The following is a 115,343-nucleotide window of genomic DNA, read 5'->3' on the forward strand; positions in this document are numbered from 1 at the left end:
AAGGACTGAACTCATCACTACAATCTGGTTTGTAGTGAGGACTTTAGTCCGCATAAAGAAGGACTGAACTCATCACTACAATCTGGTTTGTAGTGAGGACTTTAGTCCGCATAAAGAAGGACTGAAGTCCTCACTACGAACGAATTGGATTAGGTGTTTTTGCTCTAGCAACTACAATGCCGATCGCACTTTCGACTCTGCTAATATATCTCTGCAAGTCGTAAGCAACTGTCACAGCCCCAGCCGGCGAAGCGTGAATTAAGCCGAGATTCCCGTCTGCATTCCTGTACACAAAACCCGTGTGGGTGACATCCAATCCTTTAACATCCGTGGCTACCGCCACAATATCCCCAGGCTTTAACTGGGAATAAATACTTTTGATCCGATTTGTCGGGATGTAATTAACCGTAGTTTTGGCTAATTCTGCTTCTTGGCTGACTATGCACTGATAAGTTGCTTCATCTTTTACCATTTGCGGGTAACTGCTGCGGTGCTGGCTCATGAAATTTAGGGTTTTATTCATCGGCACTCCGCCCAACTGAGCGGTAATGTTTTCTACGGTTTGCCGTTTTTGATTGTCTTTAATCCATTCTGAAAAATAGTGCAGCCGGCTGCAATAGCCGTTCATTTTACCGTTTAAATACCGTTGTTCTTCTATGCGATTTACAAAATTTTGATAGTCGTAATCTTTGACTGCTACGCCTCTGGAAATAGCCAAAACAGTCTCTACAAACAAAACGCAATCAAATTTATTCAACGTTACGATCAACTTTTCTTCGCCGGATTTGTCCAGCAAACCTTCGACGTAGGGCTTTCCTAAGAATTTATCGCCGATCGCCTGGATGATTTGTCCGATCGGGCGATCGGGCAAATTTTCCTGTTTGGCATACTGTACAATCTTTTCAAAACGTGCTATGTCTTCGGGTAGTATAGCGGTTTCTCTGGCCGTATTTTCTGAGTCTGGTCGTCTCGCCAAGACTTCCAGCAATTGGGAATAGGGAATTTCAGGTATGTTGTTCAAGTCCTGAAACAGCCTGAGGAAACTAGAAACACTTTGCTTGTTTTTGGGTTCCCGATTTTCGCTGTCTCCGATCGACTCAGCCGCTACATCCGGGCCGCGTGCTTCTGTTTGTCGATCGACAACAGCAACAGCAGGTTGAGACTGCAATGCCCAAAAATCAGGTATCAAATAATTATTCACCCAGGCGATCGCAAATCCCAAAACAGCCAGACTCCAAAAATTTCTCATGTTTTTCTAGGGATTTTGCTTCAACTGAGTGCTATCCTGAAACCTTTATAATTATTAGAACTCTCAATCAGCCTAACCGCTAGATGAAATTTACGAGAGCGGACTAGATCGACAGCCTTGTCATTTGGACGCCCCCCTATTATAAACTGATCGTGCGAGTTTGATACCACAACACTGTAATGCAAGTAGACCGCCGACGCCGCCCAATCGAACCCCAACGTCCGATCCAACCCAGACGCCACAGCAGCGAGCGTCCAGTCCAATCCCGACGCGCAAGCAGCGATCGCCCAGTCAAACCCCAACGTCCTATCCAATCCCGACGCCCAATCGGCGATCGTCCAATCTGGCTCCAACGCCTCATCTGGCTCCAAAGCTCAATCTGGCTCCAAAGCTCAATCTGGCTCCAACGCCTCATCTTGCTCCAACGCCCAATCTGGCTCCAAATCTCAATCTGGTTCCAACGTCTCATCACCGATCGTACAGTCGCGCCCCGACGCCAAACTAGCGATCGTCCAGTCCAACCCCGACGCCTCATCACCGATCGTCCAGTCCAACCCCGACGCGTCATCACCGATCGTCCAGTTGAGCCCCGACGCCTCATCACCGATCGTCCAACGCCATCTCGTCGGCAAATCAGCGATCGTCCAGTTGAACCCCGACGCCTGATTACCGATCGCCCAACGCCATCTCGCCGGCGACTGAGGGCAAAATTGTCTCGGCTCAAATACCGCAACATTTTGTGTTTAATTGCGGGGGCGATCGCATTTTTTGGGCTCCTGACAATGCCCTTCAGAACTCGCCGCGCCCCAGAGCCACCCGTCATATTGTCTCAAGAGGCTATCTCGCCACCGACAATTCCAACATCCCAAAATGTAGTCGATAGTCAAAGCGATCCTACCTTCACCTACAACATCAAAACACCTCCCAATCCAGTTTATTCTCAAGAATTGCAAGGGATTGTTGATGAAGCTGTGAACATTGCCACCAGCAAAGGATTGCCAGCAGACAAGCTATCAATTAGCTTATTTGATGTTAGCAATCCCCAAAATCATACCTTCGCCGGATATCAAAATCAAACTCTGAGATTTCCTGCTAGCGTTGCCAAGTTATTTTGGATGGCAGCCTTTTACTCAGCCATGGAAAAAGGCATGATTTCGCAAAAAGAATCTGCATTTAAAAACGACCTAGAACAAATGATTCGCATCTCCAACAACGATTCTGCCAGCAGGATTTTAGACAAAATCACCGATACAAATTCCGGCGGACGGCTCGGAGGAGAAGAGTTGCAAACATGGCTGCAAAAGCGCAGGCAAATTAACACATTTTTCCAGTCAGCAGGCTACAGTGATATTCGTATCAGCACCAAAAATTATCCCATATACTATTTAAGGCAAGAAGGCCCTGTCGGTCGCGATTTGCAATTGAGGGGCGATGATTCTCAGCCGCTTCGCAATCAAGTAACTACTGACCAAGCCGGCAGATTAATATATGAAATCTATACTAGGCAGGCTGTTTCTAGTCTCGCCAGCCGCAAAATGGCTTACTTGCTAACGAGAGATTTAGACCCTAAGGCATGGAAAAATGACCCTAGCAACTCAATCAAAGGATTTCTAGGCGAATCTTTACCAACTAATATTTATTTTGGTTCCAAAGTTGGCTATACTTCTCGTTCCCGCACCGAAGCGGCATTTGTCAGAACTTTAGACGATCGCGCGATTTACATCTTAGTCGTTTTCGCAGACGATGTGGCTTATGCCAAGGACGAAACTGCTTTTCCGGCAATTTCTCGACACGTGTTCGATCGATTAAATGCTCGCGAACCCAGCAATTAGCAGCGATCGGATGAAGGACTGAAGTCCTCACTACAAACCTGTAGTCGGGATTTTAGCGATCGGATGAAGGACTGAAGTCCTCACTACAAACCTGTAGTCGGGATTTTAGCGATCGGATGAAGGACTGAAGTCCTCACTACAAACCTGACTGAAGTCCTCACTACCAACCTGATGAAGGACTGAAGTCCTCACTACCAACCTGATTAATTGGTTTGTAGCCGGGACTTTAGTCCTCGTCCATCAACAATCTTAAAAACTATTTAACTGGGGCGAAAGGATTCGAACCTCTGAATGGCTGGACCAAAACCAGCTGCCTTACCACTTGGCGACGCCCCAACGTCTTAACCTTTATCATATTAACACTCAAACACCAGAATCTGTCAAGCACTTTGACAAGAAAGTTTAAAAAATGTTGGCCAAACCGATCGCCCGCCAGTTTATTCTTTGACAACAGCCCGTTGAGACAGCGGGATTTCAATCCAAAACTCCGCTCCCTGTCCGGGTTCTGAGATACACTTCAAACTGCCGCCGTGTTTTTCCACCACAATCTGGTAGCTAATGGACAAGCCGAGTCCCGTGCCTTTGCCCACTGGTTTAGTGGTAAAGAAAGGGTCAAACAAGCACAATTTAGCTTTTTGGGTCAATCCCGGCCCGCTGTCGCGAATCCGAATCACCACAAGTTTACCGAGAGACTTTCGTGACTCACCTCGATCCGAGTCTTGGGACACCACCGCCGTCGAGATTTCGATCGTCTTGGGTGCGGGCTGATTTTCCAAGGAGTCGATCGCATTTCCCAAAATATTCATAAATACTTGGTTGAGCTGACCGGCATAGCATTCTACCTTGGGCAAGTCGCCGTAGTCTTTAATTACCTGAATTCCCGGTATCGGCCCGTTTGACTTCAAGCGGCTGTGCAAAATCAGCAGCGTGCTGTCAATCCCTTCGTGAATGTCCACCGGCTTCTTCTCGGCTTCGTCGTGCCGCGCGAAGTTCCTCAGGGAAAGGACAATTTGCCGGATGCGTTCGGCTCCCATCTCCATCGAAGACAGAATTTTCAGCAAATCCGGCACTACGAAATCCACATCGATTTCTTCGCTTTTGTCGAGAATTTCCTCGCAAGGTTCGGGGTAATGCTTTTGATACAAGCGCAGCAAATCTAGCAGATCTTTCATGTACTGCTCGCAATAAGTCAAGTTGCCGTAAATAAAATTAACCGGATTGTTAATTTCGTGGGCGACGCCGGCAACCATTTGACCGAGAGAGGACATTTTTTCGTTTTGAATGAGCTGAGCTTCTTTTTGCTGCAAACTCTGCAAAGTTTCAGTCAGTTGTCGGGCTTGAGTTTCTGCTGCTAAGGCTGCCGCCCGAGTTTGGGCGTAAAGTTCGGCTTGGTCGATCGCGATCGCCAGTTGATCCACCACCGCTTGCAGCAATTCCACTTCGCTGGCCGCCCAGGAACGGCTGCTGTAATGATTGCAAACTATCGCCCCCATTTGACCGGAGTGAGTCTTGAGCGGTAGCAGCAGCTTAGAAACAATCCCGACACTCCTTAAAAAAGCTCGCGTGGCGGAGTCTATGCAGGCTGCTGTGGCAGTGTCGCCGATGCGAAGCGTTTGGCGATCGCGAATTTTCTCGGCTAGTAGCGTTACTTGTGCGATCGGGTAATCGGCGAGTCGCTCTTGCTGTTCGGGATTTGCCGCCTCGTGGGTAATCGCAAAACTCGGCTGCCCCTGCCGCGATACTGAATACCACAAAAAGTAGCACTGGTCAACCTGCAACAAGCTGTGAATTTCATTAACAGCCGTATCTAAAATTTTGTCGAGGTCTAGAGAATTCCGCATCTGACTGGCGAGGCCAAACAGCAGACTTTCCCGGCGGCTCAACAATTCTTCTCGGGCCTTGACACGATCGATCGCCACGCCAATGGCATTAGCCATCCACCCCAGAACTTCTAGCGCCCCCTCCGTGGCAGCAGCGCTGCTGCATACAGCCATCACTCCCACCAGTCGTTCCTCCACAATCAGGGGATAGGCAATGACCCAGAGGGACTGATTCGACAGCAAGCACAGAGGAGCCGTTTCGAGTTTTCCCGTTTCTTCTCGCAGCCAATCTTCTATTAGCCGTTCCCAATCTTGGCTGCTGACTCCTGAATCGGCCTGCAATTCTAACCGCTCTATCTGCGGGTTGAACGTCCAGATGCTCGCTGCTGTGGCGTCGAGATGGTCTACCATTGCGTCGGTGCAGCGGTTGAGGGTGGCCGGTATTGTCCCGCCTTGTCCGAGAGCTGCACCAACTTTAGCTTGCAGCATTGCCAAGCGCGATCGCTCGTGTAGCAAGTCTGCCATTGATTGCCGCTCGGTCGCTATTTCAGGAATTTGTTTGGGATCGCGATCGCGCCTCATGCCCGCTGAAGTTTCCCGCAACTCCTGAGATTTGCCTGTTTCGAGCACCGACAGCTTTTTTGTTGGGAATATTCTTGTGTCCTTCTCTGAAGTCTGTACTGCCCAGAAAAACTCCTGGTTCGATCGGGCTAACTCCGAGATTTGCTGGCTCTGTGAAGCGATATCTTCTACCTCTGCCACCTCTTTCTGGGCTTTGACTAATTGCCACCGCAGCTGCACCAAACTCGCAACTTGCCGAGTTAAAATCTCTATATCATCAATCATATTTTTTGTCAAGTCTTTAGGTACGGAATCCATGACACAGAGCGCGCCCAGCATCTGCCCATCTGAGGTGACGACTGGGATGCTAGCGTAAAATTTGATGAAGGGGTAGGAAACAATTAGCGGATGCTGGGCAAATCGCACGTCTGTGGAAGCGTCTCGGACAATGATGGCAGGCGGTTTATTGCAGGAATTTGTCAAGGGTGCGATCGCATCTGCCGCCGCAACCGCAGGTTTTTGTAGGGGAATGTCCCGGTCAAATTCCGAGTTAGAGTTGGAACTCGCGCCCAACTGTGCGGGAGTTTGACCGGTATAGCAGCGATCGCAAAAATTCAGGTAACGGTGTGCCAAAGTTCGATCGATACCCAACTGCGACTTCAACCAGTGGCCCGAGGCATCAATCAAACTCAAAAAAGCAATAGGAGTTCCGCTCATCCTGGCGGCCAAGCCTACCAAATCGTCAAAGCAAGCCTCTGGATCGGAACCCAGAAGTTGATACAAGTCGGTGCGATCGAGATCGAACACTGTTTTACCAAGAGGCAAGGGTGCTTTCATCATGTATAAGTGCCCATCTAGTTGCTGGCAACCGCCCTAATCAATACTGACCGAGGAGAAAAACGAGCTATGAATTTTGTCCCGGGAGACTGCGATCGCAAGTCTAGCGCAGGCTGCTGGCGCCAAACTCAGACCAACCTCTTGACTGACATGGAAACTTTTGAGTTATGGGAGTTAGAGTACCGCAGCTCTAATACTGTAGAAATTATACTTCGAGTTGACTATGCTTTTGATGTGCCAGAGGCTGGGTGAATCTAAGAGCCTCCGTGGGGACGAAGCACCCTTCAAAAATCTATGGCGGATAGCTTACAGAGAATTTCTTAATAAGTTTAATAGTATTTTAACAGACAGATCTAATCGTGGGTAGCAGGCTTGCTGGTAGATTAAAATAATTGGTTTGTGCCACAATACCAGTACGGTTTACCGGGATGTTGCACAGGCAACTCAACAAAAGTTAGGAGAGCGACTACACAAACACCGAAAATGTTAAACTTTGTAACAATAGTTGTTCAAACTCCACCATCAAGGGTTTGACGGTTGAGATGCAGATTTTGCAACTGTTGTCATCGCCGATCGACCCCTCGGGCAATCTGTTTTTTCGAGTTTGAGGTCAAAAAAACAGGGGTAAAGTTTCTGCTAATGCTCCAACGGAGTTGGGCACTATTTATCCGAAGGCACTCTCGAAAAATGACCCACCCAAAAACCGATACTTGCTTGCCGACAATTTTGAGGGTCGAGATCGCAATTTTAGACTCAAGTTCAAGCTCCCAGATTCATCTGGAACAGTCAATCTAAAATCTAAAATCTACAATCGACTGACGGCGGGAATTATGTTTTCTATTTTCAAGAACTATAAATAAACCGGGAGAAGAATATGTCTGCAACTAGCAGTCAAGTACCAACTATTTTGGCAGTTGATGATAGCGTCGTCATGCAAGGACTGGTCAAACAAGCCTTAAGCAAAGAGTTTCGAGTTCTCGTGACAGACAATGCAGTTGATGCTTTGTCAACAATTTATCACGAACAAATTTCGGTTTTGTTGCTCGATGTTTCGATGCCTGGGATTGACGGATTGGAGCTCTGCCGCACGGTGCGAAGCTTGCCTCAGTTTCAGAATTTGCCGATCGTGATGCTGACAGCCAGAGATGGAGCATTTGATAAAGTACAGGGGCGTTTGGCAGGAGCAACCGAGTATTTAACTAAGCCCTTTGACGCTGACAAGTTGCGCGAAGTAATTGGTAAGTTTATCAATATCAAGTCTTGACATCCACCGGGTGCGTAAACGCGCGAGGATTCCCAAGCATCACTACTTAGGTTTCTGCTTCTGTCCCTTGCGGGGTTTCGCACCAGCCCGAACAGATTTACTCTGTTCTGGTCTTACAGTCGCTCCACAGACTGATACGGCAAGCCCTGCCGCCAAAATATTTTTTGCTGCATTGATATCTCGATCGTGGTGAGTCCCGCAATTAGGACAATCCCATGAACGGACATTCAACGGCATCTTTTCAGCAATATGTCCGCAGTCAAAACACCGTTTTGAACTCGGAAACCATCGGTCAATCTTGACCAAGGTACGACCGTACCAATCGCACTTGTACTCAAGTTGCCTGACCAGTTCGCCCCAACTTGCATCACTAATAGCAAGGGCAAGTTTCCGGTTTTTGACCATGTTTTTTACAGCCAAATCTTCTACGGCGATAGTTTGATTTTCACGCACCAACCTAGTTGTTAACTTGTGAAGATTATCTTTCCTAGCGTCAGCAATTTCTTGATGCACTCTTGCTACTTTAAGCCGTGCTTTGTGCCGATTATTCGACCCTTTCTGTTTTCGACTTAAAGCTTTCTGTACTTTTCTTAACTTGCGATATTTTGCCTTAAATCCTTTGGGATTGACAATTTTTTCGCCGTTGCTCAGTGCTAGCAAGCTTGTAATTCCTAAGTCAATGCCAACTTGACTGTCTGACGAAGGTAAAGGTTTGATTTCAACATCCACCAATAGGGAGACTGACCACCGACCAGACGGTGCAAGTTTCACCGTAATAGTTGATGGTGTTGCACCCTCTGGTAATGTTCGACTCCACCGAATCGGCAGCGCTTGGGTGCATTTTGCCAGAGTTACTTCTCCGTCTTTGAACTTAAATGCCGATTTGGTAAATTGTGCGCTACCACCGTTTCGTTTCTTCTTGAAGTTAGGATACTTTGCCTGCCCGTCAAAAAAGTTGGTGTAAGCAGTTTGCAAATGTCGCAAGCACTGCTGCAATGGTACTGAAGAAACAGCATTGAGAAAATCTAATTCCTCAGTTTTTTTCCATTCAGTTAACATTGAAGAAGTTTCAGCGTATCCTACCCGTTGTTGTTCTGCGTACCAAGCTTCAGTTCTTGCAGCTAAAGCACGGTTGTAGACTAAACGAGTACAACAAGAAAGTGCGTCGCAACAAAATTTCTTGTTCCGGCGTTGGGTAGAATCGATAGCTGAAGGCTTTTAGTGTCACACTTACAGTGTAACGCCTAAATTGTAAGATGCGCGTAATTTCTTTTCAAGTTTTGAAAAGCCGTCCTAAAAGGACGGGGTTTTATACCCAAATTTCTGATAAAAGAAGACTTGGCGGTTGAAACAGCCTCTATACAAGCAAAACCCGCCTCCGCGGGTTGAAGATCAGACCGTTTAAATTACGTTTTATGTTATTCTATTCAGTCGGCGTCCGGCGGACATCGTTTGTATAGAAGGGGTTTGAACCGCCGTCTGCATCTAGATTCTCCCGCTTGTCCTAAACTTTTAATTTTGCCAACAGCAGAGGAGCGATCGCACTGACGGGTAAAACGTGCTGGACTGCACCCAGGGCGATCGCCTCTTTCGGCATTCCAAACACAACACAACTGGCCTCACTTTGAGCAATTGTCAAGCCGCCGGCTCGGGCGATCGCCAACATACCCTCAGCACCATCTCGCCCCATTCCTGTTAGCAACACTCCCGCAGCCCCGCGACCATAAAAACTAGCAACTGACTTAAATGTTACCGTTACAGAGGGGCAATGTCCCGCTTCACTAGCAGCTTCAGAATAAATAAAACGCCCTTGAGCATCCAATTCTAAATGACGTTTTTCTGGCGGGAAATAAACAATTCCAGCTTGCGGCCATTCCCCAAAACCCGCTATTTTCACCGGCAGTTTAGATTCAAAACCCAACCATTCAACCAATCCTTGCAAAAATCCTTCACTGATATGCTGGATGCAAATCACCGGTACTGGCAAATTAGCCGGAAACTTGGAAATAATCGAGTGTAGCGCTTGCGGCCCCCCTGTAGACGCGCCAACAGCCAATAACTTAATAGTATGAGAATTGAGATTTTTGCTAGATAATTGGTAATTATGAATTGGTAATTGATAATTTTTTTTGCTTGGGCGATGCTCGGCTGTTTCGATTCCTCCAAGCCTTTGATGTCGCGTAAATACTTTAACTCCCGACAACACTTTAACTTTAGCGATTAATTCATTCCCCAGGCGATCGTAATCAGACGCCAACCCGCCAATGGGTTTCGGAAAAATATCTAATGCACCTGCTTTCATTAATTCAAATACATTTTGAGTATCCTTTGCTTGTACAGAAGCACTAATTATTAAAATTGGTCGCGGGTATTTTTTCATCACTTCCCGCGTGAACTCTAACCCGTTCATTTGTGCCATATTCAAATCCGTACAGATGACTTCCGGTTGAAGTTTCGGGATTAATTCTAGGGCTTCTAACCCGTTAGAAGCCGTTCCGACAACCTGGATTTCTGGCGAAGCATCCAAAATGCGCTTGAGAACGATCGTAGCTACTGGGGAATCTTCTACTAACAATACTTTAATGGGCGACAACATCAGTTATTTTAGGTAATTGGCAATTGGGAATGGGGCATGGGGCATGGGGCATTGGGCATTGGGCATGGGGCATTGGGCATGGGGCATTGGGCATGGGGCATGGGGCGAAGCGAAGCGGAGGGATGGGGCATGGGGCATTAGCAATTGCTAATTGGTAGTAAATAACAAATAACCAACAACAAACAACAAATAACAAATAACCAATAACCAATAACCAATAACTAACAATTAAACTAACCTTTTCAAAGTCTCGATTAATACATCTTGATTGAAAGTACCTTTAGGAATATAAGCATTAGCGCCAGCATCAGCCCCTCTTTTTCTATCTTCATCAGACGCCAAAGATGTGACCAAAATAATCGGCAACTCACTGTATTCTTTTTGCTGGCGAATTTTAACTGTCAGTCCCAAGCCGTCCAAATTAGGCATTTGTACGTCAGAAATCAGAGCATCAAAATAGCGAGTTTTTAATTTATTGAAAGCATCCAACCCGTCCACTGCTGTCACCACTTCATAACCTGCACCTTCCAGAATGCGCTTTTCTTGAGTGCGGGTAGCGATCGAATCTTCTGCTAAAAGTATAACTTGTTTTCGGCTGACTGTCTCAATTGGCGATCGGGCACCCCCAACCCCACCCAACAAAACTTGCTTGCGTACAGATTTTATCAAATCGTGGGGATTGAGCACCATACAAACTTCCCCCGTCCCCAGAATCGTTGCACCAGAAACGTTTCGCACCCGTTTCAGCAATTGACTTTGAGGTTTAATCACCACATCCTGTTCGTCAATCAAAGCATCTATAAATAATCCCAATCTTTCCTCCCCAACTTTCAAAACAATACAAGGCATTTTCCGAGAATTATGATTCACCGATTCTACCTCTGTATTTCTCTTGAATTCTCTCCAAGTTTCCTGTCTCCACTCCCGATTATTGTGCAACCAATCTGTATCATTTACTTCTAGTAAATCTGCCAAATAAGCAACTGACAAAGGCTGAGAGTCTAAAATCACCGTCGCCTTGCTTTCGAGAGAAAAAACATCCGAAGAGCGGACTAATATTGCAGTTTCAATAAACTCGACTGGCATCGCATAAGCAATGCCATTAACCGCTAATATTAATACATTAGCAGTAGCTAAAGACGTACTTAGTTGCAGGCGAAAAGTGCATCCTTTTCCGAGATCTGATTCAACTTGAATGCGACCTTTTAATGCTTCAACATTAGTCCTAACTACATCCAAACCTACCCCTCTTCCAGAGATTTCAGTAACAAATGTTCTGGTTGAAAAACCCGCAGCAAAAATCAGCGATTGAATTTGGCTTTCTGTCATCACCGCCAGTTCTTCCGGCGTGCAGATGTTGCGTTTGACAGCAGTTTGTTTAATGCGATCGAGATTCAGCCCCCGACCATCATCAGCAACTTCAATAATAATATTGCTAGCAGTATGGTAGCCTTTAATTCGGAGAGTAGCTGCGGGATGCTTGCCGAGCTTTTCGCGTTCGGCTGGCGTCTCAATTCCGTGATCTATCGCATTCCGAATCAGGTGCATTAAAGGGTCTTTCATTTCTTCTAGAATGCGTTTGTCAGCTCGAGTTTCCCCACCTTCAATGACTAATTTAACCTCTTTCCCTTCCCGCTTAGCCAAGTCTCTAACTGCTCGTGGAAATAGATTAAAAATAGTAGACAAAGGCAACAGTCTGAGAGTGCGAATTCCTGATTCCAACTCTTCCGCAATTAATTCGAGTCTTGCAGTATCTTCATCAACTCGATTTTTCAATCTATTTACTAGAGTTCCCAGACGTTCTAAACGTTCTTCTGTACGCTGGTAATAATTCTGTAACTGCACGATCAGGGCATTTTCTTGAAAAGCATTTTTGTCCGATTCTATCTGATGAAAAGCCAAGCGATTTATAAAAGCTTCTCTGCTCCAACTTTCCCACAAATTTGTCAGTTTTTCGATATCAGCAAGTCGGTGTACTAACCGAGTTTTTGTAACAGTAAGTTCACCAGCTTGAGTCATTAAATCGTCTAAATTTTGGGTGGCAACACGAATTGTTTCGATGCGGTAAGACGAAATTGAAGAACTGCTAACAGCGGCTTGGGAAGCCGATGCAGTAGCCGGGGCAGAATCCCCACGCAAGTTGTGAGATTGGAGCAACAATTCTTGCTCGGATTGTAGAGTCGAAAAAGAATAATTTTTATCTAAATTAGTGGCCGAATAAGTTTCACTATTTGTTTCTGGTTCCGCAGCAGATGAATCAATAAGTTGCGTTTGTATAAATTCTTCTTCTGGTACCTTTGAAGATTCTGGATCTGCTATGGGGACGGCGGGCAGGGGCTTGTTAGAAGCACCCATCATGCTAGCGAGCACGTAAAAGGTATTGACACCGGAATCTTGACCAGTCACGGCTTCGTCAACGAGTTTGCGGATGGCGTCTAAACCTTGCGAAAGTCGATCGCTAATTTCCGAAGTTAGTTGAGTCTCTCCCCGCTTGACACCTCCCAAAATATGCTCTATTTGATGAGCTAAAGATGCTACATTTTTTACCGCCAACATCCCAGCATCGCCTTTAAGAGAATGAGTTTCCCGCAGCAATTCTTCTAACTTAGCTGAGTCACCCGGATGTTGTTCCAAGTACAGCAATCCATCGTCTAGTTTCTGCAAGTGTTCTTCACTAGCAATTTTAAATACATCTCGAAGTTCTTCATCTTCAATTATCATAGTTGTTTGTGGGTAATTGGTAATTGGTAATTGGGCATTGGGCATTGGGCATTGGGCATTGGGCATTGGGCATTGGTCATTGGTCATTGGTAATCGGCAATCGGCAATCGGTAATTAATCTTCCTTCTTCCTTCTTCCTTCTTCCTTCTTCCTTCTTACACTATAGACTTAAGATTTAAAGCAGCTTCATTAAGTTTTTGAGTACCTACTTTGACTTGAGTAATGCCGTTGATAGTTTGAGATGCAGTGCGGTTGAGAGAGTTCATTTCATCACCTACTTGCCCGATCGCGCTCGCCTGCTGTTTAATATTCAAAGAAATTTGTTGATTGCTAGCAAACACCAGATTGCAAGCTTCCCGAACCCCCGTAAAAGCCTCTGCTGTATCCTGCGCTGTTTTCACCCCTGCCGCGACTGTTTTGCGGCTTTCTTCCGTTGCTTTCACCGTCGAGTCGATCGCGCCCTTAATTTCTGGAATAATACCATTAATCTTTTGCGCCGCTTGTTGGCTTTCATCTGCTAATTTACGGATCTCGCTGGCTACCACCGCAAAACCTTTTCCATACTCACCAGCCCTGACAGCTTCCACAGCCGCGTTAAGAGCCAGCATATTTGTCTGAGTGGCTAAATCGCTAACTAAATTTGCCAAAGTCGAGATATTGCCAATCTGACTTGTGCTATCCCCCAGGCGCTGATTTTGCTGAGAAATTGCCGCCACAGCTTGTCTGAGACTCAGCATTTGATTGAGAGTTTCTTCAACTTTTTGAGTTCCTTCTTGTGCGAGGGTTAAAGCTTGGCGAGCGGCGACGGCAACAGCCTCAGCTTGCTCGGCTGTCTCCCGAGAAGATATGCCCAATTGTTCTAAGGTTGCAGTTGTTTCATTGACTGAGAGAAATTGCTGGCCGACGACTTGCTCCTGCTCGTTCATATTAGATAATATTTGCATAGAGAATGACGATATTTGATAGATTAATCCTCGAATCAGCTTAATTAGTTGTCGCAGCACCAAAAATCCTAATCCCAGAACAGTACCCAGGGACAATACAGCAATAATAGTAGCTATTTTTTTTAAAACAAAAATAGAAGCAAACAGCGAATATTTAGGTGCTTGATTCACAATAACTATAAATTTGTTATTGTTTTCTTTACTAAGAAAGACTGTATCATAGCTAATCACTCGATCGCCGAGGTCAATATTGCCTTTGCCACCAGAAAGTATTTGTGTCACTACCTCTGCCACATAATCTTTTTGGATATTTTCATTGGTTTTCATTTCAGAACCCCATTCTTTTTTAGGATTGGGATGGTAGATGTAGCTACCATCTTGATTTAACATAAAACCTTTCTCTGAATTATCATGATTGATGTTTTTAACTATATCAATCAGATTCTTGCCCAAAGAATTGGCAATCAAAATGCCTTTTCTTTCTCCTTTGGTATTAAAAACAGGAGTGGCATGACGAATGGTTGGCTTGTAAGGAATTTCTATTTTACCGCGCTCCTGATTGAGATTGAATTGAGACACATAAATTTCGCCCGGTTTTAGCTTCATAGTTAAGTAAAAGTAATCCCTATGAGCCTGATTTTGTAGTTCTGAAGTTGGAACTATTTTGAGCGTTTGGCCGTCAGAATTTACGCGCACGAGTTCGTTGCCATTCTCATCTATATAACGCAATTGCATATAAGATTGCTTAATTGCCATCATTGATGCAAATGTGATTTGCATTCGATCGACCCAATTTTGATAAGTTGAATTAGTTTCTTTGTCTACTCCATTTCCATCTCTAGCTCTAATTATTCCTTGAAGAGCAGGAGATTTGCTGAAGAACAAAACATCGTAACTGATATTTTCTAGTTTGTTGACAATTTGCTCTCCGCTGGAGGTGACACTTTCAGTAAGATTAGTTAAGGCTAAGGTTTGGAGTGCTGCTTCGGAAGAGGAAATTCCATACCAGCCAACAAGAGATACTGGAATCAAGGTACTTAAAATTAAAAGCAGTAGCAGTCGGTTTTGAATTTTTTGGAAAAATTTATTAATCATGGGGAGTGGGTAATTGGTAATTGGTAATCGATAATCGATAATCAGTAATAAATAAATCTTACTTCCTTCAACTACACTGCTGATTTGAGATTTTGGGCTGCTTGGTTTAGTTGAGCAATGCCGAGTTTGACTTGAGAAATACCGGAGGCAGTTTCCTGAGTAGCGAGGTGAAGAGAGTTGACGGATTCAACTACATCCTGAATGGCGATTGCCTGGTTTTTCGATGTAACGGAAATTTGTTTGCTGTTTGCTGCAATGCGCTCGATCGCCCCGGCAACCCCAGCAAATGCGTCTGCGGTTTTTCGGGCAATTTTTACTCCATTTTCTACAGTTTTGGTGCCGTCATCCGTCACTGTTGCTGTCGAAGTAATGGCTTTCTGGATCTCTGTAACTAAAGCATTGATGTTGCTAGCAGATTCCTTGCTGCGATCGGCTAATTTGCGAATCTCGCTAGCAACAACACCAAATCCTTTACCGCTTTCACCGGCTCTAACTGCTTCGACAGCAGCGTTAAGGGCGAGCATATTTGTTTGGTTGGCTAAATCGCTGACTAAACTGGAGATATTGCCAATGCGATCGGCTTGCTCGCTCAAACGTAAAATTTGTTTTTGAATTTCTCCGACATTTTCTGTCAAAGTTGCCATTTCTTTCAAGGTATTGTCTACTGCTTGACTGCCTCCTGCTGCAAGTTTCAGGGCTTGGGCTGCCCCGAAAGCAGCAGCTTCGGCTTCCGAGGCACAAGCTTTGCTTGATTCGCTCAATTCGTTCATTGTAGTCGCAGTGCGATCGACAGCAGATAGTTGTTGGCTGGCGATGCGCTCCTGCTGTTCGATGGTGACAGCAATTTGGGACGAAGAAGAGACGATCGCCCGTACAATGTGATTAACCGAGCGAGTAGTTCGACTCGCTAAAAAAATTGCGATCGCGCTAACAACAGCAGCAGTGAACCCAACTCCTGCGATCAAAGTATACAGTAACTCGTGTTGGGGAGCAAATACATTTTTGGTATCGTTAGCAATAATCACGCTCCAACCTAATTCTGGCAGTTCTTTTGATGTTTCAACAGGAGCATAAGTAAGCAATTGCTCAGCTCCATCAATGCGATCAAAATCTATGGCACTGTCAATCTTTCTGTTGGCTTGCATTTTGGCAAAAACACTAAAGTCTGAGCCTGCATCTCTGCTTACCTGCTCACTTTCTGTTGCTGAAAAAAACTTGCCCGTGCCATCAATTAAATGGTATTCCTCTTTTTTTAATGTCTCCGAGTCTCGGGTTAATTGCTCTTGGTTTTGCTGATAATTACGATCTACATAAGTTGTAGGTGTGCGACTTATGATGACGGCGATAGTTTTTTCTGTATTGAGTTCTATAATCGGCGCCGCAGCAAAAATGGCGTATTTACCATTAACAAATGACTTTTGGGGCTGGGCAACTATAGGACGATTGGTTTTAATTACTTGCTGAAAATAGTCGTATTTGCCGATACCTGTAACTTCTTCTCCGCTCGATTGCAAAATAGTATTACCCTGGAGATCTGCGACTGCAATACTGTCGTAGCCATCTCCTGGTGTTAGATATTTATCTAACACAGCTTGTTTTTGACTGGTTGATGTGGTTTGGCTGACTCGCGGGTCGTTCAGTATACTTAGATTAGCCATATCCTCAACTTCATGATAGCGTTCTAATATCAAGTTTTTGACGTGATTTGCAGTAGCGAGCGCCCGTGATTCTTGGTACTTAATTACGTACTCAGTCAGGTGTTCGCTGGCAAATACATAAGTCATCGTTCCTGTCAATATAACTGGGATGGTACTGAGGGCGATCGCAAAAATAATAGCTTTAATTCTTAAAGACCATTTTTCCATTTTTTTACTCATAACTGATAATTTATATCAATTCCGGTGCAACCGGAATGATGTTGACTGTTAACTGTTGACTGTTAACTGTTGACTGTTAACTGTTGACTGTTAACTGTTAACTGTTGAGAGTTTAAACAATACTGATGCAACCGGAAACAATATTATGCCATTTTAGATTTTAGATTTGGGATTTGGGATTTGGGATTTGGGATTTTAAAATAGGGAATGACCGATCGTTATCGGGGCTTGGTTTTTGCCTAGAATTGCATTTTTTAGCTAAAGTATCAGAACTTATAACTATGCTAAACAACTGCTTTTAAATCTAAAGCAGCTTCATTCAATTTTTGAGTTCCAATTTTGGTTTGAGTGATACCGCAAGCTGTTTGTGCTGCTGCTTGGTTGAGAGAGTTCATCGCTTCCACCACTTGTTCGATCGCGATTGCTTGCTGTTTGGCATTCAGCGAAATTTGCTGAGAACTCAAAACTACGTTGTTAATGGCATCAGCTACTCCGGCAAATGCTGCGGCAGTTTCCTCTGCAATATTTACGCCAGATTCCACTGTTTTAGTTCCTTCGTCTGTCACCATGACTGTTGAGTTAATCGCGCGCTGAATATCGGCGACTAAGAGATTTATTTGTGCGGCAGATTTTTTACTGCGATCGGCAAGTTTGCGAATTTCTGACGCGACAACGCCGAACCCCTTGCCGTGTTCGCCGGCTCGGACTGCTTCCACCGCAGCATTTAGTGCTAACATATTAGTCTGATTTGCTAAGTCGCTGACTACGGTTGAGATATTGCCAATGCGATCGGTTTGCTCGCTCAACTGCATAATTTGTCCTTGCATATCCTGCACTTTTGTTTTCAGTATTGCCATTGCTTCTAAGGTTTGTTTCACAGCTTTTGTACCGCCACCAGCTAAAGTTAAAGCTTGCATTGCTTGACTTGCGGCAGTTTCTATCTGCTGTGAAGTCGCCCTAGAAGATGCACCCAATTCGTCCATTGTGGTAGTAGTTTCATTGACTGAAACTGCTTGCTGGCTTGCCATTCGTTCCTGTTCTTCAACTGTGGCGGCAATCTGGGCGGAGGAACTGGCGATCGAACTAATTGCGCGATCGATAGTTCCAGCAATTCCTGACGAAATCAGCCACGCAACAGTGGCCCCAAGCAGCACTAACAGTATCGAACCAAACACCAGCGTCGATACCAAAAAGCTCAAAGCAGCCTTCGTAATTCGCGTTTCTTGCTTAATAATTTTTAATTCGGTTTCCCGAAATTTCCGGTTCAAGTCCACAAATTCATTCACAAATTTGGTATACTTGCCTGTATTAAATATAGCAAGGGCTTCCGCTGTCTGATTTTGCTGAACTAAGCGAACTATTTCGTTAGAACCATCATAATATTCCTTGACCAGCTCCAACATTCTCTGCAAGCGAGCTTTTTGTTCGGGATTTTTAACCATAGGCTCTACATTAATCGCTGACTGGCGAGCCAACTCTGCACCTGTTTTAAAGTCGTTTAAAAACTGCTGATTTTTACTATTAACTAAATAGCCGCGCATTCCCCGTACCATTTGTTCGGCACCTACGGACATATTGCTTGTTTCTCCAATCACAGTTTCTACTCTTTCCACTTCTTTGAAAGTCTCAAAAACCTGACTTGTAGTAACGAGGACTAAGACTGGCAACCCTAAATAAATAGCTGCTGGCGCTAGATATCCGACGAGCATCTTGTTTCTAATGTTTAATTTTTTAATTGATAAAAACATATTTTTGGGTTAATTTAAGATAGTATTTGCGTTACTAAGGTTGCGATCCTGCGATAGTGGTTGGGAGTCCGGCGTTGGCAATGGAAATGGGCCAGCCACTTCTGGGAGCGATGCTGTCGAGTGACAGTAGAAAATAGTATCATAGCAAATTCTGTTCTCTTGCTCTATTTTCTTTAGTTTCGGGTGGCGCTGACATGGTTTTTGCAGGTGGGACTCCGATTTAGCGGTAAAATCTTTCTTCAAACCTCCTCATCAACAGCAACTCCTCCTTTTGTTAAGAGTTTCTGCAAGTTCAGAACAGCGATAAGTTTTTCCTCGTAAAAAGCGGTGCCTCGAAGATATTCGCGGTTTGCCGAATTTAGTGCAGCAGGAATAGTCGCAATCTCTGCCACATTTAAATGTATAATATCTAAGATTTCGTCAACGACTATACCGGCGACCAAATCTTCAATTTCAACAACGATCGCCTTTGACAGAGATTTTGTGTCGGCTGACATATTTAAAACGTTCCGAATGTCCACTAGGGTGAGAATCTCGCCCCGCAAATTCATATTGCCAATAATGCGATCGGGAGTGCACGGAATTGGAGTTACTTGGCGAATGTCGGTGAATTCGCGCACTACACCTAGGTTAATACCAAAGTATTCGCTGTTTAAAACAACTACTGCTAGGGATATATCAATTGCTGCGGAATTTTTGCGATCGCCCTGCTGCCTCAAATTCTGAGCCCTGTCTCGAAAAATCGCCTTTTCTTGGGCTGTAGCATTCGGACAAAAAACGTGAATTTTGGCCAACACTTTAGTATCTTCCACTAACAATTTTGGCTCTATTTCTAACGGCAAATCGGCGGTTTCTAGGTTTCCGGCTGCGGCCCAAAGTCCTGCATCGCTTGCAGGCACTGGGATTTGGGCTTCTGTTTTGTCGGGAGAATATCGAATTAGCCGATCGAGATCGAGCAGCATAATCATATCCGTTTCACAGCGGGCAAATCCAGCTAAAAAATTATGGGGGGCTTCTGGGTTGTCTCGCCCGTAAGATAGCTGGGGAGTTATGGCATCTGCGGGGATCTGCTTAACTTCGTTAACTCGATTGACAATGATGGCAAGTCGAATTTCTTGCCATTCTATGACGATCGCACTATCCGTCACAGAATACTCCTGGAAAACGTAGCCAAAACGGAGATTTAGATCCATTACGGGCAGAATGGATCCCCTGAGATCGATCGCCCCAACAATATCTTCAGGCGCTTCGGCGATCGGTGTCAACTCCGGGAGAAAGAAAATTTCTCTAACGCAGCCGACTTCTACGCCGCACAGCAAACCGTTATGTTCAAATATAAGATACGGCTTAGTTTCCATATTGATTCTGACACTTTATCTAGATAAGACCAATTTAATGTGAAGTTGCATATATCTCGATCCCCCTAAATCCCCCTGATTGTTGGGGGACTTTGAGCGGAATCTTGTCCCCCCCTTATTAAGGGGGGTTAGGGGGGATCGGATTCGGGAGCAGCCTCATGAAAAATTGGTATAAGACTTGCGAAAAACACATGGTTTGTGCGATCGGATTCGGTTTGGCAGCGACACACCCACAAAAAACCGGGTTTTGAGATTTTCCCAGTGCGTCAGTTTTTTTGGCTGTACAATTTTACCAATTTTTTTTGAACATCAATCAATACTTGACTCGCTGTCATTTTTCCCTGTTGCTCAATCGGAGTATTGGGCGGCAGTTGTTTGAGAATATCGCAAGATGACTTGTACATTGTAATAGCTATATTTAGCTTACCTTCTTTATGGTATATATTCCCAAGTTCTAGATAAGCTGAAACAAAAGATGGGCAAAGATAAATAACTTTTCTTAAATATATTTTAGCGGTTTCCAAGTCGTCCTGTTCTTCAGCAATCTGAGCTTGCAAATAATAAGGAAATACTGACATAGTATCTAGCTTGCTAGCTCGCTTGCAGTATTCTACCGCCTGAGAATACTGGCCTAAATTTGCATAAATTTGAGCGAGCAAACAATCAGCATCAAAATTTTGAGATTGCAGGTGGAGCGCCTGTTTTGCTTTATCAATTGCCTCAACATAAGCTTTATTTTTAAAACAAGCTTTTGCCTCTAATACAAGCATCTGGGGCGTTTTGCTATCAGCTTTTTCGGCTGCAATTTTTTGGGATAAACTAGATATCTTCTTGTTGACCAGATCGCCCTCTACATAGCGACTTCGCAGCATCTTTCCCAGCCCGGTACCTCCTGTTAACAGCGACAGCGACCCGACATCCGCAAAATTGCCGTTAGCAAAACTAGCTGGCACCGTTTCCCCTTTCCTCGGTAGCAACTGACCGCTATGGTCGCCCAATTCCAATTTATTTCCCGATTCCCCAAACGCCGATTTTGTTTTAGATTCTGGTACAATCAAAGACTTTTTTTTACCTGGTTCCTCCTCTAGGACATTCTTGGCTTGATAAACAACCGACTCCGGGAAACTCTTTGGTTGAAAATCGTCGATCGCGTGACTGTGAATTTCAGCGTGACCAGTCATTAAATATCCTCCAGATCTTAGCGTTTTGGCAAACTTTTTCAATACCTGTGAAATATACTGAGCTTCAAAATAAACAAAAACATTTCGGCATAAAATCAAATCCATGTTATGAAGATCTGTGTAAATATTCGGAAAATTATCTGTCACTAAATTCACAGATCTAAAGCTGACAAATTGGCGCAAGTTCTGGTCTATTTCCCAATCGGTTTTCCGCTGAGAGAAGTATCTATTTTGCAGTTCCGGGTCAACTAAGCGAAAAGACCAAGGGCTATAAATTCCTCGCTGGGCTTTTTCTATTGCTGCTTGATTGATATCAGTACCTAAAATTAAAATTTTCCATTTGTCCCAATCGGGAATTAGTTGGTTTAAAATAATAAGTAAAGAATAAGGTTCTTCGCCAGTCGAGCAGCCGGCACTCCAGATTCGCAGTCTTGGCTTAATTCCCAATGTCTCGTGCAATTTTATTTTGCGTGCGATCAATTCCGGCAAAATCACTTTTTCTAGGAGCGAGAACTGTCCTTTGTCCCGCATGAAATAACTTTCGTTGGTTGTCAGCAGCAAGGCTAGTTCCCGCCATTCATTTTGACTTTCCGGACTCGAAGCGGCTAAGATTTCATAATATTTGTCAGGAGAGGCTATTTTAAAAGCTTTCATTCGAGTCAAAATTTTTCGAGAGAAACCCGATCGATCTTGCGGACGAATTTGTAAACCCGTGTGAGCGGCAATTAATTGAATAAATGGCTGAATTTCTGCATCATTCATGTCAACTCTGGTAAATATTTTTATTAATAATCTGTTATTATAATAGGCTGGGAATTAGGAATTTTATCGATCGCTCTGACAAAAAATCATACCAACAGAAATAATATTATCTCCGGTCGGTATACTAGAAAATTCGCGTCTACGTAGTGTACCACACTACAAGAATCATGGTTAATTGAGCCCGCCTGCGATCGAAGGCAGCAGGTAGAAAACAGAAAGCAGCATGAAAAAAATTCGGCCGTTTGCCTTCTACCTGCTGCCTTCAAGGGGTAAGGTGCGCCCCGCGCACCCTACATCATGCCGATTCTAGATCCAGGGCTGTTTAAGCTGGAAAAATCCGCAGGCGGCGGTTTGGTTCTTCCCCAAAACTGTGGGATTTCAGGTGATAGTGTTCCACAAGTTCGTGCTGCATTTTGCGAACATTGGGAGAACGGGGTAAGAGTTCCACCGGCTGTCCCTTGGGAATGACAATTTGCTCGACGGCCAAGCGGGTTTCTTCAAGAGCTTCGAGCTCGTCAGAAGTACCGCTGCGGGCGAATAAGGCGAGGTCTGCCACTTCCGGGGTGCCCGGGTCGTCCATGTCCAACAGGCGCCGCAAAGCTCTCGCTACGTGGGGAATCGTTCCAGCTTTGATTGTGTGCAGGGGAACTTGGCGAGTTTTGGCCAAGTGCCTCAATTTTGACTGGTTCCGCACGTTCGATCGCAAAGCCAACACCACGTCAGCACTTTCAATATCCTTAGTCAACTGCACCGGCAGGTTCAGGGTGGAAATCACCTGTTCGAGCTGGTGGCGAGCTATGCCGTAAGGATAAACGTGGAGGGGCAAATCTTCGCCGTTAGGGCCGACATTCTGGGAATAACGACCCCGCTGCTGCGGTACAGGTTCCACGGACAGGGATTCTTCGAGGAGTTGCTCGAAATACCGAGTCTCAGGAGCTACTGGCGCGCTGTTAGCAGCAGCGAATTTCTCGCCTTGAGGGGGCATCGGCACCATTTTCCCGGCACTCCGCCACCCAGAAATTGGCGTGACTGGCCGCATTGCTGATACCGCAGTGGGGCCCGAGGCGGAAGCTGAGATCCCTGGGAACCGGGCGGGGGGAGATGCTGATTCCCGCTCGATAATTACTTCTCCGCTGTCGCTGACGCTTCTGATTTGCTGGTTCGGTTCGCGTCCCCGCAGCAGGCTGTCGATCGAATCTGAGACTCTTTCGTGGATTACCCAGCGCTGGCGTTCGAGCATTTCGATCGCAATTTCAAAAGTTGGCGGTGATTTGCGTTCCAAAACTGTCTTTTGAGAACCGCGGCGCCGGGCCTCGTCATCTCCCAGCGTCACGGCTTGGATGCCCCCAATTAAGTCGGCCAGAGTTGGATTTTTCATCAAGTTTTCGATCCGGTTCCCGTGGGCGGTACCGACCAATTGCACGCCCCTTTCCGCGATCGTCCGAGCTGCCAAAGCTTCTAATTCCGTACCGATTTCGTCAATCACGATCACTTCCGGCATATGGTTTTCCACTGCTTCGATCATGACTTGGTGCTGGAGTTCGGGACGGGAAACTTGCATTCTGCGGGCTCTGCCGATCGCCGGATGCGGGATATCTCCATCTCCAGCAATTTCGTTGGAGGTGTCGATGATTACCACCCGTTTTTCCAAGTCGTCGGCGAGCACGCGGGCGATTTCCCGCAAAGCCGTAGTTTTGCCAACTCCGGGGCGGCCGAGCATCAAAATTGATTGACCGGTTTCGACTAAATCGCGGATAATGCCGATCGTCCCGAACACAGCGCGGCCCACCCTCAAAGTCAAGCCGATAATCTCGCCGCTGCGGTTGCGAAGGGCGCTAATTCGGTGCAGGGTTTGCTCGATACCGGCTCGATTGTCGCCGCCGAAGTTGCCGACTCGATCGATACAATAGCTGAGGTCTGCTTTGGAAACTGGTGTTTGGGAAAGAGGTTCGGCCAAGGATGGAAAACGAGCTTCTGGTAGGCGGCCCAAATCCATCACAACCTCAATGAGATTGTTGCGCTGCGGGTGCTGCTCTAAGGGCTGCCGGATCTCATCTGGCACGATGTCTAATAGTCTGCTGAGGTCGTCTGTAATCTGCATTCGCCTCGGTGTGTTCGGTTCAGTGGACAGTGGACAGTTGACAGTTGACAGTTGACAGTTGACAGTTGACAGTTGACAGTTCGCGGATTGCGGATTGCGGATTGCGCGTGGGGTTAGAAACCCGGTTTCTACGAGTTTTGAGTTGGGTAACGAGAAATATACTAAGAAACCGGGTTTCACCAGGGTGCAAGTGCGATCGCGATTTCGCAAACAACAGTTATTCGCTATCAGTTGTCAGTTTTTTTGATTAACAACTAACAACTAAGAGAGGGCGGGCACGGGGGCACCGCCCCTACCAACTACCAACTAACAACTAATAACTTTTGATTTGAGAAACTAGAGAACGAGCTAAACTCACCGCCTCCGAGAGAAGTTCTGGGACGGCTTCGAGCTGAGTCAACCGAGGTGTTTGAACTTCGGCTGCGCCGCAAGGGACTGCTACCGGAACGGCACAAGCTCGATCGGTTTGCATTGTTTCTAATTGTTCTAAAATTGGCGATAGCAAAACCCTGGCATAGCTGCCGTAAGCTACACCTGCAATGTATTGGACAGGAGGAACCGACAATTTTTTTCCGCCATCCAAAAGCAGTCCGCAGGCTCTGAGCTTGCTGACAGTGCGATCGTTCGTGCCGCCTGCAAGTTGGACGTATCCCGGCAACCCGGCCGCCAAAACTTTTTGACCGAGTTTGACCGCGGCTCTAGTAGTTCCGATTCCAATATCTCCACTCATCGGCCTACCATCGGTTTGCCAAATTAGAGGACAAGGAAGGGGGGAAATTATTTGATAGAGTGTCCGCAAATAATCAATCAAACCGTCTCCATCGGGGCAACTAATTGCGATTAACTTGAGTCGATCGACCCACGGAGCTATGCTCGACCAAAGTCGCGCAAAATCTGCCTCTCTGCCTACTTGCGTGTGAATTTCTAGGGCGTCCGCACCGGATTGTAAGATTAAAGGTGCGATCGCCGCCGGAGCAGACACGTAAGAACGAGTGAAAATCAGTTGGCTCGGACAAACAGGCAGACAGCGACCGCAGCCATAGCACTGCTTGTCTATCACCCCGGAAAAACCACCGCCGCTAGCACCCTGAAAAACTATTGCTTCGGCTGGACATATTTTTTCGCAAGGCCGCCAGCAGTCCGCCGGACAATCGGCTGGGTTGAATTCGGCTTTGCGAAAATGCGGGTCTTCCCCATCGTTTAAACTCACCATCAGCAGCGGCAACCCTTCCCCGCCCAACCTGCGGTTTTGAGTTTTTGCCTGTAATTCGCTGGCAACTTGTAGGGCTTCTTTCGCTGCTGCGACGGCGGCGGGATCTGCCGCGACATCAATACAGTCAGCACCTGCCAAGGTGTAAGCCAATGTGAGATTCCGAACCGCCGGCAGGTGTTGAAAGCTGGCCCCACAGATCAGCTTGAACCAATGGCCGCCTTTTAATGAGTTTAGTGGATGATAATGTTCTGTCACCGTTATATTTTAACGTTTTGGGCTAAAAATTGCTATGTGTTAGTTACTACTTAATTTTAAGATTTAATTTGATACAAGCGGGAAATGCTACTGATAGCAGTATTTCTAGGGCTGTTGGCTCTATATTTGACACTCCCGGCGTGAACGCGCGAGGATTCTTAGATCCTAGACCAGACTTAAATCAAGAACATTGCTGCACCAGATCCAGAGATCCAATCTCCCTAAGCGTTTACTGTATCGAGTACAGAAGTTCCGACGTGCCCCGTCGTACCTATCCCGCGATTAAGGATATTAATTGCGGCATTACGATCTCTATCCATTTCACATCCACACTGACAAGTGTGGGTGCGAGTGGATAGAGATTTTTTAACAACTTCCCCACAATTACTGCATTCTTGACTGGTGTATGCAGGATTTACCGCAATGGTAATCCGACCAAACACTTTCCCAAAGTATTCTAAGAACACTCTGAACTGATACCAAGAAGCATCACTGATTGACTTGGCCAGACAATGATTTTTTACCAGGTTAGACACTCTCAAGTCTTCATAAACTACTACATCGTTTGATGTGATTACGCACCTTGCCAATTTGATAGCATGGTCTTTACGCTGTCTACTTATTTTGAGATGTCGTTTACCTAAAATCACTCTGGCTTTGCGGCGATTTGACCCACCCTTGACTTTCCGACTTACAAGACGCCCGGCACGTTTCAATCGTGCTTCACCTCTACGCAGAAATCTAGGATTAGGAGCCATCCAACCATTTGAATCGGTGTAAAACTCCTTTAACCCGACATCTAATCCAATTGTTTTACCTGTCATTGGAGCGGTTTCTAGTCGGTCTACAGAGATGCAAAACTGGACGTGATATCCATCTGCTCGTTTTACCAACCGTACCCGCTTAATTTGGTCTGGTTGATAGAAATTCAGATCGCGAGTCCCTTTTAACTTCAGCCTACCAATCCCACACTTGTCAGTAAATGTGATTGATTTTCTATCGAATGAAAGCTTCCAAGAATTAGTTTTGTATTCAACAGAACGACAATCTTTCTGGAATTTAGGAAACCCGACTTTTTTACCTTTGATGCCTTTTTTGACGTTATCGTAAAAGCGGGAAATGCTCGCCCATGCTCTTTCTGCACTAGCCTGCCTGGCCATCGCACCTAATTTATTTGCAAAATCAAATTCTTTTGCCCAAATCGCACAATATTTAGAGAGATCGAACCAAGATTTAGCCCCACCATCCATCCACAGTCGGATCGATTTGTTGCGAATGAATTGACAAATTCTAATCGCTTCATCGACGGCCTGGAATTGATCCCGTTTTGCGTAAGCCTTGAATTCGAGAACAAGCATCTTAATTTCCTCCTATTCCTACAGTAACACATTTATCATAGGAACTCTTTTCTCTTCAGAAATATGGAGAAAGTCCCCCTACAAGGGGGAGGCTCTAACCCCAATTTTCTGATAAAGACTCTGTAAAATACCATATTTTGATGGTGTTGACACAGAAAAAGTAAAAGAGAGATTTTTTTTGCTCAGTTGGTGTCGAGTGGCTCAAAACCGCAGATGAACATTGTTCCCCCTGATTAGAACTCAATTCATCTGCGTTAATCGGAAATTCAACTAGCTAGAATGCTTGCTCAGTCGCTTGTAAGCCGTGGCCAAAGCATTACTGTCACCGACATTTCCAGGAAACAAAACGACTGGTAAATCGGGAAATAGAGGATGATCTGGCTCAGTTTTTACAACAGAACAACCTGGAATAATTTGACCGATTTGCCTGATACTTTTCAGCGACAAACCTGTACTCAACACATCATTAGAAGTAATCCCGCCCTTGCTAATTAAAAAACCGATGTCAGCAGGCAATCCCCGCACGACATCCATCAACAAAGCAGAAACAGCAGCACCAAATTTTAACCGGACTTCGGCATTTTCAAATTCTAGTTCTTGGCGGCTGGTATAAATTACAGGCGTTTTGCCATCTGCATGAGCAGTGCGAACTTTTTCCAGAATTTCATTGAGGAGTTGAGCGCGAGACTCTGGCGAATCTTCTACTAACTGAGATACATCTATTTCAATGCTAGCTGTATTGGGTTCTTCTAACAAGCGTTCCAATTGATCGGTCGTTTTCTTGACGTGGGAACCAACTATTACTGCACCAGGTTTGCCGTCTTTCACGTATTCTGCCATTTCGTCGGCTGCTACCGGCTGGTTGCCGAGGTCAGCTAAGGATGTTAAAATACTCGCCGCGCTGCGGAATAAAAACTTTTTGCCTTGACTGGCTGCATCGAGAATGTGTTTGGCAAATGTGTTTAAATCGCCTTGGCTTTCGCCGTCAACAACTGCACATTGGTTGTCTGTCATCTCCATCAATCTATCTAAACTCCCGTAGCGGATGTCGGCGAGTAAAATGCGATCGACAGTATCACTATGAATTCGACCTTGGGTTTTTTCTTCTACGTAGTCTGGCAGGTAACTGTGATGGTAGCCGAAGACTGAATCTTTGGCAAATTCGGTTTCGTGCACGGGGGTTTCGACACTGTTAACCATCAGGTAATGCACGCTGTTGCGGGTAATTCTGCCTCCTTCAAAAAAGGCGGGAATTAGAAAATGAGCGTCGAAGGGGCCGAGCTCTTCGGCGATTACATCGGTTTCGATCGGATAGTGACCGCGCAGGGTAGAATCGGAACGGCTAACGATTAGGAAGTCTTCGATTTCTTCGATCGCGATCGCCCTTTTGAGATTTTGGCACACTTCGCGGGTGACGGACGCTGCTGTTTCGGGAGTCAGCGATCGAGTATTTGTCAGTATAAAAAAAATCGGGGACTTGTCCCGCAGTCCCAAACGCAGGGTTTCTTCGTCCCAACGTGTCAGCAGCAAGCAACTGTGCACGGTTTGAGAACCTGTGGGATCGTCATCGAGAACTATAATCTTTGGTTTGGTAGAAGACATACTGACCTGGTTGTTAACGTCACCTTTCTAACATATCCTGACGCCGTTAGATCCAATCAAAAAATTTACAATTCGGGAAATTTACAATTCTGGTTGTATTTCTTAACAATTCTCTTTAGTAAAAGATATCGGTTAATCCAGTAGCATATAAGTCACTAATATTGTTTTACGACATACAGCACTAAAGTCAAGCTGATTAAAATATTCCGATGTGAATCAACTCTGTTCCGGGAATCTGAGCATTTTAGACTCAGCTTACTCGATCGAGAACTGCTCCAACATTCTTCTTCGATCGAAATTACGCAAAAACTCGATGTTTGGTACGCAGTGCGATCCTCTTCGAGGGCTGCGCTAACAACCTATTTACGTAATCCAAACGGTTGGCGATCGTCCAAACCTCCGGGAACCCGGCGCGCGTTCCCTTGCCACACATACCCCGATGCAGCGATCGCTTTTCCCCAAAAAGCAAACGTGGGGACTTTAGGGCTTAGGCTTGGAGTGATGCTCTATTGTTGAGTTTGTTAAGAAATACTAAAAAATCATGCAGTAATGCAGTAACAGTGGAATAATAGTTCATCAAATAAATTGTTATCCAAACACAAAAGCTTTATTGTTTGCACTCTCAAAATTAAAGGCGATCGCGAAAATCTGTCGCAGCGCTGAATTTTTGGTTGGGCTGCAAGGTGAAAAGTTTAGAGCAAGTATTTGCGGCGATCGCTTTTTCTGAGATCGTGGTAATGTTCGGGTGTTTTCTGCTGAACATTCTCATCGATTTGTTTCGATGTAGTTAGGATGCTTCGATCGGGTGCAGTGCATAAAGCATTTTCTACTAATTCCTTCAACTCCAAATTCATGTAATTCGGTATGCAATGAAATATTTGATATTGGGATTAATCATCGTCCCTTTTTTTTCCATGAAAGCGATGGCACAACCCGTCACCTATCCCGCTGCGGATGCGGTGCAGATTGCATCTAACAGAGCACCTGAAAAAGCGATCGATGAGCTAACAGACTTTATTTTCTACAATCTGCATCCACAATTGAATCGTCGCAAAATCCGCTCCGATGAAACGCAGTATATCAAGGAATGGGCGGCTATCAAAAAAGTGGTGAGCAACGATAACTTGCTTTACCAGGATGCCTGCGGTAGAAACTCGACGAATTACGAGTGGTTGCTTTCTAAGTATGACGGTGAGGGCGGGGGGAGACAGGGAAGAACTATCTCTTTATCCAGTCCCGTGCTCGATAAAGTAGCAGATGCCGTATTCTACACCCGCCATCCCGAATTGGGCTACCGCAGAATACAACCCTCAGAAACGCGACTGGTGTCGGAGTGGTCGAAAATTCGGCAGGGGGTAAGTTCCTTGCATCCTTGTTACTGAAGCTGCATCTATTACCTACCAATTCAACTATTTATTTTAGGAGAAAGAAAGAAAAATGGCTACATTTGAAGTTGGCAATCTGACAAATACCCGCACTTTTAACGACTTTGTAGGCAATGCGGAACCCAATGATTTATACCGCTTTAAGCTTACCGATGTTGGTGACTTTCGTTTGTCGTTGAGCGGTCTGAGTCAAGGTGCTTATGCAGAACTCTACCTAGATTCTGATAACAACGGTCTAACGGATTCCAATGAGTATATTGCCGATAGTTTTGGTAGCAGCGGTTCTACTGCCTCAATTACTCGCAGCTTGGGTGCAGGTACTTACTTTGTTAAAGTCAGAAACTCAGGTGGCTCTGATACTCGATATACTCTGAACCTGTCTAACACTCCCACTGGGATAGGAGATCCAGCCGGTAACACTTCTCGAAATGCTCTTAACATAGGTATCCTTAGCGGTACTCGCACTTTTAATGACTTCGTAGGTAGAGCTGACCCAGCAGATTACTACCGCTTCAATCTTAATAGCGTTGCTGACTTTAATCTCACTTTAAATGGTTTAACTCAAGGTGCTTACGCAGAACTGTATCTAGACAAAAATAACGACGGTCTAGTGGATTCCAGTGAGTATATTACCGATAAGTTTGGTAGCAGCGGTTCCACTGCTTCAATTACTCGCAGTTTAGGTGCAGGCACTTACTTTGTTAAAGTCAGAAACTCAGGTGGTTCTGATACCAAATACACCCTTGCCCTATCTAATCCTACCTCCAACCCAACACCCAGTCCAACACCCAGTCCAACACCCACTGCCAGAATTATTACCGACGTTAACTTGTTGGACACTTTTAACAGTATATCTCTAGCAGCATCTAGAGGTGTAACTAACAACCAGTTCCGCTCATTAACGGCTCAAAATGATACGGTTAACTTGCCAGAAAACAGCCCTTCTCAATTTCCTGGTGGCGTACTTGCTCTCGGAGGAAATGACACCGTGCTGGGTTCATCTGGCAATGATGCAGTCAACGGAAACACTGGCGCAGATAGTTTGAGAGGTGCTGGTGGTAACGACTTGCTACGTGGTGGCAAAGATGAAGATCGGATTTTTGGAGACGACGGAAATGACATTCTTAGCGGTGGTCGAGACAACGATACGCTTGAAGGTGGCTTAGGTAATGACTTTTTGCGAGGTGGCCGAGACAATGACTTGTTAATTGGCGGTGACGGTAACGATATTTTGATTGGTGATATTGGTTCGGATACTCTTACTGGCGGTGGTGGCTCAGATACATTTGTTTTGATCGTTTCTTCTGAAGCCGGACAGCGCGACTTTAATTTGGCAGATCGAATTACTGATTTTGGTCAGGGAGATCGAATTGCGATCGCAGGTAACATTTCCCTAACTGAACTGCGCTTTGTTACCTCTGGCAGCAACACATTAATTCAGTTAGCTAACGGCGATATTTTAGGTAATGTTCTTAATAGTTCGTCTGGAGCTATCCAGACCGCTACTTTCACTATATCTCTGACAGATTCAGCCTTGAACTTAGGCTAGTAAACCAGCCGGATTCATTTGGGCGGGGCTGCTGTATAAAATCCATAAGCCCTGCCATTTTAATCATTAACCGAATGATATTTTTAGATGCAGTCTCACCCAACTTAGGAATTATCTGTAAAGCTTTGCAACAGTCGATCGGCATTTTGCATAAAAGTAGCGGGTTGAGGCTGACAGATAAATAGAGGCTTTGAGGTGTTGCAGCAGTTGCAGTGCAGTTAAGGCGCTTGGGTGCGGAACAAGGCATTTTAGTAAACAGAGAGGAAAAAGTGTGAAAGGGCGATCGATTTTGACCTTGATGGTTTGGTTGGCGCTGTTGGGTACTGCTTCGGTATCGGTTTTGGCACAAGGGCCAGTTCCATTGACAAACCAACAGATATTGGAGGGGCGATCGCAAATAATTGCTCAACAGCAAAAATCTCAACTTATTACTTGGAGGGAATTTGTAGAAAGGGGTGGCAGGCGTTTTGTCAATTACGATTACGACCTACCTGCCGAGTTTAGGAATGGCTATGTTTACATCAATCCAGGGGGCGATAATACTACAGCTTATATCCTCAAACAAGGTTTATCTAGCTATCCACCAATCAAAAGTGGAATAGGAGAAATTGATTATGCTGCGGCAGATAGGTATGTAAATTCTGGCAAAGCAATCAGATTTTATTGGGGAGGTGGTGCAGGTACTTATCAAACTTATGGAAAAGATACTGAAGTTAGATTTTTAGATCGACCAGGCACAGGATGCTTAAGGCTTAGTTGTTTGGTAGCCCCTTTTATGACTAAGCAGCAAATCCGTCGTATTCTGCATTCGGAAAGAGAAATAAAACAAAAAAATTGAGGTAAATATGAAAGTGCGATACTTAGATAACGAACCTGCTGTTTGCAAGCAACCTCAAACGACGGCTCAAATAAACAATTGTGCACCTGCTCTTTATCAACAAGCAGATCGCCGACTTAATGAAGTCTACAAGCAAGTAATATCATCGAAGTTGAATCGGCGCGAGCGAGAAAAATTGATTAACGAACAACTAGCTTGGATTCAGCGCGGCGATGCTAGTTGCAAAGACCAAGGCAGAATAACACCTGCGGGTAGTGCCTATGCAGGTGTTCGCGATGCTTGTCTTGCTAGCGAGACAGACAAACGTACAGCGGAATTAGAGAAATATTTACAGAGATAAAGGAACAAGAGCGAACGATGGGAAAGTTAAACAGTTCAACTAAATTTGTAACCTTGGTAATTGCCACAATTGTTATTATTTGTCTGTGGGTAACATCAGTCAACGCTCAAGCGCAACTAACAGAAAACTCGAAACTAGCACTAAATGGAATTGGACAGATCCGAGTAGGGATGACAGTTGATGAAGCCTCACAATCTGCTAGAGTTAGATTAGTCAAAACCCAAAGTGGTGGTGAAGAGTATGGATGTTTCTATTTTAAGCCACAGGTCGAGCCAAAAGCAATTAGCTTGATGGTAACAAAAGGTCGCATTGCCAGAGTGGATATTAACAATGAGCGCATAACTACCATCAAAGGTGCAAAAATTGGGGATACTGAAGAGCAGATTTTTTCTCTATATCCTGGGCAAATTCAAGCAACTCCTCATCCTTATGTAAGTAGACCACCTCTTAATGGGAAATATTTAACTTTTGTACCTAAAGACGCGGCTGACAAAAATTACCGTATCATTTTTGAGACCAGCAAAAATCTGGTAACCAGCTTCAGATCTGGTAAAATTCCTGAAGTTGAGGCGATTGAAGGATGTTTGTAATCTGACAAGTAACTTGTGTTTGTGATATCAACTACAAAGGATACAAAGAAAATGATCAAAAAAGGTAGAGTGTTTTTCGGCGCAGTTGCAACATTTGTGATTTTAGGTGTTGATTGTTTGGTCGAATCAAAGCACAGCGTGGGCTTAGCAACGAAAACTGAAAGCTTACTAGCAGCAGGATTACCCGGTGAGTTGAAAACAGCTCAAGCACAAAATCAATGTGAACGCTCATCAAGAATTACTCCAGCTAAAGAAACCAGAAAAATTAAAGACGATAAATTTTATCTATCGTTTGATATTCCAACTAACTATCGGAATGAAAAAACGCAAGATGATAAGACTTTGATGATAATCCTAAATAATCCTGCTGACACTAAATTATTAGAATGCTGTAAAAGGATCAGGCAATTTGATTGTGGTTATGGAACTTTACCTGTGTGGGTGAAAGTAGAACCAGCAACTTCTGAAACTCGTCTGATTCCTGAACTTAGTTCAACTACTCTGAGGTTAGAAAATATTAGAGAAACAACTATTGCTAAGCAAAAAGCTTTCGTTTATATTACTAAGTCTAGTCTGACCGGAAACATAGATGATGCAGATACTTATTTGACAGCCAGCTTCTTTAGCCCAGATCGGCGAAACAATGTTACTATCTCTACTCGTAACTTTGGACGCCAAAATATTGGTTCTGTTGAACAAAAGGTATTTAATCTAGTGGTTTCGTCATTTGCTTTTGTAAAATAATTGGAATAAGGAGACGATAAATTATGAAAAAGCTATCCATTTTTAGCTTAGTAATGATCTTGACATTTGGTGTGGGTTCTTTACCTACTTCTGCCCAAGAAATACAAAGAGACTACGCGCCCACAACTCCGTTGCCTAGCATTGGTAGAACTACGATTCGAGACAACATCCGTAACTTACCTACCCGTCGAATATTTACCAAATGTCCATCAAACTCTATTATTCTTGAGTTTGCAGAAAGTAAAAATTATTTGGTAATCATTTGCTCGCAGGAGAACGATCGTAATGTTCCTAAATATTGGATACAACGACCCAAAAATGGCAGAGGTGATTTAAGGATTAATGTTACTTTTGATGAGGGAATGGCTTTGTACGAACGTGGTGAGTACAGTTATTCAATTTATAGCGATGGGATCAGACCAGAACGACTTAATGCCTATCTAGAACGATATAACCGCAACTTTCAAAAAGGTTTTGGAGAAGCTTTACTTTATCATTACAATCGGAGTTATCAAGATTTTAATCGTTAAGAAGTAGCAGTCAGACAGCAACGGTTCGATCGCCTTTTTCATGTCAAGACACCGATAGGCGATCGCACAAACCAGGCATTTTAGCAAACAGCAAGAAAAAATCATGAAATGGCGATCGATGAAAAAACTATTAGCTTTGCTACCAATCATAATGATTGGAGTTGTATTTCCCGCACGAGCCGGGAGAGTCGAGTCAACACCTGTTTCCTGTTGGTTGTTTCGGGGAGACAAGGTAGCACTCAAGCAAACCTGCATCTATGAGTCGGTTTCTTGGGCTGGAGGAGGAGCGAGCTCTTTGCGCTGGGAAGATGGCGTGCGAACAAAAATGACATGGGGATTGCAGGGGCGCGGAGAAAAACCTTGTGCCGATGGCAGCATTGGCATTGATGGCGTTTGTAGCACAAACTATTTCCGCCATCCGACAACTTTAAAGCAGATTTCTGAGGAAGAGAGAGAAAGTCGCCTGAAGAATAACCAACGGATCGTAACCTGCCTCCAATTGCGAGATAAATCAATTTGTTGGCTTAGATGAAATCGATCGCAAATAAGGTATGCACAGTAAAAGCTGCGCCAGAAATAGTTTAAAATGCAGCGTTAGAGGCATAACTAAATGTTAATTTGTAAATACACGATCGGCACTTACTTTGAGTCTACGATCGCCTGCTTTAATTGCAGAGTTAGCAATCGCTATTGCAGTTTCAGGCGTGCGTGTTTTTGACCAAACTTCGTACAATACTCCGTTTTGCTTCCATTGTAACCATGACCAGCAAGCGGCACCGCATTGTTGAATTAGTAACGCATTAGAACCGTTGAGTAGTCGAATGTCTTTAAAATTAGCTTTTTTGTCAGGTGATGTTCTGTCTATATTACCATCTTTCTTTGCTTTGATTGAAAAGCGAAGAGCTGCATTTCCAGGATTTCCTGGCTCATTATTAAAATTGACATCATAGTCATAGTATTGCGATTTTGTACTAACGTAAGCATAATTAGCCTTGGATTCATACTTCTGAATTACATCTTCAGATGGCAATAAAATAGGGATATTCGTTTTTTGGGCAATTTGTGAAGCGATGGATTGGATGGAAAAGGTGGAAGAGATTGCCCCTTCGAGCCCCACAACTACCACACTCGCAGCTAAAACTGTCAGACTAAAAGAGTAACCAATCCAAGAAGTAGCTTTAAACATCATCAACTCCGCCCCACGGTACACCAATAATGACGGCCTCAACTTTAACCTTCCAATAACTCGATCTATCAGTTGGTAGCTATAGCAATCCTAAATTATTAAAGGGATAAGTAGACCAATATAGCAAACATAGCACACCAAGATACCCAATTTTTTAAAGACGTTGTTATCTAAAAGCGATCGCGTTTTACGTTGCTCGCAAAATCTTGATTTTGCAACTCTTTCATTTCTGATTGAACTCTTAAGGCTAATTGCAAAGCTTCGTTTAGCAATCGCCCCTGCTGGCTCGATCGATCGCTAATTTGCAGGGCATTCAAAGTTCTTAAATTATTGGCAAACAGTTCTGAGTTAGTATCGACAAATTTTTTGTTTTCCCTGAGAATCCTCTCGGTTTTCAAAGCTCGAACCAAATCCTCTCTGATGAGCTGCAAGGCTTTAATAACTTTTGCGCGATCGCCTATTTTGACGTTCGGATTGCCAGCATCTTCGATCCGGTCATTAATTTCGATCGCTTTGATTATACCATTATAGCGATCGACATCATCAAAAAGATGGATTAAATCTTGGTTCCGGCTGCACCAAATTTTCCAGGCATCTTCCAGGATCAAACCGGCGATCGCACCCAAGTGCAGGGCCAACCACAACAAATAAACCCTAGGAAATATCAATACCAGCAGCCAACAGCTAATTAGAACCAAAACAATTAAACCGACTGTTTTTAAAGCTTCGCGGGCAAACTTAGTCGCAGTCGCAGGCCGGTATACGCGATCGGGCCCCGCGCCGCTGAGGTGCTTGATCTCACCGACAGTAATTTCTAATCCCTGAATGTCAGGTCGCATAAATCTTCACAAATATTTGTTAAATATAAAGTTTTCTTGTAGAACAAAGGGCTCGTCTACAATAAACCTAACACCTTTTTTAACCAAAACCAAACTATGTCCGCACGTCCTATCTACCTCGACAACCACGCCACAACCCCTGTAGACAAACGAGTAGTTGATGCGATGCTGCCCTATTTTACCGAACAATTCGGCAACGCAGCCAGCATCAACCACGTCTACGGCTGGGAAGCAGAAGCAGCGGTAAAACAGTCACGACAAATCATAGCAGAAGCGATCAATGCCTCTCCTGAAGAAATTGTTTTTACTAGCGGTGCAACGGAAGCAAATAATTTAGCGATTAAAGGCGTCGCTGAAGCCTATTTCAGTAAAGGAAAGCACATTATCACAGTACAAACTGAACATAATGCCATTCTTGATCCCTGTAAATATTTGGAAAAATTGGGGTTTAGCATTACGGTTTTACCTGTGAAAAGCGACGGACTAATTGATATTGGAGATTTGATTAAAGCGATTAATGCCGAGACAATTTTAGTTTCTGTGATGACGGCTAATAACGAAATTGGTGTGATTCAGCCGATCGCCGAAATTGCTGCGATTTGTCGCGGGAATGACATTTTGTTTCACACGGATGCGGCCCAGGCGATCGGCAAAATTCCCCTCGACGTAGAGGAAATGAACATCGATCTGATGTCTTTGACTGCACACAAAATCTACGGGCCAAAAGGCATCGGTGCCCTCTACGTGCGCCGCAACAAGCCGAGGGTACAGCTAGCACAACAAATGCACGGAGGAGGGCACGAAAGGGGAATGCGATCGGGAACTCTTTACGCACCGCAAATAGTCGGTTTTGCTAAAGCTGTAGAATTGGCGATTACCGAAATGGAGGCGGAAACAGAACGAGTTGTGAATTTGCGGCAGCGTTTGTGGGAAAATTTGAATGAATTGGGCGATGTTTATATCAACGGTCACGCGACGAAGAGATTGCCGGGGAATCTTAATATTAGTGTAGGGGGCGTTGACGGTCAAGCGCTGCTGTTGGGTTTGCAACCGGCGGCGGCAGTTTCTTCTGGTTCTGCTTGCACTTCGGCGAAAATATCTCCATCTCATGTTTTAGCAGCGATCGGGCGATCGGACAAATTAGCCTACGCTTCAATTCGGTTCGGGATTGGTAGGTTCAATACTGCTGCTGAAATAGATGCAGTGTCTCAACATGCGATCGCAACTATTCAATCTCTCCGCCAAGCTCAAAAAGTCATGAGTTAAATATAATACCTTGTCCGGGCGATCGACTACAATAAAATTGGTTCGATCGTTCGGACTTCAGTTCTTAGATGGATGCGGACTAAAGTCCTCACTACAAACCTGATGGATGCGGGCTAAAGTCCTCACTACAAACCTGATGGATGCGGACTAAAGTCCTCACTACAAACCTGATGGATGCGGACTAAAGTCCTCACTACGAACCTGCGGACTAAAGTCCTCACTACAAACTTGTTTAGAGGACTAAATTTTATTCAATACAAATCAATTTCTTATTTAGAACCAAACACCTCACGCACCCGATAAATCGGTTTTCCTTGCGACTCGTGATAAGTCCGCATCATCACTTCTGCCAACAAACCAAAACAAAATAACTGCACGCCAGTCAACAACAAAACCACAGCTAAAATCAGCAAAGGACGGTTGCCAATAATTTTACCAAAACCCAATTTTAGGATCGTCAAATAAATCCCTAAACCCGTTCCCAACGCCATCGAACTCATTCCCAAAAGTCCAAAAACGTGCATCGGTCGAGTCAAGAACTTCTTCATAAAAGAAATAGTCAACAAATCCATCAATACCCGAAAAGTCCGCCAAATGCCGTACTTGCTTTGACCGAAACGGCGCGCGTGATGTCGCACCGGAATCTCTGCAATTCTCGCACCTTCAATAAACGCCAAAGCCGGCAAAAATCTGTGCAACTCCCCGTAGAGATTTAAGTCTGCAACTAACTCAGATTTATAAGCTTTCAAAGAACAACCGTAGTCGTGCAAAGTTACGCCCGTAACGCGACCAATTAACCAGTTAGCAATTTTAGACGGAATCAGGCGGCTGATCGTATTGTCTTGCCTATTTTTGCGCCAACCGCTAACTAAATCGTAGCCTTCATTTAACTTTTCCAGCAACACCGGAATATCAGCAGGGTCATTTTGCAAATCGCCGTCTAGGGTAACAATAGCACGGCCTGTCGCGCGATCGAAACCTGCCGACATGGCAGCAGTTTGCCCGTAATTGCGGCGCAAAAGCACAGCACAAAGGTCATCGCGACTACCGGCTAGCTGCTTGAGAAGGTCAGCAGAACCGTCTTTAGAACCGTCATCTACACAGATAATTTGATAGCTGAGTCCAGAGGGTTGAATCGCAGAGGCGATCGCCTCAATCAGATGAGGCAAACTTTCCACCTCATTATACACTGGCACCACGACCGAAACGTCGATCGCCACCTCAGTTGCAGCCTGCTGTTCGGCCAATTTTTCCAAAAATAATGCAGCGTCCATTGCTTTGTTAGATAACATCATTGGTCATTAATCATTGGTCATTAGTCATTAGTCATTGGTCATTAGTTATTAGTTATTAGTTATTAGTTTTTAGTTATTAGTTATTAGTCAACGGTCATTGGTCAACTGTTAACTGTTAACTAAAATAGGGCGGGTACGGGGACACCGCCCCTACAACTGTCCACTGTCAACTGTCCACTGTCAACTGTCCACTAGGTTGATAACTTGCCACAACTTTACCATATCCGCGCAATTGCTGGTAATAAGCTCTGCTGACTGCATCCCCATTATCCGACAAAACATCGATACCAATTCCGTCGCGACCTTGTACTTTTCCAGAACTGTGAATGTAGCAATTATCTCCGAGGTACAATCCTACATGAGTTGCTTTTTCTGGCGTACCAAAAAACACTAAATCTCCCGGTTCTAAAGCACTAACACTAATAATAGATGTAGTAAAAGCTTCTTGCTGGTAAGCATCCCTCGGCAACCAGATACCCGCAGCTACAAAAGCAGCTTGCATCAATCCCGAACAATCATAATTTGGCCCGACTGTACCGCCCCAAAGGTAATAATTGGATTGCTGCATCGCCTCGCGAGTAAAGGTAATTGCGATCGACAATTTATCCCTAATTTGAGCCTCAGAAAGCACCAGAGGATGATACACTGTTTCTGTGACTTCGAGCAACTCAATATCTCGAAGATCCAGCCATCCCGGATAATCGTCTTCGCACAGCCGCACCATCACAGCCGTTGTATCCCCCTGCACAAGGGAATCTATGCCATCTCTCCCACCCTTAACAAGGGGGGGCTGGGGGGGGTCAAAAAGGAGCAAATGTCGCCCCAAGGCTGCTTGAGTGGCCAAACGATCGCACTTTGGGGAATCGTAAATATTTATGTGCGATTGCGCTCGATACTCCACACCATCAGATAATTGATAATTGACCATTGCTAATTGCTAATTGCTAATTATTTGCTATTAATTGTTCGCACTTAACGATTTATTGCCATTAGCCAACCGCCAACCGCCGTTAATCGTCAGCAGTCAACCATTAACCATGACATTTTTCCACAAAGACGAACAATTAGAAACCCTCGGCAGTAGCATTATAGATGCAGTCCAGGCAGAATTTACAGGATTGAAGGGCGATCGTACAGCAGTAACCTGGATCGTCTACGATCCGCCAGTGCGAGTCAACACAGGTGGCGCCCTAAGTCCACAAGAATTTTGGAAATATCAACCGCGAGGTTTTAGCGCCAGGGCTTCCGAACGAATTTATCCCGCCAGCATCGTCAAACTATTCTACCTTGTTGCCATCTGGGAATGGACACAAAAAGGCATGATTCAAACATCGCCGGAATTAGAACGCGCCGTCCGAGATATGATAGTTGACTCCAGCAACGACGCCACCAGCTTAGTAGTAGACGCCCTCACGGGTACCACCAGCGGCCCCGAATTATCACCAGGCCCCTTTGAAACTTGGAAACAGCAGCGAAACCTCATCAACCGTTACTTTCAATCATTAGATTGGCCAGAATTAAAAAACATTAATGCCAATCAAAAAACCTGGTGCGACGGCCCCTACGGTCGCGAGCGAGCATTTGTGGGAGAATTAATGGAAAATAGGAATATGCTGACTACAAATGCAGCGGCGCGTTTGCTGCATACTATCATCGGTGGCGTAGCTGTTTCTGCACAAGCATCGCAAGACATGATGGGTTTAATGAAACGCAGTTTAGAACCAGCAGCATTAGAAGCAGATCCCGAAAATCAAGTTACAGGTTTTTTAGGTGGCGGATTACCAGAAAATACAAAATTGTGGTCAAAAGCGGGGTTGACAAGTCAAGTGCGGCACGATGCTGCTTATATTGAGATACCTGGTTTGCGGCCCTATTTGTTAGTTGTCTTTACCGAGGGTAAAGAGAATAGCAAAAATGAAGAGATTTTGCCTTTTATCTCGCGGCAGTTTGTGGAAGCAATGAAGGCACTTGATTAGATTCGGTAGCTGATGATTGCTGCTAAATTAATTCAAATACAGTATCTATTCGGATAGGGAAATGGTAATTTTGTTTTCGTTGGTTTAAGGTCAGCTCGCGCTTGGGGCAAGGTACGTAGTTGCGCTTGAGCGCTCTTTCCTAATCTTATAAAGAGCGCTGGGCATTACTTAATCAGGGTAGGAAAATGGATAACTTGAAAATTCAGCTATATTGACTCACTGGTTTGTTTTATTTTTTCACCTTGATTCCTTTTGATTCATTTATACCTTAAATTCGCAATCCCGGAGCGCTGAAGCGCAACTACGTACCTTTTTTTCTCTGCTTTATACCGCAAATTAGCAATGCCGGAGCGCTGAAGCGCAACTACGTACCTTTTTTACGTTGAGTCGTTCCTAGGGAACGAGCTTTTAGAACGGAGAGGGAGGGATTTGAACCCTCGAAGGATGTTAACACCCTTAACAGATTAGCAATCTGCCGCTTTCGACCACTCAGCCACCTCTCCAAGATGACGGTAACTAATAATAGCACACACATCCTCGTCTTGCCAACCCCTAAACCAAAAATTCCTGAATCACTCTCGCTGTATACGTTTGATCGAAAAAGGAAAAATTCTCCCAATCTCCCGGGTGCATCTGGTTTTTGAAGAGGACGAAGCATGACCGCATATAAGTTATTAGTTATAATCCCATATTGATTGCGGTCATGCTTCGCCCCTACGGATATATTTGCCTTGCGCCAGATGCACCCAATCTCCCCCTCTCCCCCTCTCCCAATCTCCTCTCCCGATCGCCTATTCCCCAAAGCCCCTGGCCTTCAAGTGCTTTTCCCAGCTAAAATTGGAACTCAAAAAGAACCTCTTAGTAGACAAATACCCCAATCGATATAGCTTAGCCTTGCGATCGCCATCAAGTTGAAAATCCGTCGTCGTCACCCCAGCTTCACTCACATCTATATTAATTACCCTGCCTTTATCCATTTCCCGCTGGTGATAGCGGTCTCTTGCTTTCATCATCGTTCGGAACATCGCCGCCAGCATTGACAGCGGAGTGTTAATTTTAACTTGACTCTCAATGCCAGTATCGACCAATCGAAACCCAAAGGTAAACCAGCGGGGCATAACGGGAGTTGAACCGACAGATTGTTTGTCATAAATCCATAGCGGGAAATTGCTCAGAATTCCGCCATCGACAATTAAGTCGTCACCCAGTTTTCCTGGCTCAAAAAATAGCGGAATGCTCATCGACAATCGCACTGCTTCAGCTACGCTAAAATCTTCGGGATTTTGGAGGCGCAACTGTTGGTACAAGGCATCGGAATCGGCAGAGTCTTGACGCCGCAAGTCGTCGGGCAGTACCAACATTTCACCGCGACTTAGGTTTGAGATTACTACTTTTAATTCCCGCTCTTTTAGCTGTTTTTTGACATCAGCAAAAGTGTGCAACTGACCTTTACTAAGTGTTGCTTCCAACCACTGCCGGAAAGGTTGTGCCGAATATTCTCCCATCTGGCGGCTAATTGTGAGGAAAAGTAGCGTCCAAGCTGGAGATTGCAAGTCGTCGGCGGGGTCGCCGTTTAAAATTAGAGGACTGTTTTTTTGAGTTAAAAATAGGCTGTAATCAAGCTGTCCTAACAACTCCTCCAAGTCGTCCATTGACAAGTCTGTTGCCAATACTGCGGCAGTAATTGCACCCGCAGAAGTACCGGCCAATTTTCGCCAGCGGATGCCCAAATCGTGGCAGCATCTGAGTGCGCCTAAAAATGCAAGTCCGCGCACGCCACCGCCTTCAAAAATGGCGTCGGCATAGATTTGATTTTGTTCGTCGGGAGGCGGAAATTTTTTGATAATTGTTTCTTTCTCGGTGGCGGACATCCTGACACCGGGTTCTTGCAAAATTTGCTGGGGAGACCAATTACTCATTTTAGATTTGGGATTTGGGATTTGGGATTTGGGATTTATAGAGAAGATACCAGTTTAATCGGGTACATATCAGAAACCTGGAAGTGCCAGCATGGAGCAGTACCATACTAAAATTGTTTTTTGTACTGCGTTTGTTTGAAAAGTGTTATTTATTGTTGTTGATTTTTGTGGGCATTCATGGCTTCTTTGACGTGTTCTTGAATTTGCGATCGCACTTGTTCGTAGGCAACCGACGCGCACCAGGGTCGCAGAGATAGAATAGTTGTATCAGGAGAGATCTCGATTACCAAACAAGTAGGGGGCGGATTTTCCAACACCAGCGGGTGAGAGTGGGCAATTTCTAATAACTCAGCCATCATCGGACGGATCTGCCGATCGCCAATATCAATTTTTAAGTCTACTCGCCTCGTACCCATCGCTGTGGTATTTTTCAGTGTACCGTTAAATAAATTATTATTCGGAACAATAATTTTTACGCGATCGTCCGTCACGACGGTTGTTGAAAAAATCCCGATGCTATCGACAACTCCCTTGACATCCGTAGCTTCGATCGTATCTCCGACTTCAAAGGGCCGCAAGCTAATCAACATAACCCCAGCAGCAAAGTGCGATAGAGTATTTTGCCACGCCAAACCAATCGCCAAACCCGCCGCGCCGACTACCGCCACCACGCTAGTAGTTTGAATTCCCAACTGACTCAAAGCCGCGACTGCGCCGACAACCAAAATCGCAATTTCGGCTGCTTGAACTAAGAATTTCCGCAGCGTGGGCTCGGTGCGGCCCAGAGCTCGACGAGTCACGTTACCCGCCAACCCGATCGCAAATCGCGTAATTAACAAAATGCCGATCGCCCACAGCACTTGAGGTACAATTTGAAAACCCAATTCTACGAATTTTTTAGAGAATTCTTGGGCCACCTGCATCGCCTGTATTCTCTCTGCATCTAGCGGCAGACTTTGAGCTATTTGTAGAAATGTGCTGGCTTTCATGTCAATTGGGAATTGGTAATTGGGAATGGGGAATTGGTAATTGCAGTCTCAGTCTTCTCGATAATTCCGAGAGTCCGACAGGGGTTTTAACCCCTGCCGGACTGCCGGAATGTCGAGAGAGCTAAAGTCATCTAAAAACAGTTAACAGTTTACTGTAACGCGGGGCAATCGGTGTTTAAAACCGCACAAAATTTCCCAGGAAATAGTCCCTAAGATTTCTGCCCAATCGTCAGCAGTAATTTTATTTTCTCCATCATTCCCCAACAATGTCACCACTTCACCGACTTCTAAATCGGGAATATCGGTCACATCCAGCATTAATTGATCCATCGTCACGGCCCCGACTTGCGGCACAAATTTACCCCTAACTAAAACCTGCATTTTAGTAGAAAGATTGCGCGGAATCCCATCTGCATAACCGATACCAACTACGGCAATCTGTGTCTCGCGCCCAGCAATAAATTTATAGCCATAACTGACGCCGGTGCCTGCTGCAATTGTTTTCACCTGCGTTACTCGGGCTTTGACCTGCATTGCGGGCTGCAAAGAAGCGATCGCCTGCAAGTGAGGAGCAGGATAAAGACCGTAGGTAGCCAAACCCGCTCGTACTAAATCGTAGTGCAAATCGGGGTCTGTGAGGGCGGCAGCAGAGTTTGCCAAGTGGAGGCGACAGGGGTTAATTCCTGCTGCTTGGATTTGGGCGATCGCCTTTTTGAACCGTTGCTGTTGCTCTCTCATCACGGCGGGATCGGGACTGTCGGCTGTCGCCAAGTGAGAGTAAATGCTGGCTAATTTTAAATTTGGCAAACTATTGACTAATTGCACAAATTCTGTTGCGTCTTGCCAGGGTGTACCCAAGCGAGACATTCCCGTATCTAACTTAGCGTGAACGGGCAAAGATTGGTTGAGACTGACGAGAACTTCCGAAAAAATTAGGGCTTGTTTGGCAGTACAAATAGTGGGTTGCAAGTGCCATTGGGCGATCGTCTGTACCTGTGCCGGTGTATTAGTTGCTCCCAGTAGCAAAATCGGTGCTTCTATCCCAGCTTCCCGCAACTCTATGCCTTCGGGAATTGTCGCGACTCCCAGCCAACTAGCACCTGCTTGCAATGCGGTTTTACTGACTGCGATCGCACCGTGCCCGTAAGCATCCGCTTTCACAACTGCCATCAGTTCTGTGTTGGGAGACAATAGATCCTTAAGCTGTTTTACATTGTGAGTCAAAGCTGCTAAATCTATTTCTACCCAAGCCCGCTGGCAAAGTCCGCCGTCACCGTCCCACAGCACCGTCTGGCGGGATTTTTTGGTTGTCGATCCTGCGGCCGTTTGTTCCTCACTCAACATTGTCGATCGCTCCTACTTGCTGGCACCATTAAAAACTGCTGGGAGATTGCACTCTCGGTGTAATTATAGTTAAATTTACGTTTTTATCAATTAGATCGGTTCACAAAAATCCTGCAACACTAGACCAGAACCAAACCGTTATATTATCAGTAGTTCCCAAATCTCACATCCAAAATCGAAAAATGGAAAATCTCAAATGGTATTAGCTGGTGTATCATAGCATCAAAAATACCCGTAAAAACTATGGACGGATTGGCTTACCTGCATTTAGCTGAAACTTGGGAAACGCCCCCAACTCAACTTCGATCGCCCAACTCGAAAACGCACCTAAATTTAGCTGCAACTCCTTTACTTTTCTTTACAACCTCTCTGGCAATTTTAAATTTAGTCTATCCCGCCCTCGCCATCACAATCACAAAAGGCGATTCAGGCCCGGAAGTTGTCGAAGTACAGAAAACTCTGCAAGCCTCAGGACATTTTGGCGGTAGGGCTACAGGATTTTACGGTTCCGTAACCCAGGCTGCGGTGAAAAAGTTCCAAGCAGACAACAACCTGAAAGTTGACGGAATAGTCGGCCCTCAAACCTTGTCAGCGATCAAAGGCAAGTCGCCAGCCGCCAGCGCTGACAAGGAACCTGCGGAAAAAACAGCATCAAAGGTCGATCGACCTTCGCCATCTCCTACCGCCACAGAAAACAGCAACCAACTCGAAGATACAACTAAAAATCAACGAGAACAACCTCTTTTTCAAGAACCATTTTTACCACCATTTAAAACAGAAACTGCTGCGCCAAGCTCCGACAAAAAAGAAAATGAATTACCCGGCAAAAGGCTTGCAAACACCGAAGGAAAAATGACTTTGAAAAAAACTATTTACGGCAAAATATCGCCGAAATCAATAGTTTATTCGGGAGACGGTTTATTTTTTGCTCAAAACATGATGTACAGCCACAGCATAACAGTTTACAATAGGAAATTTAAATTAGTCAAGACTATTTCCGATACAGTAAACTTGTCAAAATTTGGCTTTTCTAAATTCAAAGGCAATTACAAAGGTTCTCCCGTAGAAGCTGCCTTTTCAACAGATGGAAAATATGGCTATGTATCGAACTATCAAATGTACGGTTCTGGGTTTGACAATCCCGGGAGCGACAGGTGTTCTCCATCAGCCAAACACGACCAAAGTTTCCTGTACCGCATCAACACCCAAACGTTGAAAATAGAAAAGATAATTCCTGTAGGTGCGGTTCCGAAATTTAATGCTGTTTCACCTGACAATCGCTTCGTACTCGCGACCAATTGGTGTAGTTGGGATTTGAGCGTAGTTGATATCAATAAAAACCGCGAAGTCGAGAGGATAAAACTCGGTGCATATCCTCGGGGTATTGTGGTTACTCCCGATTCAAGAAATGCCTACATTGCCGTCATGGGTTCTTCCGATATTGCGAAAGTCAATCTTTTAGACTTTTCGGTAGAATGGTTGAGAAATATTGGTAATGCGCCGCGTCATTTGACGATAGATCCCAATGGCAAGTATATGTATGCCACTTTGAATGGTGAAGGAAATGTGGCAAAGATCGATCTGGCAACTGGTGAAGTAGTAGATAAGGTTTCGACTGGAAATGCACCTCGCAGCATGACAATTTCTGGTGACGGCAAACTGATTTATGTGGTTAACTATTCATCGAATACTGTTAGCAAGGTGAGGACTAGCGACCTTAAAGTTCTGCAAACAGTTAATGTTAATGCAAGTCCGATCGGGATTACTTACGATCCGGAAACCAATCAGGTTTGGGTGGCTTGTTATTCGGGCAGCATTATGGTGTTCCAAGATTAATCTACCAGGTTCGTAGTGAGGACTTCAGTCCGCAAAAAATCTGGAAAAAGGACTTGCATTCCCTACGACAAACCAGGTTCGTAGTGAGGACTTCAGTCCGCAGAAAATCTGGAAAAAGGACTTGCATTTCCTACGACAAACCAGGTTCGTAGTGAGGACTTCAGTCCGCAGAAAATCTGGAAAAAGGACTTGCATTCCCTACTACAAACCGGGAGCATCTCATTTTTGTAAAAAGCATTTTTTCTTTGAGTGCTGTCCCCGCTCGCGTATTGTACAATACGCGAGCGGGGACAGCACTATAAATACAAAACTGAGATGCTCCCCTATAAACTAGGTTCATAGTGAGGACTTCAGTCCTCAGGAAATACAAAAAAAAAGGACTGAAGTCCTTACTACAAACAATAACGATTAAATCTGATTTTGGGGCGTGGGTTCGACTGCACCCCAAAAATCTTATTATTTGGATGGCTTTACAGGCTTCATAACATAGTCAGAAGGCTTAACAGGAACCTTGCCTTGTTTCGCCATCGCTTCGTAAATCATAGCTGCTACTTCCGCGCGAGTTGCTATTTTATTAGGCTGCAAAAGAGTGGGTTTCGGATGGTTGACAACAATGCCAGCTTCCGTGGCTGCTGCTACTTTGTTGACTGCCCATTTCGGCACTTTTTTCCTGTCTGTATAAACTTGTAATGTTCTGCTGGCTTTCGCTGACGGTTTCAGGTTTAAACCGCTAGCTAAAGCTGCGATGACTTCCACGCGCGGGACTTCTTTATCGGGACGGAAGGCATTGTCTGGGTATCCTTTAAGATATCCAGTTTTGACGCTGTGGTCGATGGCCCCAGCGATCGGACTGTTATTCTTCACGTCTTTAAAATTAATCGGTTTGCGGCGCGGTTCTTTGTCCGACATTCCCTGAATTAAGCGCGCTAGTTCCGATCGCGTAATCGGTTCGTCTGGCCGAAACTTGTTGTCCGTGAAATCAGCAAAAAATTGCCGATCGGCTAAAGCTACAATGAATGGACGCGCCCAATATTTGTCAGGAACATCGGAGAATTTAACGGGCCCGGCTTTTGGTTTAGCCGCTTTCGGTTTGGTAATGACTGGAGGGACAGCCTCGCGCTCACTTGGCGTTTCGGGAACAACAACCGTCCCCATAGGAGGAATTACTGGAAAAAGTGGCCCTATAGGTGCCACAGGGACGACATCAGGTTGCGAGGGAAGGATCGTTCTAGCGGGCGATCGCACTTCGGGACTCGCCGCCGGTGGTGTTAATATTGTAGAGTTCCCAGGCTCAGCAGCAGGTTGAGAAAAAACGGCTGGAAATTGCCAACTTCTAGCATTCAATCGATCGGGATTTCTGCCTGTTACCCAAAAGAAAATTGCTCCCATCGTGCCGAAAGCAACCAAGATCGCAATTAATTCATCAAATCCTAAAGGTTTTCTTTTCCCTGACGGGGGTTGTGAAGAAGACATACTTGTCACCTACATATCAATGAAGCAATTAAATCACATATTTTTTGAGTCTGCCGGAGGCAGAGATCGCTCCCATCAACTATTCCAAAGTTTTCACCGTCAACACCTGCGGCGGCGTAGCATCGGGAGGATAGATAAAATTAATTTGGATCGATCGCCTTTCACCCGCTGCTAACTTCAACTTTACCATCGGTTCCACAACTTGACCGACGCGCTGCCACAAATGCACGTAACGAGTCGTAGCTGCACCGCGATCGTCTTGGTAGCGCAATCGCACAGTACCTCGAAAATAAGGAAAATCCAGCGACGGTTTGCGAAAGCGCAAGCCGTTTCGGCTCCCTTTTCTGGAGGGTCAGTTTCGCGCCAGTAAATACCGCTATCTTGCCCGATCGGATATTGTCCGTCGGGGTGGAGGGTTTGCAGTGTAGTTTCCAGGGAGTCGGTGAGTAGGATACTCTGGGGATGTTCTTGGAAGTTTTTCGCAAAATTGCCGTCGGAGTCAGGTAGTTGGGTGCGATCGGGAAAGGCAGGAGGTAATGTTGTGGGGTTAAGGCTTTGGGTCATGTCAGCTATCCGGTGGTGAAAGGACAGATGCTTTATTAATTAGAGCATAGCGATCGTAGATTGAGGGGCTTTATACTGTCTGATAAAATGTTTGTCGCTCACTATTGCCGCGATCGCGAACCACTGGACGACGTAACGAAATCCGAAGCGCTGCTGTGCAACCTATTCTGGGGATGAGACCTTAAGCCAACTGAGGCTATTAGTGTTAGACTTTAAAGTAGTATGAAAAAGTTTTTCAAGAGATGGTTTGTGAATAATCAACAGCATCAAGATAAAGTAAATGCTCGTGCACCCGATTCAAATGTTCTGGAGCCAAATGATATCTATACCATTGATGCTCCTGTTAATAACCCCGAACAAGACAAGTTCAAGCGCTGGTCTTTTTCCCAAAGAGTTGCACAAACGATTGCTTCTCGAAGCGATCCAAGTAGCCTTGTTATAGGAATTTATGGTCCTTGGGGTGACGGCAAAACAACAGTTCTTAATTTTATTGAAAGGGAATTTAAAGAATCTGATGAAATCATTTGTGTCAAATTTAATCCTTGGCGATTTACTGATGAAGCCAGTTTGATCAAAGGATTTTTTCAAGCTTTGGCGGAAGCAATTGGAAAATCTATAGCTTCCCACTCGGAAAATATAGGCAAATGGCTTGACAAGTATTCAGGTGCACTGACTGCATTCACTTTCAATGTTGGCGGTTTTGGCGGTTTTGGCGGTTTTCGATTTAATCCCGGTCAAAGTATTCAAGCACTAGGTAAAGGACTTTCATCTGTTGAATTAGAGGAATTGAAAAAAAGAGTCGAGTCTCTTCTTAAAGATGAGGGGAAGCGTGTAGTTGTCCTAATGGATGATATCGACAGGCTTGATAAGAACGAGATTCAAGCTGTATTTAAACTTGTCAAATTATCTGCTGATTTTGACTATACAGCCTATATTTTAGCCTTTGATGAGGAGATGGTAGCTTCTGCTCTCAGTGAAAGGTATGGCTCTGGAGATATTAAGGCGGGAAGAAATTTTTTAGAAAAAATAATTCAGGTTCCGTTAAACTTACCTAAGGCAGATCGACTGGCTTTGCTCGAATATTGTATGGTAGGAATAGAAGAGGTTCTAAAAGATGCAAATATTCAAATTTCTGAGGAACAATTTCGATATCACTTCCTTAATCATTTCATTGAGGGTTTAGAGATACGGGTTAAAACACCGAGAATGGTTAAACGCTATATAAATGCTCTTGCGTTTTCTCTACCTATATTGAAAGGAGAAGTTAATTCTCCAGATTTAATGCTGATTGAGGGAATGCGACTCTTCTATCCAGTATTATACGATGTCGTGAAAAATAATCCTGAGATTTTCTCAGTTTCACCGTTTACTTACAATCGTGAAGATTACAAACAGCGCAGTCTTGAAATTATAAACAAGGGGATTGAGGGTTTAACTACTGATGCAGGAGAATCTGCTAAAAATCTCTTAAAAGCTTTGTTTCCATGCCTAAAACAGACTGGTATACTTGGCAATATTAATTATATTTCTAGTGGTTGGAAAGGAGAATGGGATATAGAGCAAAGAGCCTCTTCTTCTCACTATTTTTCCCGATTTTTCTCCTACTCAATCTCAGATAATGATATTTCTGATCGAGAAATTACGTCCTTTCTATCTCAGATACAGGATAACTCTGTTGAAACGACTATATCGAACATCCATCAAATTGTTGGAGAGCAACGAGCCGACCTATTTATCCTGAAGCTAAATAGTAGAATAGAAAAGCTTTCTTCGTCAAGTTCCCAAAATCTGGCTCTTGCAATTTCTATGAGTGGAGATATTTTTTCAAAGGAGAAGACTTTTTGGAGGAGATCTTTGTCTAGTGCTGAGATACTGATCGGCAAACTTGTTAAAAATATTTCGGACGATCAAATAAAAGTGAACGTTGCAAAGCAAATAGTTTTACAGGCAAAGCCTATTGAATTTGCAATTGAATGCTTTAGATGTCTGGTTCCACTTAAAGAAGGAGAGGAAATAGAACAGCCTCTTTCTGTCGATCAAGAGCGTATTATCGGTGAAGCTTTCAGTCAGAAAATTCAAGAAATATCTCAAACATCTCCCCTCTATCTTCAATTTCCTGAAGATTCTACCAGCTTATTCTTATTGGATGTATGGTCTCATTGGGGAGAGAAAGAGGAAGTAAAACAGTATCTTTTAGAAGCCTTAACTCAGAATCCTGAAACTGTCGTTGAATTTCTGAAATGTTATCTGCCGACACAGTGGAGTTCAGCATATTATGGATTGCGTAAAGGGGATTTTGAACGAAATCAATATAATAGCTTAGCTGAATATATAGAGCCTAGTCTCATATATCAGTTACTTCGGAATATCTATGGCTCAAATCTAGATAATCCAGAATACTACGATTCATATAATCAGCAGCGATCGTTAGACGAAAAAGTTGTAAATCAGTTTGCTTTTATTCATCAAGTTGTAATCAATGAGGTTGGCAGTAGTAACAATTAATCCAATCCAAAAGCAGGATAATCTGCCGGCAAGATTACAACGCTTACCACGCATCCGAATATCGCAAATCGTGATGGACTATTTTGCTTATGGTTGGTTAGTGGAAGAAATGTGTCGCCAGCACCTTTACTTAACGCCAGCCGAAGCTCACGCCGCAATGGGCTACTATTTCGATCATCAAGAAGAAATCGATCGCGAAATTAATCAAGAATGGCAGCAAGTACAACAAAATATGACACAAGCAGCCAAATCACCTTTCTACATTCGCATGAAAGCTAAAGGACTGCTGTAAATGGCTATTGCTTTGTACATGGATGTTCATGTTCCCCAAGCTATTACCCCGATCAATTGCGTCGTCGAGGCATATTTGACCCTCTAAATAACTCGATCGACCTTGGTAGTTGTAGGGTAGGGTGCGTCGCTGGCGGAAACTTCCCACTCAGGTGCAGATATTCGAGGGCGACGCACCACACATTTTTAGCGCCTTCTGCTACCGAAAGAGCGATTGCGACTCGGTTGGCGAGAACTTCTGCCACTACCAAAACTCGGACTGCGCCTGTTTTGATTTCGACCGGGCTGCGATCGCCTCAAATCGCTGCCACCGTAACCCGAACCAGTCGATCGATTGGCTCCTGGCTGTACGGGGCGTCTTACTGGCTGGTTGTATGAGGGCGATCGCAATCGGCCGGTCGTCCTTAAAACTTGACGGTTTCTCACAGCCGGAGGTGGCGCTTGGTAGCGAGTTTGATACTGCTGGACAGCTTGGCCGTAAGTATTCCCATACCCGCCATATCCGGTCATAATTCCCGGCTGATACATAGGCGGCATATAATATCGCGGTTGAAATAGCAAACTGCCGATCGCCTGACCCGCCAAAGCCCCTGCAAACGGCGCCCAGAAGCCTGATTGCTGCCGAACTACCACTGTTTCCTGCTGACCTGTTTGAGGATTGTTAACAGTTTCGGTTACGTTGTGAACGTACTCAATTTTAAAATCTTCTGTCAAATGCAAGACTGCTTTATTGTTATCCAGACTTAGATAAGTTTTCTTGCCTGCTGATATTTCTTCGGCCGTCAAGCGAGCCATTTGCAAATCGGTAGTGCGGTAAACCGGGGTACTGCCGGGGGGAGTATTTAGCAACATCAAATTGTATTCGCCATCCGCATCGTCGTAAGTAGCTTGCTGTACGGGATATTGACCTTGAGCCAAGTTATTGCTCGGTGCCTGACGCGGTGCATTCACAGTCCGACTTGCAGGAGGATTTGGTGCCTGATTTACAGGAGTTTCTGTGCGAGCCGAACCGCAGGCAGTTGTCGTCCACAAGAATGTTAAAGCCATTAAATAAATTGTTAGTTTTCGCAGCACGATCATAATTGGGAATGGGGCATTGGGAATGGGTCATTGGTCATTGGTCATTGGTCATTGGTCATTGGTCATTGGTCATTGGTCATTAGTCAGCAGTCATCAATAAGCTTGGGTTAACCCTGTTTTTTGTCATTGCGAGGAACGAAGCAATCGCAGTGAGGAATATCTGTGTTTGGGATTTTATAGTGCGAGGTTCCGAGTTCGTGAGTCGTACAATACGCAAGCTTTTAAGCTCTCACTCTCATAAAAAATGCTTTTGACAAAAATGATATTCTCCTATCGCAGTGTCTGTTTTTTACTCTCGTTTTTCCCACCGGGCTGTCTGAACTCAAGCGGATTAAATTATCAACAACTTTCCCAACACCCGATCGCACTTTGGACTAGACTAAACTCTTGATTGATTCCCAAGAAGAGGACTGAAGTCCTTACTACAAACTTTTTTTATTTTTACTCTTTTATTTTAGCGCGCGGAAGAGGACTGAAGTCCTTACTACAAACCTTTTTGATACTTTTCTCATCTTTAAAGGGGAATGAGTTCTGGGAAATTGACCAAAACTTGGTCGTTGGTAAGTTCGTCTCCGAACTGTGCGGGAGAAAAGTGAACTTGCACCGCTCGCAGCCTTTCTTGGTAATGTAAATTAATCAGTGCTTTTAAACCGACTTTCAGGGGCCCGATATCAGCGAGGTCAGTTTCTAGATCCGGAACTTCACCTTCATAGGCGACTGTCAGCATTACCACCACATTTCTAGTTACTGACAAAGACAAGGGGGAATTTTTATCGGAAACAGATGTGCTGTATTGAGGCTCGCTGAGATAGCGATCGGCTGAATCAGTAAAAAGTTCATCCACATAATCGCCTGTTTCGCCTTCATCCCAAAAAACATCGCCTTCATTAGCGGCTGCTTGCCAGTAGTTGTCATACTGCAACAGGTGATTGCAAATTTCAACCAGCCCTTCTCCTAACACTGCTACATCGCCATCGGCATCAATTGCTTCCCTGGCGGTGCGGTTGAGAACTCCTAACAGCGGTGCAACTTCTTCGCCTGTTAGCTGAAGGAAGATGCGACAAACTGCAAATCGAGTTTTACCCGTAAATTGATTGAATCGATCGCGCCAAGCATTCATAATAACCTATAGTTTTTCATCTCTAGGGCTATATTTCCAACGATAGCAGGCGATTTGAACTCTTGCCGTCTAACCTCAGATTGATATCTATGGCATTTTGAGCGATCGCCCCTGCCTACAGTCTCGCTTTGACTCAGGTAAACTTCAAGTATCGGCAAGATACTCCAATTGCCAGCATTCGCCTTCCAATCTCGAAATTATCTGCGTTAATCAGCTTTCATCTGCGGTTTTCTTCTAGCATCAAAGATTTACGCAATTCAAGTCTATTGAGTTAGTTGCTTCCACAAATAACTGACGCAGCAACCGGATTCCAACGATGAAAAGATCCAGGTTGCAGGTTATTGCGCCCGATCGCGATTCGGCGTACAAATTATATCGTTTCCGGTTGCATCGGAATGATTTAACCGCAGAGGCCGCAGAGAACACAGAGAGAGACAAGAGAGATGAATAATTCCGATGCTACGGGATTTGATATTAATAATTTCCCATCAAAAAAACCTCCAGCCTTGGGACTGGAGGCTACCTGTGCGAATACTTTGGTTTGATACAATTATTTGACGATCGCACTTTCGACTGGTTCGATCGCACTTTCGGAACTGGTCTCGGTAACTTGCGCTACGGGCAAATCCAGCTCGCCGCCTGGAGCTTCCGGGTGTTCGCGAACGCCTGCAATCGCATCCGCTGGCTCAGCTACAACTGTATCTGCGATCGGATCTAGCGACTCTTCAAAAACTTCAAAATTATCGCTCATCGCAGCGCAAGCAGCAGAGGCGCGCTGACCGGCGCGGTAGCTCATGTAGGCCGCACCTCCACCCAAAATCCCAGCCAAACCTAGGAAACCGAGAGCTACTGTTTTGTTGGATTTCCACGGATTAATTTGATCCGAGCCGTCGGAACCTAGGACTGTTGGCCCAGAAGCAGATTGAGCGGCCCCAGATTTTTTGTAGGAACAGGGGAAAGCAGATGCAGCGTCACCTATGGCGATGCTGCTCGCGATCGCGACGGTGGAAGCAATGCCAGCTAACACTTGAAACTTCTTCATAAAAAACACTCGGTAAGTGGGAAACTCAGTATCTTTAGATCTGAGAGGAAAACGACTCGGCGGTTTCAACCGCCTTGAATTTTTATCTCCCCCTTTCGGGGTTGGAGGGGTATGGTTGCCCCTCCGTGGAGATCTGGTTGTCTCCTAATCCCTTGCGGGTAATGTTCGCTTGTCGGTCAATGTTATAAGGGCTTGCGCACGGCTGGCAACACTGTCGAGAGTGACCTTAAGACTGTTTAACTACCAACGACAGAGCGGAAAACTAGCGTCGCATTCAAGGAGTGTCGTGACCCAAATAACGTAGTCAGTTAAGACTTAGGCCCGTCAGTACAGCTTGCTTAATTACTCTTGCAAGCTCAGTCCCTTTAGGGCTGGGTTACTGACGGTGCTCTGGAATTTGTAAAGGATAATTAAAAAATTAATGGTAACAGCTCTTTACAAATCTATCAACAGGCGATCGCGGCCAAAATCACAGATCGATCGCAACTGCCAACATCTCCCAATCGCCATTGAAATTTAAAGTTGCCAGTTAAAAAAGCTGAAACCATTGTTTGGTAAGCATTTTGGCAAACAAACCGTTATAAATTAAAGTCAAGCGAGTCAATATTGCGATCGCGCCCAAATTAGAAAATCTGAACAGAGACCAAACAAATTTTAATCAAAGGGCGACCCACACTTGATGACAAACTACTTTTAAGGCTACTTTTGAAAAGGCTTAGTTATTGGAAAAACTTTTATTTTTATGACAAACAGCGGCAATCAAGGCATTGAGCGAGCTCCTCATCGATTGTTGGTGACGGGCGGGGCTGGATTTATCGGCTCGAATTTTGTGCATCACTGGTGCAGCAGCTATCCGGGCGATCGAGTAGTCGTACTCGATGCTTTAACCTACGCCGGCAACAGACAAACCCTGGCAAGTTTGGAAGGAGGAGAAAATTTTCGGTTTGTGCAAGGCGATATTTGCGATCGTACCCTAGTCGATACCTTGCTCAAAGAAGAAAACATCAACACAGTCGCCCACTTTGCCGCAGAATCTCACGTCGATCGATCGATTATCGGGCCTGGTGCCTTCGTTCAAACCAACGTAGTCGGCACCTTCACACTCTTAGAAGCCTTCCGCAAGCATTGGGAAGCAATTGATGATTCGTCTGTCAAATCACAAATGCGCTTCCTCCACGTTTCTACCGACGAAGTTTACGGCAGTCTCGGCCCCGACGATCCAGCATTTACCGAAACAACCGCCTACTCCCCCAACAGTCCCTACTCCGCCTCCAAGGCTGGCAGCGATCACCTCGCCCGCGCCTATTTCCACACCTACGGGCTCCCAACAATCATCACCAACTGTTCCAACAATTACGGCCCCTATCACTTCCCCGAAAAGCTGATTCCATTAATGTGCATCAATATGCTATTGGGCAAACCGCTGCCAGTATACGGCGACGGTCAAAACGTGCGAGATTGGCTGTTCGTGCTCGACCACTGCCGTGCCTTAGATGCCGTTATCCACCGCGGCCAGCCCGGAGAAACCTACAATGTTGGTGGCAACAACGAGGTAAAAAATCTCGATTTAGTCAAAATGCTCTGCCAACTAATGGACGAATTAGCTGCTGATTTGCCCGCACGTCCTTGCGAACAACTGATCTCATTTGTCAAAGATAGAGCCGGACACGATCGGCGTTATGCTATTGATGCCAACAAAATTAAAACAGAGTTAGGTTGGACTCCCTCAGTCACAGTTGAAGAAGGTTTGCGGCAGACCGTGGAATGGTATTTAGCCCATCGCGAGTGGTGGGAACCCCTGCTTTCCGAGGAATATCAAACTTACTACAGCAAGATCTACGCTAATTAGTTATTGGTTATTAGTGCTGTCCCCGCTCGCGAACGTTATTGGTTATTAGTGCTGTCCCCGCTCGCGAACGTTATTAGTTATTGGTTATTAAAACCAGTAATTAACACCTAATACTTAACAACTAACAAATAACCACCAACAAAGACTTTTACATCTATCACATACATTGATAATTGTCAATGTATGTGAAGATTTATTTAAACTTCATCCGTAGTGCATAAAAGCAGCTATTTCTGGCTGATAATTTCAAAAGAGCGATCGAATTAAGCATTTTAAAAAGTTTTTAGTAAAAACAGAAACCAGCAATGACCGAAATCAACTGGCTAAAACACATCCAAGAACCCAAATACTGGCTGTTAGCGATCGGCTTCGGTTTGATTGCCGTGCAACTGACTCTGACTTCTAGAACCAACGACACAGACCTATTTGGCACAATGTTACTATTTTGGGGAGTCGTAGCATTTCTCATTTGGGAAAGGCACGAATCCTTAACCTTTGAAAGCGGAATTTTCGCCAGCTTTTTTGGAGCATCGTTAATTGCTTTCATCTTACTCAAAAGTTCTTCGATATTTGGATACGACTTTTTTATCAGGGCTTCGCCTTTCTTGATAGGAATAAGTCTGGCATTGCTAGCTTCCGGAACCAAAGGACTGAAACAATATTGGCAGGAACTGCTAATTCTTGCCTATACAGCTATTCCTCCCGGATTGATCGGAGTATTTGCTCCTGTAGCTCTATACACAGCAAAATTTTCAAATTTTCTCCTGCATTATATAGGATTTGAAGTTCAACGCAAAGGAGTTTTTCTCATCCTAGAAAAGGGCAGCGTCGAAGTATATCACGGCTGTTCGGGGGTGAATGCAATTCTACAATTGTTAGGACTAGCCCTGGTTTTCTTGCTGATGTTTCCTACAACTGTGGCGCAGAAAATTGTAGTGCCAATCCTTGCAGTCGTGATTGCATTTGTAGTTAATGCTGCCCGAGTTGCTCTCCTGGCAGTGCTAGTATCGTTATCTCAACCCGAATCATTTAAATACTGGCATGAAGGAAATGGTTCCGTAGTCTTTTCAATGATTGCTGTATTGATTTTCGGGTTATTCTGCTGGTTTGCAATCTTAAAAAACGAACCACAAAATCAGGAGCAATAAAATTAATAATGGCTATTACTCATTGGAAACCTGTTAGGATTTCTCTTTTGGCTGTTACTCTTGCAGGGGTTTTGTTAGTCGCAGGCAAAATCACATTCTATCCCCCGACAGGCAATAATTATGCAACCAAGTTTGACTTTCCGTCTGCGGTGCCTCTAGCAGACTGGAAACTACAAAAGAGCGCGCCGCTGAAAATTAACGATACTTCAGAAGTCAAGGCTGCCAGAAAGTATGAATATCAAAAAAGTAACATTGCTCTAGAAATAGAAATGCGCTATGTGGTAGGTACCATCGGGGATGTGGAAAGCATGATGAAGGGACATACTATTCTGAAGTCGTCTCCTGGTAAACTAACATTAGCAAACACTCAAGAGGCGGGGTTTCACGGAATTTTGCAACAGCAAAATCGATTGTATTTGAGTTCGTGCATCAATCCTCGCGGCAGTGCTACAGTCACCGCCGAACAGTTTAGATACAATCGCAACACTCGCGATTGGCAGCCAAACCGGGTTTTGTTTTGGCTGTTGGGTAGGGGAAATATTCAAGACAGGCGATGTTTGTGGACTCAGATGTCTGTGCCTTTGGACAAAACAACTCCAGAAAATGCCCAAAAACTGCTAGAAAATGCTTGGGTTTCTTGGTATGGGTGGTGGCAGCCGCGATTTCCCGAACCTTAAGTCAGTCAATTTCAGATTTGAGATTTGAGATTTACAATGGCAGATGAATCTGAGAGCTCTAACTTTGGTCTAAAATTTGGAGACTCGACTGCTTCAACCTGTAGCTTGTATCCGTTTTTAGCGGATTGAGAGAGATTTTTTTGTTAACAACAACTGTGATTGTCTTATGAATGACGTACAAAGCGAGCAAGGTTTTTCTATCTACAGGCTGCGTTGGATTGGCTACGGTCTATTAATTCTATCTTTATTAGATACGATCGCAGTTTTTCTGCCAGCAAATTTTGGCAATCGCGTCTGGGAATTGCAGACAATTGGGGCTATAGTCGAACGGGTACCAGTTCCTCTATTGGCAATGGCGCTGATATTTTTTGGCGAAGGATATGACCGCAGAAGTTTGGAAAACATTCTTTTGAAAGTTTTGTCTTGGGTTTGCCTGCTGCTGGCGGTGATTTTTCTGTTGATGATGCCCTTGGGAATTTTTGGCACTATCTATGTCAACAACCAAAACGACAAGCAAATTACTACTCAAGCCGACCAACAATTAGCTCAATTGCAGCAAGTAGAAGAACGGCTGAATAAGGGTACTCCTGAAGATTTAAAGACTTTGGCTGGGGAACTTAGCCGTTTGGGAGTGCAAGCGAATACGCAAAACCCACAGGAATTGAAAAGCCAAATTCTTTCGAGAATTACTCCGGCTAAGGAACGCTTGCAGGCGCAAAGGGCCACGGTGCAGTCAAATCAGCGCATGGGGTTATTTAAAAATGCTGTTAAGTGGCTGCTGGGCGCGTTGATTTCTAGCGTCTTGTTTTTCACGATATGGCGCGGTACTGACTGGGCTAGGTAGTAAGTATTGGTCTCAACTTAAGTCTGAAACGATTGAATCATCTCGCTTTTATCCGAGTCCAAATCCCCCTAAATCTCCCGATGTAAGCAGGGTACTTTTATTGTGGGAAAAGAAATCTGAAACTACCGAAAGCATCGCTCAAAGGTTGGTTAGCGTCCCAGAGGCAACTCTCATATTAATCAAGATATGTAGTTGGGCTTGGGCCCTCTTTAGACATATAGATAAAGAGGGCCCAAGCCCAACTACGTACCTATTTCTATGATTACTATAAAACCACGGTGCTAAATCCCGTTTAACAAGAGGAACTTTGAGCGGATTCTTGTCCCCGCCTTTTTTGAATGGGGCTTAGGCGAATCTGTCTTAACCCAAGCGTATTGTATTATTTTAAGCAACTAAGTTTCTGTATTCAGAACTGTTGAAAGTACGATCGCCCCTACGCGATTGAATCAAAGTATTTTGCCATTCTTGGGTCATTACTGACTTATCGGCGATCGCACTTCCTAATTTAAACCTAATTTTTGTCTAAAAACATATACCACATTTCGCTAGAAAAAGTTGCAATTTGAACTCTGTTTTGGTCAAATAAGTAAGCTATCTCTGTTTTTAATTATATCTAACGATTCATTAAGTTATTGATTTTTCATGCCTAAGTTTTGCGCCTTAACGACTAAAATTTCACTCGTTGATAAAACACTCGTTTCACATTCTCAGCCGCCGTAACGTACAACAGGACGATCGCACCCAGCACCAAAATAAAACTCAACGGCAACGGTTGAAACCCCAGCAGCCTTCCCAAAGGTGTCCAGGGAATGACGATCGTCACTCCTACGGTAGCCAGCGTCGCCATCAACAAGTATTTCCCCGGTTTACTGTCGAAAATAGATTTGCGGGTACGAACGACTAGGACAACCATCGAAGCCGAGATGACAGACTCCAAAAACCAGCCGGTTCTAAACTGTTGTGGCTGCGCGTGTAGCAGCAACAGCAACGCCCCAAACGTCAGGTAATCAAAGATGGAACTCAGCAAGCCAAACACGATCATGAAGTTGCGGATAAACTTGATATCCATCCGGCGCGGTTTGCTGACTAACTCCTTGTCTACGCGATCTGTTGCGATCGTCAATTCTGGGAAATCAGTTAATAAGTTCGTCAGCAAAATCTGACTGGGTAACAGAGGCAAAAACGGCAGAAACAGGGAAATTCCCGCCATGCTAAACATATTACCAAAATTAGCGCTAGTTGCCATAAACACATATTTTAAAGTGTTAGCAAAGGTAATTCGTCCTTCCTTAACACCTTCGATCAGGACATTCAAATCCTTTTCCATCAACACAATATCAGCAGCTTCCTTCGCCACATCCACAGCACTTTCTACAGAAATACCAACATCAGCAGCATGAAGTGCAGAAGCATCGTTAATGCCATCTCCCAGATATCCAACTACATTCCCAGCTTTTTTGAGGGCGATGATAATCCGCTCTTTTTGGTTTGGTTCTACCTCAGCAAAAACATTTGTATTTTGTACTCGGTGCATCAAAGCTTCAGGTTCTTCCTTACTTACTATGCTAAATCAATAGTTAAAGCCGTTAAATAAATTGAAAAAATATGTCAAAATGTAAACCAACTCCTTGTCAGACTTGACATTGAAGCTAATTTAATTGTTAACTATAAAATAGTTACAAGAGTTTTGGGGAGCGAATTATAGTCATGGCCACAAAAAAGGGAACTAAAGTTCTAACAGAGCTACTAAATATACAAGGAATGAAAGTAACCCAAATGACTGAAGTACCGTCCACGGGAATAATCTTACAGGTTGAGTCAATCCATAAAGAAAGTCATTGTCATAGATGCGGGACAAAAAGTAATAGATTACATCAAAACCATCGATACGTAGTAAAAGATTTATCATGGGCCCAAAAGGAAGTATTCTTAGAAATAAACAGACGACACTTTAAATGTAAAAAATGTGGCAAACCATTTAGCGAAAAATTGGATTTTGTAAACAACCGAAGAACTTATACAAAACGACTAGCAGATACAATTATCAAGTCTGTCTTATCAAGTGATATCAATAGTGTAGCAAAACAAGGAGTAGTAACAACAGAAGAAATAGAAAGAATGTTGTTAGATGCCTCACGAGAATTATCATCAAAACCATCAGACTTAAAAAAACTAGGAATTGATGAAATAGCGTTAACTAGCATGTCAAGGGAATTATTGTGCGGTATTAACAGATTTATCAACATCTAAATTAATTACGATTATCAAGGGAAGAACACAAGAAGACATCGAACCAGTCCTTAATTCATGGGGTTCAGAGGTTTTGGAAAAAATAGAAGAAGTAAGTATAGATTTATGGAAAGGTTACAAAACCTTAGTACAAAAACTCATGCCAAATGCTCAAGTAGTAGCGGACAGATTTCATGTAATGGTACAAGTTAATAATGAGTTAGACAAACAAAGAAAGCGTGAAAGAAGAGAAGTAATAGATTTAAGTATAAAGACTAAATCACCTCAAAAGATAGCAGAATATAAAGAAATATTAGAAGGAATAAATGACAGTAAATATGCGTTGCTAAAGAATGAAGAGAGTTTGAAATAAAAGCAAAATAGCAAATGAATGTCAGTTAAAAAAGTGTGTCCTCGGCTCGCAATAATGCATAAATTAAAAGAAAAATTTCGACAAATATTTGAAAATACAAAGACTAATTGATTGAGAGCATTGTTGAGAATTGGGTTCTGGCAGCAAAGAGCAAAAAAATATTTTAGTTCCACTGTAAAGACTATTACCAATTGGCTGGATGAGATAATTGCTTACTTTGATAATAGGACAACAAGTGGTGTTGTTGAGGGTATAAATAACAAGCTTAAATTAATAAAACGTTCGGCATATGGCTTTAGGAATTTTGAAAATTACAAAAATAGATGCTTGCTTACTTGGCATTTTAACTGTTAATTTAGCATACCCAAGTAAGGAAGAACCAAATTATAGGATTATAGAGGTTCAAAACCCTTGCAATGAAAGTTGTTAGTTTCTGGCTTTCATTTGGGAATGCAAGCAATAAACAATACTTCGGACAGTTTTTTAACGACTCTGTAAGCGTTACAGCGTAAGCCCTGGCATTTTTAATGTTTTTTTGAAACGAGCGGGCTAGACTCAAACATTGAAAAAATACTCATCCCTATAGCCATCAAGGGTTTGAGATACTCTCCTTAGATCTAAAAATGTCCGAAGTATTGAATAAACCTACTATTTTTTAAGCTGTGTAGCCTCGTTTTTCCACTACGTACACTTTTTCAGCAAGCCCTACTTAGCAATTCAACTATCTAAATTGTGTAGTGTTAAGGCTTGAATCTCAGTTCGTAGTGCGCTAATTTCTGTTTGCAGAGCTTGAATTGATTTTGCACCTGTGAGTTCTGCTTGCTCATTCTCAGTATCCTGACTCACAAAAAATGTTGCCAGTGTAGCTGTCAAATAACCGCATACTGCGATCGCATACAACCCCAGCAAAAAACATAATACTCGCCCTTCCGCCGTTTTCGGGAAGTAATCAGAGCCGATCGTCGTTAACAACATTGCCGTCCACCACAGTGCAGTAGCATAGTCAGTAATGCCACCATTATTATCAGGAAGTTTGCGCTCAAACGCATACATTCCAGCCGCGCCAATTAGGGTGACGATCGCAGTTAACGCCACCACATAGCCAAATCCCCGACGCTGAAAACTGGCAGAAAGCAATCGCATTCCCCGGCTGGTTCGGATCGTCAGACGAACTAACTGGAATCCTCGCACCGCATGAATCGATCGCAAAGGCTGGATAAATCGCAAAATCCGAAAGATTCGCAACGCTGGAATCAGCAATGAGAAGACAATTAACCAGTTATGCTTCAGGTAAAAAAGTTTGCGAGGAGCGAGCATAAATTTGATGCCAAAATCCAGGATAAAGGCGATCCAAATAGTAGTTCCGATCGCCTCTAGCAAAGAATTCAGTCCCCAAACTAGCTCGACGATAAACAGCCCCAACCAGGCAAAACTTAACACCAGCATCGGCGTTTCTACCCAATCTTCCCACTGTTGCAGCACTTCGCAGCGCTCTCGATCCAAGGATGATTCGGGTTGGTTGCGATCGCTCATAATTGATTACCTCTGAGATATTGCAGCAATCTCGATCGGGGGATTTTTCGTGGGGAGGGCGGGTTTATGTAACCTGTTTGCAAGCTTTAAGGCTGTTGGCGAACCCGCCCCTACAGGTTATTGAAAATGGTGTAAGATGTGAGTTACATCTGAGATCTTGCACCAATATGAATAAGGAGATTTTTCGTGGGGTTGGGCGGGTTTATATAACCTGTTTACTACGTTTTTGACTGTTGGCGAACCCGCCCCTACAGGTTATGACAATGGTGCAAGATCTCAGTTACATCTTACTTTTTCAACTGAATTTCGGCATCCACTGGCATACCCGGCTTCACAAAACCACCGGGTTTATCAAAGCTTAGTTTCACACCAAATACTTGCTCCACGCGGTCTTTTTGGAAATAGATATTTTCTGGTGTAAACGATGCTTTGGAATCAATAGATATCACCTTTGCATTTAAGGGATGTTCGTGTTTTGGATCGCTATCGAGGTAGACTTTGGTAGGTTGTCCTACCCGAATTCGAGCGATTTGTTCTCCCGGAATAAACCCCCGCATATAAACTTGTTTCATATCTACTATTCGCAGCAATGGGCGACTTGGTAATACTACGGTTCCAGGTTCGACGCTGCGGGTGGTGACGATTCCTGCGATCGGGCTTTTTACAGTTAAATTATTCAAACGACTCTGGATCAGTTGTTGATTTGCCTGTGCTGTTTTGACATCTGCTTGTGCTCCCAAAAGCGCGACTTTTGCTTGATTTATCTGGGTTTGGAGGCGGCCGATATTCGTTGTTTGGCGATCGGGATTCAGGGCTGTGGTTTGTGCTTGGGTTAATTTTCCTTGAGCAATTGCGATCGCATTACGGGCCACTTCTACACCAGCCTGACGGCTTTCCAGCATCGCTTGGCTAGTCTCAAATGCGGTTTGTGCTAAATCGGCGCGCTGTCGAGTTTCTGCACCCAGATTGGCTAGATTCACAAAGCGATCGCGATCGACTTTTGTCTGTTTCAGCAATGCCCTGGCTTCTGCTACCCGCGCCTGCTCCTGCTTGATAGCCGCCTGTGCCGTGCTCACCATAGCTTCTGCTTCTGCAATTTTGCCGATCGTATCACCTTCAGACTGTTTGAGATTTAATTTTGTATCTGCCACCTGACTATTTAATACCGAAATTTGAAGAAGAGCCGTTGCTTCTCGTTGTTTAGCTGCATCAACATTTGACTTAGTTGCTAATAGTTCTGACTGCACTTCCTCGTCATCTAACCGTACCAACAATTGCCCTTTCTTCACAGTTGCACCTTCTCGGACTGTTACCTCTTTAACACGACCAGATCCTTTGGTACTGACATCAGTTTCATAGCCTTCGACGCGCCCACTAAAAGGGATGAGGTTATTGTTTTTAGGACGGAAGAAATTATACCAAATTCCTGCACCGATACCTGCGATCGCGATAGTTCCTACCAGTAACCACAACCAAAGGTGAGAAGATTTAGGCGCAGGTGGTGGCACAGAATCAGTCGGTTTTGGTTCTGCGGAAGATTTAGGTGCGGGTGGTTGAACAGCATCAATCGGTGGTGATTCTGTAGAAGATTTAGGCGTAGGTGGTTGAACAACATCAGTCGGTAGTGATTCTGTAGAAGATTTAGGCGTAGGTGGTTGAACAACATCAGTCGATTGTGATTCTGTAGAAGATTTAGGCGTAGGTGGTTGAACAACATCAGTCGATTGTGCTTCTGTGAAAAGCTTAGACGAATTAGTTAAATTAGTCATGGTAATTGGTAATTGGTAATTGGTAATTGCTAATCGGTAATCGGTAATTGGTAATTGCCGAACTTTCTTACATCCGTTAAATCCGTTACAAAATCCGTTGCCGAACCTCCTTCTTCCTAACTAAGTTGTTTTCGATAACGATTTGCACTTACAAGCAGAGTTGCTATGGCAAACAAAATCATCGCGATCGCGTGCAACCACCAAACCTCTAACCCAGTCCCCTTAAGCAGAATCCCCCGCAAAATGACCAGATAATGATAAAGAGGATTAATTTTCGCAATCCAACGAAACAGCAAAGGCATACTATTCACCGCCGTAACAGCACCGCCCAATAAAATAATCGGGATGTTTAAAAAGATGCCAATTAGAATCGTTTGTAATTTGTTTTCAGAAAATGTCGAAATAGCCAATCCAATCGCAACCCCAATTTGAATGTAGAGAATTGAGAAAATCAATAACAAAAATAAATTACCTCGCAATGGTAATTGAAACACCAAAAATGCAACGGCAAAACACATCAGCAAAGTTATGGTGAGTAAACCAGAAATAGGGACAATTTTAGAAATAAGAATTGCCGTAGAAGCTACGGGTGTCATCAATAATTGCTCTAAAGTTCCCTGATCTTTTTCCCGCACTGCTTCTACGGCGGCGGCGAGAATTGCACTAAGAGTAACGATCGCACCAATGACTCCAGGTACAAAAAACCAACTATCAAGAGTGCCGGGATTGTAGCGGAAAGTGATTTCCGACTGAACGGGAACCTTCAATCCTGTTGATAGCGGTTGATATTGTTCTACTAAATTGAGGTTGAATTGAGTTGCAATTTGGGCAATATAACCCTTGGCAATGCCAGAACTATAGGCATTAATGCCATCAATTATGACTGCAACTTCTGACTTGCCAGTTTCCAACAAATCGCGACTAAAACTAGCGGGAATCATCAAGCCAGCATCGACTTGTCCGCGTTCAATCTGTCGAGTTAAGTCTTGCTGGTTGTTGGTATGGCGACTGGCAATAAATACCTGATTTACCGTGAAAGCATCGACTAATTGCCGACTGATGGCGACCTGATTTTGGTCTAGAATGCCTAGCCGTAGATGGGTGACATTGGAGTTTAAGACATAGCCGAAAATCACCATGGAAACAATTGGTGCGATAGTTAGGAAAATTACCAATTGCCGATTGCGTAATAGTTCGGTAGATTCTTTAATTAACAGAGCAAAGAGACGACTATTTAACATTGTTTATTCTCAAGTTATTACTATAGGAATTACTTACGGGAATCAAAACCCCTGGTGGTTGAGCCCTTCGACTACGCTCAGGATCATTAGTGTCAACTTAACCTCAAACCCAGTCACAGAATAGTGTTTGACTGTTAAGCCTAGATCCCCCCTAGCCCCCCTTCAGAAGGGGGGGACAAGAGTCCGGTCAAAGTCCCCCTTCAGAAGGGGGATTTAGGGGGATCTAGACTTGGCATAAAACCCATATTTCTCAAATGTTTCAGCCTTAAGTTGACACCTATGGCTCAGGATAAACTCCGTCGAAACCCTGCATGAATATGTATCGAAAAAATTGACTATTTTTGGAAAAAACCGATTTTTTTCGTAAGTTCTATACCACATAATCAACAATTAATCTGACAATTGCATTCGACGCATTCCCCACCACGCAAGTGCAAATTCCGCCATACTCAAAATGAGCATAGCGAGAATCAATTCCCAAGTACCAAACCAACCGGAACCCCGGACAAAAACATCTCGACATAGTTCGATGTAGTACCGTACTGGCACTAGATAGGATGCAATTGAAAACGGAAATGGTACACTATTCAGAGGAAAAAGAAACCCTGCTAACAGAAAGCCAGTTAATACTTTAATTGTGCCGATCGCCTGCACTGCCGCACTTTGAGTTGTAGTAAAAATGCCAATAATTAAACCCAACTGCACCCCCGCTAACATAAACACAGGTGTACCAATTATCAATGGCGTTGGATCGCCAATAAACCGCACTCCAAATAAGCCGAAACCGACAACAAACAAGATAATTGCTTCTCCTAAACCCACCGCGATATAGGCTAAGGATTTGCCAATTAGCAGTTCAAAGGCACTGAGACTAGAAGCATAAAGTTGCAGAATTGTACCCTGTTCTTTTTCGCGCACAAGGGCGATCGCAATTAATAACGGTGGGAAAATTGCGAGAATTACTCCATAACTGCCAGGTACAATAAACAGGGATTCTTGCCGTCCCGGATTGAACCACAAACGCACTTGAGCCACAACTCCCAATGTCTCAGATAATTGTCCTAATTGCTCTTGTACGACAGCTAAAGTTGTTCCCTTGACAGCTAGATCGCTAACACGGGCATTGATGGTATCGCTACCATCAATTACTACCTGTACTTTCCCGGTTCTTCCGGCTGCTGCATCTGCGGCAAAACCAGGGGGAATGGTAATTTGTACTTGAGCAGTATCGCGATCGATCGCATCCGGAAACCGCATTCCTTCCCACTTCGCCGGAACAAATAAATTAGTGGCATAAAGTCGTTCAATGTAGCTGCGACTGAGGGTAGTTCGATCTAAATCGCGCACTACTAAAGAGATATTCTTTGCCTCTAAACGAATGGCATAGCCAATAATTAGTAAGGCAATTACTGGTAGGATAAATGCTAGTGCAACGCCTAAGCGATCGCGCTGAAACTGTTGCAATTCTTTGAAAACTTGATTGCGAATTCGTCGGATCGTCATGGTGGTGCGCCTCCTGCCCGTTGTACTTCTCCAATAAAGGCATCTTCTAGGGAAAATGCGATCGGTTCGGTTTCAATTAGTGGTAAATTAGCTTGTTTTAAAAGTGCTTCTACTTGGGGTAGTTCTTGTTTGGGATCGTCTAAGACGATGTGGAGGCGATCGCCAAAAATGGAGACGCGCCAAGGTTCGAGGTGTTCTCGCAGGCGATCGTAACTTTCTTGCAATTTCCCGACACGCAATTCAAATAATTGACCGGGTTGTGCTGATTTAATCTCACTTGCCGAACCTTCTGCCACTTTCCGCCCTGCTACCATAAAACACATCCGATTGCATTGTTCTGCCTCATTCATATAGTGAGTGGTGACAAGAATTGCAGTGCCATTACGAGCAAAGTCGTTAATTAATTGCCAAAATTGTTTGCGTGCTAAAACATCAACGCCGGAGGTAGGTTCATCGAGAAATAAAATCTCTGGTTCGTGCATGACTGATGCCCCAAAAGCAACTCGTTGTTTCCATCCACCAGGTAATTGCTTAGTTAGTAAATGTTCTTGTTTTTCTAAGCCACAAATTGAGAGTACCCAGCGAATCTTTTCCTGTCGCTGTTTGGGAGGAATCCCATAGACTCCACTGTAAAACTGTAGATTTTCGAGAATTGTCAGGTCATTATAAAGGGTGAACTTTTGACTCATGTAGCCAATTTTTTGTCGCAGTTGAGCACTTCGCAGATTGCCTGTTTCTCCAGCGATCGAGATTTTTCCCGAACTGATTGGTAATAGTCCGCACAGCATTTTGATCGTGGTAGTTTTGCCTGCACCATTTGCGCCTAATAGTCCATAAACTTCGCCATAATGAAGGTCTAAGTTGAGGTTTACCACTGCATGAAAAGTACCAAAAATCCGGTTGAGATTGCTAGCACAGATGGCGATGGTAGGATTTTGGATTTCTTGTTTCCTGTTTGGTTTTGAAGCTGCGGTTTGCGATCGCGGAAATGGCACAAATTCGGGAACTCCTCCTTTTTTCCGTAGTAGGGTTGTAAATACGTTTTCCAGGGTTGGTTTTTCCGACTGAATATCAATCTTGTCATCGCTGGTTTTTGACTCGTGAGTTAATCGATCGCGCACCAGGATTTCGCCTTGTGTGATATCTTTGACTAGGACTTCAATGCGATCGCCATAGGTTGCGACATCGGCAATCTGTGCTTGATTGACTAAGGGCAATAAGGCTTGTTCAGTTTTGACTAACTCCGATGTCCGAATCACCAACCGTTGCAGCCCCAGAGCCGCTTTAAGCGCTGTGGGACTGCCAATTTGTTGAATCTGCCCGTCGTAAATCAAAGCCACGCGATCGCACCTTTCTGCCTCATCTAAATCCGGGGTAGCGACAACAACAGTTATTCCTTGGGCAGTTAATCCCGCCAAAATATCCCAAAACTCGCGACGGGCAATGGTATCAACTCCCGTAGTTGGTTCATCTAGCAACAAGACTTGGGGCTCGGCAATCAGCGCACAACAGAGGGCTAATTTCTGCTTCATACCACCAGAAAGACGACCCGCAAGGCGATCGCAAAACTTATCCAATTGCATCAATTTCAGATACTTACTGCGTCGCATTTCTAGCTGATTTTCTGGCACTAACCGCAGTCCAGCACTATAATTAATATTTTCCTCAACACTGAGGTCTGCATAAAGCGAAAATTGTTGAGTAAGATACCCCGTATAGTTGCGAGCATCTCTGGCAGGCAATTTGAGGATTCGCGCTTCTCCAGCCGTGGCTTCCATCACCCCACCGAGAATATTAAAAACAGTAGTTTTGCCAGCACCATCGGGGCCAATTAGCCCAAATAATTCTCCCCGATTTACATCTAGGTCAATGCCCTTAAGTGCGATGGTTTTGCCATAATATTTGTACAGTTTTTTAATTGCGATCGTACTATTGTTCGGGGCAGAAGTAGATGGGATATTGCGATCGCGATCGACTGGATTTTGCAAAGATTGATTCATTTTATTTTATCCAAAATGGAAACCGATCGGCGTTTAAACATCAAAACTTAAAAGTGCAATTACAAATAAATACGGTTAACTTAATACTGTTAATTCCCCGGAGATCCCCCTAAATCCCCCTTAAGAAGGGGGACTTTGAGAAGAATCTTGTCCCCCCATTTTGTAGGGGCGGTGGATGGTGCGTGCCCGCCCTCCTTTCACGATTTTGTGTCGCTTCAGGCATTGGGGCAACCACGGGGGGATTGCCCCTACAAACAATGAAACAGCCCTGCCCTTTGTAGGGGCGGTGCCCCCGTGCCCGCCCTCCGAGGAATTTGGGCAACCACGGGGGGATTGCCCCTACAAATAATGAAACAGCCCTGCCCTTTGTAGGGGCGGTGCCCCCGTGCCCGCCCTCTTAGCGTCGGGGGGGTTTGTCTTATCTAAACCGTATTGAATTATGGGCATAATTTAATTTTTAACTTGTAATTTTTACTTGTTAATTAACTATCGATCGATGAGACTGATACGCCTTAAGTTGTGCCCGCAATCGAGCAATTTCAGCCGCCATATCGAGCACCATTGCAGCGCCGGCGAGGTTCAATCCCAAGTCTTGACGCAAGCGCTGAATCTGAGCAATTCGAGCAATTTCGCGGCGATGTAGCATTGAGCCGATCGCCTCAATGACACCTAACTCAACATAAACTTGTACAATTGCGATCGAAGTTTCCGTCACAAATGCAGCATATTCAAAGGTGTAAAGTTGCTCACCTTCGAGTGAAACCACGGTTGTTGAAAGGCTGAAACTCATAATTTGATTTCCTCTAACTGGGCGCGGGGGTTAAAGTTAGTATTTGCTTGGATTTTTTCGTAGCATTCTTGCTCGATCGCACTTAAGTCTTTTGGCGTGACGATTGGGAGTTTGGCGAGTAAATCGCCGCGTCCCCCTTTTTGCAATGTCCAGCCCTTGCCGCGCAGTCTGAGGGATTGTCCCGATCGCACTCCTTTAGGCACCTTCATCGTCACGCTACCATCCGGTGTGGGGACGCTAATTTCCGCCCCTAAAACCGCTTCATCGGGGCGAATTGGTACGTCACAAACAAGGTCATTTCCCTCAAATCGGAAGAAGGGATGGGGTAATATTTCGATGGTGAGATACAAGTCGCCACGCTGTTGAGAAAAGGGACTCGCGCGGCCTTTACCTTTGAGGCGAATGCGACTACCTGGTTTTGCGCCTGCGGGAATGCGAACGTCGATCGTTTCATCGTCGAATTGCAGTCGTTTTTGGACGCCGTGAAACGCTTCGGAAAATGTCAGGGCGATCGCAGCTTCGCTATCCGGTGCGGGGGCTTGGGAGCGAAATCCGCTACCATAATCATCGAAGCCGCTGGTGGCGTTGGTTCTGCGTTGCGATCCGTTTTGCGATCGACCTAATAAATCCTTAATAAATGAATCAAAATCGGCATACTGATCGAAGTCAACCGTCCCAGGATTAGTTCCTCTAGATGGTGGTGCTTCACTGTAACCAGGCTGGTTCCAATGTTCGCCAAAGCGATCGTATTTCGGCCGTTTCTCGGAATCGGAAAGCACCTCATTTGCTTCATTGAGATCTTTGAATTTTGCTTCTGCTTCTTTATCTCCAGGATTTAGATCGGGATGATATTTGCGAGCAAGTTTGCGGTAAGCTCGTTTGATTTCTTCGGGAGTTGCTGTTTTGCTGACTCCTAGGATGGTGTAATAGTCCTTGAAATCTGTTGCAGTTGGCATTTTTGACCTTTTAAATTTGGTATATCTTTAGTTGGGAAGTTACATGATTGGCTAGAAAAAGTCATGTTATTTTGTGATATCTATTTTGGTTGGATCGGATTTTTTAACCGCAGAGAGCGCAGAGGGCGCAGAGGAAGAGAGGAGAGAGGTGAATGTTTTTGATGCGGAGGAATTTGATATAAGTTTTTTCTGATTTTATCCTGTTAAATTTATTTTTTATATACTCACTCTAACTACACTCGTAATCACCAGTAAATGAATCAATCAATAGACAGATATTTAAGTTCTATTTTTTAAGTTAAATCTCTATCAATAGGAATAGAGTAAGCAATCAAGAATGAGGACACGGCACTGCCGTGTCCCTACCCGATTAATTGTAGGGACACGGCACTGCCGTGTCCTCCGTTTAGATTTTGATATCTTCAACAACCAAATTATCAGCAATGAAAACAGGTATAGCAATCCTATCTGATTTTCAAGGTACGACTACCTCTCGTCTTTCTAAACTCATTTTATAGCAAGGGTTTCAGAATTTCCCGAGCTTGAAAATGATTTAGGATTGCTATAGAGGTTCAGATGATTTTAGTGACCAAGTGCGATCGGCGGTCAAATCCAAGATATTCTGATGATAATTACTCAAACTTTCTCGATGTCCAATGCTCAAAAATGTCATACCAGAGTCTTGTAACTGTTGGTATAAATGTTTTTCATTACTAGAATCGAGGGCGCTAGTAGCCTCATCTAAAATAGCATAGCTAGGTTTATTTAGCAGCAAACGCGCGAAAATTAGGCGCTGTTGTTCTCCCAAAGATAGAAGCTCTGCCCAATTTTGTTCAGTATTAAATCCTCCGTAACTCTCCTCTAAGTTCGGTAAATTTACCTGAATTAAAATTTCCCTCAACTCCGAATCTTCCACTGATATATCCATATTTGGATACAGCATTTGATCCCGTAATGTTCCTAAAATCATGTAAGGCCGCTGCGACAAAAACAACATTTCATTTAGGATAGGCCGCGAAATTGTACCAGTCCCCGCATCCCACAATCCAACGATCGCCCTTAGCAAAGAACTTTTCCCGCAACCGCTAGGCCCTCTCACCAGCAAACCCTCACCAGCAGGGAGTTTTACCGATAGTTCCTCTACCAAAGTCCGTTGGCGGTTAGGTGTTTGGAGGGTCATATTTGCGATCGCCAGTCGATCGGCAATTTCAGTTTTGATACTCGTTTTCTCAACAGCCTCAGACTCCTGGGAAGTTAAATGATGAGTTTCCAAAGACTCCAAAAAGGTGTACAAACGCTCGACACCCGCGCCAAAAGTAGCAAGGGATTGAAAGCGCGCCACAATTAGATTAAGCGAGAAAAAGACTCGGATAAAAGCCCCTTGCGCCTCGGTAACTTTCCCAACTTCTAAGTCACCGGCAAAAATCCCTGGTGCGACTACAATTGCAGGCAAAATGAACGGGATAAATTCATAGGCGTTAGTCAGGATATTGAGATTCAACTCCCAAAAAATCAAGCGCTTGAAATTATCAAAAGCTTCGACAAATCTGCCTTTTACGCGATCGGACTCGCAGTCTTCTCCCTGATAAAAGGCGATCGCCTCCGCATTTTCTCGCACCCGCACTAAACTAAACCGGAAATCAGCTTCTTTTTTAAGCTGTCCAAAATTCAGTCGCATTAAGGGCTTCCCAAATACCCCAACTGTCGCCAAAGTGCCAACCAGCGCGTAGAGCACCAAAAACAAGATTAATGGCTTAGAAATACTCCAGAGCACCCCACTAAAGGCCGCTACGGCTAACAAAGAATCAACTACCGCCAGCAGTAGTTTTAACGATTCTTGGGTAAAGCTTTTGACATCTTCAGCAATCCGCTGATCGGGGTTATCGATGTCCGCATCGGCATGATTTAGATTGTAAAATGCGCGATTCTGGAAGTAGCGATCGATAAAATCGTTAGTCAACCATCGCCGCCACTCTAAGCCCAGGCGATCGCGCAAATAATCATAGCCTGCATACAATGGTGCATAAATAACTAATGTTCCGGCAAAAATCAGAATTGTTTGCCAAAATCTAGCTTCATCGTGAGCCGATAATGCCGAGATGAGTTCGCCTCGCTTGTTGTTGAGTAATACGCTTAGCCCCGTGTAGCCAAAGGATAATAGGATGACTAATAGCAATAAGCCGCGCGCCCGCCATTTTTCGTCGCTTGACCAGTATGATTTTGCGATCGCCCAGAACTGTTTGAGTATAGTTAGATTAAATCGTTGCATTACTTTTATTCAGACAAGGTTGCTCACCTATTTAATATAAGATGAAAATAGTATTGAAAGCGCAAAACTTCCAAATCTTGACTTTGAAAAATAGCAGGTGTGTCAAACTGTGTCTAGGAAAGATGGAAGCGCGATCGGCAAGGAGTAGTAGCGGAACATCGCCCCTCGTTCCATAAATTGCTCCATCACCAGCAATCTTTACTGATTACTTTCAAGTATTGCCTTCGCCTGCAAAAGTCCTTGAATATTCGTGCCGCGATCGCTGCTAGCTGTTAAATAGATGGGTTCACCCTTGGAGTTAAAGGATACCCTCGCATCTTTGACATTAAAACCTTGCTGTGGTATGATATACACGAATAGATCAAGATAGTGATTAGAATGCCGATCAATAACCAAACTGGGATAAATTTACTGGGTTTGAGCGATCGCCCAGAAATCACGACTCACAGTAATAGCGATCGCACACCGCAAACCCTTTAGCAGATAGATAATTGAGGCGATCGCCTAGAAATAATGTCTCACAGCAATAGCGATCGCATACCGCAAAACCTTTAGCAGATAGATAATTGAGGCGATCGTTCTTCATCGGAGAAAGCGATCGCAGTAACTTGACAGTTAGCCAAAAACACAGTTATAATGCCCCTAAAAGATCGGCGATCGCACTAAACTGCTATTTGGAGTAATTTTATTAAGCCGACCCAAAAGAGCGGTGATCTCGCTTCATCAAAAAAAGTGGGCATAGCAACCCATAATAATCGCACTTAACCCAAGCCGCTAGTTGTCGCGCACTCATTGATCTCATAATTAACAAGGAAGAATAAATATGATTACAAATAGCCATTTAATTTCAGGTGAAACATTTATTTCTCAAAATAGACCAGATACAACTCACAACTTTCCGCCAGATGATGAAATTAACGAAAAATACAAAAAGGGAGAGATAAGAATTGTAACAGAACAAGCTCGTTATCCACTTGATAGTATAAAAGCTATGCTTGACAGTGCAAAATATATCCTCAATCCTGAATACCAACGTAGAAAAAGGTGGGACAATGCTCGAAAATCTCGTTTGATAGAATCATTCATAATGAATGTACCAATTCCACCTATCTTTCTGTATGAAATAGAATACTCTATTTATGAAGTAATGGACGGACAACAAAGACTGACAGCTATATATGATTTTTATAAAGGAAAATTCGATCTAGAAGGATTAGAGTATTGGCAGGAACTTAATGGGCGAAATTATCAAAATTTACCTGAGCAAGTTAGAAGAGGTATAGATAGACGATATTTGTCTTCTATTATTTTATTGCAAGAAACAGCTAAAAGTAAAGAAGAAGCTGAATATCTCAAACAGATAGTTTTTGAAAGATTGAATAGTGGAGGAGAGAAGCTAACTGCACAAGAAACAAGAAATGCTTTACAAAATGGTAAATTCAACCAATTATGTATAAAACTTTCTCAAAATGAATATTTTCGTAAAATGTGGAATTTACCTTTAGAAAGTCAAGGAGAAAAAAAATTACTTGAAAGTGAGTCTTATCGCAAAATGGAGGATGTTGAATTAGTTTTGCGGTTCTTTGCTTATCGTCATATAGATAAGTTAAAATCCCCAGTAGATAAATTTTTAGATGAGTATTTAAAACAAGCAAATAGTTATCCTGATGAAACAATGAATAAACTTGAAAATATTTTTAATGAGACTATTTACTTAATTTATCAAATATTAGGAAATTCAGCTTTCATCCCTCCATATGAAGGGCGTAACAGAAAAACGCCATTAAAAACTATTTATGATCCAATAATGCAGGTATTTGCAAATAATATTTCTCACAAAGAAATTTTTCTTAAACACAAAGGGACTATAGAGAAGAGTTTATATTCCGGTAGAAAATCACCATTTATACAACAGGAAAAAAGTAAACATCTTTTTGATGGTAGCTATAATAACAAAAAAGATGTAGAAGCACGCATTCAGTATTTTCAAAAATTTCTACAAACCTATATTAAATAAACTTTAGTAGAAATTATGAATATACAATCATTGGAAAACTTCAAAAGAGAATTAAATCAAATTAAAGAATATTTAAAACACATTCAATATGTAAATGATTTAACAGCTTATGCCATTATAGACACTGACAATGGACAAATCAAGGAATTACTTAATAGACTAAAAGAGCATGATAGGGGTTTTAGAACAGATAAACGAATATTTGAATATAAAGCTTCTATTATTTCACTTTATGGACTGCTAGAAAAATATGTAGAAATCTGGATTAAAGAATATCTTGATTCCCTCTCTAAAGTAGTACCTGAATATAATCAAGTGGATGAAAAGATTAGAATTAATCATTTTGAACTGTCTTTAAAATTGATAAATACTATTGCAACCAGAGAAAGTGCTAAATATCAGCATCTTACAAAAGAGGAGGTATTAAAGAAGTTAAATGAATGTATTGTTAATCCTAGCAACTATCAAATTAACACAGAAGCGTTTGTTCTTTTATCAGGTAATTTAAAACATAATAAAATTGTAGAAATATTCAATAAGTTAAGTTTAGATTTAAACGATGAATTACTGAAGAATGAAGAACTTAATAATGAGATCGGTTTAACACCAGAAAGGATTTCCACAATAGGAAAAGATATTTTGTACAATAAAATCAATGATTTAGTTGAAAGACGAAACCAAATTGCTCACGGTTCAGAAAACGTAGAGGATATCAAAAGCATATCTGAATTAGAACCTTATATTCAATTTTTAGAAAAATATTGTCAAGCTATTTTTCAAGCATTATTTGAACAATTTATCAAACAAGAATCAATACATACTTTTCAAAAAATAGAAAAGGTGATTAAAATTTTTAATGATAAAATATTAGCATTTGAGATTGAAAATTATACGATAAAAGTTAAAGATATGCTAATTATTGAAACTAAAGAAGGAAGATTTTATAAAAAGCCTATTTTGACCATTCGATTAGATGATAAATCATATCCAGAACTGGCAGTTATAGAAAAAACAAATATTGGTATTAGCGTTGAGCCTAAAATAAAGCCTAACCAAACATTTTACATAATCAAAAAATAGTGCGATCGCTCTTAGTTGAGATTGATCCTACAGGAATAATGGCGATCCTCGTGTTACCTTAGGCTAATTGGCGATCGCGTTGTCTCAGGCACAGTGCGATCGCTTTAGGGTGAGTTAATGAAATGTAACGCTCCTTATTTTTGTTTGAACGAAAGCATTCTGTTCAAAAATGTAGGGAGTGAGAGATTTTCCAAGCACATCAAGGTAAAAACTTCGCTACACAATCGATCGCACCACTCCACCTTCGACTCGCAGGGCAGCACCATTAATCGCAGAGGCTAAAGGACTAGCAACAAACGCAACTAACGCAGCAACTTCAGACGTTGAAGCAAATCGCTGAATTAGGGAAGATGGACGAGTTTTAGTAAAAAACTCTTTCTCAACTTGTTCGATCGAAATATTTTGATCCTTCGATAATCCCTGGATAAAGTCTTCCACTCCTTCAGAGCGAGTTGGCCCCGGCAATACCGTGTTTACAGTTACGTGGCTGCCCACAGTTGTTTCCGCCAAACCGCGACTCAACGCCAATTGTGCAGTTTTGGTCACACCATAATGAATCATTTCGGCGGGAATATTCAAACCAGATTCACTAGAGATGAAAATAATCCGTCCCCAATCTTGCTTTAGCATTAGCGGCAAATAATGGCGCGAGAGGCGTACACCGCTCATCACATTCACTTCCAGAATGTTCATCCACTCTTCATCGGAGATATCTGCAAATGCTTTGGAACCATAAATTCCTAAGTTATTCACCAAAATGTTGACTTCTGGTACTTTTTGAAGTAACAATTCAACTCCGGCTGGCGTTCCCAAATCGGCGGCAATTCCCTGAAGTTTGGCATTCGGGATACTTTGCTGAATCTGGTCGATCGCATTATTTACGCGCTCTTGGGTTCGGCCATTGATAATGACCGTCGCTCCTTCTTCAGCAAGTACACTAACAATTGCCAGTCCAATTCCACCCGTTGAACCACTGACCAATGCCACCTTTCCTGATAGTTTGAGATCCATATTTTGTTAAACCAAATAACGTCAAACAATTCTCTACGACAGTGCTCACTCAATTGGTCGCACCCTAATCCAACTTCACCACCATTTTGCCAAGATTTTTGCCTTCAAAAAGTCCGATAAACGCGCCCACAGCTTGCTCAATTCCTACTACCACAGTTTCCTGATTTTTCAATTTCCCATCTTGGAAATAATCGCCCGCTTCCCGTTCAAATTCGCTTTGACGAGCCAGCGAATCACCAACGATCAGCCCTTTCATTGTCAACCGTTTGCCAATCATATTAAACAGGTTGTTCGGGCCAGGCTGCGGGTTGTTGTAACCAGAGATGCTGCCACAAGCGATAATCCGCCCGTGCACGCGCAGGGCCGAGAGCGCCGCTTGCAGGGTTTCGCCGCCTACATTGTCGAAATAAACATCAATCCCATCCGGTGCGGCCTGGTTCAATTGTTCGAGGACTGGGCCAGAATTGTAATTGAAAGCGCGATCGAACCCGCATTCTTCCAACAGAAACTTGACTTTTTCGGCCGAACCTGCTGAGCCGATAACCTGACACCCGCGCAGTTTTGCCAGTTGTCCCGCCACACTTCCCACCGCGCCGGCGGCACCAGAAATAAAAATGGTGTCCCCCGCTTTAACATCTACCAAATTCAACCCCGCCCAAGCCGTCATCCCCGTCATCCCGAGGGCGCCGAGATAAACCGACAGCGGTTGAATTTCGCGGTTGACGGGGTGCAACTCTTTGGGCGCTGCGGTGAAGTATTCCCGCCATCCAAAGTTGGAAGTGACGACATCACCGGGCTTGAATTCTGGGGCGCTAGATTCGATGACTTCGCCGACTGCGCCGCCTTCCAATGCTTTACCTAACTCGAAGGACGGAACATAGGATTTGCTCTCATTCATGCGTCCGCGCATATACGGATCGACCGAAATGTAGCGATTCCGAACGAGCACTTGTCCGTCTTGAAGTGGCTTTATTTCGGTTTGGGCGATCGCAAAGTTATCGGAGGTTGGCATTCCCTTGGGGCGGGAGACTAACTGAATTTCGCGACTCATTATATTTGTCATAATTTTTGTTTTTTTCAGGGCCGGCGGGACACCCCACAATGCAGGGCTGTTTCATTCTTTGTAGGGGCAATCCCCCCGTGGTTGCCCCAATCTCTGAAACACCTACAAAATCGTGGGCCAGGAGGGCGGGCACGGGGGCACCGCCCCTACAAAACGATGATTTACCTGAGAATGAAACAGCCCTGGCTACAATCGGGGGAATTGTTTTTTGACTTAAATGCACAACTGCTTATCAAGCCTGTTGCAACGATGCCATATCAATCACGAAGCGATATTTTACGTCGCTTTTCTCCAGGCGATCGTAAGCTTGATTTATTTTGTGAATCGGGATGAGTTCGATATCCGAAGTGATGTTATGCTTGCCGCAGAAATCCAGCATTTCCTGAGTTTCTTTGATGCCACCAATCAGGGAGCCGCCCAGAGTGCGCCGACCAAAAATTAAGCTACCGACATTCAGAGAAAGCGGTTCCTCCGGTATGCCGACTTGGGTGAGATTGCCATCGAGCTTTAATAGCAGCAGGTAGGCGTTGATGTCGTGTTGCGCCGATACAGTGTCGAGAATGAAATGGAAACTATTTAAGTGTTTTTTCATCTCGTCCGCATTCTTAGAATTGACGACTTCATCTGCTCCCAGCCGCAGGGCATCTTCAACTTTGTTCGACGAAGTGGTGAATACCACGACATGGGCGCCCAAAGCCTTCGCCAATTTCACCCCCATGTGTCCCAGCCCGCCGAGTCCCACAACACCAACTTTTTGACCTTCGGTAACATTGTGGCGGCGCAATGGCGAATAAGTGGTGATTCCAGCGCAAAGCAGCGGGGCGGTGGCAGCGAGATCCAAATTCTGCGGCACTTGCAGCACAAACGCTTCATCTACGACGATGCTGTCGGAGTATCCCCCGAAAGTCATGCCGCCAACGTGTTTGTCCGGGGAGTTGTATGTGAAAGTCGTGTTATCGCAGAACTGTTCCGAGTCTTCCTTGCAGTTGGCACAATTGCGGCAGGAATCGACCATGCAACCGACTCCTGCGGTGTCGCCTTCCTTAAATTTTTTGACGTGGGCGCCAACTTTTACCACCCGTCCCACGATTTCGTGGCCGGGCACGCAAGGATAGGTGGTGTTTTGCCATTCGTTGCGCGCGGTGTGCAAGTCGGAGTGACACACGCCGCAATATAGAATTTCGATCTGCACGTCGTGCTGGCCGACATCGCGGCGTTGAAAGTTGAAGGGTGCGAGTGGAGTCGTGGCGTTTTGGGCGGCGTAGGCGTTTGTTTTCATAGATTATGCTGGTGATTATTTACTCATGTCGGGGTAGCGCCCACCGCAATTCTAAGAGGGCGGGCACGGGGGCACCGCCCCTACACAGGGGCAGAGTTGTAGGGGTAGTGCCCCCGTGCCTACCCTCCCCAAATCCTAACGATTGACGGTGCTCATGTCGGGGTAACGATCGCCCACCGCAATTCCCAACGGAAGCGCTTTGGCGATTTGGTCGAGTTCGGCTTGAGTCAGCGTTATATCTGCCGCGGCAATGTTTTCTTCGAGATAGGTGCGGCGTTTGGTACCTGGAATCGGCACGATGTCTTCGCCCTGGGCTAATACCCAAGCCAGGGCCAACTGTCCGGCTTTGATGCCTTTAGTGGCGGCCATTTGCTCGATTTGCTCGACGAGTTCCAGATTTTGCTGGATATTCTCGGCTTGAAAGCGAGGATATCTTTGCGATCGATAATCTCCTTCCGATAGCGTGTCAAGGCTCTTGATTTTGCCCGTCAGAAACCCGCGCCCGAGGGGGCTGTAAGGCACAAAGCCAATCCCTAACTCCCGACAAGTAGGCAAAATCTCGGTTTCTGGTTCCCGACTCCACAGCGAATATTCCGTCTGAAGTGCGGAAATCGGATGCACTGCTTGAGCGCGGCGGATGGTGTTGGTGGCGGCTTCGGAAAGGCCGAGGTAGCGGACTTTTCCGGCTTGGACGAGTTCTGCCATTGCGCCGACGGTTTCTTCGATCGGAGTATTAGGATCGACTCGGTGCTGGTAGTAAAGGTCGATCGTCTCGACGCCCAAACGCTTGAGACTGGCATCGCAACACGATCGCACGTATTCGGGCTTGCCATTCACGCCCCCAAAACTGCCGTCGCTACCGCGCACGTTGCCGAACTTGGTAGCGATAATGACTCGATCGCGATGCCCTTTAATCGCTTTACCGACTAATTCCTCATTTTGGCCGACACCGTACATATCAGCCGTGTCGAGGAAAGTCACGCCTAACTCTAAGGCGCGGTGAATTGTGGCGATCGATTCTGACTCATCGGTTGTTCCGTAGAATTCGGACATCCCCATGCAGCCGAGTCCTAATTCCGAGACGATTAATCCTTGATTCCCCAGTTTTCGCTGTTTCATCCTGTTCTTTGATTCTAAAATTACTGAAGTGTCGGACGGATGATGATTTGATTCACATCAACATCACCCGACTGCTGGATAATATAGGCGATCGCGCCAGCAATGGCATCTGCACCAATAGCGATTTCATAAAGTGCATTGATGTGCGCTGCTGAAATCAGGATTATTCAACCAGCTCAACTAGCTTGTAGCTGGATCAATGTTTGTGTCCCAGCAGCGTCACTAATACGCAGCGCTACCATCACACCGTTTGAGTTTTGTCCGGTTAAAACTTCGGTCGGTGAATCGACCGTGTGAGCGTAACTCACCTCATCTTTACCTACTTCAATTACCAAATCATCTCCCTTACCAGGGCGATCGTAAATAATGGCATGAAGAGGTGCGTTCTTAATCAATTCTGCGTCACCGGCTTCTGAATCGATGATTTCGATCGAAATATGCCGTCCCCGATTGCCATCGGTAAACTGATCGAAAAATTCACCCCATCGCTCGCGAGGCACAGATTTGTTGATGTCAATCTTGTTGGTCATTTCCATGTTATTCACCATGATGATTGTTTGTGAAAAGCTAGTAAAAAGCAGCCAAGGCATGAAATAGTTACTAAGTACAAAAGTGGAATTAAACGGAAGATGACTCTAGAGTTGGCGATGCCCACTCTGTCAATTTAACTCGCAACTTTGTACGCGCCACCTCGTTCTAATGCCCGTTGATAAGCTGGGCGGGTGTGGATGCGATCGAGAAAGTCCATCAACTTTGGTCGGCTGGCATTTAAACCTCCTCGCACAACTGCTATCTCGATCGGAAAACTGAGCTGAATATCGGCTGCGCTGAATTCATTTCCCACAAACCACAAGCTTTTTCCCAGCTCTGCTTCCAGGTAATCAAGATGCTGCTTGATTTGAGGTTCGATGAACGAAGTTTTGGTACGGCTCACGATCGATCGCGCGATCGGTTTGAGAAAAAACGGCATGGGCTGCTCCTCTGTGCGATCGAAGACCAACTTCAATAGCAGCGGCGGCATAGCTGAACCTTCGGCATAATGCAGCCAGTAAGTATATCGCAACCGATCGGGTGTATTGGGTGGAGGAGCAAACCTTCCTGTACCATATTTCTCAACCAGATACTCAATGATGGCTCCAGACTCCGCCAAAGTTAGCGCCCCGTCCGTGATAACTGGCGATTTACCGAGTGGATGTACTTGACGCAGGGATGCTGGCGCTAGTAGGGTTTCGGGATCGCGATCGTAATACTTGATGTCATACTCCAGTCCCAGTTCTTCTAGCAGCCACAATATGCGCTGGGAACGAGAATTATTCAAGTGATGGACGATAATCATGAGTTTCAATAGTTGCAGGACAGTTCGCGATCGTTTTGATTCAACTCATCAACCTGACGGACTTGTTGGAGTGGAATAGACCTCTCCCATAATTATTGTGGAACAGGCATCTTGCCTGTTCAAAACAGGCTTTTGTGAAGATGACTATTGTTAAAAAAGTCTTAGACTGCGATCGACATACTCATTTCCTGACTAATTTTGTCTAGCATCTGCTTCGCCTGACTGACATCGTGATTGCTACCTGTCACCAGGATAATGAACTCGCCTGCTTGAATTTGAGTGTCATACTTCACTATCTCGTGGTTCGGGATTCCTAAGCCTCCCAAGGCACCAGCCAATCCTCCTACAGCAGCGGCACCAGCGCCACCAACCAGCGTTCCTTCCAACCAACCAGCCAACACCCCAGCAATGGGGCCAGCAACGACTATGGGAGCCATTCCGGGGATAAATAGCACTCCAGCCCCAGCTAAAATGCCAAATAGACCTCCGACGAAGCTACCCCAATAGCCACCACCTGTGGCTCCAGCTTTGGCTGTATCTTTCCAGGTGAGAAATCCGCGCACGTGTTCAGTGGTGTGGTAGTCTTTGCCAATTATCGAGAGCTTTTGCATATCGAAGCCTTTTTTTTGCAGCTCCAATACAACTCTTTCTGCTTCTGAATGGGAGGGGAAATGACCAACAATCGTATGTGTGTATGACATGAATTTGTTTCCTTTGTTATTTGCCCGAATGAAGGACAAAATTTTTAATTCTTGATTTGTTTTTTATCTTTTGATGTTCGATTTTATCTGGTTGAGCTTCGATTTAATCTCAACCTTGACTTCTTTTGCCATCAACTGAACTTTAACAAAAACCACACAATATAACCTCTACCTTTTGATTTAAAATTTACACAAATTCCCAATCCTAACCTATACCTTTTGATTGCTTTGAGGAGATGTTATATCAAAAAAAAGAGCGGAATAACTGGCATTATTCCGCTCTTAAGCTAAAGTCAGGAAACGGCACTGCCGTCTCTCCTCCTCCTACAATTAATCCGTGTAGGGAAACGGCACTGCCGTCTCCTCCTCCTACAATTAATCCGCGTAGGGAAACGGCACTGCCGTCTCCTTCCTTAGCTTAGTTTAATCGTGTCTTACTTCTGCGTAGTTTCCGCAGCAGCAGTTGTAGCATCTAATCTGGTACAAATCGCTTTCAAGGTTGCTTCTTCCGCTTCTTCCATCGTCGCCATTGCGAATAAAATTGCTGTATTGGCATAGTCCTCAGCTTGATCCGCCCGATGTTCGAGTTTCTTGACTTCGCGATTTGTTTTCCATTCGTCAACGTTTGACTTCACCTCAGATTCTTTTTCCTCGAATTGAGTTTTGAGTTTTGCCCGATACTCATCAAATTGTTGTTTTTTAGCTTCCAGATTTGTCTTCGTTTCATCAAGTTTCGACTGAAGCTCAGCTTGAGTATTTTTTGTGGCAGATTGAATACTTTCCGTCAGCGACTTTGCCCGGTTTTCAATCGCTTCTAAATTGTCATGGAGTTGTTTAGTGAAGTTGTCAATAGTCGTACTCATTTTGTTTCCTTTAGTATGCTAATGTTTTCTAAATTATCGATGGCATTGTCAATCCAAGATTATTTACCAAAAAAATTCTTGACTGCTGTAGTGGCTTTATCGGCAGCATTTTCGACTCTGGAATTATTGGCATCAACTCCAATTTTTGTTTCAGTTAAGTCATCTTTAATCTTCATTTTGACAGATCTTGCTTGATCTTCCATTGCTGACTGTGCCTTCCCAATCTTTTGCTGAGCAGAGCCTTTGACTTCTTCTGCCTTACCAGTTACTTGCTTAGAAATACTAGCAGCACTGGTGGCAAATAGAGGCGATGCGATCGCAGGTGATGGCGCAAAAACGACACTTTGGCAAATTACAGCAAGTATCAATAATCCACCGATAACTTTTGTTAAATGGTGTTGTAGGTTAGAAACGAAAGTCTTGGTGTTTATTTGCATGATGATTCCTCTAGTATGTTGAGTTTATGAGACTGGTCAATAGTATTATTGAATAGCCAGCGAGTCATAAAAATCTTTGTTGTTAATTACCTTATCTACTCTGCCGGTGAATAAATAAAACAACTCTCATGAATTCAATGATTTCACGTTCTGGAGTTATCGCCATCTATCTTAGGTTGAGGGTGTGAATATCTTAAGAGGTAGATATGTCATTATTTTTACCGTAAGCAACCTTTGCTGCTAGAACTAATATTTATTCAGTCTCTGACTACGATCTCATTTTTGTAGTTTGTTTCAACAGTTCAAACCAGATTAAGCTAATTAATCCACCGCCCAAACAGATCGCAAGATCGATCGCACGTAGCAGAGAAAAGCTGAACAAATGACGCAAAAACGGCACATACAGCACCAGCCCAAGGAACAACAGTCCGCCACCAAGCACCCACCACAGGGCGGGATTTGGCGATTTCAGTATTTTCAAGCTGAGGCGGGAAGTCGAACCTTCGCTCAAAATTAGTGCTAAGTTTGCCAAAATCAACGTCGTAAACGTTAATGCACGGGCATCAAATTCGCCTTGTCTGCGATACAGGGCGATCGCAAAAATCGCCAGCACAACCGCCAAAATTCCGCATCCTTGCAACACAGCCAAGGAGAGCGTTTTCTTGCCAAATAAAGGTTCTTTGGGGTTGCGGGGAGGGCGCTGCATCACCGTTGCTTCTGCGGGTTCGGCTTCTAGCACGATCGAGCAAGCTGGATCGATAATTAAATGTAAAAATGCCACATGAACCGGAAGCAATACTAACGGTAATTTAAACAATACTGGAATCAAAGACATTCCGGCGATCGGGATATGAATTGCAATCAGATATGACATGGCTTTGCGGAGATTGTCAAAAATTCTGCGCCCCAGTTTGACTGCTTGCACTATCGACGAAAAATCATCATCTAATAACACTAACGCCGCAGATTCACGAGCCACATCCGTACCTCGCTCACCCATCGCAATCCCGATTTGAGCAGCTTTGAGAGCAGGAGCATCATTCACGCCATCTCCTGTCATTGCAACGACTTCGCCCTTAGATTTCAAAGCATTAACTAACCGCAACTTGTGTTCGGGAACGGCTCGTGCAAAAATATTTGTACTTTGAATCCGCTGCTCTAATTCAGCATCGCTCATGCCATCTAATTCTGCTCCGGTGACAACGGCTCCCATTTGCATCAATCCCACTTGACGAGCAATGGTTTGAGCAGTTTCGGGATAATCACCTGTAATCATCACAACTCGAATTCCAGCGGTATAACATTCTTGAATCGCAGCCGCCACGGTTGGACGCACTGGATCGGAAAGTCCCACTAATCCGATAAATTCAAAGGGAAAGTCATGTTGTTTTTCTGGCAAATGATTAGGATTGAGCGACGGGTGAGGTGGCAAAAATGGCGGCGGTGCACCAACAAGCGACGCTTTAGCAACACCTAATACCCGCAATCCTTGAGTTGCCATTTGGCTAACTTGGGCGGCCATAACTTGCTGCTGTTGGGGCTTGAAATGGCAGAGATCCGCGATCGCCTCTGGTGCTCCTTTTGCCGCAACTTCATACAATTTGTGATTCGGCATAGCCGACGCTTCTGCTGAGGCAGACGCTTTGCGAACGCTAACGGCTGACTCCCAAACGTGAGACATTGCCAACAGATGCGGTGACAGCGGATATTCTCGCAACAGTTTCCAATCGCTGTGCAAATGTTCGGTATGCGCCAGATAGCGATCGCCCAATTGCTTAAAAGCTTTTTCCATTGGATCGAATGGATCTCTTTGGCTTGCCAGAATACAGAACTCGACTAACTGATGAACTGCTTCTGGAAGTGCCTCGGACGAATGCAATCCCAAATCGTAAGGCTGAGAGTTTTCTGGCTGGTTGTAGCCTAACAACTGCTGCACAGCCATCTGATTCTGAGTCAACGTCCCCGTTTTATCCACGCACAAAACGGTTGCGGAACCTACGGTTTCAACGGCTGAGGCGCGACGTGCTAAGACATGATTCTGAGAAATCCGCCAAGCTCCCAATGCTAAAAAGATTGTCACGACAACCGGAAATTCGTTCGGCAAAATTGCCATCGCTAAGGTAATTCCGGCGAGAACTCCTTTGAGCCAATCTCCTGTTGTGAATCCATAAATTACCACAATTGCGACACAAAGCGATAGAGCAATGCCAAATAAGCGGCTTACCAAGCGATTCATTTCCTGTTGCAAAGGAGTCGTTTCTGGCTTGATTTTTTGCAAAGCTTTGCCAATCTTGCCCATTTCTGTTTGAGCGCCGATCGCCTTAACTTGAGCAATTCCCTGTCCCTGAACCACCAATGTGCCAGAATACACAAACGGCAATTCATCACCTCCGGGACGCGCCATCTCCACGTTACCCACAGCGGTAACTTTGCGAACCGGTAGCGATTCCCCGGTTAATAACGACTCATCGGTTGACAGATTTGAGCAAGATAGGACGATCGCATCCGCAGACACGCGATCGCCCTCCGCGAGCACCAAGAAATCGCCCCTAACCACTTCTCGCCCCGCAATTCGTTTGCGTTCTCCATCGCGAATCACCAAGGCGCGAGGGCTGGAAAGATCGCGCAAAGCTTCTAGGGCGTGTTCGGTTTTGCCTTCTTGGTAGAGACTAATTCCGGTGATAAAAAAGACGAAACCTAGCAAAATCAAGGCTTCTTGTAAGTCGCCTAAAATCCAATAAATGATACCACCGCCGACGAGTAACAGAAAAATCGGATCTTGAATACTATTCCAGGCGATCGATAACAGATTGCGCGACTCAGCCGAGGGTAGTTCATTGTAGCCGTCATCTTTGAGTTGGGCGATCGCATTTTGCTCAGATAAGCCGATCGCAGTATTGGGATCGAAAGTCGCAACCATATTTCTTTTCCTCTGAAATATCTCGGTGATTAGCGGCTGCTGACTCCATCTGTAGTACGCCCGCTCATCTCACTCGCATCAATGCGGTAAATTGCGATCGCCTCGGAACGTCCCTGACTATCAATCCAGGTGCGATTGATCGCAGGTGATAGCATGGGATTGCGCTCTTTGACGAGGTGCATTACTCGATCGATATCTGCTTGCTCGGTGAGGCGGGAAGCTCGACCATTGACAATAACACTGCGCCAATGAAGAGGCTCGCGTATTTCTTCAACCTGCAAACAAATTTCGGGATTCGCATCAAGATCGTGAGTCTTCATGCCGATCGTGGTAAACAGGTAAATGTCATCTGCTTCGAGATAATAATTCATGGGTATCACGTAGGGCTTGCCTTCGTGGATGCAGCCCAGATGACCGTATCCTACTGTGTGTAGGAGTTCCTGTATTTCTTTTGAACTCAGTTCATCAATATCTAACATTAGTATTTTCCTAAAGGTTTAGTTAATTAGTCGTATTTAATAGAAATAGTCCAGGCTTTACATCTGTCATTAGATATAGTCGAGATCCTCACAAATCTTCTGCCCGCTTAGGAACGCAAATTAAATAATTTACACTCTTGAAAGTGGGATAGGCCAGAAGAACCCGTCCTTTCTGTACGGGTTCTCCCGCCCATCCCACAAGAATCATTAAATTGTAAGTTATTTAATTCTCATTACTTAATTGCTGTTTTTTTACCCACAGCTACGCTCGCTACGACTAAACAAGCGGTGATTAGGGCGATCGGCTCCAGAGTCTCACCAAGCAAAATAGCCGAAGCCAGCAGCGTCAAAAATGGTTGCAAAAACTGAATTTGACCTACCCCTGCAACTCCACCCATCGCCATCCCGTGATACAATGTGCGTCAGAAAATAGCTTTTCCATGATTGAGACAATAACGTATTCTGACGCACCCTACGACTGTCTCTAGCCGAAGCTGCGGGCACCAAAACCCTACCAACTAAAATCTAAAATCTAAAATCTAAAATCTAAAATTGGTTGAGGGTATTTTCTAGTTTTTCGGCAATGCCTTCAACCCAATTTTCATCTTGCTTGGTATAGCTGCGCGGCGCGTTAGCACCTAATATTAATACGCCTTGAGTGCCGATCGGCTGACAGATAACTCCTTGGGTATTTTCTGGCAAATAGTCGAATTCGATTTTGCCGGGATAGATATTCAGATTTACTAAATAAACTGGTTTGTTTTTGTCGAGCACTCGCTGCAATATTGGCCCTGGCTTGACTTCGGGATTGATGCCTAAGATGCCGCGCCTCAATAAGACTTTTCCTTGATAGACAATGACGATCGCCCTTGTGGCCGTATTTGTCAACAGCAAACGCGACGCCCAAGCTAATTCTAGCTTGACGGCATCGGGCAAATCCGGCGCCAGCTCGAAGCCTTCAGAGCCGGTAAGCTGTACCGAATCGGGCGATCGCGCTTGCACCTGTTGCCACAGCAAACCTGTTAAAATCAGCAGGGCGCTGATAATTACTCCCAAAACGTCCGATCGAGTTTGAGAGTCTGTAATTTGCTCTGTTAGGAAGCGGTTCACCACCAGCAGCGTACCTGCTAACCCTCCCGCAACTAAGGGTAGTTGCCGCAAAACTTTATTTGGATCCGATTTTGTCATTAGTCATTAGTCAGGATTAAGGTTCGTAGTGCGTCCTGGCGTCCGCAGAATAAGAGCGGACTGAAGTCCGCACTACGAACCGAACCGCCAACTGCCAACTGCCACAGGTCAACCGACTTCGCCAATTTCGACAATGCGCTGGAATAGATAGCCTGTGCCGCGGGCGGTGAGAATTAATTCAGGATTGCTGGGGTCGTCTTCCAACTTTGCTCTCAGGCGGGAGATGTGAACGTCCACAACGCGGGTGTCTACGTGGCGTTCTGGCGTGTATCCCCAAACTTCTTGCAAAATTTCCGATCGCGAAAAAGGCTCTCCAGAACGGCTGACAAGCAGCTCTAACAAGCTGAATTCCATGCCTGTGAGCCGAATTCGTTCGTCGCCTTTATAAACTTGGCGCTTGTTGGTGTCAATCCTAATGTTGGTGACGTGGATGACTCCAGAACTAGGAATGCCTGAGGCGCCGTTTTTGTCAACCCGGCGCAGTACCGAACGGATGCGGGCTTCGAGCTCTTTGGGAGAGAAAGGTTTGACGACGTAATCGTCGGCGCCCAATTCTAAACCGGTGATGCGATCGGCTACGTCTCCCAAGGCGGTTAGCATGATGATGGGTACGTCTGATTCTTTTCGCAACTCCTGACACACGCCGTAACCGTCGAGTTTCGGCATCATCACGTCCAAAACTACTAAGTCGGGTTCGGTGTTGCGAAATGTTTCGAGAGCTTCTTCGCCGTCAGCAGCGGTGACGACATCGTAGCCAATCATGGAAAGGCGAGTCTCCAGAATGCGGCGGATACTGGCTTCGTCATCGACTACCAGAATTTTTTCTTTATGATTTTCCAAGTTACCGAGCACTCCTTAAGTTACATTTCAGATAATCTTAATTTTTTGTACCCTATCATAGAAGATACAGATTGAATCATGTGCGCGATCGGTCTGAAAGCTTGATAATTGCTTTAACTCAGACTTTTCTAAATGTTAGGGTGACTATTTCTTATCATAGTAAACAATGCCTAAGCCTCGAATACAATATATTTGTCGGGAATGTGGCTATGATTCACCACAATATTTTGGCAGGTGTCCTAGCTGTCAGAAGTGGGATTCTTTTGACGAGCAGTTAGAACCACATACTGCTGGTGTGCCGCGGGGTGGTTTGACTGGGGTGACAACTAAGACAGTGGGCGGTTTGCCTCCTGATAAGTCGAAGGGTCAACCGAGGGTATCTTTTAGATTATCGCAGATTGCTGACCAAACTCAGTCTCGCTGGCCTTCTGGTTTCGGAGAGCTCGATCGAGTTTTGGGAGGTGGAATTGTTCCGGGCTCGCTGGTTTTGATTGGCGGGGAACCGGGAATCGGGAAATCGACTCTGCTGTTGCAGGTGGCGAATATGTTGGCCCGCAAGGATAGAATACTCTACGTGAGTGCGGAGGAGTCGGGCCAGCAGGTGAAGTTGCGATCGCAGCGTTTGGGTGTGGCTAATCCGGTGGATTTGTCAAGTAATGGCGGACATAAATCTGGCACCAACGGTGATGCTAAAGCCGATTTGGAAGACAACTCAGCGGAGAATTTCTATTTACTTCCCGAGACTGATTTAGAGGTTGTTTTGCGGGAATTGGAAGCGCTGAAACCTAATGTGGCGGTGATTGACAGCATCCAAACTATTTATTTTGCTAGTTTAACATCGGCTCCCGGTTCGGTTGCTCAGGTGCGGGAATGTACGTCTGCTTTGATGCAGGTGGCAAAAAGGGAAAATATTACTTTATTTATTGTCGGTCATGTGACGAAGGATGGAGGTTTGGCGGGGCCGAGGGTTTTGGAACATTTGGTAGATACTGTACTTTATTTTGAGGGCGATCGCTTTGCTTCTCACCGGCTTTTGCGATCGATGAAAAATCGTTTTGGTGCGACTCACGAAATCGGTGTTTTTGAAATGGTAGCACAGGGTTTGCGAGAAGTTGATAATCCATCTGAGTTGTTTTTAGGCAATAAAGATGAGTTTTCCCCCGGTACTTCGACGACTGTTGCTTGCGAAGGAACTAGACCGATTTTAGTAGAAATTCAGGCGTTAGTCAGCCCTGCGAGTTTTGGTTCGCCGCGCCGTTCTACTACTGGTGTGGACAATTCTAGATTGCAGCAAATTTTGGCGGTTTTGGAGAAAAGGGTGGGGATTCCTTTATCTAAGTTAGATACGATTGTCGCGTCGGTGGGCGGGTTGAAAGTCGAGGAACCGGCGGCGGATTTGGCAGTTGCGATCGCAGTTGTGGCCAGTTTTCGCGATCGGGTAATCGACGCGCGCACTGTTTTGCTGGGTGAAGTCGGTTTGGGAGGACAGGTGCGGCCAGTTGCTCAATTAGAATTGCGGCTGAGAGAGGCGGCTAAATTGGGTTTCAAAAGGGCAATTATTCCGAAGAATCAACCCGTGCCAGATTTAGGGATGCAGATTATTCCGGTGGGTAGAGTAATCGATGCAATAATTGCGGCTATTCCGGCTACTCCGGCTCAGTTGCAGTCGGATAATATGGACTTGCCATCGATTGATTTGGAGGAAGAAGATTTATCAAATTGAGTTAGAATGGCGAGGTGAAAAATTGAGATTAAGGAGGCACAAGTTATGTATTTAGTAGACATTGTTGAGGCCCAAGAAAAACTTCTGGAATTAATCGAAGCGGCGATGAGAGGTGAAGAAGTTTCGATTAGGAAAGATAATCAGCCTGTTGTAAAATTGGTAGGAATTTCCAAACAAGCTAAATCCAACCGGCAAGCAGGGAGTGCTAAAGGAATGGTTTGGATGTCCGATAATTTTGACGAACCGCTAGAAGAATTTAAGGAGTATAGGTCATGATGCTGTTGTTGGACACTCAGGTTTTTTTTTGATGCTTGTACGTGGCTTTGGTGAATTAAGTTAGAAAAATCAAGAGGCAAAGATGAAACAATTTAGAATTATAATTGAAAAACATCCCGACGGTTATGTAGCCTATCCCCTTGGCATCAAAGGTGTTGTAGTTGGTGAAGGTGACACCTATGAGGAAGCATTAGCTGATGTCAAGTCAGCTATTCGCTGCTACATCGAGATATTCGGCCAAGAAATTATGGAAGACGAATCATCCGCTGTCGAGACTTTTTTAGTAAAGGCAGAGGTGGCTATTTAATGTCGAAATTTCCTGTCGATGCTCCTAAAAAACGAGTCATCAGAACATTTCAGTTTTTGGGTTTTAGGATTATTAGAGAACGCGAACATATTGTCATGGTGCGAGAAAATCAGGATGGCACGGAGACTCCGCTGGTAATGCCTAACCACGATCAAATAAAATCAGGGACACTGAGAGCAATTTGTACTCAGGCGGGAATTTCAAGAGAGGAATTTTTAATAGCTTATGCACAAAGTTGAGTGGAGATGCTATCTAAGCTCGCACTTAGAATATGTCAAATTATCGATCGCCATAAGTTATAAATGTTTCAAACTCCCAACTGGCAATGCGTACACACCCTTCACGGACATTCAAGTTCGGTAACTTCTGTTGTCATCACCCCAGACGGACAGACTATAGTTAGCGGAAGTTCTGATAGTACCATTAAGCTGTGGAACCTCAACACAGGGGAAGAAATTCATACTTTAGCAGGACATTCACAAGGGGTTACATCTATTACCCTCAGCCCTGACGGGCAAACTCTTGCTAGCGGTAGTAAAGATGCAACTATCAAACTATGGAATCTCAGCAATAAAGAGGAAATTTACACCATTAACGGACATTCAGACATAATTACTTCTGTAGTTATCAGCCCCGACGGGAAGACTCTGGCAAGTGCCAGTGAAGACACAACTATCAAACTTTGGAACCTTAGAAATGGAGAAGAAATTCGGACTTTAAAGTGGCCAGTAGAAGTATTTTATAGTTTGGCTATTTTATTCAGCCCTGACGGAAAGATTCTACTTAGTAGCAGTGCAGATGATTATGTTTCTCTAAGTGCAGTAGCTTTTAATTTAACCACTGGAGATGAAATCTGGACAAAGCATTGGCAGGAGGGTATGGACTCTGTTTATGCGATCGCTTTCAGCCCTGATGGAGAAACTTTTGCTACTTTGCAGTGTCCGGGAACTATCAAGTTATGGAATGTCTACACGGGAACAGAAATCTATACTCTTGCGGAAACTTCAATGGGAGACTTCTGCTTAGCTTTTAGTCCTAATGGTAAAATTTTAGCAAGTGGTGGGTGGGATTCTGAAAGCGAATATGATAGCAGGGAACCTGGAATTATCGAACTTTGGAATCTTGAGGCTAGAGAGAAAATTTGCAGTCTCTTGGGGCATTCATGGGGAGTTTACTCTGTGGGTTTTAGCCCAGATGGGCAGACTCTAGTTAGTGGAAGTGATGACCAAACTATCAAGATTTGGCAAAGAGATTTATAAGCGCGGGAAATTTTGTATAATTTTTAATTAGCTTTTTAGCCGAAATATGAACAAAGCAAAAAAACAGCGCAAAAATCCGTGGAAAAATAAACTAAACGACATCATTCGAGGTGCATCGGGCGGCTTTTTGTTCGGGATTCCGCTGCTTTATACGATGGAGGTTTGGTGGATCGGTTCCTCTACTAAACCAGCCCAAATGTCGATCGCCATTGTAACTACTTTTCTCGTCGTTTTCTTGCTGACTCCTATCGAAGGTTTTTTCAAAACTAACGACATCCGCCGGGGAGAAGCTGCGATGCAAGTAGCTAATTCGCGCCATCCAAGGGCAATTTTACGTACCGTTTAAAGTTACTAACAAACCTTACTCCTTGGATTGATGCGGACTGAAGTCCTCACTACAAACTTTTCTATGCGATCGCCCTACCGCTTCACCGTACTTTGTTCCCACTTCCAAACACAGCTAGAAATCAAATTCGTGCAGACATGAGCCGTAATTGGTACTAACAAATTGCCAGTAGCTAAAACACTGTAACCCAGCAGGAAACCCACAGCCGTCGCCCAAACAGCATAAGGCCACTGATCCATTCCTCCCAAGTGCAGAATTCCGAAACAAAAACTCGATAAAACTAAACCGGTTACATTCAATCCCAAACCAGACAGCATTACGCCTCGAAATAGCAATTCTTCGCTAAGTCCCGGCAGCAGTCCCAGCCAAATTAAATCCGGCCAAAACAAAGGTTTTAGCACTACTTCTAAGTAAATGTCAGCACTCCGGCGATAACCGGGCCAGAGTTGATATACGATCGCACTACCGCCTGTAATTGCCAGTCCGATCGCCAATCCTTTGAACAAATCCATGACGATCAATTTCACGGGCAAAAGCGATACCGATCCAAATATCAACCACAATTTAGCTACCGCCAGCAACATAATTGCTGTCACGCCCATTGCTACTAAAACCTGAGTGCGCGTCAACGGTTCAATTTCGGGATTTTCGGGAAGTTTTTCTGGCACTTAATCAATTTTAGATTTTAGGTTTTAGATTTTAGATTTGTTGAGTTGAGTCAGACAAACACCGCAGGGAGGAGATGTCTGCACCCAAAGAAGCTGGACTAATGCCGGCTCGTAAAGCGACCAATACGCCGATCGCCTCTAAATACGAGTTTACCTGCAAAGCTTTGATTCCGAGTTTTTCTGGAGGAGCTTGCATCTGAGTTTTGTTGTCACCGACAGCAATAATTTGTACTTTCGATCGCCTGCTCAAACTTAGAATAGCACTGCCACCGCACGCTGTGGCCGGTATTACCACCGCATCAACTCGATCGGCCCACAAATCTTGGGATACCGAATCGAAATTTCGCCTGTTTGCATGGAACTTCTCTCTTGTGGGGCGACTATCTTGTCCGCCCAATACCTGTGGCAAGCAAGATGCCTCTCCCACACCAGGGGTGACAAATTGCGGTGCTTTGCCCAGCCCTGCAAGCACGCAAGGTAAGAAAGTATACCCGATTTCCTCCGCAGCCGATCGCGGCGAAAGATGCGGATCGAGGGGAAGTGGCGACAGGGCGGGGGCGTGGGCGCAGGGAATTTTAAATGTTCTGACAATGAGGTGACTGATGACTGCTTCGGCGCCTGCGAGGGGATCGACTCCTTTGCCGCGGCGGTAGTTTTCCAGTGCGATACTACCTTCATCGTCGGGAAATCTGGCGACAACTGCGATCGCCTGGACTTTGGCTTGTGCGATCAATTTGTCGGCGGCGCGCAGTAAACTGTCAGGATTGCCGATCGTCCCCCAGGATGCCCCTGATTCTGAAATGCGTAATTCTACTTGCAGGGGGCGATCGGTCAAAATACAATCAGTTATGTTTAAACCCAATGTAGCTCTAGCAGCATCAACCGCTTGCAAGTGGCGCAATTGTAACTCCGGTTCGATCGCGCAATCCATTATTAAGCCGATGCGATTTTGATGTACCGGTTGCAGTCCCCAGCACCCGGCGGCAAATTTGTCAAGAGCGTAACCTTCCACGTATAGGGCGTTAGGTATGGGCCAATAAAGTTGAGCGCCGTTGAGGACATTGGGGTGAGTAATTAACGTATCAGAAATTTGGGCGATCGCCCTAGCCACAGGTAGGGCGTCCCCTGCAAACCCACCGATCGAGGCTCCAACGCCTGTGGGGACTATCAAAACCACTGTGAAAGGGGGAGAGTTCACGCTGCTACAGAGGATGCTTCCACGAGCACGTAGCCTTCTACCAGGGCTTTTTGCCGATCGACATCCACATCTGTGACTGCCCAGCGCAGGGGTTCGCCGTGCTTTTGCAGTTCAATTTCAATAGCCGAGTGGAGTTCTTCGGCGGTGTCCTGGAGGTCAACTTCTGCGGAAATGAAATGGGTGGTCATGGGGCGATCCATAATGGTTTTACCGCGATCGGTACTTAGGTACTTACGTAAATTTTAGCTTAGTCCTAGGATTTACCGAACTGGCGAGCGTAAACAATGTCTTCTTTTTCAGTTTCTATCTTCAAGTGCGATCGGGGAAAAGAAACGCAAAGTAACACATAACCTTCAGCCTGAAGTTCCGGACTAACACCCATGCAATCAACCTGCTTAAGTTGACCCTCAACCACCTTAGCAGCGCAAGTAGTACAAACCCCCGAATTGCAAGAGTTGGGCAAATCAATCCCCGCGGCGATCGCAGTTTGGAGAATTGGTTGATCTTCCGGCACTTCTACGGTATAAGTGCTGCCTTGGTGGAGTAATTCAACAGTGTAAGTTTGAGACATATTTCAATTATTGGTTTTAATTCCCAATTGGAATCTACGGTAGATTTGCAAACAAAGCAGAAAACATTGTACCGCTGTTGGTGATTTGGTGCAAGTTGACAAAATTTATAGGAGTTACGCACGGGGGCCTAGAAACCGGGTTTTTTACAAAAATACTTGATTGCAGCCCTTAAATTCTGTAAAAACCCGGTTTCTTTGCAATGACACGCAATATATGTTCACTCACTTAATAACTAATTTCTGCCTTCAACCCAACAACTCATCAACCGCAACACTAAAACCCAGCAGCACTAACTGAGTGCTGATTACGTCACCGGAATTAAACGCTAACTTTTGAGTTTGAGTCATTATCAATATCCAGCAACTTTCTGGAAAAACAATCCAAACTTCCAGACAACCAGAATCCAAATACTCTTGTGCTTTCAGAAAAACATCTTCCGCAATATCAGTAGGAGAAACAATTTCAGCAATTAATAGCGGACTTTGAGGAAAAGTAGGAACATCACCATATTCAGCAACAAGTTCAGCAGTCAGATAAGCAACATCAGGGCGACGCACTCGCCTGTCAGTACGACAAGGAACTTCCGTATAAACCTCGCCCCCTTGTCCGCTAGATATCTTGTAACTTCTCCAAGAAAAATCTAGTCTAGATTGGATTCGACTGTGTTTTACTGTCATCCCATTTTTCTCCGATATTTGCCCGTCCACCCATTCCATATCGTCGGGGGGACTAGCGATGAAGTCTTCTAGAGAAACATTTTCTGATAAAACGGCTGTCATTACCATAGCCATTGACTCCCTTTTGCAGAATTCAATAATATTATAGCGGTTCTCAAAAAGATCAGGTACGTTGTTGGGCTTGGGCCCTCTTAGTTTAAGCGATTATATAAGCTGTCAGTCATACCTCATATTTTTGATAAAGGCTATATATCAATCTTTGGTAATGGATAATTGGTAATGAGTAATTGGTAATGAGTTATGAGAAGTAACAAATAACAATGCCCAATGCCCAATGCCCAATGCCCAATCCCTCCGCTACGCTCCGCCCAATGCCCTCTTTGGCCGATGCCCAATTCCCAATCTACTCAATATTAATTTGATTCGGTGGCTGTGGTTGATTCTGCTTCTCATCCTTCAAAGTTTTACGCCCCGACGACGCATAATCCTTGTACAAATCCACAAACATCTTAGTCAACTGCTGCAAAGAAAGCTGTTCACCATTAATTTGAGCTTTCATATAAGCTTTCAGCACTTCAATGTAAGCCAAACCGAGGGCAAGGGTGAGAGTTGCCGCCGTTGCACCGGAGATAGCACCGCCCACAACACTACCCGCACCCGGAATCATTTTAATCAAATTAGTCACAATACTTCTACCAACAGCAGTCACCCCACCAGTACCGCTAACAGCAGACAGCATCGCCGAAACAAAACCCTTATCAAACGGCATTCCAAAAATCACAGTAATATTCGCAATCATAGCCGTTTGCATCGCCATCAAAATCGGCGCATCAGCAAACGGTACAGGAGTCGCACCAACTATTGCAGAACCAGCAACATAACCAGTCACATACTTAAATGCCATATCAGATTTGAGCGCGATATTAGCAATTTGTTCTTTGACAAAGGCTTTTTGAGCTACTTCCGGCAGCAGTTGAAAAGTTGCATCGACCAACTTGTCTAAACCGTGAGATTTTACAGTATAATCCTCATCAATTTGTTCCGGCTCAGCCATGACGGGGATAATTTGACTGACTGGCAAATTCATGTGTTCCAGTTGCTTGAAAAACTCGCTCGGCTTTTTTGATGTAGTTTGAGTCAGAACTAAAATAACTGGTACATCTTTGACTTCCATTTCTTTTAGCCAGCTTTCCTCTACAGCTTCTATTCTATTGGCGCTGTGATTGATGCAGTACCAGATGACGTGTATGTGTTCTTTGGGGTGCAAAAGTGTTTGGTCTTCAATCAGTTTAGCAACGTTTAATTGAATAACTTTAATTTGTTCGGCGTTGAGTTCGAGTCCGGGAGTGTCGTAAACTGTAATTGGACAATTTGGTTTGGTATATTGACGAATACCGTGAGTGACGGGGCGGCCGACTCCGGTTTCTGCTAAGCGTTGGCGAAACACAGAATTAATCAGGGTACTTTTGCCGACTCCGGTTTTGCCGATGACTAAAACATTGCACTGTCCCACTTGGTTTTCGGCGTCTTTAAAAGCGTAGTAACTTTTGTTTAAAAGCTCATCTAGCGAAAAGTCGTCTGACATGGCGTTTTCCTCCGAATTATTATTAAATATGACTTACGGATGAGCAGTCAGAAACCGGGTTGTTGACGAAAATCCTTGATTGAATTCTACAAATTGGGTAAAACCCCGGTCTCTTTGACCTTGAGAAGTAAGTCATGTTAAAAATATTGTAGCAATTTGATTTGAGAATGCCCGCAGAATAAAGTTCCGATAATCCAGATGAGAGTGCATCTAGTTTTTGAAGCCTGAAGAAGGATGACCGCATATAAATTATTAGTTATCATCTCATATTAACTGCGGTCATGCTTCGCCCCTACAAACATATTTGACCAACCCAGATGCACTCCTAGAGGAGAAGTCTAGACAGTATGGGGACGAGAAATCAAGGAGTAAGCTGTTGCGCGTTTAAATTGGAAATTCGGGACGATGCTCTGAGCAACATCCCACAAGAGTTTTATTCATTTTTGACACACAATTTAAATGTACAACAGCTTAATTTACTATATTTTAATATTTTAACCTAGCAATTCATCCACGGCAATGCTAAAATCTGCGAGAACTTGTTGAGTCCTAGCTGTTTCACCTGCTCGAAATCCCAAAATTTGATTGTGATTGACCACGAATACTAAATGACTGTCAGGAAAAACCAGCCAGACTTCCTGACAGCTAGATGCTAAATATTCTTGTGCTTTTAGAAACATATCTTCAGCAATATCTGTGGGTGCAACTATCTCGGCAATTAAAGAGAAACTCTGTTGCAAAGTAGGCACATCGCCGAATTGTGCAATTAATTGTGGTGTGAGATAGGCGACATCGGGACGGCGAACTTCTTGGTTGGTACGGCAAGGTGCTCCGGTGTATACTTCTCCTCCTTGTCCGGTGGAATCTTTGTAATTTGCCCAACAACGACCTAGCTTGGATTGAATTCGACTGTGTTTTAGTGTCATGCCATTTGTCTCTACGAGTTTACCGTCTATCCATTCCATGCGATCGCACGGATTAGCCATGAACTCTTCTATGGTAAGACGATCGTGTACTGTGGCTATCGCGAGCAGATCCTTTTCATCGATTTCGGGTAATTCGCTGGTAGTAGCGAGCATAGGTGTTGCCTCGATCTTCGATAGTTAGCTAATACTATTATCTGTGATGCAGGGAATTGTCGGGATGATTTGAACAGATATTGCTACAGGTAAGGCGCGGAGTGCGAATTCTACAAAGTATCTTTCATTGATTCTCTCCCAGTTTTCTGATTAAAAATCTAACTTCTTCGAGCAGAACATTAAATCTTTGGTCGTTTTCTATTTTGTACTGTTGAAAATCCTCATCCCGCCGCCGTATTTCTTCAGCTCGCTGACTGTCTCTTTCTAAAAGAGCATTGACAGCACCTACAAGCATATCTACATTCCTAGTCGTTTGCTCTACGGTGGCAGACAAATCCCCAACAGTAGAAGCCAAATCATCCATCATTTGATCGTTCCAGCGTTCGGTTGTCATTGTTCTTCTTCCTTTACCTTGTTTCGATCGATATTTTACGACTCTTGGCTGCTATTTTTAGCCGATCGCCCTTTTTAGAAATGTTCTAGCAGATGTTTCTCTTGCGCGTAAACCTTTCGCAGCGACTCCAGGGCGATCGCACTTAACATCAACTTAATCGCCCCCACCAATTCCCCCCACTCCAACAATTCAGCAACAGAAACAGCTTCCCGAAATTTCTCCGCATAGAAATCCACCCAAAAATCCGGCGCGTATCTCTGCTTCTGACTCGCCATCCGGCGCTTCCAATAACCGAAATCTAAACCCGACGGCGATTCCACTCCCACCACTGGCCCAAAGTCGGCATAACTGACAAACCGACTCATGCCTTGAGCGTGCACGTACAGAATATGCGCCCAGCACTCGAAGCGATATATTTGTTCTACAGCGATTTTCAGCAGCCGCGCGATCGCCTCTTTGGTGACAAACCGGCTCAATCTGTGTCTGGGGGTTGATTTTGGTCGAAAGCTTGCTAACATAATAAGCAAATCCTTTGTAAAGACTACAAAACTTTGTAAAGGCATTGAATTTGAATCGGCGATCGTCTTTTAGTTTTCCAGACCTTGGGGCGATCGCTTTTTACGATAAAACCATCCTATGATGGTACACCATCATTTGTCAAGCATGGGTTTAGTTAGATTAAAAGTCAGAGAATTCGCTGCTGAGAAAGGCTGGACGCTGAAAGAAGTTTCAGAGCGATCGGGGGTAATTTACAGTACAGTCAGACACTACGCCCGCTGTCCGGGAGTGTCAACTATTGATTTCATTTCTATACATAAATTGGCTCGCACCTTTGATGTAATGATTGAAGACTTGGTGGAAATTGTGCAGGAGTGAGCGATCGCTTTTTACGAGAAAATTATCATAAACTAAATCTAGTAGTCTGGAAATGGGTTTAATTAGATTGCGGGTTAAAGAATTTGCTGCTGAGAAAGGCTGGACGATCAAAGAGGTTTCGGAGCGATCGGGAGTAGTTTACAGTACGCTCAGAACTTATGCCCGATCGCCCGGATTAGCAACAGTTGACGTGGCAGCATTGCACAAGTTGGCGAGGACTTTTGATTGGCCGATCGAAGAGTTATATGAGATTGTGCAGGAATAGTCGATCGGCTTTTACGAACTAATTATCGAGTCATTATCGATCGACAGTTGCCAGCATTTCATTTACAGACTCGCTTTGTTGTAGGGCTTCCCAATTAGATGTAACAGGTTGGTAAGAACAGTAACACACCACAATTCGCTCCTCCGTCTCCAAAGCAGAAAACTGTTGAACGCGAGTAACAACCCAATCTCCATCTTTTCCGTGAGTAACTCCATTACCTGGATCGGATAGATTTTCATAATCGCGCGTTTTGTCCCCTACTTGGGGAATTTCTGGGTTTTCTTCCCAAGTCCAATTCTCCCAAAGTATATTAGTTAAACCTCCCCTCGGCATCAGTTGACGTTCTTCCCAGCCCGGAGCACTCATGCTTTCAGTTTTGTAGACAATCCAGATTTTTTTTGCCATTTTTCCTCCTTTTACTTTAATCTTGGTAATCTTGCCACATATCCTGAAATGAGATTTGTTCCCCGTCAAACACGCAAGCCACATCCGGGGGGCTGTTACGAGTCACTCGGATTTCTTTTAACCGCCAGTTGTATTTTTCGCCCATCTTTTCACAGAGTTCGGGATCTGTAACATAGTGTACGTTTTCTGGCTTTGGATTCGGTACGCGATCGCTCCTCACTTGACACTTCCCTTACAGTTTAAAAACTAAATGTCTTCCCCTGTATGCGTTACCTCCACCGCTGCACCAACAGCTACGTGTTGTTTTGGTTTTGACTTGCTTCTATTTTTGGTTGTTCGGCCTGCTTGACATATCCCTCCATAAATTCAAGCAAAACATCTCTCATATTTTTACCCTCTCTAGCAACAGCCGACTTAAATCGGTTCCGCAATTCCGGGGGCATTTCTACTCTAATAGCCACAGTCTTGTTGTCATCCATACAGGCTCAAGGCTTTACAACATATACATTTTGACATTTTTATGTAGTTTGCCTAAAAACCAGCTTTTTGCATACAGGTGCATTGGTTTAACTATATGCCATAGTGCATACTAATGCAAAGTTGCAAATAATGCCAATTTCCGCTAAAAACGCTAAACATCATCAATCTAGGTATGATTTACGCTCACAAACGCGGTTTCTGCAAAAAATCTTGAGTTTCGGTTTTTAGTACATTGGTGTCAATTGTAACAACTTTATAAATAAAAAAAGCGCCTGAGTTCTCCCAGACGCATAGCAGAAAATAAGCAAATTGTCAACTCTAACTTAACCGTTTAAAGCTTCAGCACCGCCGCAAACTTCCAGGATTTCCTGAGTAATTGCCGCTTGCCGCGCCTTGTTATAAGTCAGCGTCAAACTGCCGATCAAATCGCTAGCATTCTCACTAGCATTGTTCATCGCCGTCATCCGCGCCGCCAACTCGCTAGCCGCAGACTCTTGCAAAGCCCGCAGCAATTGGTTGTTCAAATACAACGGCAAAAGAGCATCCAAAATTTGCGCCGGATCTTGCTCGAAAATCATGTCCCGCGGCAAGCTCTTTGTCGGTTTAGAAACTTTCTCCCGCGATACTTGAAACTGTCCGCCTTTTGTTGTCAAGCGGAAGATTTCATCATCGGGAGTTTCCAAACCTTGGGGGTCGAGGGGTAACAAGGTTTGAATTACTGGACGCGAACTAATTAGTGACACAAACTTGGTGTAAATTAGCTCAACTCTGTCCACAGTTCCCGACAGGAACAAAGACAGCAATTCGTCAGCAATTAGCGCTGCTTCGGGTGCTGTTGGAATTTGTTCCAAGTTAGTGTAAGTAGCATCAATTGGCTGTTCGCGACGTTGGAAATACTGAGTAGCTTTGCGTCCTACCAACACGAATTTGTAGTTTAAGCCTTCAGCTTTGATTTCCTTGGCGCGATTTTCGGCGTATCTAATGATGTTGCCGTTGTAGCCACCGCACAAACCCCGATCGCCCGAAACGACCAAAAGTCCCACCGTTCTGACTTCGCGTTTTTTCAGCAGCGGCAAATCCTGGCTTTCAAACTTCAAGCGTTCTGCCAAACCGTACAATACTTCTGCCAAGCGATCGGCAAAAGGACGAGTAGCAGTCACCTGTTCTTGAGCGCGGCGCACCTTCGCAGCAGCCACCAAGCGCATTGCTTCTGTAATCTTTTTAGTGTTCTTGACCGACTTAATGCGATCGCGAATAGTTTTGAGATTTGCCATAACTTTCTCCTTTTTCCTTAGCTTTTATTTCTGAGTTCTTAGTTCCCAGCCATCAGTTTTTAAATTTAGCTGTGGTAGAGACACGGCATTTTCTATTGGTATCAATTTTAAGACTGAAACCATATGTCTCTCTCGTTTTTTTCAAAGTCTCGATCCCCCTAAATCCCCCTTAAGAAGGGGGACTTTGAATCCTTGCAGTCTCTCCATTAATAAGAAAGACTTTGAATACTCTTGTCCCCCCTTATTAGGCTACCGTGTACACACAAGTCGATTGGACTTCGTTTTAGGTTGGTTTACCCCCCCAACCCCCCCTTATAAAGGGGGGGCTTTTGCTCCCTCCCCTTTATAAGAGGAGGGCTGGGGTGGGGTAAAAAGACCACGCAGCAACTCAAATAACTTGTGTATACACCGTAGCCTTATTAGGGGGGACTTTAAATACTCTTGTCCCCCCCTTCTTAAGGGGGGCTAGGGGGGATCCGTGACTTAACTAAGTCTCGATTCCCCTAAATCTTCCTTAATAAAGGGAACTTTGAATGCTTCCAGTCTCTCCCTGATAGTCGGGAGAATTTGAATACTCTTGTCCCCCCCCTTTTTAAGGGGGGCTAGGGGGGATCGAAACTCAACTAATCACTAATCACTGATGACTAATGACTAATTACGCAGAAACCAAGAAAGTTTGCTTGTACTCTGTGATGCCTTCTTTCAGAAGTTTCTCAGCTTCATCAGTCAAAGCTTTACCGCCTTGAACGATTTCGCCGTACTTCGGCTTGCTAGTCCGCAAATAGTCGCGCAAACCAACAGTAAACTTGCTTACTTTGTCCACATCGATGTCATCCATGTAGCCGTTAATACCGGCATAGATTACAGCAACTTGTTCGTTCATTGGCAGAGGAGAACTTTGCGCTTGTTTCAACAGTTCGCGCAAGCGTTGACCGCGGGCCAATTGATTTTGAGTAGCTTTGTCCAAGTCAGAAGCGAACTGAGAAAATGCTGCCAATTCTTCAAACTGCGCCAATTCCAATTTCACCTTACCAGCTACTTTTTTCATTGCCTTAGTTTGAGCCGCCGAACCTACCCGCGATACCGAAATACCGGGGTTTACAGCCGGACGCAAACCAGAGTTGAACAAGTCAGAAGAAAGGAAGATTTGACCGTCGGTAATCGAAATTACGTTGGTAGGAATGTAGGCAGAAACGTCGCCAGCTTGGGTTTCAATGATTGGCAAAGCTGTCATGCTGCCTTCGCCCAAGTCGTCGCTCAATTTAGCAGCGCGTTCTAGCAAGCGAGAGTGCAGGTAGAAAACGTCTCCGGGATATGCTTCGCGACCGGGAGGACGGCGCAGCAACAAGGACATTTGGCGGTAGGCCTGTGCTTGCTTGGAAAGGTCATCGTAAATGACCAAGGTGTGCTTGCCTTTGTACATAAAATACTCGGCTAAGCTGGCGCCTGTGTAAGGTGCCAAATATTGTAGGGTTGCGGGGTCGCTAGCGTTGGCTGCTACGACGATTGTGTAGTCCATCGCGCCCTTTTCTTGCAGGACGTTGACGATGTTAGCTACGGTAGAAGCTTTTTGACCGATCGCCACATAAACGCAAATTACATCTTCCGATTTTTGGTTGATGATTGTGTCGATCGCGATCGCAGTTTTACCTGTTTGACGGTCTCCAATAATCAGTTCCCGCTGTCCTCTTCCCACAGGAATCATCGCATCAATAGCGGTAATCCCTGTTTGCATCGGTTCGTAAACAGAACGGCGAGAAACGATACCAGGTGCCGGAGATTCAATCAAACGAGACTCAGTAGTTTTAATATCGCCTTTGCCGTCGATCGGACGGGCTAAAGCATCAACTACGCGGCCCAACATTGCTTCACCAACGGGGACTTCTGCAATTCTCCCAGTAGCAGTAACTGCGGAACCTTCTTGAATGCCTAAGCCTTGGCCCATCAACACTGCACCGACGTTATCTTGTTCGAGGTTCAGTGCGATACCCACAGTGCCGTCAGCAAATTCTAGCAATTCGCCGGACATAGCCTTATCCAAGCCATAAATCCGGGCAATGCCGTCGCCTACTTGCAAAACAGTACCGACGTTAGAGACTTTTACATCTTGGTCGTACTGTTCAATTTGCTGGCGAATAATGCTGCTAATTTCGTCAGGTCTGATTGCTGCCATGTCAGTTATTATTTGTCAGTTGTCAGTTGTTCAGTCAGTCGATTTTAGATTTTAGATTTTAGATTTTAGATTTACTCGCAGATCCGTAAATCTGGGAGTTTGAACCTACTCTAAAATTTTTATCTTTCCACGACTTTAAGTCGAGTTATTCTACCCATTTTTGGGCGGGTGGAGCTTTTTGGCAAGAAAGAATTGAGATTTGGTAGTAAGTATTTGGGACTAACAACTCAAAAACAGAAATTAATGAATTTCTGCCTTTTGTTTCATTCTTCCCTCTTGCTTCTTCCTTCCTTCTTCCTTCTTCCTTCTTCCTTCTTCCTTCGTTTAAGAACTCAAGCGAATTCCGAGACGGCGCAATTGTCCCCGCAGGCTAGCATCAATTACTTGAGAGCCTACTTTAATTACCACACCGCCGATTAAATCTGCGTCTATTTTTGTTTCAATTTCTACACTGCGAGCGCTGGTCATTGCCTGGACTTTCTCGCGAACAGTTTGCTGTTGAGCGTCTGAAAGTGGGACTGCCGATGTAACTTCAGCCAATACTGTTTGGTTGAGTTCTCGGAGCTTTGCCAAGTATTGTTGGCCAATGCCTTCTAAAAAAAGAATTCTTCCTTTGTCTACTAAAAGCTTCAGAAAGTTGTGCATCAAGGGGTTCATTTCTTCACCCGCTATTTGCCCAATCACAGCTTTTTTTGCATCCGCTTTGATCAGCGGATTGGCTAAAAATTGACGTAATTCTTCCGAACCTTCTAGCAGGCTAAGCAAAGAACGAATGTCTTCGCCGAACTTTTCTGAGAGATTGCTGGACTGAGCCAGTGACATCAAGGCAGATGAGTAAGGCTGTAAGACTGCTGTGCTAACGATACTCACTTTTTAGCCTCCCAGTAACGCAATGCTGCGATCGATTAAGTGGTTTTGGGCGTTGTCGTCCAAGCGAGTTTTCAACTCACCTTCCACTTTTGCTAATGCCAAAGATACAACCGTCGATCTCAGTTGGGCGATCGCTCTTTCCCGCTCCGCTTCCAACTCTTGACCTGCTGTTGCTTTCATGCGTTCAACTTCCTGCGCCGCTTGAGCTAGAATTGCTTCTTTTGCTACGATCGCATTTGCTTCAGCAGCGGAGCGAATTCGTTCCGCTTCTGCTTGAGCCTGAGTCAATTTTTGCTGTTGTTCTGCTAAGGCTGCCGCTGCATCTTTTTGGCGAGTTTCTGCATCTTTAATCGCCTCTTCAATGGCGGAGCGTCTTTCGCCTAGGATATTTCCTAAAAAGCCGCGCCCGAAGTAAAACAGCAATCCAATAACAATGCTCAGGTTAATCAGGTTGGTTTCTAAAATATCGAAATTTAAACCGAAACCACCTTCTGTGCTAGCTTCTGTGGCTAGCAATAAAACAGTCCCCATGATTCTCTTCCATAATTGCGCGTGCAGGTTGGATGAACCGATTTAAGATTTGAGAATTCACCCAAAATCTCAAACTGTTCGATCGAGCTATTTGGCCAGTGCTGTGCCCAATAGCTTTTCAAGAATTTGTCGGCTCAGAGTATCTACCTCTAGTTCTAGCGAGCGCATTGCCTCTTGTTTTTGCTGCTCAATTTCTTGGCCTGCCTTTTCTCGCGAAACTTGAGCTTCTTTTTGAGCCTCAGCTACTTTTGCCGACGCGATTTTTTTGGCATCCGCTTGAGCCGTAGCAATTACTGCTTGAGACTGCTTGCGAGTTTCTCCCAGTTTTTGGTCGTATTCCTGCGCTAATTTCTGGGCTTTTGCCAAGCGTTCCTGAGCTGACACTTGAGTGGTACGAATGTATTCGTCCCGATCGTCCAGAACCTTAGTCAAGGGCTTATAGAAAACCGCATTGAGGAGTACCGTCAAAACTAGGAACTGCAATGCCATAAATGGCAAAGTTGCATCAAAATCAAACACTTTTAGTTCCTCCTTGTTTTTGGGGCGGAAAGACATCCGCCCCTTTTTTGCAATCCTTCAATATTAAGCGAAGGGATTAGCAAACAGTAGCACCAATGCAATAACCAGACCGTAGATGGTCAAGGATTCCATGAATGCTAAGCTCAGCAGGAGAGTGCCGCGAATTTTGCCTTCTGCTTCCGGCTGACGCGCAATACCTTCTACTGCTTGACCTGCGGCATTACCTTGACCGATACCAGGTCCAATCGCGCCTAAACCAATAGCTAGACCGGCGGCGATAACAGAAGCAGCAGCAATTGTCGGATTCATGATAAATTTCCTTAATCTTTGTGTACAGAGTTCAAGAGAGATGTTGGGTAATTAGTCATTAGTCATTAGTCATTAGACCGCTGACTTTTGACTGTTCGCTATTAGCCTTTACCCAATTTTAGAGAGTTAATCGTGATGTTCGTCGCCGTGTCCTTCCAATGCTTCGTGAATGTAAGCTCCTGCCAAGGTGGCAAATACCAAAGCTTGAATCGCACTGGTAAACAGACCCAACATCATTACGGGCAGAGGTACGAACAGGGGAACTAATAACACCAACACAGCTACCACTAATTCATCCGCTAAGATGTTACCAAATAAACGGAAGCTCAGGGAAAGAGGTTTGGTGAAATCTTCTAAAATCGCGATCGGTAACAAAATTGGGGTCGGTTCGATGTACTTACTAAAGTAACCCAAACCCCGCTTACTGAAACCTGCATAAAAATATGCCAAAGAAGTCAGCAATGCTAGTGCTACCGTCGTGTTGATGTCATTAGTCGGAGCAGCTAGTTCGCCCGCTGGCAACTTAATTAGCTTCCAAGGAACTAAAGCGCCCGACCAATTCGATACAAAAATAAACAGGAACAATGTGCCAATAAATGGCAGCCAAGGACGGTACTCTTTCTCGCCGAGTTGATTTCTAGCCAAGTCTCGAACGAATTCTAAGGCGTACTCCATGAAATTTTGCATTCCGCTCGGAATTCTCTGCACGTTGCGAGTTGCCGCGAGGGAAGCTATCAGGAGGAGAGCAATCACAATCCAGGAGGTAATAAATACCTGTCCGTGAACTTTGAGACTGCCTATGTGCCAGTAGAAATGCTTTCCTACTTCCAACTCAGCGAGGGGAAAAGCATTAAAGGCATTTAAGACATTTAGCATTTCCATTCACAAGAAGTTCACACAGTGGAGGGTTCACCGACTGCCTGACCCATTGGCAGGGTCGGTAACAAACAGGCTTTGCAGCATATAAAAGACGATCGCGCCCTTATACGTCAGAAATCCCAAAAATATGGGCAAAATCTGTAGCTCTTTCAACTGAGTTGATACTACAATCAACCCAATAAATACAGCTAACCTATTTTTGCTCAGACTCGTTTTTTGCGGGCCGATGCGTTCAACGTCTTTAGCCAACATTCTCAAGTAAACCACACCGGCGATCGCCCCAAGCATATAATTTAGGGCAATGTTGAGTGAATAAAAAATCCACACCGAGATAAAAATTATTCCCGTGAAAGCGAGAGTGACCACAAACAACTGTTGTTGAAGTTTGTAGAAATCTTGCATAGTGTCGGTGGACTCCGGTTCGGACGAACCTGTCTGAGAGATGTCCCCCGTTTCAGCGATGGATGCGCGAGATTGATCTGACAAGGTTACTTGACTTTTAAAGCAGTCGGTGTTAGTTGACTCCCACTACAATTAATTCGGTTGAAACCGTCTTGTAGCGACAAGTGTGACAAAAGCTACAGCTCGTACACTTCAGATCGAATAATACCACGCGCAGGTAACATAACTTAAAAAAAAATGAATTTTTTGATTGATTTCTGAGAAAGGTAGATTCGAGACCCAGCCTCACATGGGAGTTCTGCCGGACACAGTCGAGGGGTTGAAATCCCTCTCGGGTTCTTGGATTGTGCGATTGTTCCGAAGGCCGACAGGGAATTAATTCCCTGTCTCATAGCACAAGTCGGTTAAAAACCGACTGAAATCAGCAATCATTTTTAATTATTCGGCGACTGACAACTTTCGGTACGAGACAGCAGTTTAAACCCCTGTCGGACGATCGCGCTAATGATAAAAGTTAAAAGTCCCCATTCAAGGTGGTAAAGTTGGCCGCGCTTAAAGCAGCAGGTTGAATTCCGGCAACCAGCCCTAAAATTTGTCCGGTAGCAAGAATCCGAATCGCTGTATTGCTACCCGAAGCATCTAAGGCAATTCCTGTAAATGCAAGTCCGTTGGTAAGGGCGATCGCATCTTGACCCGCCGCGAAATCCACAATAACATCAGCTTCAGATACATTGGATGCTGCTGCATTCACGCGCAGTACAAACAAATCGTTTCCAGCTTCACCAGTCAGAGTGTCTCTACCTAAGTCACCTACCAGTTGGTCGTTACCTTCTCCTCCAACGAGTACATCGTTGTTTTGTCCGCCCCTGATGATGTCATCGCCCGAACCGCCAAAGAGCGTATCATTTCCGAGGTTTCCAGAGATAATGTCATTGCCAGAGTTGCCATCAATGCGATCGTTACCGCGGCCGCCCCAGAGCGTATCGTTGCCGTTGGCTCCTAGTATAGTATCGTCGCCGGCATTGCCATTTACCCGATCGGCAGATGGCGAGCCTTGGATAAAGTCGTTGCCATCTAAACCTTGAACCAAGAGATTGCCGACTCGAGCTGGATCGATCGTAAAGTTATCGGCATTGGCAGAAAGGTTGAAAAAGGAGCCATCGGGCCCAAAGGGGACAGGAGAAATGGTTGCAGGTGCGAAACCATATTGAAGATGATCGACTTCCCAGTTATTTTTACCGGGCATCGACAATCGAATCGATGATATCCCGTTTTGATTCACAACTCCAAAGAATCTATCTTCTGAGGTAGTACGCGAAATACTCTGATCGCCCAGCGAAAAGGGGCCGATAACCCCCAGAGATTCTCCCGATGGCCCAAACGCCTCAAATAACGTGTTATTTACCAAGTCGCCAGACAGGGGTGTGCCGCCACCATTCCTGCCAATATCCGTCCAAACGATTCCAGCATGGGTTGGTAATTGACCCCCAAGTGCATTAGCAGAAAATTTGAAGGTAAAGCTGCTAGTCTGGAAATTGGAGAATAAGCTCCTGCTGTTTCCTCTGGCTTGACCATCAATAACACCGTCATCGCCGTCCACCGAGTCGCTGAACGCAGTTGTAATATTTGTTGTGGCCAACTCAGGAACAGTAACGCCCGGTGTATTTAAAGCGCCGTCTTCAAAGTCTTCTAAATGAAAGTAAGTGAATCTTACTGGGCTAAACGGGCTGATGGCAGTTCCCGCTGATGGATTGTTGAAAGCTGAGTAGGGCAGTGGGCCAAAAAACTGAGGATTGTTAGACATGGTGTCTTGAAAGTAAATCGTACTTAAGAGTTATGTGGCCGCTGAAAATGACGGGATATGGTAAAGAAATCGCTCCTAACCAATAACCTACATTGAGCGATCGCTCGCGCTGGCTGCAAACTTTCTAACATACAATTATTGAATAATGCCAAACTCTTGAAGTGCCGGGAGAAAGTTTTTATTCTCGTGGCTCGATCGACTAAGTTTGATTAAAGCAAATCGCTCGATCGGCTGCAAAACGCTCCACTGAGGCTCGGTAACAGTCAATCCCAGCTCTTGCGCTTTTGCCGTGACGGATTCTGGTATTGTTTCAGCATCCATCCAGGGGGGATTTTGGTCGATCGCCAAATCGGTTCCACATTTTCCAGTATGTTGGATTAATATTTGGTTTAGCTGTTCTCGGTAATCTTGAATTTCTGGACTTGTCAAACAAGGAAGCTCTACAAGTGTTTGGCGTTCTGCTTGAGTAAAATGATTCCAATCTTGCAACTTGAGTTTAATGCCGCAAGTATCTAATTTGAGGCGTACTTGCATTGGGATGCAGCGGAGGGCTTCTACAAAATCGGCTTCAAATTTAAAGAATGTCATAGATATATGGATTTGCAAATTAGATTTTTTTTATTTACCGCAGAGGGCGCAGAGAGCGCAGAGTAAGAGAAGAGAGAGAAATCTATGCAGGTTTTTTGCTTAGGTGCATCTCATTTTTGCAAATATCTTCGTAGGGGCGAAGCATTTCGGCGGTCTATCTCTGGCGATAGCTAATAAATCGTCTGCCGAAATGCTTCGCCCTTCCCAAATTGAGATGCAGGTCTTTTGTTCTCTTTCAATCATGGCAGAAAATCGAGTCACCATCTATAATTAAGTGATATTACAAAGTATTGACATGAATCCCGTAGACTACCTTCGGATTAGTTTGATAGACCGCTGCAATTTCCGCTGTCTCTACTGTATGCCGGAAGGTAGCGACTTGGACTATGTTTTGCAGCAGCAGTTGTTGACTCACTCGGAATTGCTAACTTTGCTGCGGGAGGTTTTCATACCTGTGGGATTTACTAAGTTTCGGTTGACTGGTGGGGAACCGCTGTTGCGCCCTGGGGTTGTTGAGTTGGTTGGGGCGATCGCATCTTTGCCGGAAACACGAGATTTGTCAATGACTACTAATGGCTTTTTGCTGGCGGGAATGGCCGAAAATCTCTACAGTGCTGGTTTGCGCCGGATTAATATTAGTTTGGATTCCCTGGAACCGGAGACTTTTGATAAGATAATTGGTAGTCGCGGGCGATCGCGCTGGATGCAGGTTTGGCAGGGTATTCAAGCGGCTTATCAAGTTGGATTCGATCCGCTGAAATTGAATGTGGTGGTGATTCCCGGTGTTAACGACGGCGAAATATTGGATTTGGCAGAATTGACTGTTAACCGGAATTGGCACGTGCGTTTTATTGAGTTTATGCCGATCGGGAATGGCGACTTATTTGGCGATAAAGGTTGGGTTGCTTCGGCGGATTTGCGGCAACAAATTAACGAAAAATACGGGTTAGCCGAGTCTGGAATTCGCGGAAACGGGCCGGCGGATGTGTTTCAAATTCCGGGGGCGAAGGGTACTTTAGGGTTTATCAGTCAGATGTCTGAGTGTTTTTGCGATCGGTGCAATCGGATGCGTTTGTCTGCTGACGGGTGGCTGCGGCCTTGTCTGCTGAACGAAACGGGGCAAATTGACTTGAAAACTGCTTTGCGGAATGGGGTGTCTACGGTTGAATTGCGCGATCGAGTGCGGCAGATATTGGAGATTAAACCGGAGATTAATTTCAAGCAGCGAGATTCGGGAACTACTCAAGGAAACTACAGCCGCACCATGTCTCAAATCGGCGGCTGAACTAACCGACATAGAGCGCTGAAGAAATAAAATACTTAAGGCAATACTTGAGTATAATTGTTGCAGTATTCGATTCTCAACAAACTCGATGACCATCAAGCCGATTCGGTGGGTTGGCCCTGCCCGCGAAGAAATCCAATCTCTTCCTGAAGAGGCCCGAAAAGAAGCCGGTTTTTCACTTTGGACTCTCCAGCAGGGCATACAACCACCAGACTTTAAACCGATGTCGATCGTAGGTAAAGGCGTTGAAGAAATTCGGATTCGGACAGAAAATGCCTATCGGGTTTTCTATATTGCTAGATTTGAAGAAGCTATTTATGTGCTCCATGCCTTCCAAAAGAAAACTCAGAAAACAGCCAAGAAAAATATCGAAGTTGGGCAGAAACGCTACCAAGATTTGTTACAAAATCGTTTAAACTCAAGAGAACCGGAACAATGAGCGAAAATACTATTACCCAAGCAGCCGATAATATCTTTCTAGACCTCGGATTCTCATCTGAAGAAGCTAATAACTTACGAATCCGATCGCAACTAATGCTTGCCCTGATCCATCAGATTAAAGAGCGCGGTTGGACTCTCGATCAAACGGCTCAACATCTCCAACAGTCCCACGATCGAATCAAAGCTCTAACTGAAGGTAAAATAGGGCTGTTTTCCGTTGACAGTCTGATTGCAATGCTCAATAAAGTAGGCATGACTGTCAAAGTCGAAATTATCCCCAAGGTAGCTTAGGTGAAAATTATGCAATTTGGCGCATTCTACAACTGAAACTCTCCTCTCAAGACTTGTTGAGCCGTCAAGTTCAACTCAAGGAAATTACAGCCGCACCATGTCTCAAATCGGTGGGTGAACTAACCGAAATCGATAATTTATTTGGTACACTTAAGACATCATTCAATTTTGTAAGTCAGATGAACACCATCTCGATCGCCATTTCAGACCTGCTGATGCTGAAGCTACAAAAAGTTGCTGCTGAGATGAATGTATCGATCGAAGAATTAATCTTGATGAATATTGAAAGCTCGATCGCGCAACGAGAAAATCCCGCAGCAAATGCTGAAATCTCCATCGAGGTAATTGACAAATTTTATACTCTTGCTACGGAATGGCAGAGTGAAGTTGCCGGAATGTCTTCGACAGCTCAAATGTCTCAGCATCCTGCATATCAGGAAATTATTAATATGGGTTCTCAAGTCGTACCGCTATTGCTATCGGAACTGAAAAAAAATCCCCTTTACTGGTTAGCTGCATTGAATGCAATTACAGGTGAAAATCCCATCAAACCAGAACAAAGGGGAAGGGTAAAACAGATGGCCTCAGCTTGGATAGAGTGGGGTAAAGATCGAGGCTACGCGATTGAATAGAATGTATAGAAGACCAGAACTTGAAATTAAATGGCCGAACTTGTCTCGCACTGATTATCGAGTGACTAGCCAAAAGTCACAGGAATATAACTGCTTTGCGTGGGCTGCTGGTGAAGAAGATCGATGGTGGCAACCGATGCCTGGAGAGCAATTCTATTGGCCAGAAGGCGTGCCGCAAGAGGAAACTTTAGACGCATATATTCAGGCTTATCAAACGCTGGGATATGAGCTTTGCAATGGTGATATATTAGAAGCTGGATATCATAAAATAGCAATATATGTTGATTCTAGCGGTATCCCAACTCATGCAGCCAGACAGTTACCTAATGGTAATTGGACAAGTAAACTTGGATGGTTAGAAGATGTTGAACACGAATTAGATGGATTGACAGGCGACAGGTACGGAGTTGTCGGTCAAATTCTTAAACGTGCGATAAATTAGGGAAAGGCAATTATAGCCGCACAATATCTCAAATTGGTGGCTAAAACTCTCCTCCCAAAACTTGTCCAGCCGTCAAGTTCAACTGAGGAAAAGCCGGCGATATCAGCGCTTGTTCCCCTTGAAAAACCCCAACTTCGACATACTCACCTGATTCTAGTCGCAGTACCGCTACTATCTCCTCTTGAGGGTCAACAATCCAATATT

At 44.6% G+C, this 115,343-nt stretch carries 112 protein-coding genes, 2 tRNA genes and 3 pseudogenes (1 of these 117 running past the window's edge); 37 read left to right on the forward strand and 80 right to left on the reverse strand.

The window, feature by feature from the left end; translation table 11 throughout:
• Positions 1-133: 133 nt before the first annotated feature.
• Together QZ918_RS03490 and QZ918_RS03495 are read right to left on the reverse strand one after the other, a co-directional pair.
• Positions 134-1,249: an N-acetylmuramoyl-L-alanine amidase-like domain-containing protein gene (locus QZ918_RS03490; protein WP_293331106.1), complete on the reverse strand. Its 1,116-nt coding sequence runs from the start codon at positions 1,247-1,249 to the stop codon at positions 134-136.
• Positions 1,250-1,388: 139 nt separating this feature from the next.
• Positions 1,389-2,072: a hypothetical protein gene (locus QZ918_RS03495; protein WP_293331109.1), complete on the reverse strand. Its 684-nt coding sequence runs from the start codon at positions 2,070-2,072 to the stop codon at positions 1,389-1,391.
• Here QZ918_RS03495 and QZ918_RS03500 point away from each other — a divergent pair.
• Positions 2,032-3,081: a serine hydrolase gene (locus QZ918_RS03500; protein ID WP_293331112.1), complete on the forward strand. Its 1,050-nt coding sequence runs from the start codon at positions 2,032-2,034 to the stop codon at positions 3,079-3,081. The two genes, QZ918_RS03495 and QZ918_RS03500, sit on opposite strands and share 41 nt — an antisense overlap.
• A 264-nt stretch (positions 3,082-3,345) precedes the next feature.
• On the opposite strand, the gene QZ918_RS03505 is transcribed toward QZ918_RS03500, so the two are convergent.
• Together QZ918_RS03505 and QZ918_RS03510 are read right to left on the reverse strand one after the other, a co-directional pair.
• Positions 3,346-3,417: transfer RNA gene (locus QZ918_RS03505), tRNA-Gln, on the reverse strand.
• A 101-nt stretch (positions 3,418-3,518) separates the two neighbouring features.
• Positions 3,519-6,302: a GAF domain-containing protein gene (locus QZ918_RS03510; RefSeq protein WP_293331114.1), complete on the reverse strand. Its 2,784-nt coding sequence runs from the start codon at positions 6,300-6,302 to the stop codon at positions 3,519-3,521.
• Positions 6,303-6,368: 66 nt separating this feature from the next.
• Here QZ918_RS03510 and QZ918_RS03515 point away from each other — a divergent pair, with 66 nt between their 5' ends.
• Both QZ918_RS03515 and QZ918_RS03520 read left to right on the forward strand, forming a co-directional pair.
• Positions 6,369-6,551: a hypothetical protein gene (locus QZ918_RS03515; RefSeq protein ID WP_293157806.1), complete on the forward strand. Its 183-nt coding sequence runs from the start codon at positions 6,369-6,371 to the stop codon at positions 6,549-6,551.
• 622 nt (positions 6,552-7,173) lie between these two features.
• Positions 7,174-7,563 carry a response regulator gene (locus QZ918_RS03520; RefSeq protein ID WP_293157809.1) on the forward strand — a complete coding sequence of 130 codons (390 nt, stop codon included), beginning with the start codon at positions 7,174-7,176 and terminating at the stop codon, positions 7,561-7,563.
• 42 nt (positions 7,564-7,605) lie between these two features.
• Here QZ918_RS03520 and QZ918_RS03525 read toward each other — a convergent pair.
• From QZ918_RS03525 to QZ918_RS03590, 14 genes and pseudogenes are all read right to left on the reverse strand, one after another.
• A pseudogene (locus tag QZ918_RS03525) lies at positions 7,606-8,791 on the reverse strand (RNA-guided endonuclease TnpB family protein).
• Positions 8,792-9,067: 276 nt separating this feature from the next.
• Complete coding sequence (gene cheB / locus QZ918_RS03530; RefSeq protein WP_293331117.1) at positions 9,068-10,159, reverse strand: chemotaxis-specific protein-glutamate methyltransferase CheB; 1,092 nt, start codon at positions 10,157-10,159, stop codon at positions 9,068-9,070.
• A 228-nt stretch (positions 10,160-10,387) separates the two neighbouring features.
• Positions 10,388-12,880: a hybrid sensor histidine kinase/response regulator gene (locus QZ918_RS03535; RefSeq protein ID WP_293331449.1), complete on the reverse strand. Its 2,493-nt coding sequence runs from the start codon at positions 12,878-12,880 to the stop codon at positions 10,388-10,390.
• Positions 12,881-13,035: 155 nt separating this feature from the next.
• The gene (locus tag QZ918_RS03540) at positions 13,036-14,919 is read right to left on the reverse strand and encodes a methyl-accepting chemotaxis protein (protein WP_293331120.1); all 1,884 of its coding nucleotides are present in this window, start codon (positions 14,917-14,919) and stop codon (positions 13,036-13,038) included.
• Positions 14,920-14,990: 71 nt separating this feature from the next.
• Complete coding sequence (locus QZ918_RS03545) at positions 14,991-16,796, reverse strand: methyl-accepting chemotaxis protein (protein WP_293331123.1); 1,806 nt, start codon at positions 16,794-16,796, stop codon at positions 14,991-14,993.
• A gap of 284 nt (positions 16,797-17,080) precedes the next feature.
• The gene (locus tag QZ918_RS03550; protein ID WP_293331126.1) at positions 17,081-18,544 is read right to left on the reverse strand and encodes a methyl-accepting chemotaxis protein; all 1,464 of its coding nucleotides are present in this window, start codon (positions 18,542-18,544) and stop codon (positions 17,081-17,083) included.
• Between the two features lie 239 nt (positions 18,545-18,783).
• Positions 18,784-19,902: a chemotaxis protein CheW gene (locus QZ918_RS03555; RefSeq protein ID WP_293331129.1), complete on the reverse strand. Its 1,119-nt coding sequence runs from the start codon at positions 19,900-19,902 to the stop codon at positions 18,784-18,786.
• Positions 19,903-20,168: 266 nt separating this feature from the next.
• A complete protein-coding gene (locus QZ918_RS03560; RefSeq protein WP_293331132.1) occupies positions 20,169-21,845 on the reverse strand; it encodes a CheR family methyltransferase in 1,677 nt (558 codons plus the stop codon).
• Between the two features lie 322 nt (positions 21,846-22,167).
• Positions 22,168-23,946: a R3H domain-containing nucleic acid-binding protein gene (locus tag QZ918_RS03565; RefSeq protein ID WP_293331452.1), complete on the reverse strand. Its 1,779-nt coding sequence runs from the start codon at positions 23,944-23,946 to the stop codon at positions 22,168-22,170.
• A 313-nt stretch (positions 23,947-24,259) separates the two neighbouring features.
• Complete coding sequence (ldpA, locus tag QZ918_RS03570) at positions 24,260-25,414, reverse strand: circadian clock protein LdpA (protein ID WP_293331135.1); 1,155 nt, start codon at positions 25,412-25,414, stop codon at positions 24,260-24,262.
• 221 nt (positions 25,415-25,635) lie between these two features.
• Entirely contained in the window at positions 25,636-26,772 is a 1,137-nt protein-coding gene (locus QZ918_RS03575) for an RNA-guided endonuclease InsQ/TnpB family protein (RefSeq protein ID WP_293331138.1), read from the reverse strand.
• Between the two features lie 270 nt (positions 26,773-27,042).
• A complete protein-coding gene (locus tag QZ918_RS03580) occupies positions 27,043-28,374 on the reverse strand; it encodes a four-carbon acid sugar kinase family protein (RefSeq protein WP_293331141.1) in 1,332 nt (443 codons plus the stop codon).
• Between the two features lie 298 nt (positions 28,375-28,672).
• Positions 28,673-28,843, reverse strand: a complete 171-nt coding sequence (locus QZ918_RS03585) for a hypothetical protein (RefSeq protein ID WP_293156643.1) — start codon at positions 28,841-28,843, stop codon at positions 28,673-28,675.
• Positions 28,844-29,066: 223 nt separating this feature from the next.
• A complete protein-coding gene (locus tag QZ918_RS03590; RefSeq protein ID WP_293331144.1) occupies positions 29,067-29,228 on the reverse strand; it encodes a hypothetical protein in 162 nt (53 codons plus the stop codon).
• Positions 29,229-29,243: 15 nt separating this feature from the next.
• On the opposite strand from QZ918_RS03590, the gene QZ918_RS03595 reads away from it, so the two are divergent.
• From QZ918_RS03595 to QZ918_RS03630, 8 genes are all read left to right on the forward strand, one after another.
• Entirely contained in the window at positions 29,244-29,756 is a 513-nt protein-coding gene (locus tag QZ918_RS03595) for a hypothetical protein (protein ID WP_293331147.1), read from the forward strand.
• 55 nt (positions 29,757-29,811) lie between these two features.
• Entirely contained in the window at positions 29,812-31,308 is a 1,497-nt protein-coding gene (locus QZ918_RS03600) for a calcium-binding protein (protein WP_293331150.1), read from the forward strand.
• Positions 31,309-31,579: 271 nt separating this feature from the next.
• The gene (locus tag QZ918_RS03605; protein WP_293331153.1) at positions 31,580-32,146 is read left to right on the forward strand and encodes a hypothetical protein; all 567 of its coding nucleotides are present in this window, start codon (positions 31,580-31,582) and stop codon (positions 32,144-32,146) included.
• A gap of 7 nt (positions 32,147-32,153) precedes the next feature.
• The gene (locus QZ918_RS03610; RefSeq protein WP_293331156.1) at positions 32,154-32,486 is read left to right on the forward strand and encodes a lysozyme inhibitor LprI family protein; all 333 of its coding nucleotides are present in this window, start codon (positions 32,154-32,156) and stop codon (positions 32,484-32,486) included.
• Between the two features lie 170 nt (positions 32,487-32,656).
• Positions 32,657-33,076, forward strand: a complete 420-nt coding sequence (locus tag QZ918_RS03615) for a hypothetical protein (RefSeq protein WP_293331159.1) — start codon at positions 32,657-32,659, stop codon at positions 33,074-33,076.
• A gap of 51 nt (positions 33,077-33,127) precedes the next feature.
• The gene (locus tag QZ918_RS03620; protein ID WP_293331161.1) at positions 33,128-33,820 is read left to right on the forward strand and encodes a hypothetical protein; all 693 of its coding nucleotides are present in this window, start codon (positions 33,128-33,130) and stop codon (positions 33,818-33,820) included.
• 23 nt (positions 33,821-33,843) lie between these two features.
• The gene (locus QZ918_RS03625; protein ID WP_293331164.1) at positions 33,844-34,350 is read left to right on the forward strand and encodes a hypothetical protein; all 507 of its coding nucleotides are present in this window, start codon (positions 33,844-33,846) and stop codon (positions 34,348-34,350) included.
• 103 nt (positions 34,351-34,453) lie between these two features.
• Positions 34,454-34,882: a hypothetical protein gene (locus QZ918_RS03630; RefSeq protein WP_293331167.1), complete on the forward strand. Its 429-nt coding sequence runs from the start codon at positions 34,454-34,456 to the stop codon at positions 34,880-34,882.
• 81 nt (positions 34,883-34,963) lie between these two features.
• Here QZ918_RS03630 and QZ918_RS03635 read toward each other — a convergent pair whose 3' ends face one another.
• Both QZ918_RS03635 and QZ918_RS03640 read right to left on the reverse strand, forming a co-directional pair.
• Positions 34,964-35,539: a hypothetical protein gene (locus QZ918_RS03635; RefSeq protein WP_293331170.1), complete on the reverse strand. Its 576-nt coding sequence runs from the start codon at positions 35,537-35,539 to the stop codon at positions 34,964-34,966.
• A 167-nt stretch (positions 35,540-35,706) separates the two neighbouring features.
• The gene (locus tag QZ918_RS03640; RefSeq protein ID WP_293331173.1) at positions 35,707-36,375 is read right to left on the reverse strand and encodes a hypothetical protein; all 669 of its coding nucleotides are present in this window, start codon (positions 36,373-36,375) and stop codon (positions 35,707-35,709) included.
• 96 nt (positions 36,376-36,471) lie between these two features.
• Between QZ918_RS03640 and QZ918_RS03645 the strand changes: the two genes are divergently transcribed.
• A complete protein-coding gene (locus QZ918_RS03645; RefSeq protein ID WP_293331176.1) occupies positions 36,472-37,641 on the forward strand; it encodes an IscS subfamily cysteine desulfurase in 1,170 nt (389 codons plus the stop codon).
• A gap of 269 nt (positions 37,642-37,910) precedes the next feature.
• Here QZ918_RS03645 and QZ918_RS03650 read toward each other — a convergent pair whose 3' ends face one another.
• Both QZ918_RS03650 and QZ918_RS03655 read right to left on the reverse strand, forming a co-directional pair.
• On the reverse strand, positions 37,911-38,915 hold the full coding sequence (locus tag QZ918_RS03650) for a glycosyltransferase family 2 protein (protein ID WP_293331455.1): 1,005 nt from the start codon (positions 38,913-38,915) through the stop codon (positions 37,911-37,913).
• A 187-nt stretch (positions 38,916-39,102) separates the two neighbouring features.
• Positions 39,103-39,864 (reverse strand): C40 family peptidase, encoded by a 762-nt coding sequence (locus tag QZ918_RS03655; protein WP_293331179.1) that lies wholly within the window; start codon positions 39,862-39,864, stop codon positions 39,103-39,105.
• 109 nt (positions 39,865-39,973) lie between these two features.
• Here QZ918_RS03655 and QZ918_RS03660 point away from each other — a divergent pair, with 109 nt between their 5' ends.
• Complete coding sequence (locus tag QZ918_RS03660) at positions 39,974-40,912, forward strand: serine hydrolase (RefSeq protein WP_293331458.1); 939 nt, start codon at positions 39,974-39,976, stop codon at positions 40,910-40,912.
• A gap of 414 nt (positions 40,913-41,326) precedes the next feature.
• On the opposite strand, the gene QZ918_RS03665 is transcribed toward QZ918_RS03660, so the two are convergent.
• The 4 genes from QZ918_RS03665 to alr all read right to left on the reverse strand — a co-directional run bounded on the left by QZ918_RS03665 (position 41,327) and on the right by alr (position 45,164).
• Positions 41,327-41,415, reverse strand: a tRNA-Ser gene (locus QZ918_RS03665).
• A gap of 288 nt (positions 41,416-41,703) precedes the next feature.
• Positions 41,704-42,831, reverse strand: a complete 1,128-nt coding sequence (locus QZ918_RS03670) for a patatin-like phospholipase family protein (protein WP_293331182.1) — start codon at positions 42,829-42,831, stop codon at positions 41,704-41,706.
• 149 nt (positions 42,832-42,980) lie between these two features.
• Complete coding sequence (locus QZ918_RS03675; RefSeq protein ID WP_293331185.1) at positions 42,981-43,820, reverse strand: mechanosensitive ion channel family protein; 840 nt, start codon at positions 43,818-43,820, stop codon at positions 42,981-42,983.
• A 141-nt stretch (positions 43,821-43,961) separates the two neighbouring features.
• The gene (alr, locus tag QZ918_RS03680) at positions 43,962-45,164 is read right to left on the reverse strand and encodes an alanine racemase (protein ID WP_293331188.1); all 1,203 of its coding nucleotides are present in this window, start codon (positions 45,162-45,164) and stop codon (positions 43,962-43,964) included.
• A gap of 243 nt (positions 45,165-45,407) precedes the next feature.
• On the opposite strand from alr, the gene QZ918_RS03685 reads away from it, so the two are divergent.
• Positions 45,408-47,000 (forward strand): peptidoglycan-binding protein, encoded by a 1,593-nt coding sequence (locus QZ918_RS03685; protein ID WP_293331191.1) that lies wholly within the window; start codon positions 45,408-45,410, stop codon positions 46,998-47,000.
• A 456-nt stretch (positions 47,001-47,456) separates the two neighbouring features.
• Here QZ918_RS03685 and QZ918_RS03690 read toward each other — a convergent pair whose 3' ends face one another.
• From QZ918_RS03690 to QZ918_RS03700, 3 genes and pseudogenes are all read right to left on the reverse strand, one after another.
• Positions 47,457-48,473 (reverse strand): S-layer homology domain-containing protein, encoded by a 1,017-nt coding sequence (locus QZ918_RS03690; RefSeq protein WP_293331194.1) that lies wholly within the window; start codon positions 48,471-48,473, stop codon positions 47,457-47,459.
• Between the two features lie 79 nt (positions 48,474-48,552).
• Complete coding sequence (locus tag QZ918_RS03695; protein WP_293331197.1) at positions 48,553-48,750, reverse strand: DUF3370 family protein; 198 nt, start codon at positions 48,748-48,750, stop codon at positions 48,553-48,555.
• A 53-nt stretch (positions 48,751-48,803) separates the two neighbouring features.
• Positions 48,804-49,037 (reverse strand): annotated as a pseudogene (locus QZ918_RS03700) (Uma2 family endonuclease); the annotation flags it as partial.
• A gap of 249 nt (positions 49,038-49,286) precedes the next feature.
• Between QZ918_RS03700 and QZ918_RS03705 the strand changes: the two are divergent.
• Together QZ918_RS03705 and QZ918_RS03710 are read left to right on the forward strand one after the other, a co-directional pair.
• On the forward strand, positions 49,287-51,542 hold the full coding sequence (locus QZ918_RS03705) for a KAP family P-loop NTPase fold protein (RefSeq protein ID WP_293331200.1): 2,256 nt from the start codon (positions 49,287-49,289) through the stop codon (positions 51,540-51,542).
• A gap of 73 nt (positions 51,543-51,615) precedes the next feature.
• The gene (locus QZ918_RS03710) at positions 51,616-51,834 is read left to right on the forward strand and encodes a hypothetical protein (RefSeq protein WP_293331203.1); all 219 of its coding nucleotides are present in this window, start codon (positions 51,616-51,618) and stop codon (positions 51,832-51,834) included.
• Between the two features lie 185 nt (positions 51,835-52,019).
• Here the strand turns inward: QZ918_RS03710 and QZ918_RS03715 are convergent, their stop codons facing one another.
• From QZ918_RS03715 to QZ918_RS03725, 3 genes are all read right to left on the reverse strand, one after another.
• Complete coding sequence (locus QZ918_RS03715; RefSeq protein WP_293331206.1) at positions 52,020-52,880, reverse strand: hypothetical protein; 861 nt, start codon at positions 52,878-52,880, stop codon at positions 52,020-52,022.
• A 547-nt stretch (positions 52,881-53,427) separates the two neighbouring features.
• Entirely contained in the window at positions 53,428-54,033 is a 606-nt protein-coding gene (locus QZ918_RS03720; RefSeq protein ID WP_293331209.1) for a DUF1517 domain-containing protein, read from the reverse strand.
• A gap of 550 nt (positions 54,034-54,583) precedes the next feature.
• Positions 54,584-55,075: a hypothetical protein gene (locus tag QZ918_RS03725; protein ID WP_293331212.1), complete on the reverse strand. Its 492-nt coding sequence runs from the start codon at positions 55,073-55,075 to the stop codon at positions 54,584-54,586.
• A 742-nt stretch (positions 55,076-55,817) separates the two neighbouring features.
• On the opposite strand from QZ918_RS03725, the gene rfbB reads away from it, so the two are divergent.
• The 4 genes from rfbB to hpsJ-A all read left to right on the forward strand — a co-directional run bounded on the left by rfbB (position 55,818) and on the right by hpsJ-A (position 59,593).
• Complete coding sequence (rfbB, locus tag QZ918_RS03730; RefSeq protein WP_293331215.1) at positions 55,818-56,924, forward strand: dTDP-glucose 4,6-dehydratase; 1,107 nt, start codon at positions 55,818-55,820, stop codon at positions 56,922-56,924.
• Positions 56,925-57,229: 305 nt separating this feature from the next.
• Entirely contained in the window at positions 57,230-58,072 is an 843-nt protein-coding gene (crtA, locus tag QZ918_RS03735) for a cyanoexosortase A (RefSeq protein WP_293331218.1), read from the forward strand.
• Between the two features lie 8 nt (positions 58,073-58,080).
• On the forward strand, positions 58,081-58,749 hold the full coding sequence (locus QZ918_RS03740; RefSeq protein ID WP_293331221.1) for a cyanoexosortase A system-associated protein: 669 nt from the start codon (positions 58,081-58,083) through the stop codon (positions 58,747-58,749).
• 166 nt (positions 58,750-58,915) lie between these two features.
• On the forward strand, positions 58,916-59,593 hold the full coding sequence (gene hpsJ-A / locus QZ918_RS03745) for an HpsJ-like protein, cyanoexosortase A-associated (protein ID WP_293331224.1): 678 nt from the start codon (positions 58,916-58,918) through the stop codon (positions 59,591-59,593).
• A gap of 667 nt (positions 59,594-60,260) precedes the next feature.
• On the opposite strand, the gene QZ918_RS03750 is transcribed toward hpsJ-A, so the two are convergent.
• Positions 60,261-61,127, reverse strand: coding sequence for an HAD-IC family P-type ATPase (locus QZ918_RS03750; protein WP_293331461.1), 867 nt, complete (start codon positions 61,125-61,127; stop codon positions 60,261-60,263).
• Between the two features lie 173 nt (positions 61,128-61,300).
• On the opposite strand from QZ918_RS03750, the pseudogene QZ918_RS03755 reads away from it, so the two are divergent.
• Positions 61,301-62,549: pseudogene (locus QZ918_RS03755) on the forward strand (ISL3 family transposase).
• 363 nt (positions 62,550-62,912) lie between these two features.
• Here the strand turns inward: QZ918_RS03755 and QZ918_RS03760 are convergent.
• The 10 genes from QZ918_RS03760 to QZ918_RS03805 form a co-directional block, all read right to left on the reverse strand.
• Entirely contained in the window at positions 62,913-63,728 is an 816-nt protein-coding gene (locus QZ918_RS03760) for a potassium channel family protein (RefSeq protein WP_293331227.1), read from the reverse strand.
• Between the two features lie 287 nt (positions 63,729-64,015).
• Entirely contained in the window at positions 64,016-65,497 is a 1,482-nt protein-coding gene (locus QZ918_RS03765) for an HlyD family secretion protein (protein ID WP_293331230.1), read from the reverse strand.
• 116 nt (positions 65,498-65,613) lie between these two features.
• Positions 65,614-66,738 (reverse strand): ABC transporter permease, encoded by a 1,125-nt coding sequence (locus tag QZ918_RS03770; protein ID WP_293331233.1) that lies wholly within the window; start codon positions 66,736-66,738, stop codon positions 65,614-65,616.
• 390 nt (positions 66,739-67,128) lie between these two features.
• The gene (locus QZ918_RS03775) at positions 67,129-68,241 is read right to left on the reverse strand and encodes an ABC transporter permease (protein WP_293331236.1); all 1,113 of its coding nucleotides are present in this window, start codon (positions 68,239-68,241) and stop codon (positions 67,129-67,131) included.
• Positions 68,238-70,241, reverse strand: a complete 2,004-nt coding sequence (locus tag QZ918_RS03780) for an ATP-binding cassette domain-containing protein (RefSeq protein WP_293331239.1) — start codon at positions 70,239-70,241, stop codon at positions 68,238-68,240. The genes QZ918_RS03775 and QZ918_RS03780 overlap by 4 nt, the downstream gene beginning before the upstream one ends.
• A gap of 478 nt (positions 70,242-70,719) precedes the next feature.
• The gene (locus QZ918_RS03785) at positions 70,720-71,031 is read right to left on the reverse strand and encodes a chaperone modulator CbpM (protein ID WP_293331242.1); all 312 of its coding nucleotides are present in this window, start codon (positions 71,029-71,031) and stop codon (positions 70,720-70,722) included.
• The gene (locus QZ918_RS03790) at positions 71,028-71,987 is read right to left on the reverse strand and encodes a DnaJ C-terminal domain-containing protein (protein WP_293331245.1); all 960 of its coding nucleotides are present in this window, start codon (positions 71,985-71,987) and stop codon (positions 71,028-71,030) included. The genes QZ918_RS03785 and QZ918_RS03790 overlap by 4 nt, the downstream gene beginning before the upstream one ends.
• 562 nt (positions 71,988-72,549) lie before the next feature.
• Positions 72,550-74,256 (reverse strand): ABC transporter ATP-binding protein/permease, encoded by a 1,707-nt coding sequence (locus QZ918_RS03795; RefSeq protein ID WP_293331248.1) that lies wholly within the window; start codon positions 74,254-74,256, stop codon positions 72,550-72,552.
• Positions 74,257-74,454: 198 nt separating this feature from the next.
• Positions 74,455-74,610 carry a hypothetical protein gene (locus QZ918_RS03800; RefSeq protein WP_293331251.1) on the reverse strand — a complete coding sequence of 52 codons (156 nt, stop codon included), beginning with the start codon at positions 74,608-74,610 and terminating at the stop codon, positions 74,455-74,457.
• An 82-nt stretch (positions 74,611-74,692) separates the two neighbouring features.
• Positions 74,693-74,842: a hypothetical protein gene (locus QZ918_RS03805; RefSeq protein ID WP_293331254.1), complete on the reverse strand. Its 150-nt coding sequence runs from the start codon at positions 74,840-74,842 to the stop codon at positions 74,693-74,695.
• A gap of 237 nt (positions 74,843-75,079) precedes the next feature.
• Between QZ918_RS03805 and QZ918_RS03810 the strand changes: the two genes are divergently transcribed.
• Both QZ918_RS03810 and QZ918_RS03815 read left to right on the forward strand, forming a co-directional pair.
• Positions 75,080-76,273 (forward strand): DUF262 domain-containing protein, encoded by a 1,194-nt coding sequence (locus QZ918_RS03810; RefSeq protein WP_293207953.1) that lies wholly within the window; start codon positions 75,080-75,082, stop codon positions 76,271-76,273.
• 15 nt (positions 76,274-76,288) lie between these two features.
• Positions 76,289-77,353 carry an MAE_28990/MAE_18760 family HEPN-like nuclease gene (locus QZ918_RS03815; protein ID WP_293331257.1) on the forward strand — a complete coding sequence of 355 codons (1,065 nt, stop codon included), beginning with the start codon at positions 76,289-76,291 and terminating at the stop codon, positions 77,351-77,353.
• Positions 77,354-77,569: 216 nt separating this feature from the next.
• Here the strand turns inward: QZ918_RS03815 and QZ918_RS03820 are convergent, their stop codons facing one another.
• From QZ918_RS03820 to QZ918_RS03835, 4 genes are all read right to left on the reverse strand, one after another.
• The gene (locus QZ918_RS03820) at positions 77,570-78,364 is read right to left on the reverse strand and encodes an SDR family NAD(P)-dependent oxidoreductase (protein ID WP_293331260.1); all 795 of its coding nucleotides are present in this window, start codon (positions 78,362-78,364) and stop codon (positions 77,570-77,572) included.
• Positions 78,365-78,428: 64 nt separating this feature from the next.
• Positions 78,429-79,427 carry an NADP-dependent oxidoreductase gene (locus tag QZ918_RS03825; protein WP_293331263.1) on the reverse strand — a complete coding sequence of 333 codons (999 nt, stop codon included), beginning with the start codon at positions 79,425-79,427 and terminating at the stop codon, positions 78,429-78,431.
• 232 nt (positions 79,428-79,659) lie between these two features.
• Positions 79,660-80,706: an NAD(P)-dependent alcohol dehydrogenase gene (locus tag QZ918_RS03830; protein WP_293331266.1), complete on the reverse strand. Its 1,047-nt coding sequence runs from the start codon at positions 80,704-80,706 to the stop codon at positions 79,660-79,662.
• Between the two features lie 135 nt (positions 80,707-80,841).
• The gene (locus QZ918_RS03835; RefSeq protein ID WP_293331269.1) at positions 80,842-81,825 is read right to left on the reverse strand and encodes an aldo/keto reductase; all 984 of its coding nucleotides are present in this window, start codon (positions 81,823-81,825) and stop codon (positions 80,842-80,844) included.
• Positions 81,826-81,833: 8 nt separating this feature from the next.
• Between QZ918_RS03835 and QZ918_RS03840 the strand changes: the two genes are divergently transcribed.
• The gene (locus QZ918_RS03840) at positions 81,834-81,980 is read left to right on the forward strand and encodes a hypothetical protein (RefSeq protein WP_293331272.1); all 147 of its coding nucleotides are present in this window, start codon (positions 81,834-81,836) and stop codon (positions 81,978-81,980) included.
• 21 nt (positions 81,981-82,001) lie between these two features.
• Here the strand turns inward: QZ918_RS03840 and QZ918_RS03845 are convergent, their stop codons facing one another.
• The 10 genes from QZ918_RS03845 to rpaB form a co-directional block, all read right to left on the reverse strand.
• Entirely contained in the window at positions 82,002-82,373 is a 372-nt protein-coding gene (locus QZ918_RS03845; RefSeq protein WP_293331275.1) for a DUF5335 family protein, read from the reverse strand.
• 116 nt (positions 82,374-82,489) lie between these two features.
• Positions 82,490-83,161, reverse strand: a complete 672-nt coding sequence (locus QZ918_RS03850) for a glutathione S-transferase (protein ID WP_293331279.1) — start codon at positions 83,159-83,161, stop codon at positions 82,490-82,492.
• A gap of 161 nt (positions 83,162-83,322) precedes the next feature.
• Entirely contained in the window at positions 83,323-83,862 is a 540-nt protein-coding gene (locus QZ918_RS03855; protein ID WP_293331282.1) for a YflT domain-containing protein, read from the reverse strand.
• Positions 83,863-84,296: 434 nt separating this feature from the next.
• Complete coding sequence (locus QZ918_RS03860; RefSeq protein WP_293158441.1) at positions 84,297-84,725, reverse strand: hypothetical protein; 429 nt, start codon at positions 84,723-84,725, stop codon at positions 84,297-84,299.
• 59 nt (positions 84,726-84,784) lie between these two features.
• Positions 84,785-85,162: a CsbD family protein gene (locus tag QZ918_RS03865; RefSeq protein ID WP_293158438.1), complete on the reverse strand. Its 378-nt coding sequence runs from the start codon at positions 85,160-85,162 to the stop codon at positions 84,785-84,787.
• Between the two features lie 268 nt (positions 85,163-85,430).
• Positions 85,431-88,082, reverse strand: coding sequence for a cation-translocating P-type ATPase (locus tag QZ918_RS03870; RefSeq protein WP_293331285.1), 2,652 nt, complete (start codon positions 88,080-88,082; stop codon positions 85,431-85,433).
• A 29-nt stretch (positions 88,083-88,111) separates the two neighbouring features.
• Positions 88,112-88,561 (reverse strand): pyridoxamine 5'-phosphate oxidase family protein, encoded by a 450-nt coding sequence (locus QZ918_RS03875; RefSeq protein WP_293331288.1) that lies wholly within the window; start codon positions 88,559-88,561, stop codon positions 88,112-88,114.
• A 233-nt stretch (positions 88,562-88,794) separates the two neighbouring features.
• Positions 88,795-88,965: a hypothetical protein gene (locus QZ918_RS03880; protein ID WP_293331464.1), complete on the reverse strand. Its 171-nt coding sequence runs from the start codon at positions 88,963-88,965 to the stop codon at positions 88,795-88,797.
• Between the two features lie 142 nt (positions 88,966-89,107).
• A complete protein-coding gene (locus tag QZ918_RS03885; protein ID WP_293154822.1) occupies positions 89,108-89,749 on the reverse strand; it encodes a cofactor assembly of complex C subunit B in 642 nt (213 codons plus the stop codon).
• Between the two features lie 108 nt (positions 89,750-89,857).
• Complete coding sequence (gene rpaB, locus QZ918_RS03890) at positions 89,858-90,589, reverse strand: response regulator transcription factor RpaB (protein ID WP_071587789.1); 732 nt, start codon at positions 90,587-90,589, stop codon at positions 89,858-89,860.
• Positions 90,590-90,755: 166 nt separating this feature from the next.
• Between rpaB and radA the strand changes: the two genes are divergently transcribed.
• From radA to QZ918_RS03920, 6 genes are all read left to right on the forward strand, one after another.
• Positions 90,756-92,312, forward strand: a complete 1,557-nt coding sequence (gene radA, locus QZ918_RS03895; RefSeq protein WP_293331291.1) for a DNA repair protein RadA — start codon at positions 90,756-90,758, stop codon at positions 92,310-92,312.
• 45 nt (positions 92,313-92,357) lie between these two features.
• Entirely contained in the window at positions 92,358-92,588 is a 231-nt protein-coding gene (locus QZ918_RS03900) for a type II toxin-antitoxin system Phd/YefM family antitoxin (RefSeq protein WP_293331294.1), read from the forward strand.
• 82 nt (positions 92,589-92,670) lie between these two features.
• Positions 92,671-92,895 (forward strand): type II toxin-antitoxin system HicB family antitoxin, encoded by a 225-nt coding sequence (locus QZ918_RS03905; RefSeq protein ID WP_293331297.1) that lies wholly within the window; start codon positions 92,671-92,673, stop codon positions 92,893-92,895.
• Positions 92,895-93,134, forward strand: coding sequence for a type II toxin-antitoxin system HicA family toxin (locus QZ918_RS03910; RefSeq protein WP_293331300.1), 240 nt, complete (start codon positions 92,895-92,897; stop codon positions 93,132-93,134). Before QZ918_RS03905 ends, QZ918_RS03910 begins: the two co-directional genes overlap by 1 nt.
• A 63-nt stretch (positions 93,135-93,197) precedes the next feature.
• Entirely contained in the window at positions 93,198-94,154 is a 957-nt protein-coding gene (locus QZ918_RS03915) for a WD40 repeat domain-containing protein (RefSeq protein ID WP_293331303.1), read from the forward strand.
• A 46-nt stretch (positions 94,155-94,200) separates the two neighbouring features.
• Positions 94,201-94,500: a DUF2391 family protein gene (locus tag QZ918_RS03920; RefSeq protein ID WP_293331306.1), complete on the forward strand. Its 300-nt coding sequence runs from the start codon at positions 94,201-94,203 to the stop codon at positions 94,498-94,500.
• A 74-nt stretch (positions 94,501-94,574) separates the two neighbouring features.
• Here the strand turns inward: QZ918_RS03920 and QZ918_RS03925 are convergent, their stop codons facing one another.
• From QZ918_RS03925 to QZ918_RS03965, 9 genes are all read right to left on the reverse strand, one after another.
• Entirely contained in the window at positions 94,575-95,168 is a 594-nt protein-coding gene (locus QZ918_RS03925) for a CPBP family intramembrane glutamic endopeptidase (RefSeq protein WP_293331309.1), read from the reverse strand.
• A 31-nt stretch (positions 95,169-95,199) separates the two neighbouring features.
• Positions 95,200-96,366: a DUF3326 domain-containing protein gene (locus QZ918_RS03930; RefSeq protein ID WP_293331312.1), complete on the reverse strand. Its 1,167-nt coding sequence runs from the start codon at positions 96,364-96,366 to the stop codon at positions 95,200-95,202.
• On the reverse strand, positions 96,363-96,554 hold the full coding sequence (locus tag QZ918_RS03935; protein WP_293331467.1) for a DUF8621 family protein: 192 nt from the start codon (positions 96,552-96,554) through the stop codon (positions 96,363-96,365). The genes QZ918_RS03930 and QZ918_RS03935 overlap by 4 nt, the downstream gene beginning before the upstream one ends.
• A 65-nt stretch (positions 96,555-96,619) precedes the next feature.
• Entirely contained in the window at positions 96,620-96,937 is a 318-nt protein-coding gene (locus tag QZ918_RS03940; protein WP_293154863.1) for a 2Fe-2S iron-sulfur cluster-binding protein, read from the reverse strand.
• A 246-nt stretch (positions 96,938-97,183) separates the two neighbouring features.
• Positions 97,184-97,723, reverse strand: a complete 540-nt coding sequence (locus tag QZ918_RS03945; protein WP_293331315.1) for a Uma2 family endonuclease — start codon at positions 97,721-97,723, stop codon at positions 97,184-97,186.
• A gap of 295 nt (positions 97,724-98,018) precedes the next feature.
• Positions 98,019-99,200, reverse strand: coding sequence for a YcjF family protein (locus QZ918_RS03950; protein ID WP_293331318.1), 1,182 nt, complete (start codon positions 99,198-99,200; stop codon positions 98,019-98,021).
• A gap of 494 nt (positions 99,201-99,694) precedes the next feature.
• Complete coding sequence (locus tag QZ918_RS03955; RefSeq protein ID WP_293331321.1) at positions 99,695-100,279, reverse strand: Uma2 family endonuclease; 585 nt, start codon at positions 100,277-100,279, stop codon at positions 99,695-99,697.
• Between the two features lie 124 nt (positions 100,280-100,403).
• Positions 100,404-100,673 carry a phosphate signaling complex PhoU family protein gene (locus QZ918_RS03960; protein WP_293331324.1) on the reverse strand — a complete coding sequence of 90 codons (270 nt, stop codon included), beginning with the start codon at positions 100,671-100,673 and terminating at the stop codon, positions 100,404-100,406.
• A gap of 74 nt (positions 100,674-100,747) precedes the next feature.
• The gene (locus QZ918_RS03965; RefSeq protein WP_293331327.1) at positions 100,748-101,191 is read right to left on the reverse strand and encodes a hypothetical protein; all 444 of its coding nucleotides are present in this window, start codon (positions 101,189-101,191) and stop codon (positions 100,748-100,750) included.
• 145 nt (positions 101,192-101,336) lie between these two features.
• Here QZ918_RS03965 and QZ918_RS03970 point away from each other — a divergent pair, with 145 nt between their 5' ends.
• On the forward strand, positions 101,337-101,549 hold the full coding sequence (locus QZ918_RS03970; RefSeq protein ID WP_106149042.1) for a helix-turn-helix domain-containing protein: 213 nt from the start codon (positions 101,337-101,339) through the stop codon (positions 101,547-101,549).
• A gap of 52 nt (positions 101,550-101,601) precedes the next feature.
• Positions 101,602-101,814: a helix-turn-helix domain-containing protein gene (locus QZ918_RS03975; protein WP_293331330.1), complete on the forward strand. Its 213-nt coding sequence runs from the start codon at positions 101,602-101,604 to the stop codon at positions 101,812-101,814.
• 33 nt (positions 101,815-101,847) lie between these two features.
• On the opposite strand, the gene QZ918_RS03980 is transcribed toward QZ918_RS03975, so the two are convergent.
• From QZ918_RS03980 to QZ918_RS04040, 13 genes are all read right to left on the reverse strand, one after another.
• On the reverse strand, positions 101,848-102,219 hold the full coding sequence (locus tag QZ918_RS03980; RefSeq protein ID WP_293331333.1) for a hypothetical protein: 372 nt from the start codon (positions 102,217-102,219) through the stop codon (positions 101,848-101,850).
• A gap of 16 nt (positions 102,220-102,235) precedes the next feature.
• Entirely contained in the window at positions 102,236-102,439 is a 204-nt protein-coding gene (locus QZ918_RS03985) for a hypothetical protein (RefSeq protein ID WP_293331336.1), read from the reverse strand.
• 73 nt (positions 102,440-102,512) lie between these two features.
• The gene (locus tag QZ918_RS03990) at positions 102,513-102,698 is read right to left on the reverse strand and encodes a hypothetical protein (protein WP_293331339.1); all 186 of its coding nucleotides are present in this window, start codon (positions 102,696-102,698) and stop codon (positions 102,513-102,515) included.
• 324 nt (positions 102,699-103,022) lie between these two features.
• The gene (locus QZ918_RS03995) at positions 103,023-103,973 is read right to left on the reverse strand and encodes a F0F1 ATP synthase subunit gamma (RefSeq protein WP_293331342.1); all 951 of its coding nucleotides are present in this window, start codon (positions 103,971-103,973) and stop codon (positions 103,023-103,025) included.
• 655 nt (positions 103,974-104,628) lie between these two features.
• A complete protein-coding gene (gene atpA, locus QZ918_RS04000) occupies positions 104,629-106,146 on the reverse strand; it encodes a F0F1 ATP synthase subunit alpha (protein WP_293154898.1) in 1,518 nt (505 codons plus the stop codon).
• A gap of 324 nt (positions 106,147-106,470) precedes the next feature.
• Complete coding sequence (atpH, locus tag QZ918_RS04005) at positions 106,471-107,016, reverse strand: ATP synthase F1 subunit delta (RefSeq protein WP_293154901.1); 546 nt, start codon at positions 107,014-107,016, stop codon at positions 106,471-106,473.
• A gap of 3 nt (positions 107,017-107,019) precedes the next feature.
• Positions 107,020-107,547 (reverse strand): F0F1 ATP synthase subunit B, encoded by a 528-nt coding sequence (locus QZ918_RS04010; protein WP_293180389.1) that lies wholly within the window; start codon positions 107,545-107,547, stop codon positions 107,020-107,022.
• An 87-nt stretch (positions 107,548-107,634) separates the two neighbouring features.
• Entirely contained in the window at positions 107,635-108,102 is a 468-nt protein-coding gene (locus tag QZ918_RS04015) for a F0F1 ATP synthase subunit B' (RefSeq protein WP_293331345.1), read from the reverse strand.
• A 27-nt stretch (positions 108,103-108,129) separates the two neighbouring features.
• Positions 108,130-108,375 carry an ATP synthase F0 subunit C gene (gene atpE / locus QZ918_RS04020; protein ID WP_193972048.1) on the reverse strand — a complete coding sequence of 82 codons (246 nt, stop codon included), beginning with the start codon at positions 108,373-108,375 and terminating at the stop codon, positions 108,130-108,132.
• A gap of 126 nt (positions 108,376-108,501) precedes the next feature.
• Positions 108,502-109,257: a F0F1 ATP synthase subunit A gene (atpB, locus tag QZ918_RS04025; RefSeq protein WP_293154916.1), complete on the reverse strand. Its 756-nt coding sequence runs from the start codon at positions 109,255-109,257 to the stop codon at positions 108,502-108,504.
• Between the two features lie 27 nt (positions 109,258-109,284).
• Positions 109,285-109,656, reverse strand: coding sequence for an ATP synthase subunit I (locus QZ918_RS04030; RefSeq protein WP_293180536.1), 372 nt, complete (start codon positions 109,654-109,656; stop codon positions 109,285-109,287).
• A gap of 514 nt (positions 109,657-110,170) precedes the next feature.
• Positions 110,171-111,460: a calcium-binding protein gene (locus QZ918_RS04035; RefSeq protein ID WP_293331348.1), complete on the reverse strand. Its 1,290-nt coding sequence runs from the start codon at positions 111,458-111,460 to the stop codon at positions 110,171-110,173.
• Positions 111,461-111,595: 135 nt separating this feature from the next.
• Entirely contained in the window at positions 111,596-112,048 is a 453-nt protein-coding gene (locus QZ918_RS04040) for a nitrate reductase associated protein (RefSeq protein WP_293331351.1), read from the reverse strand.
• Between the two features lie 295 nt (positions 112,049-112,343).
• Between QZ918_RS04040 and moaA the strand changes: the two genes are divergently transcribed.
• The 5 genes from moaA to QZ918_RS04065 all read left to right on the forward strand — a co-directional run bounded on the left by moaA (position 112,344) and on the right by QZ918_RS04065 (position 115,139).
• Positions 112,344-113,333, forward strand: coding sequence for a GTP 3',8-cyclase MoaA (gene moaA, locus QZ918_RS04045; protein WP_293331470.1), 990 nt, complete (start codon positions 112,344-112,346; stop codon positions 113,331-113,333).
• Positions 113,334-113,421: 88 nt separating this feature from the next.
• Positions 113,422-113,772 (forward strand): type II toxin-antitoxin system RelE/ParE family toxin, encoded by a 351-nt coding sequence (locus tag QZ918_RS04050; RefSeq protein WP_293154928.1) that lies wholly within the window; start codon positions 113,422-113,424, stop codon positions 113,770-113,772.
• Positions 113,769-114,065, forward strand: a complete 297-nt coding sequence (locus QZ918_RS04055; protein ID WP_293331354.1) for a helix-turn-helix domain-containing protein — start codon at positions 113,769-113,771, stop codon at positions 114,063-114,065. The genes QZ918_RS04050 and QZ918_RS04055 overlap by 4 nt, the downstream gene beginning before the upstream one ends.
• A gap of 56 nt (positions 114,066-114,121) precedes the next feature.
• Positions 114,122-114,697, forward strand: coding sequence for a hypothetical protein (locus QZ918_RS04060; protein WP_293331357.1), 576 nt, complete (start codon positions 114,122-114,124; stop codon positions 114,695-114,697).
• Position 114,698: 1 nt separating this feature from the next.
• Complete coding sequence (locus QZ918_RS04065; protein WP_293331360.1) at positions 114,699-115,139, forward strand: DUF7689 domain-containing protein; 441 nt, start codon at positions 114,699-114,701, stop codon at positions 115,137-115,139.
• 40 nt (positions 115,140-115,179) lie between these two features.
• On the opposite strand, the gene QZ918_RS04070 is transcribed toward QZ918_RS04065, so the two are convergent.
• Positions 115,180-115,343 carry the final stretch of a Uma2 family endonuclease gene (locus tag QZ918_RS04070; RefSeq protein ID WP_293331363.1) on the reverse strand. It continues 430 nt past the right edge of the window, so 164 of the gene's 594 nt are visible here — the last part of the coding sequence; its start codon lies beyond the right edge, outside the window; the stop codon is at positions 115,180-115,182.

It is taken from the genome of Microcoleus sp. CAWBG58, from assembly GCF_020883045.1.
In the GTDB taxonomy this organism is placed as follows: Bacteria; Cyanobacteriota; Cyanobacteriia; order Cyanobacteriales; family Microcoleaceae; genus Microcoleus.

Bases quoted from the DNA above. Each gene is read 5' to 3' on its own strand.
- QZ918_RS03490 (WP_293331106.1), bottom strand. From the start codon at position 1,249: ATGAGAAATTTTTGGAGTCTGGCTGTTTTGGGATTTGCGATCGCCTGG.
- QZ918_RS03500 (WP_293331112.1), top strand. From the start codon at position 2,032: ATGCCCTTCAGAACTCGCCGCGCCCCAGAGCCACCCGTCATATTGTCT.
- QZ918_RS03495 (WP_293331109.1), bottom strand. From the start codon at position 2,072: ATGACGGGTGGCTCTGGGGCGCGGCGAGTTCTGAAGGGCATTGTCAGG.
- QZ918_RS03510 (WP_293331114.1), bottom strand. From the start codon at position 6,302: ATGATGAAAGCACCCTTGCCTCTTGGTAAAACAGTGTTCGATCTCGAT.
- QZ918_RS03515 (WP_293157806.1), top strand. From the start codon at position 6,369: ATGAATTTTGTCCCGGGAGACTGCGATCGCAAGTCTAGCGCAGGCTGC.
- QZ918_RS03520 (WP_293157809.1), top strand. From the start codon at position 7,174: ATGTCTGCAACTAGCAGTCAAGTACCAACTATTTTGGCAGTTGATGAT.
- cheB (WP_293331117.1), bottom strand. From the start codon at position 10,159: ATGTTGTCGCCCATTAAAGTATTGTTAGTAGAAGATTCCCCAGTAGCT.
- QZ918_RS03535 (WP_293331449.1), bottom strand. From the start codon at position 12,880: ATGATAATTGAAGATGAAGAACTTCGAGATGTATTTAAAATTGCTAGT.
- QZ918_RS03540 (WP_293331120.1), bottom strand. From the start codon at position 14,919: ATGATTAATAAATTTTTCCAAAAAATTCAAAACCGACTGCTACTGCTT.
- QZ918_RS03545 (WP_293331123.1), bottom strand. From the start codon at position 16,796: ATGAGTAAAAAAATGGAAAAATGGTCTTTAAGAATTAAAGCTATTATT.
- QZ918_RS03550 (WP_293331126.1), bottom strand. From the start codon at position 18,544: ATGTTTTTATCAATTAAAAAATTAAACATTAGAAACAAGATGCTCGTC.
- QZ918_RS03555 (WP_293331129.1), bottom strand. From the start codon at position 19,902: ATGGAAACTAAGCCGTATCTTATATTTGAACATAACGGTTTGCTGTGC.
- QZ918_RS03560 (WP_293331132.1), bottom strand. From the start codon at position 21,845: ATGAATGATGCAGAAATTCAGCCATTTATTCAATTAATTGCCGCTCAC.
- QZ918_RS03565 (WP_293331452.1), bottom strand. From the start codon at position 23,946: ATGCAGATTACAGACGACCTCAGCAGACTATTAGACATCGTGCCAGAT.
- QZ918_RS03575 (WP_293331138.1), bottom strand. From the start codon at position 26,772: ATGCTTGTTCTCGAATTCAAGGCTTACGCAAAACGGGATCAATTCCAG.
- QZ918_RS03580 (WP_293331141.1), bottom strand. From the start codon at position 28,374: ATGTCTTCTACCAAACCAAAGATTATAGTTCTCGATGACGATCCCACA.
- QZ918_RS03590 (WP_293331144.1), bottom strand. From the start codon at position 29,228: ATGAATTTGGAGTTGAAGGAATTAGTAGAAAATGCTTTATGCACTGCA.
- QZ918_RS03595 (WP_293331147.1), top strand. From the start codon at position 29,244: ATGAAATATTTGATATTGGGATTAATCATCGTCCCTTTTTTTTCCATG.
- QZ918_RS03600 (WP_293331150.1), top strand. From the start codon at position 29,812: ATGGCTACATTTGAAGTTGGCAATCTGACAAATACCCGCACTTTTAAC.
- QZ918_RS03610 (WP_293331156.1), top strand. From the start codon at position 32,154: ATGAAAGTGCGATACTTAGATAACGAACCTGCTGTTTGCAAGCAACCT.
- QZ918_RS03615 (WP_293331159.1), top strand. From the start codon at position 32,657: ATGACAGTTGATGAAGCCTCACAATCTGCTAGAGTTAGATTAGTCAAA.
- QZ918_RS03620 (WP_293331161.1), top strand. From the start codon at position 33,128: ATGATCAAAAAAGGTAGAGTGTTTTTCGGCGCAGTTGCAACATTTGTG.
- QZ918_RS03625 (WP_293331164.1), top strand. From the start codon at position 33,844: ATGAAAAAGCTATCCATTTTTAGCTTAGTAATGATCTTGACATTTGGT.
- QZ918_RS03630 (WP_293331167.1), top strand. From the start codon at position 34,454: ATGAAATGGCGATCGATGAAAAAACTATTAGCTTTGCTACCAATCATA.
- QZ918_RS03635 (WP_293331170.1), bottom strand. From the start codon at position 35,539: ATGATGTTTAAAGCTACTTCTTGGATTGGTTACTCTTTTAGTCTGACA.
- QZ918_RS03640 (WP_293331173.1), bottom strand. From the start codon at position 36,375: ATGCGACCTGACATTCAGGGATTAGAAATTACTGTCGGTGAGATCAAG.
- QZ918_RS03645 (WP_293331176.1), top strand. From the start codon at position 36,472: ATGTCCGCACGTCCTATCTACCTCGACAACCACGCCACAACCCCTGTA.
- QZ918_RS03650 (WP_293331455.1), bottom strand. From the start codon at position 38,915: ATGGACGCTGCATTATTTTTGGAAAAATTGGCCGAACAGCAGGCTGCA.
- QZ918_RS03655 (WP_293331179.1), bottom strand. From the start codon at position 39,864: ATGGTCAATTATCAATTATCTGATGGTGTGGAGTATCGAGCGCAATCG.
- QZ918_RS03660 (WP_293331458.1), top strand. From the start codon at position 39,974: ATGACATTTTTCCACAAAGACGAACAATTAGAAACCCTCGGCAGTAGC.
- QZ918_RS03670 (WP_293331182.1), bottom strand. From the start codon at position 42,831: ATGAGTAATTGGTCTCCCCAGCAAATTTTGCAAGAACCCGGTGTCAGG.
- QZ918_RS03675 (WP_293331185.1), bottom strand. From the start codon at position 43,820: ATGAAAGCCAGCACATTTCTACAAATAGCTCAAAGTCTGCCGCTAGAT.
- alr (WP_293331188.1), bottom strand. From the start codon at position 45,164: ATGTTGAGTGAGGAACAAACGGCCGCAGGATCGACAACCAAAAAATCC.
- QZ918_RS03685 (WP_293331191.1), top strand. From the start codon at position 45,408: ATGGACGGATTGGCTTACCTGCATTTAGCTGAAACTTGGGAAACGCCC.
- QZ918_RS03690 (WP_293331194.1), bottom strand. From the start codon at position 48,473: ATGTCTTCTTCACAACCCCCGTCAGGGAAAAGAAAACCTTTAGGATTT.
- QZ918_RS03710 (WP_293331203.1), top strand. From the start codon at position 51,616: ATGGACTATTTTGCTTATGGTTGGTTAGTGGAAGAAATGTGTCGCCAG.
- QZ918_RS03715 (WP_293331206.1), bottom strand. From the start codon at position 52,880: ATGGCTTTAACATTCTTGTGGACGACAACTGCCTGCGGTTCGGCTCGC.
- QZ918_RS03720 (WP_293331209.1), bottom strand. From the start codon at position 54,033: ATGAATGCTTGGCGCGATCGATTCAATCAATTTACGGGTAAAACTCGA.
- QZ918_RS03725 (WP_293331212.1), bottom strand. From the start codon at position 55,075: ATGAAGAAGTTTCAAGTGTTAGCTGGCATTGCTTCCACCGTCGCGATC.
- rfbB (WP_293331215.1), top strand. From the start codon at position 55,818: ATGACAAACAGCGGCAATCAAGGCATTGAGCGAGCTCCTCATCGATTG.
- crtA (WP_293331218.1), top strand. From the start codon at position 57,230: ATGACCGAAATCAACTGGCTAAAACACATCCAAGAACCCAAATACTGG.
- QZ918_RS03740 (WP_293331221.1), top strand. From the start codon at position 58,081: ATGGCTATTACTCATTGGAAACCTGTTAGGATTTCTCTTTTGGCTGTT.
- hpsJ-A (WP_293331224.1), top strand. From the start codon at position 58,916: ATGAATGACGTACAAAGCGAGCAAGGTTTTTCTATCTACAGGCTGCGT.
- QZ918_RS03750 (WP_293331461.1), bottom strand. From the start codon at position 61,127: ATGCACCGAGTACAAAATACAAATGTTTTTGCTGAGGTAGAACCAAAC.
- QZ918_RS03760 (WP_293331227.1), bottom strand. From the start codon at position 63,728: ATGAGCGATCGCAACCAACCCGAATCATCCTTGGATCGAGAGCGCTGC.
- QZ918_RS03765 (WP_293331230.1), bottom strand. From the start codon at position 65,497: ATGACTAATTTAACTAATTCGTCTAAGCTTTTCACAGAAGCACAATCG.
- QZ918_RS03770 (WP_293331233.1), bottom strand. From the start codon at position 66,738: ATGTTAAATAGTCGTCTCTTTGCTCTGTTAATTAAAGAATCTACCGAA.
- QZ918_RS03775 (WP_293331236.1), bottom strand. From the start codon at position 68,241: ATGACGATCCGACGAATTCGCAATCAAGTTTTCAAAGAATTGCAACAG.
- QZ918_RS03780 (WP_293331239.1), bottom strand. From the start codon at position 70,241: ATGAATCAATCTTTGCAAAATCCAGTCGATCGCGATCGCAATATCCCA.
- QZ918_RS03785 (WP_293331242.1), bottom strand. From the start codon at position 71,031: ATGAGTTTCAGCCTTTCAACAACCGTGGTTTCACTCGAAGGTGAGCAA.
- QZ918_RS03790 (WP_293331245.1), bottom strand. From the start codon at position 71,987: ATGCCAACTGCAACAGATTTCAAGGACTATTACACCATCCTAGGAGTC.
- QZ918_RS03795 (WP_293331248.1), bottom strand. From the start codon at position 74,256: ATGCAACGATTTAATCTAACTATACTCAAACAGTTCTGGGCGATCGCA.
- QZ918_RS03805 (WP_293331254.1), bottom strand. From the start codon at position 74,842: ATGAAGAACGATCGCCTCAATTATCTATCTGCTAAAGGTTTTGCGGTA.
- QZ918_RS03810 (WP_293207953.1), top strand. From the start codon at position 75,080: ATGATTACAAATAGCCATTTAATTTCAGGTGAAACATTTATTTCTCAA.
- QZ918_RS03815 (WP_293331257.1), top strand. From the start codon at position 76,289: ATGAATATACAATCATTGGAAAACTTCAAAAGAGAATTAAATCAAATT.
- QZ918_RS03820 (WP_293331260.1), bottom strand. From the start codon at position 78,364: ATGGATCTCAAACTATCAGGAAAGGTGGCATTGGTCAGTGGTTCAACG.
- QZ918_RS03825 (WP_293331263.1), bottom strand. From the start codon at position 79,427: ATGACAAATATAATGAGTCGCGAAATTCAGTTAGTCTCCCGCCCCAAG.
- QZ918_RS03830 (WP_293331266.1), bottom strand. From the start codon at position 80,706: ATGAAAACAAACGCCTACGCCGCCCAAAACGCCACGACTCCACTCGCA.
- QZ918_RS03835 (WP_293331269.1), bottom strand. From the start codon at position 81,825: ATGAAACAGCGAAAACTGGGGAATCAAGGATTAATCGTCTCGGAATTA.
- QZ918_RS03845 (WP_293331275.1), bottom strand. From the start codon at position 82,373: ATGGTGAATAACATGGAAATGACCAACAAGATTGACATCAACAAATCT.
- QZ918_RS03850 (WP_293331279.1), bottom strand. From the start codon at position 83,161: ATGATTATCGTCCATCACTTGAATAATTCTCGTTCCCAGCGCATATTG.
- QZ918_RS03855 (WP_293331282.1), bottom strand. From the start codon at position 83,862: ATGTCATACACACATACGATTGTTGGTCATTTCCCCTCCCATTCAGAA.
- QZ918_RS03860 (WP_293158441.1), bottom strand. From the start codon at position 84,725: ATGAGTACGACTATTGACAACTTCACTAAACAACTCCATGACAATTTA.
- QZ918_RS03865 (WP_293158438.1), bottom strand. From the start codon at position 85,162: ATGCAAATAAACACCAAGACTTTCGTTTCTAACCTACAACACCATTTA.
- QZ918_RS03870 (WP_293331285.1), bottom strand. From the start codon at position 88,082: ATGGTTGCGACTTTCGATCCCAATACTGCGATCGGCTTATCTGAGCAA.
- QZ918_RS03875 (WP_293331288.1), bottom strand. From the start codon at position 88,561: ATGTTAGATATTGATGAACTGAGTTCAAAAGAAATACAGGAACTCCTA.
- QZ918_RS03880 (WP_293331464.1), bottom strand. From the start codon at position 88,965: ATGGCGATGGGTGGAGTTGCAGGGGTAGGTCAAATTCAGTTTTTGCAA.
- QZ918_RS03885 (WP_293154822.1), bottom strand. From the start codon at position 89,749: ATGACAAAATCGGATCCAAATAAAGTTTTGCGGCAACTACCCTTAGTT.
- radA (WP_293331291.1), top strand. From the start codon at position 90,756: ATGCCTAAGCCTCGAATACAATATATTTGTCGGGAATGTGGCTATGAT.
- QZ918_RS03900 (WP_293331294.1), top strand. From the start codon at position 92,358: ATGTATTTAGTAGACATTGTTGAGGCCCAAGAAAAACTTCTGGAATTA.
- QZ918_RS03905 (WP_293331297.1), top strand. From the start codon at position 92,671: ATGAAACAATTTAGAATTATAATTGAAAAACATCCCGACGGTTATGTA.
- QZ918_RS03910 (WP_293331300.1), top strand. From the start codon at position 92,895: ATGTCGAAATTTCCTGTCGATGCTCCTAAAAAACGAGTCATCAGAACA.
- QZ918_RS03915 (WP_293331303.1), top strand. From the start codon at position 93,198: ATGTTTCAAACTCCCAACTGGCAATGCGTACACACCCTTCACGGACAT.
- QZ918_RS03920 (WP_293331306.1), top strand. From the start codon at position 94,201: ATGAACAAAGCAAAAAAACAGCGCAAAAATCCGTGGAAAAATAAACTA.
- QZ918_RS03935 (WP_293331467.1), bottom strand. From the start codon at position 96,554: ATGACCACCCATTTCATTTCCGCAGAAGTTGACCTCCAGGACACCGCC.
- QZ918_RS03940 (WP_293154863.1), bottom strand. From the start codon at position 96,937: ATGTCTCAAACTTACACTGTTGAATTACTCCACCAAGGCAGCACTTAT.
- QZ918_RS03945 (WP_293331315.1), bottom strand. From the start codon at position 97,723: ATGGTAATGACAGCCGTTTTATCAGAAAATGTTTCTCTAGAAGACTTC.
- QZ918_RS03950 (WP_293331318.1), bottom strand. From the start codon at position 99,200: ATGTCAGACGACTTTTCGCTAGATGAGCTTTTAAACAAAAGTTACTAC.
- QZ918_RS03955 (WP_293331321.1), bottom strand. From the start codon at position 100,279: ATGCTCGCTACTACCAGCGAATTACCCGAAATCGATGAAAAGGATCTG.
- QZ918_RS03960 (WP_293331324.1), bottom strand. From the start codon at position 100,673: ATGACAACCGAACGCTGGAACGATCAAATGATGGATGATTTGGCTTCT.
- QZ918_RS03965 (WP_293331327.1), bottom strand. From the start codon at position 101,191: ATGTTAGCAAGCTTTCGACCAAAATCAACCCCCAGACACAGATTGAGC.
- QZ918_RS03970 (WP_106149042.1), top strand. From the start codon at position 101,337: ATGGGTTTAGTTAGATTAAAAGTCAGAGAATTCGCTGCTGAGAAAGGC.
- QZ918_RS03975 (WP_293331330.1), top strand. From the start codon at position 101,602: ATGGGTTTAATTAGATTGCGGGTTAAAGAATTTGCTGCTGAGAAAGGC.
- QZ918_RS03980 (WP_293331333.1), bottom strand. From the start codon at position 102,219: ATGGCAAAAAAAATCTGGATTGTCTACAAAACTGAAAGCATGAGTGCT.
- QZ918_RS03990 (WP_293331339.1), bottom strand. From the start codon at position 102,698: ATGGATGACAACAAGACTGTGGCTATTAGAGTAGAAATGCCCCCGGAA.
- QZ918_RS03995 (WP_293331342.1), bottom strand. From the start codon at position 103,973: ATGGCAAATCTCAAAACTATTCGCGATCGCATTAAGTCGGTCAAGAAC.
- atpA (WP_293154898.1), bottom strand. From the start codon at position 106,146: ATGGCAGCAATCAGACCTGACGAAATTAGCAGCATTATTCGCCAGCAA.
- QZ918_RS04010 (WP_293180389.1), bottom strand. From the start codon at position 107,547: ATGGGGACTGTTTTATTGCTAGCCACAGAAGCTAGCACAGAAGGTGGT.
- QZ918_RS04015 (WP_293331345.1), bottom strand. From the start codon at position 108,102: ATGTCTTTCCGCCCCAAAAACAAGGAGGAACTAAAAGTGTTTGATTTT.
- atpE (WP_193972048.1), bottom strand. From the start codon at position 108,375: ATGAATCCGACAATTGCTGCTGCTTCTGTTATCGCCGCCGGTCTAGCT.
- atpB (WP_293154916.1), bottom strand. From the start codon at position 109,257: ATGGAAATGCTAAATGTCTTAAATGCCTTTAATGCTTTTCCCCTCGCT.
- QZ918_RS04030 (WP_293180536.1), bottom strand. From the start codon at position 109,656: ATGCAAGATTTCTACAAACTTCAACAACAGTTGTTTGTGGTCACTCTC.
- QZ918_RS04035 (WP_293331348.1), bottom strand. From the start codon at position 111,460: ATGTCTAACAATCCTCAGTTTTTTGGCCCACTGCCCTACTCAGCTTTC.
- QZ918_RS04040 (WP_293331351.1), bottom strand. From the start codon at position 112,048: ATGACATTCTTTAAATTTGAAGCCGATTTTGTAGAAGCCCTCCGCTGC.
- moaA (WP_293331470.1), top strand. From the start codon at position 112,344: ATGAATCCCGTAGACTACCTTCGGATTAGTTTGATAGACCGCTGCAAT.
- QZ918_RS04050 (WP_293154928.1), top strand. From the start codon at position 113,422: ATGACCATCAAGCCGATTCGGTGGGTTGGCCCTGCCCGCGAAGAAATC.
- QZ918_RS04055 (WP_293331354.1), top strand. From the start codon at position 113,769: ATGAGCGAAAATACTATTACCCAAGCAGCCGATAATATCTTTCTAGAC.
- QZ918_RS04065 (WP_293331360.1), top strand. From the start codon at position 114,699: ATGTATAGAAGACCAGAACTTGAAATTAAATGGCCGAACTTGTCTCGC.